This is a genomic window from Bradyrhizobium sp. USDA 4454, assembly GCF_054822705.1.
In genome coordinates this window covers 6,969,868-7,080,363 of record NZ_JBTRCN010000001.1, presented here as the reverse complement: position 1 = coordinate 7,080,363, position 110,496 = coordinate 6,969,868, and the positions used below count along the sequence as shown (strand labels likewise).

The following is a 110,496-nucleotide window of genomic DNA, read 5'->3' as shown; positions in this document are numbered from 1 at the left end:
GCAGAATTTCTGGTTCACCACCCAGCCGATCGACGAGCCCGATGAGGCGAGGCACCTGCGCCAGCTGATCGAATGGGTCGGCATCGACCGGCTATTGTTCTCGTCGGACTATCCGCACTGGGACTATGACGACGCGCGCTACGCCTTCAAGACGCCGCTGACGGACGCCGAGCGCCGCAAGATCTTCAATGCCAACGCCCGCGCGGTTTACAAATTTTGACTCTTGTTTTGACGCGTTTTCCTCAAGCGAACCGGAAGGTCACTTCGCTTGAAAACGCTATGAGGACTAGATGACCCGTCACATCGTCGCGCGTACCAGTGAAATCCCCTCAGGCGGCAACAAGGTCTTCGGCCTCGAGGGCCGTGACATCGTCGTGTTCCACGTCAATGGCGAGTTCTTCGCGCTGCTCAATCGCTGTCCGCATGAGGGCGCGCCGCTGGAGAAGGCGGCCTGCGTCGCGCGCCTGACCTCGCCGGAGCCCGGCATCTATCAGCGCGACCGCGTCGGCGAGATGCTGCGCTGTCCGTGGCACGGCTGGGAATTCGACATCCGCAACGGCCAGTCCTGGTTCGATCCGACCCGGTTCAGGATCCGCTCCTATCCGGTCGCGGTGGAGAGCGGCGCCGAGTTGCGGAAGGGGCCGTATGTCGCCGAGACGTTTCCGGTGCACATCGAGGACAATTACGTGATCGTCGAGGTGTAGCGGATGCTCCTCTCAAACTCGTCACGCCCGAGGACAAGCCCGTAAACCGGATTGTTGTGAATATTGCAATAATGAAGTGCCATTTGCGTCAATTATAATATCATCTGCAATGCGCCATCTTGAGGTCCGGCCGGGGATCACCCCGCCCACGACATCAGGAACTGCATCATGAAGCTCTATCACTTTGCTCTCTCCGGCCACGCGCATCGCGCGCGGTTGTTCATGTCTCTGCTGGGCATTCCGCACGAACTTGTCGAGGTGGACCTGAAGTCTGCCGCGCAGAAGACGCCGGAATACCTCGCGCTCAATCCGTTCGGTCAGGTGCCGGTGCTCGACGACGGCGGCACCATCATTCCTGACTCCAACGCGATCCTGGTCTATCTCGCGACCAAGCTCGGCCGCACCGACTGGCTGCCGCAGGACGCGAAGGGCGCCGCCGCCGTGCAGCGCTGGCTGTCGGTCGCCGCCGGCGATCTTGCGTTCGGTCCTGCCGCGGCGCGGCTCATCACTGTGTTCGGCGCAAAGCGCGATCCAGACGAAGTGATCGCCCGCGCCCATGTCCTGCTGAAGCGGCTCGAAGCGCATCTTGCCGATCGCGACTGGTTGGTCGGCACGGCGCCGACGGTCGCCGATGTGGCGCTGTACAGCTATCTGTCGAGCGCGCCCGAAGGCAATGTCGATCTCTCGGCCTATGCACGCGTCAACGCCTTCCTGCGCCGGATCGAGGCACTGCCGGGCTTCGTGCCCTTTGCCAAGACGCCCGTCGGTTTGGCGGCGGCTGCGTGACAGGCTGACCGGGCGTGCCTTGACGGCGCGCCCGTCAAGCTCTGAGACGGGAGGGCGAGGCGATGAGCGACAGGCGAACCAAGAGCAAGCTGCCGGCCTGGCATGCCGGCGAGAAGGCGATCCAGCAGAAGGCCGGCGTCGCCGAGAAGATGGAGGCAGTCGGCCAGCGCGCGGTGCGCGACTTCATGCCCGACCAGCATCGCGAGTTCTTCGCGCAGATTCCCTTCATCGTCGTCGGCAGCGTGGACCGCAGCGGCGACGCATGGGCCTCGCTGCTGGCCGGCCGTCCCGGCTTCATTTCTTCGCCGACCCCGCACAGCCTCGAGATCGATGCGCGGCCCGACCCCTCCGATCCCGTCAGCGCGGGCATGCGCGAGGGCGATGCGATCGCAGTATTGGGAATCGAATTGCACACAAGGCGGCGCAACCGTGCCAACGGGCTGCTGCGCGCATCCGGCAAGGCGCTCAGCTTCGAGCTCGATCAAAGCTTTGGCAATTGTCCGCAATATATCCAGTTGCGCGATTTCAGCTTCGTGCGCGCGCCGGATCAGCCGTTCACGGGAGCGATCGAGCAAAGCGCGACGCTCGATCAGGCCGCGCGCGATATGATCAAGGCGGCGGATACGTTCTTCGTCGCGTCCTATGCCGAGCGCGAGGACCGCCGCCAGGTCGATGTCTCGCATCGCGGCGGCAAAGCGGGCTTCGTCCGCGTTGCCGATGACGGCACGCTGACGATCCCCGATTTTGCCGGCAATCTGTTCTTCAACACGCTCGGCAACATCCTCGTCAACGGCAAGGCCGGGCTGGTGTTCGCCGATTTCGAGACCGGCGACCTGCTGCAATTGACTGGCGACGCCGAGGTGATCCTGGACTCGCCTGACATCGCAGCGTTTCAGGGCGCCGAACGTCTGTGGAGCTTCCGCGCTCGCCGCGTGGTGCGCCGGCGTGACGCCCTGCCGCTACGCTGGGCGTTCCGGGCCGACGGCTGGTCGCCGAATGCGCTGATGACCGGCGACTGGGCGCAGGCCGCCGACCGCATCCGCGCAAGCGAGCTTGCGACGCAGTGGCGTCCGTTCAAGGTGACCAGGATCGTCGACGAGAGCCACGCGATCCGCTCGTTTCATCTGCAACCGGATGATGGAGCAGGGCGGCTTCCCCATCTGGCGGGGCAGCATCTGCCGATCCGCGTCGTGTTGCCCGGCGGTGACAAGCCGGTGATCCGCACCTACACGCTGTCGGTCGCGCCGTCGGATGGCATGTACCGCATCAGCGTCAAGCGCGACGGCCTGGCGTCGCAGCATCTCCATGACACCATTCATGTCGGCGACATCATCGAAGCCCGCGCGCCGGCCGGCGGCTTCACGATCGATGCGCGGGAGAAGCGCCCCGCCGTGCTGCTCGCCGGCGGTGTCGGCATCACGCCGCTGCTCGCGATGCTGCGCCACGTGGTCTATGAGGGGCTGCGCACCCGCGGCATCAGGCCGACCTACCTGTTTCAGGCCGCGCATGCCAGGGCCGAGCGGGCGTTCGGCGACGAGTTGCAGCAACTCGCCGATGCCGCCGGCGGTGCCGTGCGGATCATCCGGGTGCTCAGTGACATCGACGGCGCCGAGCAAGGCACCGACTACGATGTCGCGGGGCGGATCGACATGGCGCTGCTGTCACGTGTGTTGCCATTCAACGACTACGACTTCTATCTGTGCGGGCCGCCGCAATTCACCCAATCGCTCTACGATGCCCTGCGCGGCTACAACATTGCCGACAACAGGATCCATGCCGAGGCGTTCGGCCCTTCGTCACTGGTGAGGAAGCCGGACGTCGCCAGTACGGCATCGCCCCGGCGACCGCCGGCGACCGCGCCGGTGCCGGTCGCCTTCACCGCGTCGATGAAGGAAGCGCGCTGGACGCCGGAGTCGGGAACGCTGCTCGAGCTCGCGGAGGCGCGCGGTCTCAGCCCCGCGTTCAGTTGCCGGGAAGGCAATTGCGGAAGCTGCCGGACCCGATTGCAGGCCGGCGCGGTGACCTATCTGAAGCAGCCGACTGCCGAAGTGGCCGATGGGGAGGTGCTGATCTGCTGCGCCGTGCCGGCGAAGCCGGAGGGCGATGGCGAGAATCGCATCCAGCTCGATCTCTGATCGACCGCATTCAACCGCAGGAGCCCTGCACTGGCGCTCAGCCCATGCTGCCCGGCATGAAGCAGCGCGGCCTCGGGTGGCCGTTCAGGTAATACGGCCAGACCATGGTGTGGCCGGCGCGATTAGGTCCGGTGACGACGGCCTCATCGGGAACGTCGACCCATTCGCCGTCCAGGCGAACACGGTAGTGGCCGTCCTTGGTGTCCCAATCGGCGTCATCGACGCGCGTCGCGTCGGTCCCGTCGCAGCAGGGCCCTTTTCCGCTGTGCAGGCTCTCATACCAGCCGTTCAATTCGGGATGGTCGTGATCATGGGCCCGGGACGGGCCGATTGCCGGCGTCGACAGCAGGGCGGTAAGCACGGTGAGCGTCACACGCAAGCGCGATTTGTTCATCTGGTTCCCAATTCCGGACGCCCACGTCAGGCCAATCCGTAAATGGTCAGCGGGTTCCTCACATCAATAGGATGATGTTCATCATATATTCACATTCGCGAGAGGGTGCGGAACGCAGCCGGACCGCCGTCAAGCATTGGGATCATTCGCATTGGGATAAAAGAGCTGCTGGCCGTTGATCCTGTAGCCGGCGATCGCGCTCTGTCCCTCCGGTGAAATCAGAAAGTCGATGAAGCGTTGGCCGGCTTCCTTCTTCACCGTGGGATGCTTGACCGGATTGACCAGCATCACCCCGTACTGATTGAACAGCCGCTTGTCGCTTTCAACGAGGACTGCCAGGTCGCCGCGATTTTGGAACGCCAACCATGTGCCGCGGTCGGACAGCACATAGGCGCTCGACGCAGAGGCCATGTTCAGCGCCGCACCCATGCCCTGGCCGATTTCCTTGTACCAGGAGCCGCGGTCGTTCACGATGTCGATGCCGGCCTCTTTCCAAAGCTTCAGCTCCGCAATATGGGTGCCGGAATGATCGCCGCGGGAAACGAACGGCGCGGCTCCGGTCTTGATGGTTTGCAGCGCGCTGAGGACATCCTTGCCCTTGACGTCTGCGGGATCGTCCTTCGGACCGATGACCACGAAGTCGTTATACATCACGGGATAACGCTTCACGCCGAATCCCTCCGCAAGGAACTTCTCCTCGGCCGATCTGGCATGAACGAACACCACGTCGGCATCGCCGCGGCGCGCGGTGTCAAGCGCCTGACCGGTGCCTTGTGCCAGCACCTTCACCTCGAGACCAACCCTCTGCTTGACGATCGGGAGCAGGTAACCGAACAGTCCGGAATCCTGGGTTGATGTCGTCGACGCCACGACAATTGTCTGATCTTCCGCCCAGCCCGGCTGCGTGAAGGTCTGCCAACCAAACGCGGCAAGCGCGACGATTGCGAGGATGCGAAGTGAGCCGGACCGGTGCTTCATCGAGCGATCTCCCTTTGAACAACAATATCATTTGGCGCTTCAGCGACCGGCGAAGATGCGTCCGATCAGAAAGCTCAACGCGCTCACGGTCATCGACAGGATGATGAGGATGATGCCGAGCGCAAGCGCAAGGCTTAGCTCTCCCTTGCTGGTCTCCAATGCGATGGCAGTGGTCATGGTGCGCGTATGACCGCGCACATTGCCGCCGACGATGATGATCGCGCCAACCTCTGCGATCGCCCGGCCGAATGCCGCGAGAAACGCGGTTAGGAGCCCGTCGCGTCCGATCGCCATGAGCGTCCAGGTGGCGCGCAAGCGCGACGCGCCATCGACGAGAAGGGCATCGCCGTAACGAGCCCAGACATCCACCATCGTCCGGTGCACCAGTGCAATGACGATCGGAAGGCCGAGAATGGCCTGCGCGATCACCATGGCGGTTGGCGTAAACAAAATCCCAAGCGCGCCCAACGGCCCCGATCGGGACAGCAGGAGGTAAACAGCAAGCCCCACCACGACCGGCGGTAATCCCAGAAGCGCATTGACGACGACGATCAACGCAACTCTGCCCCGGATCCGGTAGATGGCCAGCGCCGTACCGATCGGCGCCCCGATCACGAAGGTAAACAAGCTCGCCGTCAGGCTGACGCCAAGCGACAGGCCGACGATCTGGCGTAGCTCCGGGTCAAAATGGCCGATAAGGCTGGCAGCCAGGTCCAGCGCCTGGGTAAAATCATTCATGGCCCCTACTAAGCCAGACCTCGGCAAATATGCAAAATTATCGAGATCTTGAGACCGCCCCTCCGTCCGATCCGCAAGCAATCGTCGCGCGCTGGGTTGGCCCGGCGCGCGACTACTTGATCGTCGCGCGCACGGTGATGACCGAGGTGCCGGACGCCTTCGGTCCCTGACCCGTCGCCTTGATGGCAAACGTATCATTGCCCTTGTACTTGGCCTTCGCCCGGTACTCGAAGGTCGATGCGTTGATCTTCTTCAATTTGCCATAGGCCGGCTTCTGCGAGATCGCGGAGTCCGTCACCGTGCCGCGGATCCCGATCGGGATCTGGCAGCTCTCGCCCGAGGCGACGTCAATATCGCCGCTCGAGTTCTCGCCCCAATCCGCCAATGTCACCGACATCGAGCATTCCGGCGTGGGCTGCGCCGACAGCGCCGGCGTGACTTCTGATACTGCAAGGAGGAGCGCCACTGCGGCGACCACGATACGCGTTTTCATGCAAGGCCCACTGCTCGAGGTTTCGGCGCAGGAATCCTGCAACGTGGCAGCAGGGGAGGCAAGGGCTTCGCCGCACCCGCATAAGTTTGCTAGTGTCCTGATCGAACCTGAAGTTCGCTCCGAAGGTGCGGCAAATGATGCCAACTTCAGATTCGGGACACTAGTCCTTCTTCGCCGTCAGCCCCTCGACCATCGCGCGCGTCAAGGTCGCGATCTCGCTGCGCAATTGGCCGATCGGCACTGCGATCAGCTTGTGCTCCAGCCCGAGCGCGACCATGCCGTGCACGGCGGAGAACAGGCTGCGCGCGGTGACGCCGAGTTGCGCCGGCGAACGCTGCGGGAACAGTACGGCGAGCGGCTTGTAGATGTGGCGGAACAATTCCATCTGCTCGGTGATCGCCCATTCCGGCACCGGCTTTCCGGGCTGCATGCGATGCTCGAACAGCGCACGCCACAGTTCGAGATTGTCGGCCGCGAAGTCGCAATAGGCGACCGCGATCCGCACCAGCATCTCGCGCGGGGCCGCCGCCGCGCCGATCTCGGCCAGCGACAGCGAAGCATCCAGCCGGGCCAGCGTGCGCGAGCCGACCCGCAGGATCAGCTCGTCGACATCCTCGACCAGATTGTAGACGCCGCCATTGGCCACACCGATTTCCTGGGCCAGTTCGCGGGTCTTCAGCCCGCCGAGGCCCTTTGCCGCAATCGCCCGTTCCGCCGCCTCGATCAGCGCTTCGCGCAATTTTGCACGTCGTTCCAATGCTTTGGACATGTTTTACCCATCATTAACCACATGCGTGAGCGGTGCTCAAATAATTATTGAGCGTCGCTCATTATGTGGTACAAGAGACCCATGAGCAATGCTCATAACAGGGAGCGATGAAATGTTCAAAACTGTTTTCACACTATTCCGCGGCACCGTTGCGGTGGCCGAAGAGGAACTGCAAGACCGCACCGCGCTGGTCATCCTCGACCAGCAGATGCGCGATGCCGCCGCCGCGGTCGAGCGCTCGAAGCGGTCGCTGGCGCTCGCCATCGCCGGCGACCAGCAGGAAGGCCGACGGCTCGAGGCCACCAACGGCAGGATCGCCGATCTCGAGGTGCGCGCGTCGGCGGCGCTCGAGGGCGGCCGGGAGGATCTCGCCCGCGAAGCCGCGCAGGCGATCGCCAATCTCGAGGCCGAACGCGATGCCGCGATGACCGCGCGGACGCTGTTCGCGACCGAGATTACCCGGCTGAAGCGCCACGTCGCCAATGCCGAGGCGCGCATCGCCGAGCTCGATCGCGGCCGCCGGCTGGCTCGCGCCTCGGAGGCGGTGCGCTCGCTGCGCCGGAGCGGCATCGAGGCGGCGCGGCCGTATGAGTCGACGCTGCCGGAAGCCGAGGCGACGCTGAAGCGGCTGCGCGAGCGGCAGATCGAGATGCAGGCGGCCGATGACGCGCTGTTCGAGATCGATACCGCCTCCGGTCCGCTGGCCACCGCCGAGAAGCTTGCCGAGCAGGGTTTTGGCCCGCGCATGAAATCGACCGCCGACGACGTGCTGGCGCGGCTGAAAGCCAAGCGCCCGAACGCAGCCTGACCTCGAGCCTGAAACCACGCCAACTTCAAACCACATCACATCAAGGAGACGATTATGAACCAGACCATTCAACCCCACAGCAGCAGCTGGGTGACCTTCACCTACGCGTCCTTCGCGGCCTCCGCCTTCCTCGTCGGCGTCGGCGTGTTCTTCCTGCCGATCGACCTCTGGATGAAGGGCTATCTGACGATGGGCATCGTGATGCTGGTCCAGACCTGCGTGACGCTGACCAAGACGGTGCGCGACAATTACGAGAGCAGCAAGTTCGTCAACCGCATCGAGGACGCCAAGGCCGAGCGCCTGCTGATGGAAGTCTCCAAGGCGGCGTGAGCCCAGGGGCCAGGACGAAGTGGCGGGTATCTTGAACCCGCCGCTTTGCCTCAGACGCTTGCGCCGATCGGGGCCAGACCTGGTAATCCCGTCATCCTGAGAGGGTGTGAATGTATTCAGTGTCGTCCTGGCGAAAGCCAGGACCCATTACCCCAATCGCTTGGTGTTGTGCGACGCGGGGGCCACTATCGTACTCTCAATCGAACTCGGTGGTTATGGGTCCTGGCATTCGCCAGGACGACGGCGTGAGGAGGCCGCTCGCTACAATTTCTCAAACCGTCATCCTGAGGAGCGCGAAGCGCGTCTCGAAGGATGCACGGCCCGGTTGGTGGCCGTCGACCCTTCGAGGCTCGCTGCGCTCGCACCTCAGGGTGACGGAGAAGGAGCACGCACACTGCCGAGCTTCTCGCAATGACGATGGATAGGTCGCGGGCCTCTTGCCGCCAACTTGTTCCGTTTCCGGAAGGCCTTGTTTACCCTGCGGCGAACGCCGTCAGGTTGCGCTCATGGCTCCTTAACAGGCCGGAGTGCAGAGATCGCGCCCGAGGGACAGAGAAATGGCGTCCACCGACAATCCGACCCCGGCTTCGCGCGGCACCAAGTGCCTAGCGAAGGCGCGCGCGGCCTTTGACGGCTTGCGCGGCCATGCCGGCTTCTGGCTGAAGGCGCTGTCGCAACCGACCATCGATCTCACTTTGCGCACCCAAGCCGGGCAGCGCACCCGCATCGTCGAATCGCCGGGCCTGTCGCTGCCGAAGGACGAACTCGACGCGTTGGTCGCGCAGCTGCGCACCGTCGCCGCCAAGACGCTGCCCGAGGAGAGCCTGACCTATGGAATCTTCTCCGGCGAGCCGGAACGGCTGTCGCGTGCCGTCGTCACCTTGATCTCGGAGGAAGACACCGGCCGGCCGATCGCCTTCAACGCGCTGTCGGTGATCGACGTGCCGCTCGACGGCGAGCCGACTGAAGTGACCCATCTCGGCCTCGTGATGGTCGATCCCGATGTGCGCGGGCAGGGGCTGCCCTGGGTGCTCTACGGCCTGACCGCGCTGGTGCTGTTCGCCCGCGACGGGCTGCGGCCGAAATGGATCTCCAATGTCACCCAGGTGCCGGCGGTGGTCGGCATGGTCAGCGACACCTTCTCCGACGTGTTCCCATCGCCGCTATCAGGTGCGCGGCAGAGCTTCGCGCATCTGCAACTGGCCCGCGGCATCATGGCCAAACATCGCGCGGTGTTCGGTGTCGGCGAGGAGGCCGGCTTCGACGAGGCGCGCTCGGTCATCACCAATGCCTATACCGGCGGCTCGGACGCGCTGAAAAAGACTTTCGAGATCGCGCCGAAACATCGCAACGCGATCTACAACGAGTTCTGCGAGCGCGAGCTGGATTACGGCCGCGGCGACGATGTGCTGCAGCTCGGCCGCATCGATCTGGCCGGCGCGCGCCGTTACGTCATGAGCGAGGTGCCGTCGGGCTCGCTGCCGGCGCTGCTCGCGGCGTCCGCGATGCTGGCGCTGCAGCGGCTGGTGCTGCCGGTGGTCTACTGGCTGGACGACAGCCGCGCCTTTGGCACCTTGCGGCCGCGCCGGCAGGAGAACGGGGCCGTGCGATGAATTTCGACTATTACTCCTTCACCGGCCGCAACATCGGCTTCATCGACGAGCATGAGCAGCAGCTCTTGCGGCAGGCGCGGGTGTTCGTCTGCGGCGTCGGCGGCATGGGCGGTGCGGCCTTCATGGCGCTGGCGCGCGCCGGCATCGGCAAGTTCGTGATCGCCGACATCGATCGCTTCGAGGTCTCCAACCTCAACCGCCAGGTGTTCGCCTTCGCCGACGAGGTTGGCCGCGAGAAGGCGGCGGTCGCCGCCGAAGCTGCCAAGCGGATCAACCCGACCATCGAGGTCGAGGTGCTCGGCGAGAACTGGACCAGCAAGCTCGCGGGGATCGCCGAACGATGCCCTGTGATCGTCAACGGCATGGACGACATCGCCGCCGGCGTGCATCTGTACCGGACCGCGAAAGCCGCCGATGCAACCGTGATCGACGCCTATATGTCGCCATTGCCGTCGGTGATCGTGGTGCGCCCGCACGATCCACGGCCGGAGCAACGCCTCGGCTTTCCGACAACAGGCAAGGACTGGACCGAGATCACCGACGACGATCGCCGCGCCGCGATGCGGGCTGAGATCGAGCACGTGATGCTGCACTCCTCATCGCGCAACTATGTCGACCTCGCGATCGCCCGCGAAGTCGCCGCCGGCCGCCGCAGCCGGATGTCGTTCGCGCCGATGGTGATCTCGACCGGCATGCTGATGGCCTATGAGGCGGTCGCGCTGATCCTCGGCCGCAGCTCCGGCACCGATTGCCGCGGCTGGTTTCTCAACCCGCATCGGCCGGCGATCGAGAAGCCGCGCAATGCGCTGGTCGCCGCCCTGATGCGCCCGCTGGTGCGACGCGCGATCGACGAGTTGACGAGCGGCAAATGACATCAGGGGTGATCGCCGATTCCATCGTCAATCTCTGCGGCGCCATCGGCGTCGCGGTGGCGATGATGACGTTCTATCGCCGCGATCCCAGGAGCCCGCTGACCCGCCGCCTGCTGCTCGCGCTCGGCGTGATCGCGACCCTGTTCCTCGACCGCGGCCTGGCGTGGTGGAGCGGGAGCTTTGTGCTCGACCGCCTCTCGGTGATTCCGGCCGCGCTGATCCCGCTCGGTGCGCTGATCGTCACCGAAGGCATCCTGCGCCGTCACGCGCCGCGCGCGGTCAAGATCGCGGCGCTCGCCGGCGGCGTCCTGCTCGGCCTCGGCGGCGCGTTCGGGCTGCAAGGCCTTGCGATGCCCTATGCGATCGCGCTGGCGCTGTTTCAGCTCGCAGGCTTCGCCACCTGCGCTCTGCTGCTGGCGACGCGCGACCGCGCTTCGCTGATGGCCTCGGAGAACCGCAGCATCGGCCGCATGGCGGTCGGCGCGCTGGTGGTGATCCCGTTCATCCTGACCGATTTCCGCACGCTGTTTCCCGACATCCCGGTGCGGCTCGGCGCGCTGGGGGCGCTGCTCACGGTGACCGTGATGCTGATCGCCGGCGGCGGCGCCGAGACCCGCCGCCACGGGCTTGCGATGATGGCGCTGCGGCTGATCTCGTCCGGCCTGCTCGGGCTCGCCGCCAGCTTCATGGCGCCTGATGTCGATGCCGCGCAGATGGTGCGGTTCGTCGCGGTCGCGATCGCCGGCGTGCTGACCATCGGGCTGATGACCGACGCGCTGCGCGCGCTGTTCGAATCCCAGGAGCCGGGCGTGCTCAATTCGGTCGCGGCCTCGCCGGCGCAGACCCGCGAGCAGTTGATCGCCGAGCTGGCGCGGCACCCGATCTTCGAAAGCGCGCAGCGCTTCCGCGAAAGCGATCTTGCGCTCTACGATCCGCCGCTGCTGCGCGACGTCCTGTCGACGCGGCGCGTGCTGCGCCGTCCCGACGCGCCGTGGGGCCTGTCGCCGACCGACCCGGCCGCCGAGCGCCTCATCTCGCTGATGACGGCCAACAGCGCCACCCATCTCATCGTGCTCGCGCACGATCCGCTCGATCTGATCGTGCTGGCGGTGCCGGTGACCGCAGCCGATCCCGCCACCGAAACCGCGCTGGCGCTGGTCAGGCGGCTGCTGGCGTTGACCCCGGAGGCCAAATGACGCTCGAGATCCGCGAGGGCGATCGCAAAGCGGCCTTCGACGCCGCCGCGGCGATCGTGCTGTTCTGCCGTCCGGTCGGTGAGGATCCACTCACGACGGGGCGGCATTTCTATCGCAGCTGGCTGGAGATCGATCGCGCCGGCTTCGCGGCATGCCCGATTTCGGCGTTGGCGGATCATCCCGGCTTCAACGATCGGCTGCGAAAACTTGGCCGGATCGGCGCCGAGCTGCGCCTCGTCAACGTGTTCCGCGTCGGCCGGCCGGCAAAACCGTTGAAACCCCGGCATTTCCGGTTGCCGGTCGAGCAACTGATCATTCTAGAGCATGATCCGGAAAAGTGGAAACCGGTTTTCCGAAAAGATCATGCTCAAACAAAGAGATGAGATCATGATGCGATTCCGTGGAAACGCATCATGATCTAGGGTGCGCTCACAAAAAGAGCGCGATACCCGCTGTCAAAGCTTCACGCGGTCGTGCTATGACGCCGCCCGCTGACCAATGACCGGTGGGGATGATGTCGAAGCAATCGTTGCGCGAGGAGGCCGAGCGCCTGATCCGCGAGACCATGGAAAAGCGGAACCTGGTCATCAAGCAGGGCACCACCCGGATCGAGGCGGTCTGCGGCAAGTGCGGCGCGCCGAACCGGGTGCAGGCGGAAAAGGGCCAGTCCCGCGTCAAGTTCACCTGCAAGAACTGCGACCACAAGCAGGAAACGCTGTAGGCGGGCCTAGCGCATCCCGTCATCCTGAGGAGCGCGCTCTTGCGCGCGTCTCGAAGGATGCACGGCCCGGCTGGTGGCCGTCGATCCTTCGAGACGCCGCTTCGCGGCTCCTCAGGATGACGGTGATAGTGGCGATGGGTGGAACGAAGCGGTACCTATCATACGATTTCACTTCCCTTTCACGAATGCGGCGAACGCTTCGCCGTAATCCTTGTGCCAGCGCGACAGCGGCGGGCGGTTCTCGACGATGTCGCCGGCGGCCCACAGGATGCGGCGTTCGTCAAGTGCGCGCGGCACGTCGTTGTCGGGGCAGAGGATGTAGAAATCGCCGGCGGCGAGGCGCTCGATCATGAAGTCGACGGTCTGCTCCGCGGTCCAGGCGCCAGCCGGCTTCTCGGTGCGGCCACGCGCGGTCAGCCCGGTGAAGACGAAGCCCGGGATCAACAGGTGCGCCGTGAGCTTGCAGCCGTCGGTGTTGCGCAGCTCGTGCTGCAGCGCCTCGGTGAACGCCTTCACGCCGGCCTTTGAGACGTTATAGGCAGGATCGCCCGGCGGCGTGGTGATGCCCTGTTTGGAGCCGGTGTTGACGATCAGGCCGGGCCGGCCGCGCTTGATCATGTTGGGTACGAAGGCCTGGGTGCCGTTGATCACGCCCCACAGATTGACGCCGAGGATGCGCTGCCAATTGTCTGCGGGCCCGAACATCGCGCTGCCGGGCTGGATGCCGGCATTGTTCATCAGGATGTCGGTGCCGCCGAATTTCTTCGCGACGGCGGCCTCGAGGTTTGCGACCTCGTCGGGGCGGCTGACGTCGACCGCTGCCGTCATGATATCAGCCGTACCGCCGGGCGCCGCAGATGACAGTTTCGTCGCAGCCGCCTTCAGCCGGTCGTCGCCGAGATCGGCGATGCAGACCTTCATGCCGGCCTCGGCAAACCGCAATGCGGCAGCAAGCCCGATGCCGGAGGCATCGCCGGTGATCACGGCAACATGATTGGCTGATATCATGGGGTGGGGCATCACTGGTCTCCGGACACATATGTGGCTGAGGTTCAGAAATCTATCGTACCATGCACGCCGGCGCATGGGAGGTTTTCATGCCTGCCGACCCCGACAACGCTTGCTCGGCTTTACGGTTTCGCGCCTGCGCTGTAGAGTTGTGGATATAACGCTTCCAAAACACCTCAGCCGACAATTTGACAGGGAGTGCAAACATGGCTGTTTCGCAGGCTATTCCGATCACGCGCCATCCGTATGCCGACGGCTCCTACAAGAAGATGCTGATCGACGGCAAATGGATCGACGCCGCCTCCGGCAAGAAATTCGAGACACATAATCCCGCCACCGGCGAATTGCTCGCGACCGTCGCTGAAGGCGATGCCGAGGATATCAATCGCGCCGTTTCCGCGGCGCGCCGCGCCTTCGAAGGGCCATGGAGCAAAGTGAAACCGTTCGAGCGGCAGAACCTGCTGCTCAAGCTCGCCGAGCTGGTTGAAGCCAATTTCGAGGAGCTATCGCAGCTCGACACGCTCGACATGGGCGCGCCGATCAGCCGCACCCGCGGCAACAAACTGCGCGCGCTCGGCATGCTGCGCTACTATGCGGGGCAGGCCACTGCGATCCATGGCGAGACCATCGAGAACTCGCTGCCCGGCGAGATATTCTCCTACACGCTGAAGGAGCCGATCGGCGTGGTCGGCGCCATCATCCCCTGGAACGGGCCGCTGACCGCCTCGATCTGGAAGATCGGCCCCGCGATCGCGACCGGCTGCACCGTGGTGCTGAAGCCGGCAGAGGAATCGCCGCTGACCTCGCTGCGCATCGGCGAGCTCTGCATGGAAGCCGGCATTCCGCCCGGCGTCGTCAACGTCGTGCCGGGCTATGGCGAGACCGCGGGGGCTGCGCTCGCCAATCATCCCGATGTCGACAAGGTCGCCTTCACCGGTTCGCACATCACGGGACAATCGATCATCCGCGCCTCGGCCGGCAACCTCAAGCGCGTGTCGCTCGAGCTCGGCGGCAAGTCGCCGGACATCGTGTTCGCCGACGCTGATCTCGATGCGGCGGTGCCGGGGGCCGCGATGGCGGTGTTCGCCAACTCCGGTCAGATCTGCAGCGCCGGCACAAGGCTGTTCGTCGAGCAGAAGGTCTATGACGAATTCGTCGGCCGCGTCGCCGAGTTCGGCAAGAAGCTGCAGGTCGGCAACGGCCTCGATCCGAACACCCAGATCGGGCCGCTGGTGTCGAAGGATCAGCTCGACCGCGTCTCCGGCTATCTCGACATCGGCCAGAAGGAAGGCGCCAAGGCGCTGGCCGGCGGCGGCCGCCTCACCGAGGGCGCGCTGTCGAAGGGCTATTTCGTGCAGCCGACCGTGTTCGCCAATGTGCAGGACAACATGCGCATCGCGCAGGAGGAGATCTTCGGCCCGGTGATCTCGGCGATCTCGTTCAAGGATCCGGACGAATTGATCAAGCGCGCCAATGCCACCACCTTCGGCCTCGGCTCCGGCGTCTGGACCACCAATGTCAGCAAGGCGCACCAGGTCGCCAAGGCGCTGCGCGCCGGCTCGGTCTGGGTCAATTGCTACCAGGCGATGGACCCGGCGGTGCCGTTCGGCGGCTACAAGATGAGCGGCTACGGCCGCGAGTCCGGCAAGCAGCACGTCGAGGAGTATCTCAACGTCAAGGCGGTCTGGATCAAGACGGGCTAGCGTCCGGCTCGCTGCTTCACCTCTCCCCGCTTGCGGGGAGAGGTCTCGCGCGCTTGCCAAACCTTATCGAGCGCCAGCCGCCGCCGGCTCCTTTGCATGGGGTTGTTTTTCGATATTTTGCAATAGGCCGTTGCGACGGCCTTGCGCCTACCGCCCGGCGGCCTTCCTCGGCTTGCCGATGTCGCTGCGCAGCGCCTCGAGATCCTTGCGGACGGCACTCGCCGCATCGCGCTCGATCTTGCGGTAGCGTGCCACCAGGGAGAGGCCGAACGGGGTCAGCACCGCGCCGCCGCCATTCTTGCCGCCGGTCTGCCGTTCCACCGCCGCCTGGCGGCAGATGCGGTTGATCTCGTCGACCAGGTCCCAGGCGCGCTTGTAGCTCATGTCCATGGCGCGGCCGGCGGCCGAGATCGAGCCGCATTCCTTGATCCGCTCGAGCAGCAGGATCTTGCCCGGTCCGATCCGGTCTTCGGCATCGAGATCGATGCGGACGCTCAATGAGGGGAGCGATGTGGCGCTCGTTTTCGACATGGCAAGCCTGCTTGTCTGTTCGCTAGATTGCCACTACCTGCTTTTGCGAACAAGATGAACCCGGGAGATAACGGGCATGATCCGGGAAAAGTGGCTACCGGTTTTCCGACAAGATCATGCCCAAGAGATAAGGGGCATGATCCGGAAAAGTGGCTACCGGTTTTCCGGGCGGATCATGCCCACACCATAACGGAAACCACTCAAGGATAATCGGGGTAGGCATGAATTCTCCGTCGCTGTTTTCGCCGCTCAAGGTCGGTCCCTATGAGCTGAAGCATCGCGTCGTGATGGCGCCGCTGACGCGGATGCGGGCGGCGCGGCCGAGTCTGGCGCCGCGGCCGATGAATGCGGAATATTATGCGCAGCGCGCCACGCCGGGCGGCCTGTTGATCGCGGAAGCCTCGCCGGTGGTCGCCACCGGCTTCGGCAATCCCGGCGTCCCCGGCATCTACAGCGAAGCGCAGATCGCGGGATGGCGCGAGGTGGTGGATGCCGTGCACGCCAAGGGCGGGTTGATTTTTCTGCAGCTCTGGCACGTCGGCCGGGTCTCGCATTCCTCGTTCCAGCCCGGCGGTGCGTTGCCGGTGGCGCCGTCGGCGGTCGCGGTCCCCTCCGAATTCAAGTGCATGACGGCGGACGGCAGGGTGGTCGATTACGAGACGCCGCGCGCGCTCGAAACCAGCGAGGTCGCGCTGATGGTCGAGGCCTACCGGCAGGGCGCAAAGAACGCGCTCGCCGCGGGCTTCGACGGCGTCGAGATCCACGGCGCCAATGGCTATCTGATCGAGCAGTTCCTGCAATCGCGCAGCAATCAGCGCACCGACCAGTATGGTGGCTCGATCGAGAACCGCGTCCGCTTCCTGCTGGAGGTCACGCAGGCGGTGATGGACGTGTGGGGCGCCAACCGCGTCGGCGTGCGGCTCTCCCCCTACGGCATCGCCAATGGCAGCGGCGAGGCCGACCCGATGCCGCTCTACAGCCACGCCATCAAGGCGCTGGACAAGTTCGGGCTCGCCTATCTGCACTTCATCGAGCCGCGCGCCTCGGGCACCGGTCGCGCCGAGGTCGACTGGCAGAACGTGCCGTCGGCGATGGTGCTGTACCGCCCGATGTGGAGCGGCGTGCTGATCACGGCCGGCAATTTCGTCGGTGACAGCGCAGCGAGCGCGATCGCCGACGGGCACGCCGATGCGATCGCGTTCGGCCGCTACTTCATCTCTAACCCCGACCTGCCGCGCCGGCTGCAGCGCGGCTATCCCTTGACCAAGTACAACCGCGCCACCTTCTATGCCGGCGAGGAGAAGGGCTACACGGATTATCCCGAGCACGACGAACTGGCGCAGGCTTAGGTGCGCGGTTGTTCTCGTAGCCCGGATGAGCGCAGCGATATCCGGGACCGAACGCGAGACCTTCCCGGATATCGCTGCGCTCATCCGGGCTACGATGCCTTGATGGAGACCCCGATGTTTCCGGACGACGAGTTCGAGTCGACCAAAAAGCCAAAACCCGTGGCGCTGGCGAAGCCCGCGGCGGGCCGATGCCTGTGCGGCAAGGTGCGGTTCGAGATCGACGTGCCGGCGCGCTGGGCCTGGCACGATCACACGCAGGCCAGCCGCCGCGCCCACGGCGCGGCCTACGCGACCTATGTCGGCAGTTGGAAGAAGCGCTTTCGCATCACGCACGGCGAGAGCGAGCTGTCGCGGTACGAGGATCCGGCCAGCATGACCGCGCGCAGCTTCTGCGCCAATTGCGGCACGCCAATCATCTACGAACGCGCGCGGTCGCCGCACATGATCAACATCCCGCGCGCGCTGTTCTCGGGCCGCACCGGCCGGCAGCCGCTCTACCACATCGCGATCGAGGAATTGCAGGAATGGGCCTACACCGGCGAGCCGCTGGTGCCGCTGAAGGGCTATCCCGGCGTGGTCTGGCAGCGCTCGAAAAAGAAGAAGCGCAGCGAGCGCGAGGGGATGTTCTAGCGCGTTTGCGGGCGAAGCGGCCGCGTCAGCGCTTCACGTAGATCGCCTCATCCGCCCCCGCATAGGCCAGGGCCCAGCCTCGCTTGTCCACGAGGTACCGCCGCAGCGATTCGTGCACCTTCACCCAGAGCACCGTGTCGATCTTGTATTTTTCGAGAACGTTGTCCCACACGCTCTCGTCGATGTCCCATTTGACCAGGCTGATATAATCGTGCAGCAACTCATCGGGATAAGCGGTGGCCGCCCGGCCGTCGACGAACACGGGCACCGCGCCGCGTGTGTAGTAGATCAGGAGGCCACCGACGTTCCAGTGGTTCAGCAGCCGCGCATGCGGAAAATGTGTTTGCAGATGGCGCGCATCCTGCTCTGTCAACAGCTGCGGAAATGCCAGCGCCGGCCTGACCTGCATCAGGGTCAGCGGCAGCGCGCAGATTGCAATGATGCCGGCAAAGCGCAACGAGCTTCGGACCTTGAGATCATCCAGTTGCTTCGGCAGCAGCCGGTCGATGTGCAGCGCGAGCGGCACCGTCGCGAAGATGAAGAAGAACGAGATGAAGCGGTATTGATGAAGTCCCAGCAGCAGGAACGCCCAGGCCAGCAACCGCGACTCCAGGCTGGCTCGCGAAGAGGTCCGATTGCGGAGCTCGAGCACCACAAACGCGACCATATAGACGATGCCTGGAATGCTGCCGGGTATCCCGAAGTTTGCGAAATAGGATCGCCACTCGGTGATGTGCTCCTGCACGAAGTGGCCAAGCGTGGTCGCGACGCCGTCATAGACGTGCCAGCCGAGCGGATTGACGAGGATTGCGAGGAGGCATCCGGCCACCGCGAAACTGTAGATCTTGACGCCGGCCCGGTCCCGCTTGAGCACCGACGTGGCGCCGAAGACGCCGATGATGAAGAGCCCGAGCATGAAGCCGCCATGCAGATTGGCCCACAGGACCATCATCACCGGCAGCAGGAACCATCGCGTTCGCTTCAGGCACTCCGCGTAGAAAATCACTGAGAACACCATCGTGGCGGTGTTCGGCGAAACGGTGAGATAGGAATTCGGGGCGGTCGCGTAGGTCGGGTAGAGCAGGCACGCGGCGAAAACCGAAATGCAGACCGCAAGCGCCGAGGCGCCGCTGCGCAGCGTGATCGATGTCAGATAGCCGGTGATGACAGCACCGCAGGCAAGCACCGACAATGTGAGACCGGTACATCCGGCGTATTGGAACAGCACGCTGGCAATGACGTCCCAAAGCCAGGAGAGATTGTACCATTGCCTGTCGCCGAGGGTGAACGACCACGGATCCTGGAAGGGGATGTTGCCGCGCTCCCTGATCAGGTCGCCGGCGGCCAGGTGCCATCCCAGATCAAGGTGACCGAGCAGGACCGACCCGTTTGACAGGTAGTATTGAGACGCGAAGGCGATCGGGAAGAGATAGATTCCAAGCTTCTCGCGCTTGATCGCCGCTTGTCTATCGAGCCCGGTGGTGTTCCAGGCCGTCAGCGCGTCCATGACTGCATTCCACGACCGAAGCGAGCCGCCTGCGGGGCCCTGCATGTTTTTTGCGTTTGCTGTTTCCGTCCAGCGAACATTCGTCGCTTTAGGGGATACCCGCTAAAGTTGCGTTAATGCCGATGGCGCAATTAGATGGCTGTTCGCGAAAGGTATTTTCCTGCCAGTCCGTTCCCGCCTGGAACTCGCGGTCATCATGGTATTCGCGTTGCGCATCCAGGCTGGCCCAGCGCCGTGCTGGAGGGGCTTGCCGCGCAGGCGCGCGCGCGGGGAATGCGGCCATGAGTGGCCGCTCGATTGCTCCTCGGATGCAAGTTTGGTCATCTCCCGGTTCCGTCGGCCAACGCGCTGACGGACCTGGAGGGAACATGAAGAACCGCATTACCGGGCGCTCGGCCTTTCTGGCGTTGCTGAAGGATGAAGGTGTCACCCATCTGTTCGGCAATCCCGGCACCACCGAACTGCCGATCATGCACGCGCTGAAGGACCATCCTGAGCTCACCTATGTGATGGCGATGCAGGAGAGCCTGGTGGTCGCGATGGCCGACGGTTTCAGCCGCGCCTCGGGCAAGCTGGTCGCCTGCAACGTCCATGTCGCGCCCGGCCTCGGCAATGCGATGGGCTCGCTCTACAACGCCAGCTTCACCGGCACGCCGCTGATCCTGACCGCGGGGCAGCAGGAGCAGGGCCACGGCCTGACCGAGCCGGTGCTCTATGGTCCGCTGGTGCAGATGGCCACGCCCTTGGTGAAATGGGCCGTCGAGGTGACGCGGCTGGAGGATTTGCCGCGCATCGTGCGCCGCGCCGCCAAGATCGCCACCACGCCGCCGACCGGGCCGGTCTTCATCTCGCTGCCCGGCGACATCCTCAATGCGGAGGCCGGCATCGAGCTCGGCCGCGCCACCCGGGTCGACACCCGCGTCAGGCCGTCGGAAGAGTCGCTGCAGGCGCTGGCCGCGCGGATCCTGAAGGCCGAGCGTCCGGTGATCATCGTCGGCGACGAGATCGTCAAAAGCGACGCGCTGCGCGAGGCCGCCGATCTGGCCGAGACGTTGGGCTGTCCGGCCTGGCAGTCATCGACGCCCTATGGTTCGCATTTCCTCTCCGAAAGCCCGGGCTTCATGGGCGCGATCGCGCGATTGCAGAAGGTCGCCCGCGACGTGCTGGCGCCGCACGATCTGTTGATCGCGCTCGGCGGCGATCCGCTGCGGATGTCGGTCTACAGTGAGGTCGATCCGCTGCCGGACGGGCTCTCGATCGTGCAGGTCGGCCTGGTCGATAGCGATCTCGCCCGCAATTATGGCGCCGAGATCGCTGTGAAAGCCGACGTCAAGGAAACGCTGCGTGCGCTGGTGCCGGCGTTGAAGGAGCAGGGCGGCGGCGCGCTTGAGACGCGCGCAAGGCAAGGCCTCGCGGCGCTTGCAGCGCAGAATTGGACGGCGAAGCGCAAGGCGCTGGTCGAGCAGATCTCGAAGGCCAGTCATACCTCGCCGGTCGATCCTGATTGGTTGGCGCTGCAGGTCGTCGAGGCGATGCCGGACAATGCGATCCTGGTCGACGAGGGCCTCACCTCGTCGCGGCAGATCATCGCGCTGCGCGCGCATCGCGACCGCTACGGCTATCATGCCCTGGCGTCCGGCGGCATCGGCTGGGGCCTGCCGGCGTCGGTCGGCGTCAGCCTTGCCAATCCAGAGCGCCCGGTGGTGTGCTATTCCGGCGATGGCTCGTCGATGTATTCGATCCAGTCGCTGTGGACCGCGGCCAACCACAAACTGCCGCTCAACTTCGTCATCGTCAACAATGGCGGCTACCGCATCATCAAGCAGCGCCTGCTCGCCTTCCATGGCGACGACAATTATGTCGGCATGGATTTCATCGATCCGCCGGTCGATTTCACCGGCGTCGCGCGCTCGCTCGGGCTCGAGGCCATCAAGGTCACCGACCCGCAGGAGCTGAAGGGCGTGATGAAGTCGGCCTTCAGCCGCCCGGGCGCGAAGCTGATCGAGGTGATAGTCAGCAATTCGGTGAATTGAAGGAGCCGCGCACTGACCTTCACCGTCATCCTGAGGTGCGAGCGGAGCGAACCTCGAAGGATGCACGGCCCGGCCGGTGGCCGCCGATCCTTCGTGACGCGCTACGCGCTCCTCAGGATGACCGGATGGCAAGCTTCGTAGGGTGGGCAAAGCGAAGCGTGCCCACCATCGCAGCACGACGCGGATGGTGGGCACGGCGCTGCGCGCCTTTGCCCACCCTACGCACTCACTCCGCCGCAGCCTTCACGCGATACCGGCTCGCCGGATGCGTGTCGTTGAGCTTTCTCCGCCCCTCGCCGAACAGCTTCTCGCGCAGCGTGCCCTTTGCGTATTCTTTCTTGTAGCGGCCGCGCTTGACGAGCTCCGGCACCAGCATATCGGCGATATCCTCGAAATCGCCGGGCGAGATCGCGAACGCGACGTTGAGGCCGTCGACGTCGGTGTCCTCGAACCATTGCTCGATCTTGTCGGCGACCTGCTCCGGCGTGCCGACCACTACGGGACCGGCACCGCCGATGCCGACATGCTCGGCGACCTCGCGCACTGTCCACACGCGGTCGGGATCGGCGCGGGTGACGTTGTCCATCGCGGAGCGGCCGGCGTCGTTCTGCACGTGCCGTACCTCCTGGTCGAGCGAATAGGTCGAGAAGTCGACGCCGGTCCAGCCCGACATCAGCGCTAGCGCGCCCTCATGGCTGATGTGGCTGCGATACTCTGCGTATTTCGCCTTTGCCTCGGCCTCGGTCGGCGCGACCACGACACACATCATCGAGAACATCAGGATCTCGGCCGCGTTGCGGCCCTTTGTGGCGGCGAGCTCGCGGATCGCCGACACCCGCGGGGCGATCACCTTCGCCGACGGGCCCGACATGAACACGCATTCGGCGTGCTCGGCGGCGAACTGCCGGCCGCGCGGCGAGGTGCCGGCCTGGTAGAGCACCGGCGTGCGCTGCGGCGACGGCTCCGACAGATGGATCGCGTTGAGCCGGTAGTTGGCTCCCTCGTGCTGCACGCGATGCACCTTCTTTGGATCCGTGAAGATGCCGCGCGCGACGTCGCGGATCGCGGCGTCGTCTTCCCAGCTGCCTTCCCAGAGCTTGTAGACCAGCTCCATATATTCGTCGGCGAGCTCGTAGCGGTCGTCATGCGCGGTCTGCTTGTCCTTGCCGGCGCCGCGCGCGGCGCTGTCGAGATAGCCGGTCACCACGTTCCAGCCGACCCGGCCGTTGGTCAGATGGTCGAGCGTCGACATCCGCCGCGCGAACGGGTAGGGCGGCTCGAAGGAGAGGTTGCTGGTGACGCCGAAGCCGAGATTTTCGGTCACGGCGGCCATCGCCGGGATCAGCATCAAGGGCTCGTTGGCCGGGGTCTGCGCCGCGTTGCGCAGCGCCGCATCCGGATTGCCGGCATAGACGTCGTAGACGCCGAGCACGTCGGCGAGGAACAGCCCGTCGAACCGGCCGCGCTCCAGCGTCTTCGCCAGATCGATCCAATAGGACAGCTTGTTGTAGTCCTTGGTGCGGTCGCGTGGATGGGTCCATAGCCCCGGCGACTGATGCGCCACGCAGTTCATGGCAAAGGCGTTGAGCCGGATTTGTTTTGTCATTGTCGAAACCTTGGTCGAAACCTTGAGCGCCGCGTCGATTGCTGCCCGGTTGGGCGTCCCGCATCAAATTGGTGCGACTTCCCACGTTTTGGCAAGGCCCCTTCGCGATTCACACCCTTCCGGCGGTGCGCCGATCCCGATAGGTTGCGCCTCTCCAGAAGCATGATCCGGATGCGCGACGCGGCGTTCCGTTGAGTTCATGCCAAGAAATCATCTCAAGACGCGACCGGACGAAGGGACAATCATGGCGACACGGGCCGACGCAATCGCAAACGCGCGAGAGCATTTTCAATCGGGACAGTTTCTCAGGGAGCTCGACCGCCGGGTCGGCTACCAGACCGAGAGCCTGAACGCCGACAAGGCCGATGCGCTGCGCGCCTATCTGGTGGAGAATCTGCAGCCGGCCTTTGCCGAGCTCGATTTCAAAACAAGGCTGATCGAGTCGCCGACCGGCCGCGGGCCCTATCTGATCGCCGACTACCAGGAAGATGCCGCACGGCCGACCGTGCTGACCTATGGCCATGGCGACGTCGTCGACGGCATGGTCGGCGAATGGCGCGACGGGCTCAATCCCTGGCAGATCACGGTCAAGGGCGATCGCATCTATGGCCGCGGCACCGCCGACAACAAAGGCCAGCATTCGATCAACATGGCCGCATTGCGGGCGGTGAAGCAGACGCGCGGCGGCAAGCTAGGCTTCAACGCCAAGTTCATCATCGAGACCGGCGAGGAGATCGGCTCGCCCGATTTGCGCGAGGTCTGCGAGGCACATCGCGAGGAGCTGAAGGCCGACCTCTTCATTGCCTCCGACGGGCCGCGGCTGTCGGCGGAGCGGCCGACCATCTTTCTCGGCTGCCGCGGCGGCAACCGCATCCATCTCGACGTCAATCTGCGCGAGGGCGGCAACCATTCCGGCAATTGGGGTGGCGTGCTCGCCAATCCCGCCACCATCCTGGCGAACGCGATCGCGAGCCTGGTCGACGGCAAGGGCCGCATGAAGCTCGATATCTTGAAGCCGCCGCCGATCTCGAACCGCGTCCGCGCCGCGCTTGCCGACGTCGAGGTCAAGCCGACGGCGGACGAACCTCAGCTCGCGGAGGATTGGGGCGAGGAGGGGCTGACCGCGGCCGAGCGGCTCTATGCCTGGAACACGCTCGAAGTGCTGGCGATGTCGTCGGGCAATATCGACAAGCCCGCCAACGCAATTCCGGGCAAGGCGAGCGCGGTGTTGCAGCTCCGCTTCGTGGTCGGCACGAAGCATCTCGAAGTAATCGATGGGGTGCGCGACTATCTGCACAAGAATGGATTTCCGATGGTCGAGGTCTCGGGCACGCAGCGCTTCGGCGCCTCGCGCACCGATATGGACAGCCCGTGGATCGACTGGGCGGCGAATTCGATCCGCGCCACCACCGGCAAGGCGCCGGCGGTGCTGCCGAACTTCGGCGGCTCGCTGCCGAACGACGTGTTCTCCGAGGGTCTCGGCCTGCCGACGATTTGGGTGCCGCACTCCTATCCGGGTTGCTCGCAGCACGCCCCGGACGAGCACATCCTGCGGCCGGTGACCGAGGAGGCGCTGACCATCATGGCCGGCCTGTTCTGGGATCTCGGCGAGGCAAAGCACAAGGGTTGAAGGGCGTGCATTATCTCCGTCATCCTGAGGAGCGCGCTCCTGCGCGCGTCTCGAAGGATGCACGGCCCGACTGGTGGCCGTCGATCCTTCGAGACGCGGCTGACGCCGCTCCTCAGGATGACGGGAAAACGTGGATGCCCGGGTCATCTTTCGAAGCCGCGCTTCGCACTTAGCCCGGGCATGACGGGCGGGGGAACTGGTGGCCGACGCTGCCAAGGAAATTCAAATGACACTGCCAACTTCGGCCGACGCTCAGCACGCCACTGCGGCCGACAAGAAAAACGTCACCCGCCTGATCGTGGCGACCTCGGTCGGCAATGCGCTCGAGTGGTACGACATCTCGGTCTACGCCTATTTCGCGGTCTACCTCTCCAAGGCATTCTTCCCGGTCAATGATCCGACCACCTCCCTGCTGCTGACCTTCGGCAGTTTCGGCCTGTCGTTCCTGATCCGCCCGATCGGCGGGATCGTGCTCGGCGCCTATGCCGACCGGCACGGCCGCAAGGCTTCGCTGATGCTGTCGATCATGCTGATGACGTTTGGCACGCTGGTGCTGGCGCTGATGCCGACCTTCGAGACCATCGGAGTCCTGGCGCCTGTTGCGGTGATGCTGGCGCGGCTGGTGCAGGGATTCTCAGCCGGCGGCGAGTTCGGCTCCTCGACGGCGTTCCTGGTCGAGCATATGCCGGAGCGGCGCGGCTTCGTCGCGAGCTGGCAGTTCGCAAGCCAGGGCGTCAGCGGCCTGCTCGGCGCCGGCTTCGGCGCGCTGCTGACGTCGGTGATGAACGCGGAGGATCTACAATCCTGGGGCTGGCGGCTGCCGTTCCTGTTCGGCGTGTTGATCGGCCCGGTCGGCATCTACATCCGCAATCATGTCGACGATGCGACCCCGCCGCCGGCGGCCGGGAAGCCGGATTCGCCGGTCAAGGAGGTGCTCGCGCGGCAGAAGCTTGCCACGCTGCTTGCGATCGGCGCGCTCGCGGTGTCGACGGCGGTGAATTATCTGATCGTCTATATGCCGACCTATGTGGTGAAGACGCTGAACCTGCCGCCGACGGTCGGGTTCATGGCGGCGCTGGTCGCGCAGACCGCGGTCGCGCTGCTGGCGCCGATCGCGGGCTACGTCTCCGACAAGATCGGACGCACCGCGCACATGATCCTGTTTGCGCTATTGCTGCTGGTGTCGATCTTCCCGGCCTTCCTGCTGCTCACCGGCAAGCCGACGCCTGTCATCATCCTGCTCGGCGTGCTCTGGCTCGGCGTGCTCAAGTCGCTGTATTACGGGCCGCTGGCCGCGCTGATGTCGGAGCTGTTTCCGCCGGCGACGCGCGCGACCGGGCTCGGTCTCAGCTACAACATCGGCGTCACCTTGTTCGGCGGCATGGGGCCGGCGATCATGACCTGGATGGGCGGCTTTGCGCTGATCGGCGAGCTCGCGCCGGGCTATTATCTCACCGCGGTTTGCATCCTCAGTCTTGGCGCGCTGTTCACGATCCGAAGAAAGCGGCTCGCCTGATTTCGTGAAGCGAAATTCGAATATCTTCGTTGTTGCAAAGCAGCGTTGATGATCGAAATCAAAGTTTCATCTGACGAAAGTATACGGTGTCCGGTGCGCATCATCCGTCCTAGGATGAGGTCCGCCGGGCGCGCCCCTCGTGGTGCCCGGTGCAAGGTTTGAAATCGAGGCAAGGAAGGCCAGGGCATGAACGCCTCCACGACTGCGACCGCGCGGACCAGCCGCAAGAGGCCATCACCGGAGCCGGGCCAACCCGACAAGTTCAACGCGATCCAGAAAGTCTGCGCGATCCTGCGCGTGCTGGCGCAGCGCTCGCCGCTACGGCTGACCGACATCGCCGACACCACCTCGCTGAACAAGGCGACCGCGCTGCGCATTCTCAATTCGCTGATCGAGGAGGGATTTGTCTCCCGGGTCGCCGGCGCCAAGACCTACGAGCTAGGCCAGGAGGCGCGGGTGATGGCGGTCGGCGCGCGCCGCTCGGTCGACATCGCCGAGCTGGCGCAGCCGAGTCTGCTGCGGCTGTCGGAACGTTCGGCCGATACCGCGCTGTTGTCGGTACGATCAGGCGTGGAGGCGCTTTATCTGGCGCGCTCGGTCGGCAACCATCCGCTGCAACCGAACTATCTGCAGATCGGCAGCCGCCGTCCGCTCGGCGTCGGCGCCGGCGCGCTGGCGCTGCTGGCCTGGCTGCCGGATGCCGAGATCGAGGCCGTGATCGAGGTGATCGTGCCGCGGCTGGCGAAATCGCCGCGCATCACGCCAAAATTCCTGCGCGAGCGAATCGCCGTGGCGCGCAAGGCCGGCCACACCGTGCTGCTCGACGCCGCCTTCCCCGGCATGGGCGGCGTCGGCGTACCCGTTCGCGACGATGCCGGCGAGGTGGTCGCCGCGCTCTCGATCGGCGCCGCGACCGACCGCATCCGCCGCCGCGAAGCCGAGCTCGCCGACATGCTGAAGAAGGAAGCCCAGGTGCTGGCCCGCGCGATGGCCCAGGCGCCGAAGCCCGGGCGCAATCTCAAGGCTGCGGGCTGACGGGTTTGGCAGCCTCTCGCAACGGCCTCAAAGCGCTCCGCCCTGCGCGCACTTTCCGCAAGGCCGCGGTTAATCAAGCGATTAATCCGAGGAACCCAAGTCGCTCAGCGCCTTGCGAGAACGCCCGGTTGTCGTCATCATGCCAACACTCGCCGAGGAAACCTGCCCAACACGATGACGCTCTCGCCCGACCCCACCGACGACGCTGTGAAGACGGCGTTTGCCGGCCTTCCCGCATTGCTCGACCAGGCTCCCTCGCTGCTTGCGCGCGGGCGGCTGCTCGATTGCGACTGCCTGATCGGGCCGATGGCACGGCCGTTTCATGCCGCGATCCGGGCCGGGCGCATCGTCGAGCTCAAGCCCGCGCCGGTCCTGATGCGCTCGTGGCGCTTTTCCTATCGCGCCACACCGCAGGCCTGGACCGCCTATTGGCAGGCCGAGCCGAAGCCCGGCTGGCATGATCTGCTGGCGTTGACCAAGCGCGGCGAGGCGGTGCTGGAAGGAGATCTCTATCCCTTCATGGTGCATCTGCAATACTTCAAGGACCTGCTGGCGCTGCCGCGGCAGCATTTCGCGGCGGCCGCAACATGAGTGGCACCATCATGAACGGCTACATCGAGCCGACGGTCGGCCGCTACGTTCACGTCGAGATCGGCGGCGAGCTGCACCGGATCTATTTCGAGGAGAACGGCCGGGGCATTCCGCTGGTCTGCCTGCACACCGCGGGATCGGATGCGCGGCAGTGGCGACATCTGCTCGCTGACGCGCAATTTGCCGAAAATTTCCGCATCATTGCCTTCGATATGCCCTGGCATGGCAGGTCGAATCCGCCGAAGAGCTGGACCGGCGATGAATATCAACTCACCACTGCGCGCTACACTGAGACCATCCGCGCCTTCTGCCGTGCGCTTGCCCTGGAGAAGCCGGTCGTGATGGGCTGCTCGATCGGCGGCCGCATCGTCCTCAACCTTGCGATCGAACATGCCGCCGAATTCCGTGCGCTGATCGGGCTCGAGGCTGCCGACTTCCAGGCGCCGTGGTACGATACCGACTGGTTGAACCGTCCGGACATTCACGGCGGCGAAGTCTGCGCCGCGCTGGTGTCGGGGCTGATTGCGCCGCAGAGCCCGGAGGGCGCGCGGATGGAAACGCTGTGGGCCTACAAGCAGGGCGGCCCCGGCGTGTTCAAGGGCGACCTGTATTTCTACCGTGTCGACGGCGACCTGCGCGGCCGGGTCGCGTCAATCGATACTAAAGTATGCAACCTCTATCTCCTCACGGGCGAGTATGATTTCTCCTGCACGCCCGAGGACACGAGGCGGACCGCAGCGGCAATAGGGGGCGCCAGCGTCACGATCATGGAGAAGCTCGGTCATTTTCCGATGAGCGAGAATCCGGAGCAGTTTCGCCGCTACATCGCACCCGTCCTCGCCGACATTCTCATGCACTAGATCGACCGTTTTCCACGAAGGAGTAGACGTATGACATCCAAATATCTCATCGGCTTCGCGCTCGCCGCCGCGCTCGGCGCGAGCCAGGCGCAGGCCCAGGAGCTGACCGGCACGCTGAAGAACATCAAGGACACCGGCGCGATCACGCTCGGCTACCGTGATTCCTCGATCCCGTTCTCCTATCTCGACGACAACCAGAAGCCGATCGGTTACGCGATGGACATCTGCTACAAGATCGTCGATGCGATCAAGAAGGAGCTCAAGCTCGACAAGCTCGAGGTCAAGCTCAACCCGGTCACCTCGGCGACGCGCATCCCGCTGATGGCCAACGGCACCGTCGACCTCGAATGCGGCTCGACCACCAACAATGCCGAGCGCCAGAAGCAGGTCTCCTTCACCAACTCGCACTTCCTGACCGCGAGCCGGTACGTCACCAAGAAGGCGAGCAAGATCAATTCGATCGATGACCTGAAGGGCAAGACGGTGGTCTCGACCGCCGGCACCACCAACATCAAGCAGCTCACCGAGGCCAACCTCGCGCGGGGCTTAAGCGTCAACATCATCCCGGCCAAGGATCATGCCGAGGCCTTCCTGATGGTCGAGACCGATCGTGCGGTCGCCTTCGTGATGGACGACATCCTGCTCGCGAGCCTCGTCGCCGGCTCGAAGTCGCCGGATGACTACGTCATCTCCAAGGATGCGTTCTCCAAGCCCGAGCCCTACGGCATCATGCTGCGCAAGGACGACGCGCCGTTCAAGAAGGTCGTCGACGCTGCCACCGCCGCGCTCTACACCAGTGGCGAGGGCCAGAAGATCTATGACAAGTGGTTCACCCAGAAGATCCCGCCGAAGGGCCTCAATCTCAACTCGCCGGCTGGACCGGAGATGAAGAAGCAGTTTGCGAAGCCGTCGGATTCGCCTGATCCGGATGCCTATCTGGTGAACTGATTGCACGGCCGAGTTTGACCCGCCGCCCTCGGCGGCGGGTCCCGAAACTAAGTATGTCCGGTCATTTTGGAGGAAAATGGCCGGACATTTGCATAGACGCCGCGCGTCAAGTCGGCGTAATGCGTGACCGGCGCGGCCGCGTGGGGGACCCGTGAACTACAATTGGAACTGGCACATCTTTCTCGAGCCGAACCCGATGGGGACCGGCACCTATCTCGACCTCCTGCTGTCGGGACTGGTGGTCACCGTCAAGGTGTCGGTGCTCGCCTGGATCATCGCGCTGGTGACCGGCTCGGTGATCGGCGTGCTGCGCACGCTGCCGTCGAAGACGGCATCGTGGATCGGCTTCGCTTACGTCGAGTTCTTCCGCAACATGCCGCTCTTGGTGCAGCTGTTCCTCTGGTTCTTCGTGCTGCCCGAGCTGCTGCCGAGGTCCGCCGGGCTGTGGCTGAAGCAGCTGCCGAACGCGCCGTTCTGGACCGCTGCGATCGGCGTCGGCCTGTTCATGTCGGCGCGCGTCGCCGTGCAATTGCAGGCCGGCATCACCTCGCTGCCGCGCGGGCAGAAACAGGCCTCGACCGCGCTTGGCCTCACCACGGTACAGACCTATCGCTACGTGCTGCTGCCGATGGCATTCCGCATCATCCTGCCGCCGCTGACCTCCGAATTCCTCAACACCATCAAGAACAGCGCCGTCGCGATCACCATCGGCCTGATCGAATTGACCGGCCAGGCGCGCTCGATGCAGGAGTTCTCGTTTCAGGTGTTCGAGGCATTCACCGCGGCGACCGTGCTCTATCTTCTCCTCAACTTCGTCGTGGTGACCGCGATGCGCTTCCTCGAGCGCTATGTCGCGATCCCCGGCTACATCACGGGCAAATGACGATGATCGGCAGTTTCGATTTCGACGTCGTCCGCCGCGCGCTGCCCTATCTGTTCCTCGAGGGCATGCGCTTCACGCTGACCCTGACGGCGCTCGCTGCGTTCGGCGGCCTGGTGTTCGGCACCCTGATCGCCCTGATGCGATTGTCGAGCTACAAATGGCTCGGGCGCATCGCAGGCTTCTATGTCGACTTCATCCGCTCGCTGCCGCTGGTGCTGGTGATCTTCTGGTTCTACTTCCTGGTGCCTTACATCGGGCAGTGGCTGACCGGCGCGTCGCGACCGATCACGGTCGGCGCCTTCGCCTCCTCGCTGATCACCTTCATCGCGTTCGAGGCGGCTTATTTCTCCGAGATCATGCGCGCCGGCATCCAGTCGATCTCGAAGGGCCAGCCGGCCGCGGCCAGCGCGCTCGGCCTGACCTACGCGCAGTCGATGCGCTACGTCGTGCTGCCGCAGGCGTTCCGCAACATGCTGCCGGTGCTGCTGACGCAGACCATCGTGCTGTTCCAGGACACCTCGCTGGTCTACGTGCTGTCGATCCCGGATTTCCTCGGCGCCGCCAGCAAGGTCGCGCAGCGCGACGGCCGTCTAGTAGAAATGTACCTGTTCGCCGCGCTGGTCTACTTCGTCATTTCCTGTGTCGCATCCTTTGGCGTCCGCCGCCTGCAGGCGCGCATCGCCATCGTCAGGTAGATGCTCATGCGACGGATTGTTCAGGGCACGAACCCCTTCACCTCTCCCATCGGGAGAGGTCGGATCGCGTCAGCGATCCAGGTGAGGGGTTTTGCTCCATCGATAGACCGCAACCCCTCACCCGGCGCTGCGCGCCGACCTCTCCCAATGGGAGGGTGGAAGCGCGCTCGCCGCAACGCCTGAGTTAAACATGATCGAGATCAATCACGTCAATAAATGGTACGGGCCGGCCTTCCAGGTGCTGAAGGACTGCACCACCAGCGTCGCCAAGGGCGAGGTGGTGGTGGTCTGCGGCCCGTCCGGCTCGGGCAAGTCGACCCTGATCAAATGCGTCAACGCACTGGAGCCGATCCAGGGCGGCGACATCACGCTCGACGGCGTCAAGGTCAACGATCCCAAGACCGACCTACCGAAGCTGCGCTCGCGCGTCGGCATGGTGTTCCAGCACTTCGAGCTGTTCCCGCATCTGCGCATCATCGACAACCTTCGCCTCGCGCAGGAGAAGGTCTTGGGCCGCAAGCATGACGATGCGACGGCCAAGGGCATGAAGCTCCTGGAGCGCGTCGGGCTGAAGGATCACGCGAAGAAGTTTCCCGCCGAACTGTCCGGCGGTCAGCAGCAGCGCGTCGCGATCGCCCGCGCGCTGGCGATGGACCCGATTGCGATGCTGTTCGACGAGCCGACCTCGGCGCTCGATCCCGAGATGATCAGCGAGGTGCTCGACGTCATGGTCGACCTCGCCCGCGAGGGCATGACCATGATGGTGGTGACCCACGAAATGGGCTTTGCCAACAAGGTCGCTGACCGCGTCATCTTCATGGACCGCGGCGAGATCGTCGAGGACGCCAAGAAGGCCGACTTCTTCGGCACGCCGCGCAGCGACCGCGCGCAGAAGTTCTTGTCGAAGATCCTGCAGCATTAGGGGCGTTGTTCTCCACTCCGTCATTCCGGGGCGCGCCGCTTGGCGCGAGCCCGGAATCCATTTCACCGCGGTAATGCGGCCCAATGGATTCCGGGCTCGATGCTTCGCATCGCCCCGGAATGACGGTGCGGAGAGGGTTTATCCCCGCTGACAATTTGCGTATACGAAAGCCCAGAACTTCCCCTTCGTCCGCAGGAGAACTCGCGTGGAAAAGATCGCTTACGTCAACGGCTCGTACGTGCCGCATTCCGAGGCCAAGGTCTCGGTGTTCGACCGCGGTTTCCTGTTCGCCGACGGCATCTATGAGGTGGCGGCGGTGCTCGAGGGCAAGCTGATCGACAACGCCTCGCATCTGGCGCGGCTGAAGCGTTCGGTCGGCGAGATCCAGCTGGCGCTGCCGGAGACGCTGGAGCGGATCGAGGAGATCCAGAAGGAACTGGTCAAGCGCAACAACCTCGTCAACGGCATGGTCTATCTCGAGGTCACCCGCGGCGCCGACAAGGGACGCGATTTCGCGTTCCCGACGGCCGACGTCAAGGCGACGCTTGTCATGTTCACCTCGGAAAAGGACATCATCAACGCGCCCTCGGCCAAGACCGGCATCAAGGTCATCACGGTGCCCGACATCCGCTGGGAACGGCGCGACATCAAGAGCGTGGCGCTTTTGGCGCAGGTGCTCGCCAAGCAGGCCGCGGCCGCGGCCGGCGCCGGCGAAGCCTGGATGATCGAGGACGGCAAGATAACCGAGGGCGGCTCGTCCTCGTCCTTCATCGTCACCCAGGACGACGTCATCGTGACGCGGCAGAACGGCAACGAGATCCTGCCCGGCTGCACCCGCAAGGCGGTGGTCAAGCTCGCCGAGGAGCGCCAGCTGCGCATCGAGGAGCGCGCCTTCACGGTCGCGGAAGCGCTCGCCGCCAAGGAAGCCTTCATCACCAGCGCCTCGGTGTTCGTGCAGGGCGTGGTCGCAATCGATGGCAAGGCAGTCGGCAGCGGCAAGGTCGGCCCGGTCACCGATCGCCTGCGCGAGATCTATGTCGAGTTCGCGAGGGCGACAGCGGTTTGAGCTAGTTTTGGTGCGAAAGGTAGACCCGTCATCCTGACGTGCGAGCGGAGCGAGCCTCGAAGGATGCACGGCCACAGCCGGGCCGTCGACCCTTCGAGACGCGCGGAGCCTGTCATCGGGCCGCGCTTTGCGCGGACCCGGTGGCGCTCCTCAGGGTGACGGTGATAGACTGCGCGCGACACTGAATTTCCTGCGCAGGCCGTCGCTCACGCCGCCACTTTCACCTTCACCGGATGCACCGCGCGGAAGCCGATGGCGATCCGGTTCCAGGCGTTGATGGCGCCGATCAGTGTGGTCAGGTTGACCAGCTCGCTGTCCGAGAACTGGGCGCGTACCGCCTCGTAATCGGCGTCGGGCGCATGCGTTTCTGCAACCAGCGTCGGCGCTTCGGTCCAGGCCAGCGCCGCGCGCTCGCGCTCCGAGTAGAGCGGCGACTCGCGCCAGGCGTTGAGCAAATAGAGCCGCTGCTCGGTCTCGCCGTGCTTGCGGGCGTCGTCGGTATGCATGTTGATGCAGTAGGCGCAGCCGTTGATCTGCGAGGCGCGGGTCTTGACCAGCTCGATCAGCGATTGCTCGAGGCCGCTCGCGGTGATCTGGCTTTCCACCGCAACCAGCGCTTTGATGGTTTCGGGGGCGGCCTGGTAGAAGTTCATCCGGGGCTTCATGGTCGTTCTCCTTGGTTGAGCTTGGGATTGCTAAAGCGCGACGATATTGGGCTGTTGTTTGAGCATGATCTCTTCGGAAAACCGCTTCGCACTTTTCCGGATCATGCTCAGTGTACGCCACCGCCGCCAGCGAGCTGGCCCGGCTTCTTCAGGAACAGGGTCGCGACCAGCGCGATGAGCAGCGCCACACCGAGCAGATAGAAGGTGTCGCTGAAGGCCAGGATGTAGGCCTGCTTCTGCACGACATTGCCGACCGCGGCGATCGCGCGGTGGGCAGCGGCGGCCTGGTCGGCGACGCCATGGTTCATGAAATACTGCGTCATCTGCGCAATCCGGGTGCGGGTTGCTTCCTCCAGCAGCGAGACCGACTGCATCAGCACGTTGGAATGATACTGCTCGCGCTTGGTCAGCAATGTCTGCAGCGCGGCAATGCCGATCGCGCCGCCGAGGTTGCGCATCATGTTGAACAGTGCTGAGGCCGATCCGGCATTCTCTGCCTCAATCCCGGCCGTCGCAACCGCCGACAACGGGGCAAAGGCGAGCGCCTGTCCGACAGCACGGACGACGTTGGGCCACAGCAGTTGATCGGCGGCATAGTCGTTGGTCATGTAGATGTTCATGAAGTTGGAGCCGGCGAACAGCGCAAATCCAACGCCGATCACGAGGCGGGGGTCGAAGCGCTGCATCAGCTTCGGCACCAGCGGGATCAGCACGAGCTGCGGCAGGCCGGTCCATGCCAGCACCATGCCGATCTGCTCGGCATTGTAACCCTGGATGCGCGACAGGTACTGCGGCAGTATGAACACCGAGCCGTACAGCGCGATGCCCATCAGGAAGTTGGCCAGCATGCCGAAGCCGAAATTGCGGCGGGCGAGCAGGCGCAGATTGAGCAGCGGCTTCTCGACGGTGAATTCGACGATCAGGAAGGCTGTCAGCGCAACCGCTGCGATGACCGACAGGCGGACGATAAAGGGCGAGCCGAACCAGTCGTCCTTGTTGCCCTCTTCCAACACGGTCTGCAGCGCGGCCAGCCCGATCGCCATGGTGATGATGCCGAGCCAGTCGCCCTGGCGGATCAGCGACAGCTTCATCGGGCTCGAATCGAGCGAGACATACAGCATTGCGATCATCACGGCGCCGGGCACCAGGTTGACATAGAAGATGTACTGCCAGCCCCAGTTCTCGGTGAGGTACCCACCAATCGTCGGGCCGATCGCCGGCGCGAAAGTCGCCGACAGCGCGAACAGCGCCAGCCCGATCGGCTGCTTGGCCTTTGGCAGCAGCGTGATGATCAGCGTGAACGCCATCGGGATCAGGACGCCGCCGGTAAAGCCCTGCACCGCGCGCAGCGCGATCATCTGCGGCAGGTCCTGCGCCAGCGCGCAGGCCGCCGAGAACACCAGGAACAGGAATGCATTGGTGAGCAGATAGAGGCGCACCGAGAACACCCGCGCGAGCCAGCCGGAGAGCGGGATCACCACGATCTCGGCGATCAGATAGGAGGTCGAAATCCAACCGCCGTCATCAATGCCCGCGCCGATGCCGCCTTGAATGTCGGCGAGCGAGGCGTTGACGATCTGGATGTTGAGCACCGCCATGAACGCGCCGAGCGTGGCGCCGATCACTGCGATCCAGGTCCGGGTCGAGACGGCGGGCGCGGTGGGCGCTGTGGGCGTGGTAAGATCGGCGGCGTTGGCGGTAGGCTGGAGCGCGGTCATCGGGATCGTCCTGACTTACCTGCACAACATGTATTAGACGGCTGGCTTCGATAATCCGGGAAACACTGGAAGCATTGTCCGGCAGTGATTGATAATCGACATTGCCGCCGCGCTGCTGCGACTGCACCGCAGTCAACGCACGTTGCATTTGGTCTTCGTTGTGTCGATGAGTGAGGTGAGCATTTCTCTCAGGCTCCCTCTCCCCTTGCGGGAGAGGGTGGGGAGAGGGGTGGCCCCGGCGCCGACGTCGGAGATTTACGCGAGCCGTTTCAATCCTGCCGTTCGCGTCACTCTCGGCAGTGCGTCGTCGCAGACCAACGAAGTTCAGCGCAAGGTCGCCCCTCTCCCCAACCCTCCCCCGCAAGGGGGGAGGGAGCCCTACCGCCGGTGTGCGCGGCACGAAGAGGAGAGCGGAGAGCCGTACAGCAAAAACGCGATCGACCACCGATGTGGTGATCGATCGCGTCAAGCCAGCTAAAGAAGTGTTTGGCCTAGCCGCCGTGCGGCCGCGTCGCCGACGCCAGCCGCCGCTTCTCGTCGCGTTCGGCCAGCACCGTCGCCTTGGTGTTGACGGTCGGGATCGCCGACATGCCCGGCCGCAGCAGGCCGGTCAGGCTGTGGTCGTCGAGCACGATCTTCACTGGCACGCGCTGCACGATCTTGGTGAAGTTGCCGGTGGCGTTGTCGGGCGGCAGCAGCGCGAATTCGAGGCCGCTGGCCGGTGACAGGCTGTCGACATGGCCCTTCAAGGTGGTGCCGTGGAAACTGTCGACGGTGAGCTCGACCGGCTGGCCATTCCGCACATGGGTCAGCTGCGTCTCCTTGAAATTGGCGACCACATAAACCGCATCGAGTGGCACCACCGCCATCAGCTGGGTGCCGGCCTGTACATATTGCCCAACGCGCAGCGTGCGGGCGCCGACCGTGCCGTCGACCGGCGCGGTGATCCGCGTGTAGGACAGGTTCAGCTCGGCCTGCTGCTCGACCGCGCGGGCGCGGTCGACCTGCGCCGCGGCCTGGGCGCGCTGCGTGGTTAGCACGTCGACCTTGCGCTGCGCCGCCGACAGCGCCGATTTGGCGTGCTGCAATTGCGCGGTGTTGGCGCGCAGCGCCGCGTCGGTCTGTTGCGCACGTTGAATGGTGCCGGAGCCGGACTTCATCAGCCCGTCGTAGCGGCTCTGCTCCTCCTGGGCGAATTTCAGATTAGCTTCGGCAGCTTCGACATCGGCCGTGCTCTGGTCGATGATCGGCTGTTGCAACTCGAGCTGGGCATCGAGGTTGCGTACCGAGGCTCTAGCGGCGTCGACATCGGCCTTGGCCTGGCCGAGCGCGGTGCGGTAATCGCGGTCGTCGATCTCGGCCAGCAGCTGGCCGGCCTTCACGGGCTGGTTGTCGGTGACCAGCACCTTGGCGATGTAGCCCGACACCTTCGGCGCGATGATCGTGGAGTCCGCCTTCACATAGGCGTCGTCGGTCGATTCGAGGTATCGGCCGGTGGTGAAGTAGTCGTAGCCAAAGTCGCCGGCGATGGCGACGCCGACCAGCGCGGCGAGCCCGAGGGCTGCCCGCTTGATCGTCGCCCGCGATGGGCGCAGGCCGATTTTAGCCGATTCGTCAGGGACATAGGTTGTGGTCGACATGGCATCCTCCGGGTCGAACATTTGCGTCCTTCCAGAAAGGGCGCCCATTCAACCCTTTAGATGCAATGTCCTCCTCACTGTGATAATCCCGATAAAACTGGAAGCATTATCCAGCCAGCGCTGATAATCCGGACGTAGCCTGCATGGATCGCCTGACCAGCCTGACCGCCTTCGTCCGGGTCGTGGATGCCGGCGGCTTTTCCGCGGCCGGCCGCAAGCTCAATATGTCCACCACCACGGTGAGCAACCATGTGCAGTCGCTGGAGGACCGGCTCGGCGCCCGGCTGCTCAACCGCACGACGCGCAAGGTCAGTCTCACCGAAGTCGGCCAGGCCTATTACGACCGCTGCGTCCAGATCCTCGCCGAGATCGAGCAGGCCGACGACATCGCCGGCGCATTACAGGCGGTGCCACGCGGTACGCTGCGCATCTACACCAACACCCATCTGGCGCAGTTCCTGTCGCCTGCGGTGGTCGAGTTCCTGGCGACCTATCCGGAGGTCAAGGTTGACCTCGCGATCGGCGAGCGCAATGTCGACCTGATCGACGAGAATTACGATCTCGCGGTGCGCATGCTCCCGCCGCCGGATTCCAGCCTGATCGTGCGCAGCATCGCGACCTGGCGGCACGTGCTGTGCTGCTCGCACGGCTATATCGAACAGCACGGCAAGCCCGCGCAGCTCGCCGACCTTGCGGAACGCAATTGCATCCGGCACGTCAATTATCCCTATGGCGACGACTGGCATTTCGTCGACCGCAAGGGTATGCCGGCTTCGGTGAAGGTCAGCGGCAACCTGGTCGCCAACAGCGGCGACACGCTGCGGCTCGCGGCACTGGCCGGCGTCGGCGTGTTCCTCGCGGCTGGCTTCCTGGTGCGCAACGAGCTCGAGTCCGGCCAATTGGTCCGGCTGTTGCCCGAGTACCGGCCGGTCGAGTTCACCATGAACGCGGTCTATCCGCACCGCCATCATCTCTCGGCGAAGGTCCGCACCTTCATCGATCTCCTGGTGCATCACGCCACCGAGCAGCAGAAGCTGATCAATCCGTATTCGTGAGGCGCGTGGAAAGAACCGCGCATGCAAAATCTATCTCCGTCATCCCCGCGCAAAGGCTTCGCCTTTGTCGCTGGAGGTGCGAGCCTTGCGGCGCAATTGCGCCGCTGGGCGAGCCTCGAAGGATGAATCGGCCAGCAGCAGGGCCGTCGATCCTTCGAGACGCGCGCGAGAGCGCGCTCCTCAGGATGACGGGACTAATAGTATAGTGCTCACTTCCGCGTCATGGCGACCCGGCATCCCTTGCATGGCGCACCCATGTATCAAGGTCGCGTCACCTGCCGGGGGCCTGCCATGTCGCTTCGTGTTCTGATCGCCATCCTGTTCGCGATCGCAACAAACCTGCTGGTCCAGGCGCCGGCGTGCGCCGCTTATCCCAATCACGTCGTCAGGATCGTGGTGCCGTTCGCGCCGGGCGGCGGCACCGATGTGGTGGCGCGCACGCTGGCGCAGGAGATGCAGAAGGATCTCGGCGTCACCGTCATCATCGAGAACAAGCCGGGCGCCGGCACCATCATCGGCACACAGAGCGTCGCGGCGAGCCCACCCGACGGCTACACGCTGCTGATGGCGACCTTCGCCAACGCGGTCAATCCGAGCCTCTACAGCAAGCTGCCCTATGACGCGCATAAGGATTTTGCCCCCGTGGCGCTGGTGGCGCGCTCCTTCAACGTCGTGGTGGTCAATCCATCCTCGCCAATCAAGTCGATCGCCGATCTGATCGCGGTCGCAAAGGCCGATCCGGAAAAGCTGTCCTATGGTACTTACGGCACCGGCACCTCGGCGCATCTCGCCGGCGAATTGTTCAAGCACATGGCGTCCGTCAACCTCACCACCGTGCCCTACAAGGGCGCGGCGCCGGCCATCACCGACCTCCTGGGTGGCCAGATCCAGGTGATGTTCACGACGGTGGCGAGCTGCGCGTCGCTGGTCGAAGCCGGGCAGCTGCGCGCGATCGCCGTGACCTCGGCTGAGCGCTCGCCGTCATTCCCGAAACTGCCCACTGTGTCGGAAGCCGGCGTGCCGGGCTACGCCGCGGAATCCTGGTACGGCCTTTACGCACCTGCGAACACGCCGCCAGACATCATCGACCGGCTCAACAAGTCCGCCGCCAAGGCCGTGCAGGCTGAGGCCTTCAGGAAGCTCAGCGTCAACGAGGGCCTGGTGATGGTGGCCGAGCCCCCAGCCGAGCTCGAGCGCTACTTTGCCGGCGAGGAGGCGCGCTGGCGCAAGGTGATCCAGGACGCCGGCATCAAGGCCGAATAGGCGGCATGCGCCAGGTGACGATCACATCTTTTTGCGTCGCATTGCCGGAACCGTGATTCTAGACGCAACGAACGGGTTCCTGGATCGTTGAGGTCGGCGGAACTTCCCGCCTTGAGCTATTCCGCTCGTCAAAGAGTAGGCCATGTGGATTTTGTTGCTGCTGCCGTTCATCGGCTTGCTGTGGGTGCCGTTCTATAATTTCGCCGAGCCGTCGCTGTTCGGCTTTCCGTTCTTCTACTGGTACCAGCTCGCCTGGGTGCCGATCTCCTCGCTCTTGATCTGGCTGGTCTATCGCAGCCGCCAGCCTGACGCCGACGAGCAGCGGTGAGGGGAGAGATGACCGATCATATCGCCTGGGTGGCGCTCTCCGTCTTCGTCTTCTTCTTCGCGCTCGTCACCGTGATGGGCTTCTTCGCCGCGCGCTGGAAATCCGGCCCGGTCAGCGAGCATCTCGACGAATGGGGCCTCGGCGGCCGCCAGTTCGGCACCTGGATCACCTGGTTCCTGGTCGGCGGCGATTTCTACACCGCCTACACCGTGATCGCGGTGCCGGCACTGGTCTACGCCGTCGGCGCCTATGGCTTCTTCGCGCTGCCCTACACGATCATCGTCTATCCCTTCGTATTCGCCGTCATGCCGGTGCTGTGGAAGAGGGCGCATGCCAACGGCTACGTCACCGCCGCCGACGTCGTCCACGGCGCCTATGGCTCGCGTGCGCTCGAGCTCGCGGTGGCGCTGACCGGCCTGGTCGCGACCATGCCCTATATCGCGTTGCAGCTGATCGGCATGGAGGTGGTGATTAAGGCGATGGGCCTGACCGGCGAACTGCCGATCATTGCCGCCTTCGTGATCCTCGCGCTCTATACCTACAGCTCCGGCCTGCGTGCGCCGGCGCTGATCGCCTTCGTCAAGGACATCATGATCTACATCGTGGTGCTGACCGCCGTGGTCGTGGTGCCGGCGAAGCTCGGCGGCTACGGCGCGGTGTTCTCCGCCGCCAACGACGCCTTCACGGCCAAGGGCGGGGCCACCGGGCTGACGCTGAAGCCCGCCCAGTATCTGCCCTATGCGACGCTGGCGCTCGGCTCGGCGCTGGCCGCCTTCATGTATCCGCACACGCTGACCGGCATCTTCGCTTCGAAGTCGGCGGATACCATCCGCAAGAATGCGATCCTGCTGCCGGCTTATACGCTGCTGCTCGGTCTGATCGCGCTGCTCGGCTACATGGCCTATGCCGCAGGGATCAAGGTGACGTCACCGAACGACGTGGTGCCGATGCTGTTCAAGACGCTGTTCCCGGAATGGTTCGCGGGCTTCGCGTTCTCGGCGATTGCGATCGGCGCGCTGGTGCCGGCGGCGGTGATGAGCATCGGCGCCGCCAATCTGTTCACCCGCAATGTCTGGAAGTCCTATGTCAATCCGGACATCTCGCATGCCGGTGAGGCGTCGGTGGCGAAAATCACCTCGCTGGTGGTGAAGGTCGGCGCGCTCGCATTCATCCTGTTCCTGCCGACGCAATATGCGCTCGACCTGCAACTGCTCGGCGGCCTCTGGATCGTGCAGACGCTGCCGGCACTGGTATTCGGCCTGTTCACGGTCTGGTTCCGCGCCGAGGGCCTGCTGCTCGGCTGGGCCGTCGGCATCGGCTGGGGCACCTATACGGCCTGGAGCAACGGGCTGAAGCCGCTGGCCAGCATCACGCTCGGCGATAGCAGCTATACCTTCTATGTCGGGCTCGGTGCGCTCTTGCTCAACATCGCGGTGGCGGTGATCGCGACCGTCCTGCTCGGGTTGATCTCACCCGCCAAGCGCAGCGCGGCGGCCTGAACCTTCGTGCGTATCTGACGGGGCGGAGGTGAGAAGCGCGGTCAGCCGCGCGACCTCCGCCCTGGTCTTTGCGATGGCGGCGTCCTTCACCGGGCCGTAGCCACGAATCTCCATCGGCGCTTTTGCGATCGCCGTGAGATCAGCCAGTCGCGCCGCGTCGAGCTTGCCGAGCATCATCTCGATCAGCGCCTCGTACCATGTGATCAGCTCACGCTCGGCCCGCCGCTCCGCGGTGTAGCCGAACACGTCGAACGCCGTGCCGCGCAACCCTTTCAGGCCCGCGAGCAGCCGCAGCGGCATCTGGATCCATTGCCCGAATGCGCGCTTTCTCGGCCGTCCGCGTGCATCCTGCCGTGCCGGGAGGAAGGGTGGGGCGAGGTGGTACTGCACCGTGAAGTCGCCGTCGAACTCGCGCTTGAGTTGATCGAGGAAGCCGGTCTGCATATGCAGCCGCGCCACCTCATATTCGTCCTTGTAAGCCATCAGTTTGAACAGCGACCGTGCCACGGCGTCGGTCAATGTCTCACTGCCGAGCGCCGCTTCGGCGCGGCGCACGCGATCGACTGTGGCGCGGTAGCGTGCCGCGTAGGCTGCGTCCTGATAGCCGGTGAGGAAATCGACGCGGCGCGCGATCGTCTGGTCCAGCGTCTCCGGTGCGCTGGCGGCACTGTCGGCCTTCGGCAGGAAGTCCGGATCGGCAAAGGCGAGCCGGCCCCACGCCAGCGCCTGCTTGTTGCGCTCGATGGCGACGCCATTCAGCTCGATCGCGCGCATCAAGGCCTCCAGCGACACCGGCACCAGGCCCTGTTGCCAGGCAAAGCCGAGCATCATGATGTTGGCATACACGCTGTCGCCGAGCAGCCGTTCGGCGAGCGCGTTGGCGTCGATGGTGGTGAGGTTGCCCGACCCGATCACCCGCTCGATGGCGCGCAGGCGAACCGGCGAGGCGAGGTCGGCGTCGCGGAAGCGCACCACGTCGCCGGTCGGCATCTCCGCGCTGTTGACCGCGGCTCGCATGCCCTTGCGGTAGGTGCCGGACGCCTTTGCCGACGAGCTCACCACCAGATCGCAGCCGATCAGCGCATCGGCTGCGCCCTGGTCGATCCGCACCTGATGCAGTGCGCCGGGCTCTGCCGCCAGCCGCAGGAAGCTCAGCACCGGGCCGAATTTCTGGGCGAAGCCGGTGAAGTCGAGCACCGAGACGCCGCGGCCCTCGAGGTGCGCAGCCATCGCGATCAATGCGCCGACCGTGATGACACCGGTGCCGCCGACGCCGGTGACCAGGAGATCATAGGGCTTGTCGAGTGTCGCACATTCCGGCGTCGCCAGCGTGGCAGCGCGTGCGAGCGGATCGATCGCGCTTGCGCTCTTGGCCCGGCGCTTGCCGCCCTCGATCGTCACAAAACTCGGGCAGAAGCCGTTGAGACAGGAGAAATCCTTGTTGCAGGTCGAGAGGTTGATCTTGCGCTTGCGGCCGAACGGCGTCTCTTTCGGCTCGACGCTGAGGCAGTTCGATTCCACCGAGCAGTCGCCGCAGCCTTCGCAGACCAGATCGTTGATGGTGGCAAAGCGCGCGGGATCTTCGATCGTGCCGCGCTTGCGCCGCCGCCGCTTCTCGGTGGCGCAGGTCTGCTGATAGATCAGCACGGTGACGCCTGAAATCTCGCGCAGCTCGCGCTGCACCGCGTCCATCTCCTCGCGCGGATGGAGGGTGACGCCGATCGGCAGGTCCGCCGGCGAGAAATGCGCGGGATCATCTGACACCAGCGCGATCCGCGACACGCCTTCGGCGCGGACAGCGTGCGCGATCGCCTGCACGCTGACCGGGCCGTCGACCGGCTGGCCGCCGGTCATCGCGACTGCGTCATTGAACAGGATCTTGTAGGTGATGTTGGCATTGGCCGCGATCGCTTGCCGGATCGCCATCGAGCCCGAGTGATAATAGGTGCCTTCGCCGAGATTCTGGAACACGTGGCTGTTGCCGGTGAATTTCGACGATGCCGCCCAGTTGACGCCTTCGCCACCCATCTGGATCAGAGAGGAGGTCTCGCGGTCCATCCAGCTCGCCATGAAGTGGCAGCCGATGCCGGCCAATGCCTTGGAGCCCTCGGGCACCTTGGTCGAAATGTTGTGCGGGCAGCCCGAGCAGAAATACGGCGTGCGCGTCGCGCCGGGGACTGCGATGGAGCGATCCTGCTCCGGCCTGAGCGCGGCAACGCAGCGGGCAAGCTGCAATTCCGGAAACATCGGATCGAGCCGCCGCGCCAGCACGTCCGCAAGCATGCGCGGCGACAATTCGCCGGTCCAGGAGATCAGCCGCGCGCCGGTTTCGTCATGCTTGCCGACCATCCGCTCCGGCTTGGCGCCGGGATAGTCGTAGAAATATTCCTTGAACTGGCTCTCGATGATGCCGCGCTTCTCCTCGACCACCAGGATCTCGCGCTTTCCTTTCACGAACTCCATCGCATCGTGCAGCGCCAAGGGCCACACCATGCCGACCTTGTAGATGTCGATGCCGAGGCGCCGGCAGGCGGCCTCGTCCAGCCCGACCAGCCGCAGTGCCTCCATCAAATCAAGATGCGCCTTGCCCGTGGTGACGATGCCGTAGCGCGCGTCCCTGATGTCGTAGATGCGGCGATCGATCGGGTTGGCCTTGGCGAAGGCGTAGACTGCGTGCTTCTTCGCTTCCAGCCGCTCCTCGATCTGCGGACCAGGCAGATCCGGCCAGCGATAATGCAAGCCGCCGGGCGGCGGCACGAAATCCGGCTGGATGAAACGGCGCGGGGCGGGCAGCTCGACCGAGGCGCCGGATTCAACGATCTCCGAGATCGCCTTGAAACCGACCCACATGCCGGAAAAGCGGCTCAGCGCGTAGCCATATTCGCCGAACGCGAGGTATTCGCCGACATCGGCCGGATGCAGCGTCGGCATGAACCAGCTCATGAAGGCGACGTCGGATTGGTGCGGCATCGAGGATGACACGCAGCCATGATCGTCGCCGGCAACGACCAGCACGCCGCCATGCGGCGAGGAGCCATAGGCGTTGCCGTGCTTCAACGCGTCGCCGGAACGGTCGACGCCGGGGCCCTTGCCGTACCACAGCCCGAACACGCCATCGACCTCGCGATCCCGCTGCGTCTCGACCTGCTGCGAGCCGAGCACGGCGGTCGCCGCGAGGTCCTCGTTGACCGCTGGCAGGAATTCGATGCGGCTGTCTTTCAGCAGCGCGCCGATCTTCCACAATTCGAGATCGAGGCCGCCGAGCGGCGAGCCGCGATAGCCGGAGATGAAGCCCGCGGTGTTGAGACCGGCGGCGCGGTCGCGCCTGATCTGGTCGAGCGCGATGCGGACGATCGCCTGCGTGCCGGTGAGGAAGACGCGGCCGCGTTCCCTGCTGTAGCGCTCGGAAAGCTGGTAGGCGTCGAGCAGCGGCATCTGGCCCATGATCGGTCCCTCGGGGAATCGCGATGTCTGACCGGACAAGGCTATGCCTGCGGGGCTGGTAGGTCTTACCTATCTATTCATTGAGCGAGTGAAAATCGGCAAAATATTGCTAGATTAGCCATGATGCGGTAAAATCTACCAAAGCGGAGCTTCGCAATGGTCGAAGAGCAAGACGAGAAAATCCTCGCCGAGCTGCAAAGGGATGGCCGTGCCACCAACCAGCAGCTTGCGGAAACCGTGGGGATGTCGACCTCGGCGTGCTGGCGCCGGGTCCGCGCGCTGGAAGAGTCCGGCGTCATCTCGGGCTATTCGGCGCTGGTCGCGCGCGAGCGTGCCGGCTTTGCCACCTCGGCGATCCTGCACGTCTCGCTGGAGCGGCACGACGTCAAATTCGTCGACGAGTTTGTCGCGCGGGTGATGCAGCGGCGCGAGGTGCTGGAATGCTTCGCGACCACAGGCGACGCCGACTATCATCTGCGCGTCGTCGTGCGCGACATGGAGGCCTACAATAGATTCCTGGACGAGTTCATGTTCCGCATCCCCGGCATCCGCCACGTCCGCACCAATGTGATCCTGAAGGAAATCAAGACCGGCGTGGCGCTGCCGTTCTAGTTCGTCGCTCGAGATACGCGCGTCTCTCTCTCCCACGTCATTCCGGGGCACGCGAAGCGAGAGCCCGGAATCCATCAAGCCGCATAGCATGTGGAGCAATGGATTCCGGGCTCGTGCTTCGCACGCCCTCAGGTGCGCAATTGCGCACCGGGGAATGACGAAGGATAGACCTCTACGCCTCCGCCGCCTTGGCCCGCATCAGGATCATGAACACGATGACATGGCTGACCAGCAGCAGCGGCACGTAGAGCGCCGGAATATAGATGCCGGCGCCGAACAGGCCGGGATCGGCATTCTTCGTCGCGCCCATGTAGTAGGCGTTGAGAAGATCCAGCGTGCCCCAGATGTTGAACAGCCAGACGATCGGGATAGCGATCGGCCAGCGCCACGACAGGGCCGCCATCGAAAGCAGCGCGAGAACTGCGGCGATCAGGTCGCCCCAGCCGACCGCGCCGGCAAACACCGGATTCACCTCCGGTGACACGAAGCCGGTGACCAGGAAGTTCATCCCGAGAAACCGGAAGGCATGGAACGCTGCAAGCAGCCGCAGCGCCTCATCGCGCGGCCAGGTGCGGAGCGCCGGCCAGACATAGGTTGCGGCCACCACGGCGCTGGTCAGGAATGCTCCGGCAACGCTGAGCAGGAATGGAATGTTGAGACTGACTGGCACGGTCGGGATTCCTTGTGATGATCCGTTCGGTCCGGAAGGTCGAACCCGATGGATCGGGCTAGACCTCGGCCAGGCGTTCAGGGTTTGGCCAACAGCAGGCGGAGTGGCAGCAGCGGGCCGACCGCGATGTAGTCGTGGTCCATGATATCCAACTTGGACAACGGCAGGCCCTCCATGATCGTGTGCGCCTCGGACGTATCCTTGGCGTCGAGCAGCAAGATCACGCCGCGCCCGTCGGACCGCGAATACCATTCGCGCACCTTGCCATTGAGATAGAGCTGCACGGTCTGGCGGATTTCATCCGGCATCACGGCCATCACCTGGTCGCGGGTGACGCCGGCCTTGACGGTCAGGATGACCATCACGCCGGTGGTGATGGGGGAGATGGCTTGGGCTTGTGTCTGGGCAGGGGAGGAAGTGGTCATGGTGGTGGCGCCTGTCAAAGTGAGGGTGAGGGCGAGGATGGTGTGACGGATGGTTTTCATCGGTCGGGTGTCTCCGCTCACGACATCGTCGTGATGCCGCGTGGATCAGCGCGGATCGCGCCGTTGCTTGTGGCTTCGATATAGGACGCGCTTCCCGTGCGCGACTATTCGCGATAATGTTGACGGGCCATGAAGCAGAACTTCACAGTCCGGCAGGGTGCGCTTGACGGTGTCGAAGCGTTCCTCAGCGTCGCCCAGCACCGCAATTTTCGCCGCGCGGCGACCGAACTCGGGGTGACGCCGTCGGCGATCAGCCAGGCGGTGCGCGCGCTCGAGGCGCGGCTCGGCGCCGTGCTGTTCATCCGCACCACCCGGAGCGTCGGCCTGACCGAAGCCGGCGAGCGATTTCTCGCGCGCGCAAGGCCCGCGTTCGAGGAACTGGTGGCCGCGAGCGGCGCGGCGCGCGAGCTCGGGCAGAAGCCGGCCGGGCTGTTGCGGCTCACCGTGCCGCGTTCGGTGGTGCCGATCCTGCTGGAGCCGCTGATCGCCTCGTTTTGCAAGGCCTATCCCGAGATCGAGGTCGAGCTCGCCGCCAGCGAGGAACTGGTCGATCTCGCCGCCGGAGGTTTCGATGCCGGCATCCGGATGGGCCAGTTCATCAACCCGGATATGGTCGCGGTGCGCCTGACCAAGCCGTTCCCGTTCGCGATCGTCGGGAGCCCGGATTATCTCGCGCGCCGCGGCCGCCCCAGGCGTCCGGATGATCTGCGCGCCCATGCCTGCCTGCGGTTGCGACGATCAAACGGCGGACTCGCGCCATGGTCGCTGAACGACAATGGGCGTTCGATCGAGCTTGCCGTGTCCGGCTCGTTCATCGGCCATGATTTCCCGACGCTGGTCGGCGCAGCGCTCGAAGGCGTCGGACTGGCGCAAGTGCCCGCACCGCTGATTGCGGGCGCCGTGAAGGAGAAGAAACTCGTCCGCGTGCTGGATCAATTCGCGCCGACGACGCCGGGCGTGTTTCTCTACTATCCCGGCCATCGCCAGATCATGCCGAAGCTGCGTGCGTTCATCGATCACGTGAAGCGCCGGCCGGCGGCTGGGCGGTGAGTTGAACGCGGATTTGCGGACCTTCGATCAAGCAGTCCGCTTGGCGGATTGCGCACCGCTCTCCCAGCGCGTCATCCGGGGCTCGCGAAGCGAGAGCCCGGAATCCATTCCACCGCTTGTTTCGCTGCTCAATGGATTCCGGGCTCAGCCCTTCGGGCTGCCCCGGAATGACGGAGAGGGGTGGCGCCGCGATCGTTGAGGCGCGGGCGCAGGGCAAGTCGCCTGCCTCACACCTTCTCCCTCACGAACCGGTTCCGCAGCGTGCCGATGCCGGTGATGTCGATCTCGACCACGTCACCGTCCTTCAAGTCAGGTGAGGCGCCGTCGGTGCCCATCCAGATCACATCGCCGGGCGACAAGGTGAAATATTTGGTTAGCTCGATCAGGAACGGCACGATGCCGAAGATCATCTCGTTGGTGCGGAAGCGGCCGGTCTCCTTGCCGTTGACGCGGATTGCGGTTTCCATGCGGTCGAGATCGACATCGGTCTCGATCCACGGCCCCATCGGCTTGAAGGTGTCGGCGTTCTTCGAGCGCCACAGGCTGCGGTCCGCCTTCTGCCAGCTGCGCTCGGAGACATCGTTGCCGATCGTGTAGCCGAACACGCAGTCCATCGCATTGGCTTCGGTGAGGTGCTTGGCCGTCTTGCCGATCACGACGACGAGCTCGCCCTCGTAATGGATCTTCTCGGTCGCGCTTGCCGGGATCACGACGTCCTCGTCATGGGCGATCAGCGCGTTCTGCGCGCGGTAGCCGATCTCGGGACGGTCGGGGACGTTCGGCACCGTGCCGGCCTTGTCGGCGGCTTCCTTGAGGTGCTTCAGATAATTGAGCCCGACGCAGTAGAAGGTGCGCGGGATCAGCGGCAGCTCGATCTTGACGTCCTTCAAGGCGTGGGTCTTCGCCGTCTTGCTCCATTCACCGAACGGATCGCCGCTGACGGTGGTAACGGTGTCGCCCTCTACGAGGCCCCAAGAAGTCGTGCTCGCGGTATTGCCTTTGGCCGTGAATTTCAGCCAGCGCATGATGATGTCCTTCTATTCCGCAGCCTGCGCGCGGGTCTTCCAGGCGCCCGAGGCGGGGCGTTTGAGCCCGAGATTCTCGCGCAGCGTCGTGCCGGCGTAGTCCTTGTGGAACAGGCCGCGCTTCTGCAACTCGGGCACCACATGGTCGACGAAGTCGGCATAGGAGCCCGGTACATAGCTCGCCGCGACGACGAAGCCGTCGCAGCCGCGGCTAACGAACATTTCCTCCAGCCGGTCGGCGATCTCCTTCGGGCCGCCGACCATCGCGTCCTGCACCTGGCCGCGACCGGAGAAGGTGATGAAATCGCGGGTCGAGGGATTGGTCTTGCCGGAGGTGCGCAGCACGCCGTCGCGGATGCCGAGCATGCCTTGCATGCCCTGCAATTCCTCTGTCGTCAGCGGCTCGTCGATGCCCTTGGCGCCGAAATCGAAGTTGAGGCCTTCGGCGAGCAACGACAGCGCGTCGATCTCGAGCGGCAGCTTCTGGATCAGAGCCATTCGGTCCTCGGCCTCGGCCTTGGTCGCGCCGGTGATCGGCGTGATCAGGTTGCAGAGGAACATCTGGTCGGGATCGCGCCCGGCCTTGGCGGCTTCGCCCCGGATCGCGTCATAGCCCTGCTTGGCATTGGCGAGATTACGCGCCGCGGTGAAGATCACTTCGCCCCAGCGCCCGGCAAAGCGCTGGCCGCGGCCGGAGGCGCCGGCCTGGATCACCACGGGATGGCCCTGCGCCGAGCGCGGCACGGTGAACGGGCCGCGCGAGGTGAAGAATGCGCCTTTGTGGTCGAGCCGCTTCACCTTGGTCGGATCGGCGAATCGGCCGCTTCTCTTGTCGATCACCAGCGAGCCGTCTTCCCAGGTGTCCCAGTGGCCGAGCACCACCTCCATGAACTCGTCGGCGCGGTCATAGCGGTGATCGTGCTCGAGATGCTGTTCGCGGCCCATGTTGAGCGCTTCGCCGTCATTGACCGACGTCACCACGTTCCAGGCGGCGCGGCCGTTCGTCATCAGGTCGAGCGTGGCGAAGCGGCGGGCGACGTCGAACGGCTCGAAATAGGTGGTCGACGCGGTCGAGGCGAGGCCGAGCCTGGTGGTGACCATGCCCATCGTGGTCAGCACCACGATCGGGTCCATCTTCACGCAGCGGATGCCGTATTCGACGGTGTGGGCGTGATCGTTGCCGTAGCGATCGGGCATCGCCAGGCGGTCGTCGAAGAACGCCATGTGGAACTTGCCGCGCTCCAGGATGCGCGCGATCTCCTGGTAGTAATCCGCCGACATCGAGTCGTCGCGCGATTCCGGATGGCGCCAGGAACTCGGCAAATTGCTGCAGTTCTGCGCCTGCAAGAAGCCAACCAGCGCCATTTGCCGTGTCATGTCGTTCTCCTCCGTGCGGATATGTCAGCGCAGGTCGAGCTGGTCGGTCAGCTTGTAGTCGGCGGCGAGTGCCTTGAGCTTGTCCCAGGTCGCGTCCTCGATCTCGATGCCGTTCTTGCGCCGTTCGATCTCGCGGAGATGTTCGACCTCGCCGGGATAGAACACGCCGCGGCTCCCTTCCGAGGGCGGCGTCGATTTCAGGTAGCGGGCGAAGTCGGCGACCTCCTTCTTGAAATCTTGCAATGGGCGGAACGCGGCGACGTTGAACACCGCCATGAAGCAGCCGTCGTTATGCCGGCCCGTCGGCTCGACGCCGAAGCCGAGCCCGGTCAACAGACCGCACAGCACCTCGACCATCGCGGCCAGCCCCGAGCCCTTGTAGCCCTCGCTGCCGCCGAGCGGCAGCAGCGCGCCGCCCTTGCGGTAGTCTCTGGGATCGGTGGTGTCGCGCCCCTCGGCATCGATGATCCAGCCGTTCGGGATTTGCTCGCCACGCGCCACCGCGAGCTGGATCTTGCCGGCAGCGACCGCCGAGGTCGCCATGTCGAGATAGAACGGCGCCTCGAGATCGGACGGCACCGCAATCGAAAGCGGATTGGTGCCGAGCCGGGCTTCGCGGCCGCCGAACGGCGCGACATGTTTCGGCGAGCGGCCGGAATCCGCGGCGGCGATCCCGATCATGCCCTCGCGCATCGCCATCATGGGATAATGGGCGAGGCGCCCGACATGGCTCTGCCGGAACACGGTGCAGGCCGCGACATTGGCCGTCTTCGCCTTGTTGATGGTCATCTCCATTGCCTTGGCGTTGACGTGGAAGCCGAAACCCCAATGGCCGTCGATCACGGTGGTGGTCGGGGTTTCCTGCACGACGGTCCATTTCGCGCCGGGCACGATGTGGCCGGCCTTGATCCGGTCGATATAGGTCGGGATCGCGATCACGCCGTGGGAGTCGTGGCCGGCGAGGTTGGCGTTGACGCAACCGGAGGCGACGGCGCTCGCCTCCTCCTCCGATGCGCCGGCGCCTTGCAGCAGCGCCGCGCCGATGCGCGTAAGACGGTCGGCCTGGACGATCGGCATGGGATTTCCTCGCGGTCGGCCCGCGTGCTGCGCGGGTCTTGCTTGCTGTTGTCAGGCTCATGCTCTCAAAGCGCCGAGGGGCGAGCAAGGGCAGAAAATCCGGTCCGCCATACCGCCAGCAGGGTGCTGGCGGCGATGATTTCACGGAGTGGAACGGCCGCGGTCGCGATGCGGAATTTGGCGGCTCCGGGGGTCGACCGCGGCGGCCATCCGCCCCGTTCGGCGCACCGCCTCAGGCTGACACACCGGCGTCCGTAATATCCCGGAAAATCGCCATCCGCGTTCGTCAGCCGTTTACTTTGTCGTGCAACTTGCCGGATACGCTAACCACCACTTAGGCCTATCGCGGGCAATGTTCCGCTCCAGTGTGAAGGGGGTGGCCCCGGGGCCTTCAGGAATCGTGCAGTCGAGCATCGGGCGTACATTCGCGGCGTTGAATGCCACCAACGAAGCAATCCTGTACGCGAAATCACCAGAAGAGCTGTACGGGAAGGTCTGCGAAGCCGCGTTCTCGAGCGGGAGCTTCCTGGCCACGACTGTATTCTTGCTGGAGCCGGATACCGGTCTGCTGACCTTCGCAGCCGGTTGCGGCGAGGATGTCGCACGTCTGCGCAGCATCACCATTTCCACGATCGCCAATCTGCCGGAAGGCGAGGGCGTCGCCGGGCGGGCGTTTCGCGATCAGACCGCCTGCGTCAGCAATGACTATGTCAACGATCCCCGTTCGGCAGCATGGCGCAGCGGCGCCGCGGCGGGTGGCGTCGGCGCGGCGGCGGCGATGCCGCTGGTCTGCGGCGGGCGCAGCGTCGGCGTCTTCATGGTGACGCGGCGCGAGGTCAATTCGCTCAGCGAGGAGATCGTCTCGCTGCTGGGGCGCATCGCGGCGAACGTCTCCTATGCGCTGGACAATTTCGACCATGAGGCGTCGCGCAAGAGCGGCGAGCGGGCCATGCGCCGGCTCAACCGCATGTTCGGCGCGATCAGCGCAACCAACGAGGCGATCCTCCGCGCCAAGACCGAGCAGGATCTCTATCAGCGGGTCTGCGATGCGGCGGTGTTCAGCGGAAAATCCTTCGCCACGGTGGTGCTGCTGGCCGAACCCGACACGCACTGGCTCGAGCCGGTCGCCGGTACCGGCGAGGCGATCGAGCTGATCACGCAGACGCGCTTCTCGACCGATCCGGACAACGTCTACGGCAAGGGCATTTGCGGCGAAGCGTTCCGGACCCAGCGGCCCTGCGTCGAGCACGACATACCGCTCTCGACGGGTCCGTCGGAGGAGCCAGCCGGCGGCAGCGGCCTGATGGCCTGCGTCGCGCTGCCGCTCACCCGGTTTGGCAGGAGCATCGGCGTCCTGATCTTCTTCATCGGCAACTCCTGGGCGTGCGACGGCGAGATCATCGCGCTGCTGGCGGGGATCGCCGAGAATGTCTCGGTCGCGCTCGACAATTTCGGCCGCGCCACCGAGAAGGCCAAGGCCGATGCCGAGCGCGAACGGCTGTCACGGATGTTCGCGGCCTTGAGCGCGACCAACGAGGCGATCATGCGCGCACGGTCGCGGCTCGAGATGTTCGAGCTGGTCTGCGCCGCCGCTGCCCATGGCGGCGGGTTCAACTCCACCAGCATCCTGATCGCGAAACCCGGCGACGATTTCCTGGAGATGATGGCGGTTGCCGGTCCGACCGCGGAGAATGCGCGCCGCCTCAACGTCTCGCGCAGCGAGGAGCGCCCGGAGGGGCGCGGCGTCTGCGGCCGCGCGTTTCGCTCGCGGCGGTCCTGCATCAACAACGATTTCCTGGGCGATGCCGTCAACAGCCCGTTCCGTGAAATCATCGACCGCGAGGATGCGCGATCCGGGGCGGCGTTTCCGTTGATCGTCGACGACGAACCGGTCGGCGTGATGCTGTTCATCTCGGCCAAGCGCAACACCTTTACGGCTGAGTTCGCCGAGCTGCTGCAGCGGCTCGCCGACAACGTCTCCTACGCGCTCGGCAGTTTCGATCGTGCCGACGAGAAGGCCCGGACCGAAGAGCAGAAGGAACGGCTGCGGCGGATGTTCGCGGCGCTGAGCGCCACTAACGAGGCGATCATGCGGGCGAAATCCCGCAGCGAGCTGTTCGATCTGGTTTGCGATGCCGCAGCCGTCGGCGGCCAGTTCATCTCGGCCACGATCAGGCTGGTGCGCCCGGGCGAGGTGTTCCTGGAGAATGTCGCTGCTTCCGGCCCCGACCGGGTGCGCGCCCGCGAGGTCCAGCTGTCGGCCGACGCGACGCGCCCCGAGGGACAGACGCTGACCGGTGTCGCGATCCGGACCCGCAGGCCCTGCATCAGCAATGATTATCTCAGCGACTTCGGACCGGAATCGCATGTCTATCCGGCGGTCCGTGACAGCGGCAGCAAGTCCGGCGCGGCGCTCCCGCTGCTCAAGAACGGCGAGGCGATCGGCGCGCTGGTGTTCCTCTCCGGCGAATACGGCACCTTCAGCCCGGAGATGATGGCGCTGTTGCAGCGGCTCGCCGAGAACGTCTCATTTGCGCTGGCCAATTTCGACCGCGCCGACGAGAAGGCGCGGGCCGATGAGCAGAAGGAGCGGCTGTCGCGGATGTTCGCGGCGCTGAGCGCGACCAATGAGGCGATCATGCGGGCGAAATCCCGCACCGAATTGTATCAGCTGGTCTGCGAGGCTGCCGCGACCGGCGGCAGATTCACCTCGACCACCATCGCGCTGGCGCAGCATGGAAGCGACTATCTGCGGATTGTCGCAATCGCGGGCCCGTCGGCCGAGGGCGCGAGCCAGGTGACGCTCTCGATCAGCGAAGCGCATCCCGAAGGGCGCGGCGCCTGCGGCAGGGCGTTCCGGTCCGGCAAGGCCTGCATCATCAACGATTATTTTGCCGATACCGAGACCGCCGCCTTCCATGAGCGGGCGCGCCTCGACGGCACGCAGTCCGGCGCCTCGTTCCCGCTGATCGTCAGCGGGTGGGTGGTCGGGGTCATGATCTTCGTCGCGACCGAGAAGGACACCTTCACGCCGGAATTCGCCGAGCTGCTGCAGCGGCTGGCCGACAATCTCGCCTTCGCGCTCGAGAGCTTCGATCGCGCCGACGAGAAGCACAAGGCCGACGAGCGCATCGAATATCTTGCCTCGCATGACAGCCTGACCAATCTGCCGAACCGCGAGACGTTCAACCAGATGCTGCACCACGCGATCTCGGCCGCGGATCGCCATCGCCGGCAGCTCGCGGTGCTGTTCATCGATCTCGACCGTTTCAAGATCATCAACGACTCGCTTGGTCACGACGCCGGCGACATGCTGCTGGTGGCGATCGCCGAGCGGCTGCGAGCATCGTTGCGCGCGAGCGACGTGGTGGCGCGGCTCGGTGGCGACGAGTTCGTGGTCATCCTCGAGGAAACCGCCGAACGTGACCACGTCGAGCGGATTGCCGGCGATCTGCTGGTCTCGCTCAGCCGGCCGCTGCAGATCAGTGGACACGAGTGCCACACCACGGCCTCGATCGGCATCGCGATGTATCCTGCCGACGGCTCCGACGTGCAGACACTGACCAAGAATGCCGACATGGCGATGTATCTCGCCAAGGAGGACGGCAAGAACGGCTTCCGTTTCTTCTCCAACGAGGTCAGGGCGCAGTCGATCGAGCGCCTGACGATGGAGAGCGCGCTGCGCCGCGCGCTGGAGCGCAACCAGTTTTCGCTCGACTATCAGCCCAAGGTCGACATGGCGAGCGGGCAGATCAGCGGCGTCGAGGCGCTGTTGCGCTGGACCCATCCCGAGCTCGGCAAGGTGTCGCCGGGCCAGTTCATTCCGCTCGCCGAGGAAGTCGGCCTGATCGTGCCGATCGGCCGCTGGGTGCTGAAGGAGGCCTGCGCGCAGAACATGGCGTGGCAGCTCCGCGGCCTCAAGGCGGTGACCATGGCGGTCAACCTGTCGCCCCGGCAGTTCGGCGATCCCAATCTGCTCGACGACATCGACGAGGCGCTGGCGGCGAGCGGCATGCCGCCGTCGCTGCTGCAGCTCGAGGTCACCGAAAGCATGGTGATGCGCAACGTGACGCGCGCGGTCCGTGTGCTCGACGCGATCCAGAACCGCGGCATTCGCCTCGCGATCGACGATTTCGGCACCGGCTATTCGTCGATGTCGCTGATGAAGCAGTTCCCGATCGATACGATCAAGATCGATCGCTCCTTCGTGCGCGACTTGCCCAATGATTCCGAGGACGTCGCGATCGCGCAGGCGATCATCAGCATGGGGAAGGCGCTCGGCATGACCATCGTCGCCGAGGGCGTCGAGACCTCCGAGCAGCACGAGTTCCTGCGCGCGCATGCCTGCGACGAGATGCAGGGATTCCTGTTCAGCCGGCCGTTGCCGCCGCGCGACCTCGCCGAACTGTTGACGACGGCACCGACGTCGCCTCCGTTACAGCCGGCGCTGGACGAAGCGGCGATCGGCGAGGCCGAGCCGGGCCTAGGGCGGAAACGCGCTGTCGTCTGACGGCTGCACCGGCAGGTCGCGGACGTCGGAATCGGTCGATGCAACCTTGCGCGAGAAATCATAGGGCCACGGCAGCATGGTCTGGCCGGCCAGCGTCTCGCGCAACACGCGCGTGCCGTCGGCAAAGCTCGCACCGTCGGGCAGCCGCAGCTGTCGGCACCGGTGGGACGGCAGCGGGCCGGCGGCATCGCGCAATTCGAAGGCCGGCCCCCACCACCACGCCGGCGCCGGCGGCCGCTCCGGTTCCGGAATGGCACGCCATCGCGCGAACTCGTCGGCAATGCGGGCGAATTGCAGTCTGGCGGCGGGATGCATCGAAGGCCCTTCTTTGGGCTGCAATGATAGCATCGCCCCCATCTTGTGCAACGCGGCTATTGGCGACCGTGCTGCCAATGTGCGGTCACATCGGAGCCCGATTTGTTGAGGTGAACGTGCTGGTCGACATGGTCGACCCAGGATAGCGGAATGAAATGATGGTGCTGGCCGTCAGGCGAGCTTTGCTTGGTCAGCTTGATTTTGTCGGTGCCTTCCATGTGGTCGACTTTGCCGACCGTTTTCTTGTCCGACGAGATCACGTCCATATGTTCCCGAATGTCGGCTGCTGTTGCCATTCGTTATCTCCTCGTCATGATGATGAGGGAATGCAACGCCGCGTGGAGACGAAGGTTGCTATCGGCTTCCGGCTACTTCTCTTCGACTTCGGTCGCGGTGGCCGGGCCTTCGCCCATGATCAGCAGCACGGCATCCTCGTCCTTGGCGCCGTCCCAGTGTACCTGTTTGCCGAAATGGGTGACGAAACTTCCGGCCGGCATCGCCACCGTGCCGTGCTCTGGATCGAACTTCGAGCCCGACCCGACCCACCAGGTGCCCTTGAGCACGACGATGTAACGGTCGTTGGGATGGAAATGCGGGTGGCTGAAGTGATTGCCCTTGGTCCATTTGGTGTAGACCATGTAGAAGCCGGGCTTCGAGGGGTCGCCGACCACGACGGCGTTCTGCGCGCCGCGCGCGTCGACCGGGCTCCAGGGAATCTGGTCCGGCAGCTTGTAGGTGACGGCGGCCGGATTGAGCTCCGCCGCGGAGCTGACGCTCAACATGCCGGCAAGGGCCAGCGGCATCATCAGGAATCGCCAGGATCGGTTCGACGCCGTCATCGGATGCTCCCAGATCAGTTCTCTCGGGCAACTGCCGCGCCCGTATTCCGCAAGATGCTAATCGCGCTGGCTTGCGCCGGGCAAGACGCCTCCGCGCATGTCTGACCTCAAGATTGCGACAAGGGTTCGTGACACAACGCAGTTGCAACATGAAAAACGATTTACGCCGCTGCAGACGATGATAGGTTGCGCGCCAACCAAAAGACGGGAGGATAACCTTGAAGAAGCATCTGTCGATACTGGCGGCGGGACTCGTGATCGGTGCGGCCGCTCTGCAATTCTCGACCACCGCATCAGGTGACGACGGCTGGGTCACGCTGCTCGACAGCTCCAAGAAGGGCGACTGGGACGAGGTCGGCAAGGCCAATTGGGCGATGAAGGACGGCGCGCTGGTCGCCGACAAGCTCGACGGAAAGGATCTCTCCTATCTCGTCAGCAAGACCCAATACAAGGACTTCCAGATCCGTGCCGAGTTCTGGACCGACGAGGACGCCAACAGCGGCGTCTTCATTCGCTGCGAAGGCAACAAGGTGATCGACTCCAAGGTCTGCTACGAGGTCAACATCTTCGACAAGCGGCCGGACCCGACCTACGGGACCGGCGCCATTGTCGATGTCGGCAAGGTCGATCCGATGCCGAAGGCGGCCGGCAAGTGGAACGTCTACGAGATCACGGCGCAGGGACCGCATTTCGTCGTGACCCTGAACGGACAGAAGACCGTCGATGCGCAGGACTCCAGGCACGCCAACGGCTACATCGCGCTCCAATATGGCTCCGGCGTGGTCAAGTTCCGCAAGGTGCAGATCAAGCCGCTCTGACAGCGTCTTTGCGAATGAGCCAGGCGGCCGATGGAGCCGCCGGCTGGCGATACGGCGTCGGCATTCGTTTGCGACATCCGGACGCGGTCGAGTCCGCGATCAATGCAATTAACGCTTAAGGTAAACAGGAAGTCTGCTGCCGCAGGCTATAGCGTGCCGCATCAAATGCTGCTCTCCTCGCATTGAGGATGCCCGACCGGCTCGGAGAGAGGTCGGGCATTTGTGCATCTTCAATGACCCGCCGATGAGCGAGGCAGGTGTTGCGCCGCGGACGCGGGAACCCGAACAACGGCAGGGTTCGCCGAGCAAGCTCCGCCAATCCGAACGTCGAGGCGGAGCTAAACAAAAACCATGGCCGAAACCAGCACGTCCTATCGACCGGAACTCGACGGTATTCGCGCGATCTGCATCCTGTTCACCGTGGCCAACCATGTCCGGGGTACGCCCTGGTTCGTCAATGGCTCGGTCGGTGTTGATATCTTCTTCGCCCTGAGCGGATGGCTGATCACCTGGTTGCTGCTCCACGACACCCATGAAGGCAAGACGTCCAAGCTCGCGTCATACTATATCCGCCGCGTCTTTCGCATCGTGCCGCTCTACGCGCTGACCATCATTCTGTATGGCTTGGCGGCGCTGACGCTCAAGCTGTTGATGGGAAATGGCGAGGAAGTCATCAATTTCCGTGACAACCTCCCCTATCTCGCGACGTTCAACGGCGAGTATATGCACCAGGAAAACGGAACGCTGTTCGGCCATTCCTGGACGCTGGGGATCGAGGAAAAATTCTACATCATCTGGCCGTTCATCATGGTGGCGTTGTGGAATTCCCGCGCCGTTGCCGGCGCCGCGCTGGTGGGCGCCTTGTTCTCCCTGATCTGGCTCGGACAAAACCCGGAACTCCTGATCCGCGGCTATGCCGGGTTGAGCTTTGGCGCCGCCTTGGCCGTGGCCGCTTCACAATCGAGAAGCCTGACCCGCCGGCTCGCGTCGAAGGAGACCGCCACTACGGCGCTGGTTGGAATTGCCGGCGCCTATGTCTGTTCGCTGGCCTGGCCGCATCCGTTCATATGGAACGTCTGCATCGCGCTGTTCGCCGCGGGTCTGATCGGAAGCCTGTGGCTGGGAGAAGCTGGATGGCTCAACCGGATGCTGTCCTTGCGCCCGCTCACTGCGGCCGGCCGGCTGACCTATACGGTCTATCTCACCCACGTCCTGGTCATGAACGTGGTTCTGCTGGCGCTGGCGAAGTTGCACGTGACGTTGCCTTGGCTCGCGCTTTTCGTCCTGTGTTACCTGGCGTCGATCGCGGTCGCGTACCCGCTGCACCGCATCGTCGAGAAGCCGCTGATCGAAGTTGGCCGCACGCTTGCGAAACGGTTTGCCCGTCGCGCCGCGCAACGACCCGACCCGACCGTTGGAAATCAGCCGCTGCGCGCAACTGTCTGGGGAGACACTGCCGGAACGTAAGGGCGGCCGGAGAGGTCGTCCGCTACCGATCGTGGATGTCTCGATCGGGGCTTTGCGTGCGCAGGTGATGACCGATCACCAGCCCGGTCAGGCACAGCAGCAGCCCGAGCGCCGGCGGCGCAAACAGCGCCTCTTCCTGGAAGATGCCGTTGACGAGCACGACGATGCTGCCGAAGGCGGCGAGCCCCTGCGTGAGATTTCCGGACTGCGCGTAGAGGCGCCATGCCTTCAGCGCCATCGCGAAGAAGAAGCCAAGCGGCACCAGCGAGGCGATGCCCATCTGGTAGAGCAACACGCCGACCGCGCTCTCCACCGCGCCTTCGACGCTGCCGGCCTGCTGCGCGGCACTCCAGTCGATCGAAAAGTAACCTTCGCCGAAATTGCCGCCAACGCCCAACCCGCGGCCGAACGGGTTCTGCAGGAAGCCGTTCCAGCCGCCCATGAATCCGATCACATGAAAGTCGCCGATTTGCAGTCCGACATGGATGGCGACCATGACGTACAGGGCGAGCGCGCCGAGACCGACGACGAGGGTCGTGACCGCGCCGAGCAGCCAGGTCGAGGTCCAGGCAAACGCCACGAAGATGACCAGGATGAGCGCGCCCTTCACGCTGCAGCAGATCAGCAACGGTATCGCGGCCAGGGCGAGCCAGCGATATCCGACCGAGAACAGGAACAAGATCGAAAAGGCTACTCCGTAGCCGAAGCTGATCGGGCTCATGTTCGGCCCGAAAATGCGGAGGATCGACGACAGTCCAAGATCCTCGAACAGCGGGCTGTTGAGGAAGTTGAAGCGGAAGCGGTCAAGCAGATCCACCGGCACGTTGCCGGTGGCGCGCATGTCGGCCTCCCAGGCTCCGGTGCGCGTCGCCTTGAGTTCGTCGAACCCCCAGAATGTGTAGCCGTTGGTGATGTACAGCCAGACATCGCGGAACAACAATTCCACGTAGCCGCAGACGATCAGCAGCGCCGCGACGGTCGCCAAGAAGGGTGTCGCGCGAACTTCGAAGGTTGCGGCCGTCAGCAGCGACAGCTGAAACAGAAACACCGGCAGCGCGATGTTGCGCAAATAGACCAGCGCCGGCCGCGGATCCTGCGTTGCGCCGAGCAGGAAATACACCGTCACGGTGGCGAGCGCGATCAACCCCCATTTCATGATCCGGTCGATTTCGGGAGAATGTGCGCGCTGGCGCAGCGCATACAGTGCCAGCGTCACCAGCCACATCACCGCGCAGACGAGGAAGTTGTAGCCCTTGACGAACTCCATCTCCTGCTCGCCCGCAATGTAGGACGAAAGAATCGAGACGAACAGATTCTGGAAGAAAATGATGAAGATGGCGATCGATGGCGCATAGGCCGGCGCCGCGAGCACGATGGCGCAGCCGATCAGGCTTTCAACGACGATCGTGAGCCCGGCATTGGCCGCCTGCATGATCGGCGCGAATGCGATCGATGCCACGGCGATGCCGAGGGCGGGAATCAGGTCGCCGGCCAACAGCGGCCGCGGGGCTATCTCTGCTCGCACTGGCTCTGACCTAGAATGCCGGACGTGCGGGCGTACCGCGCCCGTATCGTCGATCTAGCCGCGCATTGTGTAAGAACCGGTTAACCAGAAGGCTCAGCGGGTCCCGAGCAGCGCGCGCAGCACGTCGCGGTCGGCCTTGCCGGTGGCGGCGTCGGCCAGCCCAAAGCCCTGCGACAGCTCCCAATGGGCCCAGCCCCAGCACTGTTGCCGGGCATAGGTCGTCACGCCGGCGAGCCAGCGCAGCCGGCTGTCGCGCGGCGCCCCGGCCTTGAGCACACCGAATTCATTGATGATGATCGGACGCGAATATTGCCGCTGCCAGGCGACAGCGGGCGCGAGCCATTGCTCGATGCCGCGGTCGGGGGTGGCGCGGTCGACCATCGCGAGCGCCTTGGGCTTGTTCAATGCGGTGAGCTGCGCGCGCAGCTGCTGAACCCTGGGATCGTCGGCGCGAAGCGGATAGGGCAGCCCGGTGACGTCGTGCAGCGGCTCATCAGGATCCCAATGGGCCTGATGGGTGAACACCATCGGATCATAGAAATGGATGGCATAGACCACGTTCGGATCGTCGAGCGGCGTGAGCCCTGGCAGCGAATCCGCGCGTTGCCAGTTGACCGGGCCCGTGATCAGCGTGGTTTGCGCCAGCAAGTGGCGAATGAATCCGGCCAGCTCCCGGACTTCGCCCTGCCATTGCGTGGCATCGACCTCGGGCTCGTTCAGCAGCTCCGCAAACACGCGATCGGGCGGGTAGCGCTGCATGATGCGTGCGAGCTCGGTCCAGGCGCTCTTCATCTCGGTCATCGCGGCGGGCGGATCGTCCCTGTGCAGCGGGTTGAAGCGCTGGCCGGAATGCAGGTCGATCGAGACGGAATAGCCGAGCGCGAGCAGGGTCCTTAGCGCGGCATCGACGGTGTGCAGGCGGCCGTCGATCTCCGCTTTGGTGGCGAAGCGCGGCATGACGACGTCGGCAGGCACCGGCAGCCGGATGTGGGTCAAGCCGGCCTTGCGCAGCTCGAGCAGCAGGCTGCGAGGCGGCGCCGATCGCGGATCAGCGATCCAGCCGTCGGCGTTGACACCTCGTGACAGCGCGGTCAGCCGGTCTTCCGGAACGCCCTCGATCAACGCGGGGCAGGCCCGCGCGGCAACCGAGAGCAAAATGGATGCGGCGGCAATGATGGCGGGGATCGGCGGCCGGTGCATCGGACGATCAACTCGCGTTCGCCGGCGCAGGCGCGCTGCGCAAGGCGGCGCGGCTGGCGCACCGCTCACGCATATTGCTTGTCAGGTTGCTGCTTTGCGGCAGTGGACTGGAGTTCGTTGAGAACGACACCGGCAAGCTTGCGCTCGGCACCGCCGAGCGCCGTGATGATGTCTTCCATCGATGCGTTGATGTCGCGATCCACCGGCAGCGCCGCGACCAGCCCATCGGCCATGTCGAACAGCCGCTTTTCGTCCGCACCCCACGGCATCGCCGGACCGTCGAGGATCACGAGGTCGTGGCCACCGGCGGAGCGCGCCTGCGCGATCGCCCTCCGGATCGGCTCGGTGGAATTGCCCCCGATCACCGGCAGGATCGCAATGCCGTTAGCCGTGTTGACGGCGCGTGACGCCTTGCTGCCGATGGTGAGCCAGTCGAGCCGGCTCGGCTTGCTTTGCACGGGATGGCCGACCCTGTCGGTCAGCGCGTGGGCGGTCGCATCCGCATCGATCAGCAGGACGCGGGCGCCGTCGCGCGCGGCGACCAGCGCGATGTTGAGCGCGACCACGCTGCGATCGGGTCCGTCGGCGCTGCCGATCACGGCCAGCACGGGGACGCTGCCCGGCGCCGTCCGCGTCGCCAGCGCCGCGTGGATCTGTCGCATCGTGTTGGAGAACGGGCCGAGCGCGGAGCTGGTGCGCAGCGTCGGCCAACCGAACCGCGTGACGTCGACCAGGCTGTCGCCGCTCAGGATTCCGCCGAGCGTGCGCATCACGTCGGATTCCTGCAGCTCGGCGATCAGCGGCTTCTCGACCACCGGCGTGTCGATGGTGCCGGCAGCCGGCTGCATCGCAGGCGGCGCCGGCACGAGCGGCTTCGCCTTGGCGATCACGGGCCGCCGTTCCGATGCCGGATCCTGCTTCGGCTGGAGCTTGGGGCGGATCGGATCGGCGCCGGGCGCGAGCTGGCGGGCAGCCACGATCCAGCCCGCCGCGGCGAGCCCGCCGAACATGAAGCCGATCATCGCGAGCAGGCTCATTGCCGGCGGAAAGGTGCGCTGCTGCGGGATCGTGGCATCGCCGATCACGCGCGCGCTCGAGGTGTTGAGGCTCTCCTGTTCCTCGGTCTCGCGCGAGCGCTTGAGGAAGGACTGGTAAACGTCGCGGCTGGCTTCGACCTCGCGCTCGAGTTCGCGCAGCCGCACCGAGGCCTGGCTCATCTGCACGCTCTTTCGCTTCTGAACGTCTAGCGCCTTGTTGAGCGAGGCCTCGTAGTCGCGGGCCCGGGTAAGATTGTTCTTGGCGGCCAGAGCAACGCGGTCGACCTCTTCCTTGATGGTGCGGCGCAGGTCTTCGACCTGTTGCTCGACCTTGCGCAGATCCGGGTGGCGTGGCCCAAGCTCGCCCTGCATTTCCGCCAGCCGCTTCTTCGCATCGGCGTATTGCGAGCGCAGATTGGCGATCGTCGGCGACTGTACCGCTTCGGGGATCGCGCCCGGGTCGGTCGCGCCGCGACGGGTGGCCTCGATCTGGTCGTAGCTGGCCTGCGCATCGAGGGTTTGGGCGCGCGCTGCGGCCAGCCGCTGGTTGCCGCCCGAGAGCTGCTGGTCGGTCAGCAGATTGTCCTGCGAGCCGACGAAATTGTTCTGCGCCTTGTAGGCCGCGAGCGCCTCTTCGGAATTGCGCAGACGCTGCTGCAGCTCCTTGAGCCGGCCGGAGAGGTCGCGGGTGGCGCGCCGCGCGGCATCGGCCTGCGACTGCTTGGACTCGCTGAGATAAGCCTTGGCGATCGCGTTGGCGAGCATCGCCGCCTTGACGGGATCGTGCGACCACACGTCGATGTCGACGATGAAGGTGCGATCGGTCTTCTTGACGTTGATATGACGGTTCAGCGTATCGAGCGTATTCATCTCGATCTGCTGTTGCTGTTCCGCCGTGGTTCGCGGCTCGATGCCGATCAGGCCGAGCAGCGAGCCGAGCAGGCCTTTGCCTGCGGCGCCGCCGCCGAACTCGGAGTCCCTGACGAGGTTGGTGTCGCGGATCACCTGCAGCAGCACATTGTTTGATGTGATCAGGCGCGACTGGCTTTCGACAACCATCGACAGGCCGGAGACGTCCTGGGCGCGCGGCGTCAGTTCGCGCTCGACGAGTTGGAGTTCGCGTGGATCGACATATAGCTGGGCGCCGGCGGTGTATTTCGGCGTCAGGCTCTTGCCGATCGCAACCGCGATGCAGGCGCAGAGCAGGGCGACCGAGACGATCGCGACCTTGCGTTCCCACAGCAGCCGGATCAGCTCGAGCACGTTGAAGCCAACCGGGCTTGCGGCCCGGCGCGGCTCCGGTTTGGCCGAGTTGATCGGCTGGTCATAGCTAAGCATCGACCCCAGCTTCCGTCTGAATGGCCGCACGCATCGGCTGAGGATCTCTCTTTCGGGCCACACGACGCGCACAAGAGCACGCGGAAAAAGCGCGACACGAAAAATTAACCATACTCATTCGCCGACTATTCATCAGAAAGGCAAACAAAGGGTTTAAGCGCGGGCGCATCGGAACGCCTCCGCCATGGTCAGAACGGGGACATTGCGCCGCGCCGCCGCCTCCAGCGCGTAGGTCATGAGGCCGGGCGTGCAGCCGTAAAGGCTCGGGACGTCGGCGACGTCGTGGCTGTAGAAAATTAACCAGCCATTAGCGTTTGTCGCCTCGGCGAAGGCCAGGTCGATCCGCTCGCGCGACATCTGGCGGTCGATCAGCGGCATCGCGCGAAGGAATTGCAGGTCGACCTCGCCGCTGTTCACGCCAGGCACGATGCTGCGGCAGGTCAGGAATTCCGACTTCAGCTGGTGCTTCCGCGCATAGGAGCCGTAGCCGAACGGGTAGGCGAAGGTCTCGACCGACATGGTCGGATCGAGCGAATGTAAATAAGTGCGATTGCGGGCGATCTCCGCGGCCAGCGACGTCTCGTCGAGATCGCAGGCGCGGCGGTGCGAGAAAGTGTGACAGCCGACCTCGTGGCCGCGACGATGCAGCGAGACGACGTCATCGGCGCTGCCGGTGATCCAGTCCGGCGCGTCGAGCCCGACCAGGCCGCCCGACACGTAGAAGGTGCCGCGCGCGCCGTAGGATTCCAGGATGTCGGCGCCGAACGTCGCCGCGCTCTTCGGCAGATCGTCGAAGGTGAAGCTCACCATCGGCGTGGCATTGTTCAGGCGGAAGCGCTCGACCTGCACATGCATCGCCAGCCGGTGGCTGACCTTGACCCTGGCCTCCGACCACAATGCGTTCATCAGCCGAGCTTCCGCAGGATCACATGATAGTCGCCGTGCCGGACGTCGATCTTGCCCGGCAGCAGCGCGTTCATCATCTTCGCGGCCGCATCGATTGCCGCGGCCAGCAGCGGCATGCGCCGGCGCATCTCGGGATAGCGCGGGCTCTCGTATTTCTTACGGTAGATGACCTGCAATCCGCGGGTGGCCACGAACGCTTCGAGCTTGTCGAGCGTGACCAGCGGATGGAAGTGGGTCGGGAACGGTGCCTCGCCCGGCAGCCCGGCCTTCTTCTCGCCGCGGACGCGGCGGTAGAACCAGACGTGAAACCAGTGCGGCGAATACTTGGTGACGATGCCCGACAGCGACTTCGGGTTCGGCGCGCCGATCAGCAGCAGGCCGTTCGGCTTCAGCGCCTCGCAGAACCCGCCCAGCACGGCTTCCACATCGGGGATGTGCTCAATGACGTTGTAGCAGATGATCAGATCGAAGCGCTGCCGCGGGAAGCGATAGGTCTGGATGTCGCCGAGGATCGCTTCCTGCGCATAGTCGTTGTTGCGGATCTGGTCTGCGTCGATGTCGACCACGGTCACATGCGCGCGTCGTAGCACGCCGAGCGGCAGATAACTGGTCGAGCCGCCGCCGGCCTCGTAGATCGCAAGCGGTCCGGCCGGCAGCCGCGCCTCGAGGATGCTGTGGACCGTGAGCAGGCTCTGCTTGGCCTCGCCGGGCGGCAAGGCGAGCAGCGATTCCGGATGGATGTCAGCGGGGGTGGGCATCGGGAGCTCGGCGAGTGGAGCGGGACGCGCAGCGAGCGCAAGAGACTTGGTCATCGGCTCATCCAACGTTGCTGTTTTGCAAATCTGGTTTTCAACATCAGAAGGCCCCGCTTCAGCCGGCCGCGCACGCGCGCGATGTCGAACAGCCAGCAGAGCGCGGCGTAGACGGTGAACCCGGCGCCGATCAGCACGCTGCAGGCGGGGAGGTCGGCAAGGTCCAAGGCGCGGTCCAGCGCGGCGACGGTGAGCGCCATCGCGAGCGCGGCGATGACGATCAGCGCGAGGCGACTGAGCGGGATCGGAATCCGGAAGGCGAAGCGGCTCAGGACCAGGGCGCACGCAAAGCCCGTGACGTCGGCGCCGAGCCTCGCCCAGGCCGCGCCGATCGTGCCGTAGAGGCTCACCAGCACGTAGGACAGGATCACGTTGGCGGCGATGATCGAGGCGGTGTTGATCAGATAGAAGGAGTTGCGTCCGGACAGCAGGAAGCTCGCATGCAGATATTGCTGCGTCAGCACCTGGAACAGCACGGCGGCTGCGATGATCGGCATGATCTCGCTGGCGAGCGCACGGAAGTCGGTGCCGAGGATGACGTTGGCGACATGCGGGGCGATCAGCGCAAAGCCGAGACAGGTCGGCAGCGTGACGCCGGCCAGCAGCTCGAGGCAGTCCGCAAGATGGGTCCTGATGGCGGCCGAGGCATCGCCGTGCCGTGCCTGGATCTGCACGGCCATCGGAAAGAAGGCCGCCGCCATGCTCATCGCGGGCATCATCAGGGTCTGGCGGACAAGATCGAGCGCTGCGACATATTTGCCGGCGTCGGCCGTGCCGATCAGGTTCGCGATCATGAAGCGGTCGGTTACGCTGGAGATCGCAAGCAGCGTCAGCGACAGGGTCAGCGGCAGGCCGGCGCGGGCGAGCGACCACAAATCGTTGCTGCCGAAATTGACGATGGTGCCGCGCCACGCGTTGCGCGACTGCACCAGCACGGCGACGAGATAGGCGGCGCCGGCCGCGGGCAACAGCATGACGCCGGTCGGGCTGGCGGTTGCGACGACGGCGCCAAGGCCGAGCAGGGCACCGGCGCGGACCAGCGTTGCCTTCATCACCGAGAGCGCCTTCAGCCTGGCGCGCAGCAGGTCCTGCGTCAGCTCGAACAGGCCGATCGCAATCGCGAGCGCGACGGCGGCGAGCGCCGCGGTGGCATCAAGCCCGACCAGACGCGCAAGCAAATAGGCGAACGGTGCGGCGAGGCAGGAGATCAGGTAGCCCGATGCCACCAGGCCGCGGACGTCGGTGTCGTCGTTGCGGGCATGGCCGCTCAGGATCAGGTTGCGAAACCAGCCGACCAGGAAGACGGAGATGACGGAGGCGAAGCCTGTGCCCAGCAGGTAAACGCCATAGTCATGCGGCGCGAACAGCCGCGTGAAGACGAACACGCTGAGCAGCCCGAGCAGTGCCGAAAGCACGTTGGCGGTCAGGTTGATGCTGGCCTGTCCGATCAGCATGACGCGGCAAGCTCCGCGGGCCTGGCGGCCGCCGACGACGCCAGGATGGCGTCGCTCTCGGCCACGACCTCGCGAATGGTCGCGACCGGCGTCCCCGAGAAGGACGCGATCGAGAATGCCACGTCGTCCCTGTTGGCGCGCAGCAGCAGCCGGGTCAGCTCGTCCTTGCTCAGGGTCGGATCATCCCAGTAGCTGACGCATTGCGTCTTCGGCACGACCGAGTGGCGCAGCGCGGACGCCTCGTCGTGTTCGACGAAGAAGCCGTACAGCAGGTATTCGGAGAATTCGCGGGTCCGGCACAGCGCCTCGATCCAGCTCGTGCCGGTGACGGCCTGGATGCGCTCGGCCAGTGCGCGTGTGGTCTGCTTGTCCCAGAAAATGATGTGCCCGATGAAATCCGGCGCTGGGAACGGCGGGGTCGGCAGGCCGATCAGCTGATGGCTGGTCGCCAGCCAGCGCGAATGACGCGGCTGGTCTGCTGTGACCGCGTCGGCCATCTTCAGCAGCGGGATCGTGTTCGGATACTGGAAGCGCGCCAGGTCGAAATCGCGGAAGAACACGATGTCGGAATCCAGGATGCAGAACCGCTCATAAGGCAGCGAGATCGTCGCCGCGATCTTCAGGATCTGCTGCACGTGCCAGCCGTTCACCGGCTTGGTACGCAGCGACCACCAGAACTGGCGGCGCTTGCGCTGGATCATTCGCGGCAGCGGCCGCAGCCAATCGGGCAGGAACGATGACGCCGGAATGATGATGCGGCGTTCGCTGGCGAGCGGCGCGAACATCGACAGGTCGCAATCCGGAACCAGCAGATAATGCCTGGAGAAGGACGTGACGTGGCGATCCACGCTTTCGCAAAGCAGCGTGCAGATTTCCAGATCGCGCCCATAGGTCGGGGTCAGCAACGCGACAGGGTTCATCTCGTAACTCTCTCCGGCGACACCGTTTCAGGACGGAACATCGCGACCGCCAAGCTTGTCCTGAACCCCAGTTCAGCAAGATCGGTGCCGGGGCGTCTTGACCGCCCCGCCGGCGGCCTTGATGGTTAAGTGATGGTAGATGGCGGCCTGCCCGGACCATTAACGATCAGAAACAACTGTCCGATTGCGCGATTTTGACGCTGGATCGGGAAGTTGCCCGGATGTTGCAAGGCTCGGGTCGCGAAAGCCGACGCGATCGGCGCAGGTGGGGGCGGATGCGGATTCTGTGGCATTTCCGATCGGCAATCGGCGCGGTCGAACGGCGGGCCGTAGTGCCAATCCATTTCGAGACAGCCTTGCCGCCGGGCCTGTGCGTTTTTGGCACGTGCGCCGCGCGCCAGCCAGCAGGAGCATGCGATGCCGAGTGATCGCGGAATCACACGCCGCCGTGCCCTTGCGGTCGCGGCGCTGGCGCTCGGCGGACTGCCGGCCGCGCGGGGCGCTCCGACAGCCCGTTCGCAGCTCGGCGCGAATTCGGCGCGGTTTGCCGGCGCATTCGTCAATTGGGGCGAGACCGGCCGCGAGCGCATGTTGCAGGCCTGGGAGACGTGGCTCAATCGGCCGCGCTCGTCGGTGCTCGGCGTCGACTTCTACGGCCAGGCCAGCTGGGAGGACTTTCACAAACTGGATTGGGTGCCGGGGCTGTGGAAGAAACTCAATCCGGCGCGCAATCTGGTGTGGTCGGTGCCGCTCACCATCACGGGCACGTCGCTCGCCGATGTTGCCGGCGGCGCGCATGACGCCGAGTTCGACGCAGCCGCGCGCGCGATTGCCGAGGCGCATCCGAAGGCGATCATCCGGCTCGGCTGGGAGATGAACATCTCCAACATGGGCTGGTTCGCGCGGGGATACGAGGAGGAGTACATCCAGGCCTTCCGCCATGTGGTTGCGATCTTCCGCGCGCGCTCGAATGGCTTCAAGTTCGACTGGTGCCCGGGCTGGGGACTTCAGGACATGCCGGCCGACGAGGCCTATCCCGGCGACGACGTCGTCGATACGATCGGCCTCGACGTCTACGATTTCAAGTCGGAAACCAGTGCGGAGGAGCGCTGGACCAATTCCTACCTCAAGGCGCCCTACGGCCTTGAATGGCAGCGCGCGTTCGCGGCCATGCACGGCAAGCTGATGAGCTATCCGGAATGGGGCGTCGGCCAGGCCGGCGACAACGCGTTCTTCGTGCAGCAGATGCACGACTGGTTCGCGGCCAATCAGGCTGCGATCGCCTATGCGGCCTATTTCGATGTCGATGGCGTGTGGCCGACGCAGATCGACAATGGCCAGTTTCCGGAAGCCGGCAGCCTGTTTCGAAAGCTGTTTGCGGGCTGACCGGCGGTCCCCATTCGCGCAAGCAAAAGCCCGGTCCATGCTCTGACAGAGCGGGCCTCGTCGTTTCGCATCGCTGCGTCAGGCGGCCTTGGTGTTGGTCAGCAGGGTCAGGCCCATCTTCAGCTTGTCCTGCAGCGTGCGCTGCGCGAGGCAGGTGAACAGGCAGAGCTTGTCGCAGGCGATGGTTTCCTTGCGGCGCGCCTGTGCTTCCTCGCCATACCAGATCTCGCGGGCGGTCTGAGTGCGCACATTGCCGATCGGCTTGAAGAACCAGCACACTTCGAGGCGGCCGTCAGAGCGAATGAAGTAATTCCGCATGCCGACGCGGCAGGGCATTACTTCCTTTGGCGCCTTCTCGCGGCGGAAATGGTTCGGCCAGGCGCGCAGCACGGCCTCGCCGTTGAGGATCGGCGCGCCGGCGCTCTTCAGGCGCAGCAGCTCGTCGCGGACCTTGATCAGATCATCCAGCTCGCTCTCGCCGAGCCACAGCTCGTCCTCGACCTCCTGGGTGCCCTGCTCGACCGGCTGGAAGCTCAGCGCGGTGGCGCCGATCTGCTGGATCCAGTCGACCATTTCGGGCAAGCGGCGGAAATTCAGCTTGTGCACGACCGGCTTGATGATGATCGGAAAGTCGAGGCCTTCGGCGCGGCGCTGCTCGGCGACGTTGCGGATGCCCTGCACGATGTCGCTCAGCGAGTTCTCGACGCCGCGCGAGTAGTTGTGGATCGTGGGATCGGTGGAATCGATCGAGATGTTGATGTTGAACGGGCGCGCCTCGACGGTCTGCGTCACGATCTTCCGGTTGAGATAGGCGCCGCCATTGGTGGTGACGCCCCAATGGATGTCGTTGTCGCGGCAGAACCGCAGCAGGTCGAGAAAGCCCTTCTTGATGTAGGGCTCGCCGCCGGCGAACTCGACGTGATAGGCGCCGATGAATTCTTTCAGGCTCGCCAGCGCGCGCTGCCATTCGGCGATCGACATCTCATCGCGATAGCTCGGGCGGCGCCAGTAATCGCAATACCGGCATTTGTAATTGCAGCGCTCGACCACTTCCGCGAAGATCGCGGCCGGCCGCGTGACGTCGCGTCCGGTGCGCAAATAGAGCTCTTCCGAGAGCGCGTTGCGGACGTGCTTGGTACCGAGCGAGACGAGGTCGAGCGCTTTCAAGGTGAACCTCAGGCAGTGTTTCGCGTTGTTGCGGTCAGATCGATCGCGGATTTATGGGTCGATCAGCAAATTGAATGCCAGTTAAAGCTCGAAGGACTCCACGGGCGTGCGTGCCGGCTCTTAACCCCAAGAGTCCGCTAACCGAACGGTGCCGGTCACGCGGCTATTCACGCGTGTTGCCTTCCATGCCGGCAGAACCGCGTCGCTAATTAACCTTGTGACGATGTTGCGGCAACACGCGCCGCGTTTGGAGCGGATTTTGCCATGTGCCCGCCGTAACGTGCGCTCCGCGTCCGTATTGCCGCCTGCATCGGTCACTTTGGGACGGTCATGTCCCATTCCGATCCGTGCCGGGATGATGCGTGCGTCGTGCGACCGCGATTGCCAGGAGGGCATGGAGATGTCGACCGAGCCTGCTGTAGCCGACCGCGCCTGGGTCACGACCTCGCCGGCGCTCGATTGCTCCATCGAGACCGTCATCTGCATTCCGAGCTTCCGCCGGCCCAAGCACTTGCGGCTGACGCTGGAGTCCATCGCGGCACAGCGCACCGAATGCCGCTTCGCGGTCGTCGTGGTCGAGAACGATGCCGCGCATTGCGAGAGCGCGCCGGTCGCGGCCGAGTTTCTCAATTCCGGCCGGCTTCGCGGCGCCTGCATCGTCGAGCCACGTCAGGGCAATTGCCAGGCGATCAATGCAGCGTTCGAAACCGCGCTCGAGACCTTCCCGAACGCCACGAATTTCCTGATGATCGATGACGACGAGGTCGCCTCGCCGGACTGGCTGGAGCGGATGTTGCAGGCCGCCGAGACCTCCGGCGCCGAGATCATCGGCGGGCCGGTGTGGCCTGATTTCGACGACGAGCACAAGGGCGGGCTCAAGCGCCATCCGGCGTTCGCACCGGCCTATCACAAAAGCGGTCCGGTCCCGGTGATCTATGGCTGCGGCAACTGCCTGATCCGTCGCGTGGTGTTCGAGCGGCTGGGGCAGCCGGCCTTCGACCTGCGCTTCAACTTCCTCGGCGGCGGCGATCATGATTTCTTCGCGCGGGCGCGCCGCGCCCGCTTCCGCTTCTACTGGGTGACCGAGGCCGTGATCAACGAGACCGTCCCGCAAAGCCGCACCAATCTCGGATGGATCGTGCGGCGCGGCCTGCGGATCGGCGCCATCAATTATCACATCGAGCGCAAGGCGGCGCAGACCATGTGGTCGCGCGCGGTCGTCAAGGCCAAGATGTTCGGCCTGGTGCCGTTCTCACTGTATCGCTTCACCCGCATCGTCTTGCGCGAGCAACAGGCGGTGATCGCGATGCATCCGATGGTGGTTGCGGTCGGCAGCGCGCTGGCGGTGCTCGGTATCGAGCCGCAGCCCTACGCGGCTTCGAAGATCGCCTCGTGAGCGAGTTGTCCGTCACCGCCGAGAGCCGGGCGCTGGTCGCCGACATCGCGCGGCGGCCGGTGATGGACATCGTCCGCTGCGCATTCTTCATCGGCATTCTGCTGCTGGTCTGGATCTCGCTGCATCCGTTCGAGGATCTCAGCGGCTTCCATGTCGGCGAGGTGACCTCGGGCAGGGAGGCCGTTCTCTACGGCCTGTTCGGCGTGCTGATGGTTGCGATGCTGGCGCTCACCGTTCGCGACAACCTGCCGGCGCTGAAATCGTTGATGACGCCGGCATTCCTGCTGTTTGGTGTCTGGATCTGCGTCACCGTGATATTCTCGTTCGATCCCGCCACCTCGCTGAAGCGCCTGGCGCTGTCGGTGTTCGTCATCGTGGTGACGGCGACGCTGTTGCTGCTGCCGAAGTCGCAGGGCGAGTTGATGCGCTGGTTCAGCATTGCCGCGCTGGTGCTGCTCGTGACATGCTTTCTCGGCGTCTTCCTGGCGCCGCATCTGTCGATCCATCAGGCGACCGATCCACAGGAGCCGGCGCTAGCGGGCAACTGGCGCGGCGCGTTCGGCCACAAGAACGTCGCGGCTGCGATGATGGCGATGCTGATCTTCCTCGGCATCTACCTGATGCGGGCGGGCGGCTGGCTGTCGGGCACCGCGGTGACCGCCCTCGCTGCGGCGTTCCTGTTCTTCACCGCCGGCAAGAGCGCGATCGTGCTCTGCGTCGCCGTGCTGCTGCTGACCTCGTTGATGTCCGTGATCCGTTCGCTCTGGGCCCGCACACTGCTGTTGCTGACGCCGCTGGTGCTGCTCAATCTGCTCAGCGTCGGCACCGTCATGAGCGACACGCTGGGTGCGATCGCCAATCTGCTGCCGCTCGACACCTCCTTCACCGGCCGCGCCGACATCTGGGCGTTCGCGCTCGACTCGCTGCACCAGCGGCTATGGACCGGTTACGGCTTCGAATCGTTCTGGGGCACCAACGCGATCCAGAATTTGCAGGAGGGCAAGGAGTGGGCGGGCTACGCCTCGCACAGCCACAACGGTTATCTCGACGCTGCGCTCGGCACCGGCTTGCCGGGCCTTGCGCTGCTGATCGCGGCCGTCGTCATCAAGCCGCTGCGCGACTTCCAGGCCGCCGATCTCGGCGGCAACGACACGCCGCTGACACTGCTGTTCCTGCGCATCTGGCTGTTCGGTCTCTATCTGTCGTCGATGGAGAGCTTCTTCCTCGACCGCGCGGATACGATCTGGGTGACGTTCCTGATCGCGGTGTTCGGGCTGCATTATCTGGCCCGGTTCCGGATGCGGGCATGACGTGTTCTACAGTTGGGCGCGGACCGCGTTGGCGACGTCGGTCCACCAGCCGTCGAAATCGAATGGCACGTGCACGGTCGGCCGCTTCAGCGCCGCGACGATGCGGTCGGCATATGCAACGCTGTCGGCGTCGCGCGGCACCAGAAGGATGACGCCGCGGTCGATCAATTCCTTGAACCGCGGATGATGGTCGAATTCGTCCGGTAGCGCCGGGCCGGTGACGATCAGCGGCCGGCCGGACTGCACGCAGGCCAGAATGCTCGACCGCCGCGCGGTCAGGCCCTCGTCGAGCGGGTAGCAGAACACGTCGGTCTCGCCGAGCAGTCCGAACACCTCGTGATCGGAGGCGACATAGCCGGAGACGATCACGTCGCCCTTCAGCCCGAGCTCGGAGACCCGGGCATAGAACTTCTGCTCGATATTGTCGGTGCCGCGGATGAAGGAGCCGATATAGACGATCAAGGGCCGCAGGCCGCGCTGCTTGAGGACCGCGCCGATCTCGAGCAGCCCGTTCGGCTGCTTGCCCGGATAGATCGAGCCGAAATGCCCGATGATCAACTGGCCGTCGCTGCGGGCGCGGACGAGCCGCTGCAGCAGCATCGAATCGGCGAAGCCGGCGGGTGCTGCGATGTTCGGCGGCAGCGGCGCCAGCACGCATTTCCGCGCCATGCCGCGCATGATCGGATCGCTGGCGAGCTCGCGGCGCACCAGCGGCGAGAACATCACGACGGTATTGGCGAGCCACAGCGCCGGGATGTAGGTCAGCCGGCGGATGCCGTTGAGGCCGGCCCATTCGTGCTGGATCAGCACGACCTTGCGGCGCCGCAGCCGGGCGAACAGCAGCGCGAGCAGCGGCCGCGCGATCACGCGCTTCCAGGCCACGATCGGGAAGTTGCAGATCACGGTGTTGGCGCTGCCGACCGCACGCCAGATCTCGGCGATCGTGCCGTCAACCTGCGTCAGGGCTAACGCCGTGCTGGCGCCCGGCTCGATCTTGTCGATCGTCTCCTGCAACAGACGAGTGAATTGCCCGACGCCGCAGTGCATGTGCGGCCCGGCGCCGAGAAACAGCGCACGATATCGGGGTGGTTCAGTCATTCAGTCCCTGTCGGCCACGGCGGCCGGCTCCGGAAATATCGCGGTTAGCCATATCGGCGAGACATTAGCGTTGGGTAACCCCGCGCGCATAGGCGGCGGCCCCGTTCTTGCCAATCCCTGCCCAAGAGCTGCCCGCTCGTCCCGGAACGGGACATCGGATGAAGCGAACGGCGCAGCAGCCAGGAGCGCGACCATGACGACAGGCAAGATCTTCGCGAATTGGGATGACAGCCATTCCAGGCTCTGGAGCCATCAGCCGATCCGGCTCGAGCACACCATGCACCAGCAGCCTGCATTCGCGATGGACGATCTCGCCAAGCTGATCGAGCATTATCCGCGCGAGCATTACAGCCTGGTCAAGACCGGCGCCAAGGGTTCGAGCCGGATCTGGCGGGAGGGCGAGATCGGCCGGCTGCGTGGTCACGAGGTGATCGAGGCGATTTCGCGCGGTGGCCTGTGGCTCAACCTGCGTAACGTCACCGCGGTCGATCGCCGCTATCGCGACATGATCGAGCGGATGTTCGGCGAGATCGCAGAAAAGATCCCCGGCTTCGACGCGCCGACCCATCAGGCCGGCATCCTGATCTCCTCGCCCGATGCGCAGGTCTATTACCACGCCGATCTGCCGGGGCAGGGCCTGGTTCAGATCTCCGGCCGCAAGCGGGTCTACATCTATCCCAACACGCAGCCGTTCATCCGGCCCGAGCATCTCGAGAACGTCGCGCTGTTCGATGTCGAGGTCGATATCCCCTACGAGCCCTGGTACGACTGGCACGCCCGGGTGATCGATCTCGAGCCCGGTCAGATGCTGAACTGGCCGCTCAATGCACCGCATCGGGTCGAGAATCTCGACACCCTCAATATCTCGATGACGATCTCCTATGTGAACGACGACATCCGCCGCGCCCAGATCCTGCATCTCGCCAACGGCATGCTGCGGCATCGCTTCGGCTATGCGCCGCGCAGCCGCAGCATCCGCGGCCCGACCTTCTTTGCCAAGCAGGTGATGCAGAAGCTGCTGCGCGACAGCAAATGGGTGAAGCGCGAGCGCGCGGTGCGTCGCCCGATCGACTTCCGGCTCGACGAGAGCGACCTCGGCAAGATAGTCGATTTGCCCAAGGCGGCGTTGGAGGCGGCGTAAGCGAGCTTGCCGGTTGCAGGTGCTGACATGACAGTCTTGACGACAGCGGTTGAGAAATTCGGGGCGCGGGTCGCTACCTATGCGGTCGGCTATCGCGTCGAACTGGTTTCCGATTGGACGCAGGCCGCCGCTCGCTGGGGTGCATTTGAACCGCTGACCGCGTTCCAGCATCCGCAATGGTATGCGTCGTGGTACCGGGCCTTCGCGTCGACCGGCGGGGTCGAGCCGCTGATTGCCATCGTCAGCGATGCCGCAACCGGCGAACGCGCCGCGCTGCTGCCGCTGATCCGGCATCGGCAGGGCGGCCTCCGCATCGTCGAATTCGCCGATCTCAACCTCACCGATTTCAACGCGCCGCTGCTCGGCGCGGCCGCACCGCGCGATGACGTCGCCGCATGGCAGTTCAGGCGCGACCTGCAGGCCGCGCTGCGCCAGGCGCCCGGCGGCGCCGATCTCGTTCGTTTTCGCAAGATGCCGCTCAAGCTCGCGGGCCATGCCAATCCGCTGGCACTGCTTGACGATGTCGGACCGTCGGTCGTCAACGGCAATCTCCTGACCATCGGCGACGATCACGACGCCTGGCGTTACGAGCTGGACCGCAAGGTTCGCAAGGAATTGGGACGGAGTTGGCGCGTGTTCACGCGTGAACCGTCGGCGGCGTTCAGGGTTGCTGCGGATGCCGACGAGGCGCTGCGGCTGCTGTCCAGCACGGAAGTGCAGCAGGGCGTGCGGCTGAACGGTCTCGGCCTCAATTACGTGCTCGACAATGCCGACTGCACCGCCTTCTATCGCGACCTCGTGCGCGAAGGCAGCGGCCGCGGCTATGCGGTGATGACCGCGCTCACCACAAGCGACGAGGTGGTGGCGACGCTGCTCGGCGTCCGCACCGGTTCGCGCTACATCATGATCCGCATCAGCAATGCCGGCGAGAAATGGTCGGCCTGCTCGCCGGGCCGGCTGATCATCGACCGCACCATCGCAGCGCTGCACAAGGACGGTGTGCGGGAGTTCGAGTTTTCGATCGGCAATTACAGCTACAAGCGGCGGTTCGGACCGCAACGCACGCCGCTGGTCGATGTCGGTGCCGCCCTGAGCTGGCGTGGCCAGCCGCGCGCGCTGCGCGACCGCGCCGTGCTGGCGCTACGTCACTATCCAACACTCTCGGCCCGGCTGAAGCAGGCGCTCGGCAAGGCGACGCCGACGCGCGAAGAGGATTGAGTATCGCCGTGAAGGGGTGGGCAAAACGAAGCGTGCCCACCATCGCGCGCACAATTTGGACGGTAGGCACGGCGCGTTGCGCCTTTGCCCACCGGACGCTTGAGAAGGGACGGCATCCTCCAACCGAGCAATGCCGTCCCTAGCACGCTGTATCAGCCGTGCAACTTAGCCATGCAGCTCAGCCGTGCAGCTTCTTCGCCGTCTCCGCGATCGCGCGGCCCTGGTAACGGGCACCGGCGAGTTCGTTTTCGCTGGGCTGGCGGCTGCCGTCGCCGCCGGTGATGGTGGTGGCGCCATAGGGCGCGCCGCCGGTAACCTCGTCGAGCTTCATCTGGCCGGCAAAGCCGTAGTTCAACCCGACCACCGTCATGCCGAAATGCAGCAGGTTGGTGATGATCGAGAACAGCGTGGTCTCCTGGCCGCCATGCTGGGTCGCGCTCGAGGTGAAGGCGCCGCCGACCTTGCCGTTCAGCGCGCCCCTGGCCCAGAGACCGCCGGCCTGGTCGAGGAAGTTGGCCATCTGCGAGGCCATCCGGCCGAAGCGGGTGCCGGTGCCGACGATGATGGCATCGTAATTGGCGAGATCATCGATCTTGGCAATCGGCGCGGCCTGGTCGAGCTTGTAGTATGAGGCTTTCGCGACTTCGGCCGGCACCAGTTCGGGCACGCGCTTGATGTCGACGGTGGCGCCGGCTTCGCGGGCGCCTTCCGCGACGGCATTTGCCATCGCTTCGATGTGACCGTAGGCGGAGTAATAGAGGACGAGAACCTTGGCCATGATGGCCTCCTTTGGCGGGTGAGGTGAGGAAGACGAGTTGGGGGAGGAGCATGCGCGGACATCCGTCCGCGCATGCGGCGTGACTGGTGATCAGGCCGCGTCGACCAGGACGAGCTCGGTATCCTCGAGCGCGGTGATCTTCAGCTTGGCCTCGTCGCGGATCGCGGCGCCATCGCGTGCGTTGACGCGCACGCCGTTGACCTCGACGCTGCCGGCCGCCGGCACCAGATAGAGGTGACGGGTCTTCTCGGCGGAATATTCCGCGCTCTCACCGGCCTTCAGCGTGGTGGCGAGCACCCGCGCATTGGCGCGGATCGGCAGCGCATCATTGTCGCCGTCGATCCCGGAGGCGATGGTGACGAGCTTGCCGGAGCGGTCCGCCTTCGGGAACGGCTTCGAACCCCAGGTCGGGTGACCGCCCTTCGTGGTCGGCTCGATCCAGATCTGGAAGATCTTGGTCTTGGACGGCTCCAGATTGTACTCGGAGTGGCGGATGCCGCTGCCGGCGCTCATCACCTGCACGTCACCGGCTTCGGTGCGTCCCTTGTTGCCGAGCGAGTCCTGATGCGTGATCGCGCCTTCGCGAACATAGGTGATGATTTCCATGTTGGCATGCGGGTGCGCCGGGAAGCCGGAGTTTGGGGCGATCTCGTCGTCATTCCACACCCGCAGCGCGCCGTGACTGACATTGGCGGGATCGTAGTAGCTCGCGAACGAGAAGTGGTGCTTGGCCTTCAGCCAGCCGTGGTCGGCGCCGCCAAGCTCTGCGAATGGTTTCAGTTCGATCATGGTCTTTCCCCTTGAGTTCGATGCTGCTGAGCGGCCGGGCGCAGCGCGCCCGGCGTCTCCAGATGATTTGCGATCAGGCGCCGAAGCCGCCGTCGACGTTGAGCACGGTGCCGGTCACGAAGGAGGCTTCCGGGCTTGCCAGGAACACGACGCCGGCTGCGACTTCCTCCGGGCGGCCGAAGCGTTGCAGCGCGTGCTGCAAGCGTTGCGTCTCGGCAAACTCGCCGCCGTCCTTTGGGTTCATGTCGGTGTCGATCGAGCCGGGCTGCACCACATTCACGGTGATGCCGCGCGGTCCGAGGTCGCGCGCCGCGCCCTTGGTGTAGCCGACGACCGCCGCCTTGCTGGCGACGTAGTCGGCAAGCCCCGGGAACGAGGCGCGGTCGGCCAGCATGGAGCCGACAGTGACGATGCGGCCGCCTTCGCCCATCAGCTTCGAAGCGGCGCGGATCGCGGTGATCACGCCGTCGACGTTGATCGCCTCCTGGCGCGCCAGCGTCGCGATGTCGGCCTTGGGATCGTCGACCGCACCGCCGGATGCGACACCGGCGTTGTTGACCAGGATGTCGAGCCGGCCAAAATCCTTGGCGACGGTCTTCACCAGTTCATCGACATCGGAAGCCGAGGCCTGGTCGGCCTTGTAGGCGCGGGCAGCGACGCCCTTGCTCTTCAATTCGGCGACGACGGCTTCCGCCTTCTCGGGAGAGGCGACATAGCTGATCGCGACGCTCGCACCTTCCGCGGCGAGTGCACGGGCGCTGGCGGCGCCGATGCCGCGTGAGCCGCCGGTGACGAGGGCAACCTTGCCTGAGAGCTTCTTGGTCATTGGATTTCTCCATCGAGTGGATTTGATGGCACTTGGATATGCCTCCGGCTGTGGTATAGAAATAGAAACTATTGAAACTCATTGTTTCCAAATTGAATGATCGGGGATAGCGGCCCATGTCGAAACTGCCGGACTTCGAGGCGCTCGCGATCTTCGCAAAAGTCGTGGAGTTACGGTCGTTTGCGGCCGCCGCGAGCGAGCTCTCGCTGTCCAAGGCCACGGTGTCGAAGGCGGTCTCCAGGCTGGAGGAGCGGCTCGGCGCGCGGCTGTTCAACCGCACCTCGCGGCGACTGGCGTTGACCGATGCCGGGCAGAAATTGTCGGAGCGCGCCGCACGGCTGCTGGCCGACGGCGAAGCCGCGGAGAACGAGGCGCTGGCGCAATCGACCACGCCGCGCGGCCTGGTGCGGCTGGCAGTGCCGATGAGCTTTGGCATCAAGACGGTGGCGCCGCTGCTGCCCGAATTCATGGAGGCCTATCCGGAGGTCGCGATCGATCTGCATTTGAGCGATGCCACGGTCGATCTGATCGGCGAAGGCTTTGACGCCGGCCTGCGCATCGCGCGGCTGCCGGATTCCTCGCTGATCGCCCGGCGGCTGTGCGGCATGCCGCGCTACACGGTGGCGGCGCCGTCCTACCTGAAGCGCTACGGCCGGCCGACCCATCCGATGCATCTCGCCGAGCACAAATGCTTCGGCTACGCCTACCTCTCCACCCAGGGCACCTGGCACTACACCAACGCGGCAGGCGAGCAGGCGAGTGTGCGTCCCGCCGGCCAGCTGCGGGTCAACAATGGCGAGGCCGTGATGCCGGCGCTGCTCGCCGGCCTCGGCATCGCCGATCTGCCCGACTTCATCGTCGGCGATGCGATCGCGCGCGGCGAGGTCGAGGTGATCCTGAAGGGCTGGAAGCAGCCCGAGGCCGCCGTCCATCTCGTCACGCCGCCCGGCGGCCCGCGTCCCGCCCGCGTCGAGGTGCTCGCGGATTTCCTCGCCAGCCATTTCGCCAAGGGGAAGAAACGATCGGCGTAGTATCGTAGGGTAGGCAAAGCGACTTGTCCGCCGTCGCTGGAAGAGCGAAGGCGGAAGCGTACCCCATAACTGCCGGGAACCTGGTTCCAGCGCATCGGCCTTCACATTTAGTTGTCCGTGCGAACGATCCTTGGCCGTATTCATTTGGGAGATTGACGCAAAGCGCCCGCGCGGAACCTGCGTGCGCGGATCTGATGGAAACAAGGGCACTGGGCATGCAGACGCAGCGGATTGTGCTGAGTTTGGCGATCGCGATTGGCGGCGCTGGCGCTATGGCGCCCGCGTTGTCGCAAGAGTATCGCGGCACATGGGAACAGCAGATGGCGTGCACGCCCGACGTGATGCGCCTGTGCAGCGATCAGATTCCCGACACCAACCGGATCGTCGCCTGCCTGCGGCAGAACACGGCGCTGCTCGGCAGTTCGTGCCGTGCGGTGTTCGAGTCGAACGCGCAGCAACAGGCGCAGACGCAGAGGCGCGCACCTCAGCCCCAGACGCAGCAGCGGCCGCGCGTGCCGCAACAGATGCAGCCGGCCCCGGTCGCGCCGCCGCGGCCGTCGCCCTATGATGACGAAGATTAGGGCATGATCCGGAAAAGTGCGAAGCGGTTTTCCGAAAAGATCATGCTTAAACAGACAGCTAAAGCGCGATGATGATTCAACCCAATCTCATCGCGCTTTAGGGCGCGGGACTGGCCTCTGTCTGGGGACGGACCTCGCAGACATCGACCCATTCAGCCGATGTCAATTCCGCCATCCGGTCCGGCGTGATGCGCACCGCGCTGTGGGTCGAGCCCGCGGCCGGCACCACGACGTCGAATGCTTTCAGCGACACGTCGCAATAGACCGGCAGCGGCGACTTCAGCCCGAACGGGCAGACCCCGCCGACTTCGTGGCCGGTGATGTCGGCGACCTCGTCGAGGCCGAGCATCTTCGGCTTGCCGCCGAATGCCGCCTTGACCTTCTTGTTATCCATTCGCGACGTGCCGGCGGCAACGATCAGCACCACGCGGTCGCCGACCCGCAGGCTCAGCGTCTTGGCGATCCGCGCCGGCTCGACGCCATAGGCTTCCGCCGCCAGCACGACGGTCGCGGAGCTCACGGCGGATTCGATCACGGTGATATCGGGCGCCTTCTCGGCGAAGAAGGCGCGGACGGACTCAAGACTCATTCTATTCAGGACCTTGCTATTCAGGACCTTGCAGACACCAACGCGGGAAGCTCGGAGAGGCCGTGGATCCGGTGATCGGGCACGACGCCGAGCTCATCCATCTGGGTACGCAGTGCCTTGAACATCGTCAATGGGGCGATCGTCTCGCTTTCGACGCAGGCCAGCGCCATCGCCTCCGGCGTCACCCGCTCGATCCATGCGACGTTGAGTCCGAATGCCTTGGCGCCGCAGGCGTCCCATGGGTTGGAGGAGATGAACAGCACCTCCGCCGGCGGCACCTTCAGCACCTCCTCGATCAGCGTGTAGGCCGCGGGTGCCGGCTTGAACACCTGGTGCGCATCGACGCTGATGGTGGCATCGAGCAGGCGGTCGAGCCCCGAATTGCGCACCAGCGCGTTCAGCATGTCAGGGCTGCCGTTGGAGAGGATCGCGAGCTTCTTGTCCTTCATCGCCTCGAGCGCGGCGACGGCATCCGGATACAGCGCGAGATGCTGATACCTATCGACGATACGGGCGAACGTCGCCGCGTCGTATTGCAGGCCGAGACAGCGCAGCGTATAGGCGAGCGAGTCGCGGGTGACGGCGGCGAAATCCTGGTAGCGCCGCATCAGCGAGCGCAGCCAGGAATATTCGAGCTGCTTGATGCGCCAGACCTGGGTGATGATGTCGCCATAACCGGGGAACGCATCCTCGGTGATCTCGGCCACCGACTGGACATCGTAGAGCGTGCCGTAGGCATCGAAGACGATTGCCTTGATGGTCATTGTCATTCCCCTTCGTCCCGACCGCCGCGCGATCGGGACGCCGAGGGCGCGGTACAGAGACCGCCTTATATACCTAAAATCTTGCGCGCGTTGGCCTTCAGCACCTTGGGACGGATCTCCTCGCGGATGTCGAGCTTGGCGAAGTCGGCAAGCCAGCGGTCCGGCGTGATCACCGGCCAGTCGGAGCCGAACAGCATCTTGTCCTGCAGGATCGAGTTGATGTAGCGCACCAGGATCGGCGGAAAATATTTCGGCGACCAGCCGGACAGGTCGATATAGACGTTCGGCTTGTGGGTCGCGACCGACAGCGCCTCTTCCTGCCAGGGAAAGGAGGGATGCGCGAGGATGATCTTGAGGTCGGGAAAATCCGCCGCGACGTCGTCCATGTACATCGGGTTGGAATATTTCAGCCGCATCCCCATGCCGCCGGGCATGCCGCTTCCGACGCCGGTCTGGCCGGTATGGAACAGCGCGATCGCGCCGCCGTCATTGATCGCCTCATAGAGCGGATAGGCCATGCGGTCGTTGGCATAGAAGCCCTGCATGGTCGGATGGAATTTGAAGCCGCGGACTCCGTAGTCCTCGATCAGCTTGCGCGCCTCGCGGACGCCGAGCTTGCCCTTGTGCGGATCGATCGAGACGAACGGGATCAAGACGTCGAGATGATCGGAGGCGACTTCGAGCATTTCGAGATTGTTGTAGCGGCGGAAGCCGGTCTCGCGTTCGGCGTCGACCGGGAAGATCACCGCGGCGATGTTCTTGGACCGATAGTAGGCCGCAGTCTCCGGCACGGTCGGCGGATGCTTGTGCGGCGATTTGAAATAGTCAGCCATCTGCGCCTGGAAGTCGTCATAGCCGTCGTCGCCATGCATGCCGCACGGCTCCTCGGCATGGGTGTGGATGTCGATCGCTGTGACCTTTTCAATGTCGGGCAGTTTGAGCTTGGGCATTCGGCTTCCCCGGGCGGCCTGTTTGTTGGTGATGGAAAATAATTATACTATATAACGATCTGCGCAAGCGCTCTCACGCCGAGGGCATGCGAGCATGGTCTGAGCCCCATTCGGTCAGTTGGTCCGATTTGGACGGCGGATTGGGCCTGATGCAAAGGCCACGGGTGCGATTCGCTGCCGGTGACCTCATCCGGCGTGACCGTGCGGCGGGCGCTGATTCGGATCCATCGCCGCGGTCGCCATTTCCGAAGCAATCTCAACGGCGTGGCGCGTCGATCCGTGCAGGTTCCAGGCTCGAACAGGCCGAAAATCGGCCCGTCTCGGTTGACATTCAACAGTCCGATGGCTTAGAACCCGGCCCGTCCCGGGCGGCAGGCCGCTTGTCGGGATAAATCCCATTTTGCCAGCTATTGGCATCGATCAGGTACGGCCTCCAACACGGGCCTTTCGAAGTAACAGGATTGTCCCATGAAGGTCCGTAACTCGCTGAAATCGCTGCGCGGCCGCCATCGCAACAACCGTCTGGTCCGCCGCAAGGGCCGCGTCTACGTGATCAACAAGGTCCAGCGCCGCTTCAAGGCGCGCCAAGGCTGACGCGCCAAGTTTGATCTGACACGCTTGATCTGACACGCTTTATCTGGCGCGGATCGGCTTGTTGCGCCGGTCTCAACTCGTCTCTTTCACAGGTCTTTGACGCCGCGCTGCTTTGCAGTGCGGCTTTGTGCGTCTAGACTTCGGCCATGGGATTTAACTTCCTTGGACCTCCCCACCGCCGGCTGGCGATGCTCATCGCAGCAGTTCTGGCCGGACCTGTTTTGACTTTGCCTGTCGCGGCCATCGCGCAGGACGATCCGCGGGTGGTGCCGCCGCCGAAAGCGCAGAAGAAACTGCCGGAAGCTCCGAGCAAGCTGCCGAAGGTTCCGGCCGACCGCACCCGCGGACTGGATTTCCTGTTCGGCGCGCTGAAGGCGGCGCCCGATGAGGACAGCGCCCGGCATGTCGAGGCACGGATATGGGCGCTGTGGCTGCAAACCCCGAGCGATACCGCGGCGCTGTTGATGGTGCGGGCCAAGGCTGCGCTCGACGCCCAGAATATCGATGTCGCGTTGAAGTTGCTGGATGCGGTGATCAAGCTGCGGCCCGACTATGTCGAGGCCTGGAACCGGCGCGCGACGATCTACTACCTCAAGAACGACTACGTTCGTTCGCTGGGTGATCTACAGCAGGTGCTGACCCGTGAGCCCCGCCATTTCGGCGCGCTGGCGGGCGTTGGCATGATCATGCAGGACATGGGCGACGACAAGCGGGCGCTGGACGCCTTCCGCAAGGCGCTGGCGGTCGATCCCTATCTCGAGAAGGTGCCGCAGATCGTCAAGCAACTGACCGAGAAGGTCGAGGGCCGCGACATCTGATTGCATGCGATTGATCGCGATCGCAGTCGAATTGCCGCGAGGGGCACGCGGCTTGCGAGCTTGCGCGCGATCCGGCCCGGCGGGAGACTAGTGCAGGAGCTTGCCGCGGGACGCGCTGTCCTGGGCGATGGCGGCATAGAACTGCTGAAGTTCCGCCTCCAGATGCTCATTCACGAGCAACAGTGCCTTCAGGGCGCCGCGCAGGTCGCCGTTACAGCTCGCCACGATCTGGTCGATGGCCGCATCGCTAGGGTCGGAAATCATGGTACTCCTCCGATTACTTCCCGTTGAACTCGTCTTCCCGTTGAACTCGACGTGCGGACGCGGGGTTCCTGTGAATCATGTGCAAAAGTCAAGACCTGTTCCGGTCGCGTCCCCGGTTTCGATGAAGCCTCGCGACTGATGGCGAAATTGCCACCATCAAACGATGGAATTACTAATGACGCAGGGTTGAACCCGCTATCCACAGGCCGGGCGCATTGTGGACAACTACCTTGCACGTCCGGTCGTGCCCCACCACTAGGCTAAAGGTTGATTGCCCTCGCCCAAAAGTTGCGGCACAACGCAACGGGTTGGGGGAATACATTTTAATGAAATCGATTGTTGCTGCGGCGCTTTGCGTCGCATTGGGCGGCTGTGCGTCGGTGACGCGCGGCACCACTGAGACCATTTCCATTGCATCGACGCCGTCAGGCGCGACAGCCGACATCGCAGGATTGGAGATACCGACCGCCTGTGTCACGCCTTGCGCGATCCAGGCCAAGCGCAACGCCGACATCGTCGTGACGCTCAGCAAGGAAGGCTATCAGTCGCAGATCATTCCGCTGACCAAGGACATCAGCGGATCCGGCGGCGCCGGTTTCGCCGGCAATCTGCTGCTGGGTGGCGTCGTCGGCATGGGCGTCGACGCGGCGACCGGGGCGGTGCTCGATCACAAGCCCAATCCGGTGATCGTGACCTTGCAACCGGCGACGCCTCCGCCGCCCCCACCGCGGCCGCCGCGACGTCGGGAGAAGCCCGTCTCGTAAGCGGTGCCGGTACGCGAACGTCGCGCGCTGTTGGACTTCGCGCTGCAAAGCGGGCTAGCATCGAAACCGACGCGTATCTCCGCCGCAGCTCCGCGGTGCGCAGGTTTATCCGGATCGTCTTGATGCTCGCTTTGATCGTCGTGCTGGCGGTGGCCGGGCTGGCGCTGGCGACACAGCTCGGCGTTCAGCTGATCGAGCGCGCCTTTCCGCCGCAGGGGCGCATGATCGAGGTGTCCGGCGCGCGGCTGCATGTGCTCGAGCTCGGTCCGCGCGATGCCGCGGGGCCGCCGGTCGTGATGCTGCATGGTGCAAGCTCCAACCTCCGCGCGATGCGGCCGCTCGCCGACCACCTTGCCAGATCCCGCCGGCTGATCCTGATCGACCGGCCGGGCCATGGCTGGAGCACCCGCGCGCGCGTCGCAGATTCGACGCCCGCGATCCAGGGCCGAATGATCGTGGAGGCGCTGACCAAGATCGGCGTCAGCAGGGCGATCGTGGTGGCACATTCCTGGGCCGGCGCGCTCGGCCTGCGCATCGCGCTCGATCATCTGGACCGCGTCGCGGGCCTGGTGCTGCTCGCCCCCGTCGCCTATCCGTGGCGCGGCGGCGCCGGCCGCTATAATGATGTGATCTCGACGCCGCTGATCGGACCGTTGCTCGCGCGCACGATCACGCTGCCGCTGGGCCATCTCGTTGCCAGTTCGGGCGCGCGCGGCGTGTTCGCGCCGCAGCCGATGCCGGACGACTTTATCCGCGACAGCGCGACCTTGCTGTTGCTGCGCCCGCGCGAGTTCATCGCCAATGCGCGCGACCTGGTCACGCTGAAGGCTGCCGTCGTCGAGCAGGCCCCGCGTTATGCGGAGCTCAAGATGCCGATCACGATCATCTCCGGCGACGTCGACAAGACGGTCTCGACCGGCATCCATTCCCGGCCGCTCGCAGCCTCAGCGCCGAACGCCAGGCTGATCGTGCTGCCCGATGTCGGCCACATGGTGCAGTACGCCGCTCTCGATCTGGTGGCATCCGAGATCGAGGCGATGGCCGAGCGGATGACGCGGCACATGGTGACGCAATAGCCGTCGGCCGCTTCCACGCCTCGCGAATGTGATCCGGCAAGGCTTGCGCCATCAGGTCGCGCCGAACATCATGTCGCCGCGCGGTTCTCCGATTTCACCAAAGGACACCTCCCATGCGGATCGACAACATCGCCGACCTCATCGCCGAAACCCTTGCCCAGGCCGGCGTGAAGCGCATCTACGGTGTCGTCGGCGACAGCCTCAATGGCCTGACCGAGGCGTTGCGCAAGCGCGGCACGATCGACTGGCTGCATGTGCGCCACGAGGAGGTGGCGGCATTCGCCGCGGCTGCCGAATCCCAGATCACCGGAGAGCTCGCGGTCTGCGCGGGCTCCTGCGGCCCGGGCAATCTGCATCTCATCAACGGCCTGTTCGATGCGCACCGCAGCCGTACGCCGGTGCTGGCGATCGCGGCCCAGATCCCGTCGGCCGAGATCGGCGGCGGCTATTTCCAGGAGACCCACCCGCAGGATCTGTTCCGCGAATGCAGCCATTATTGCGAACTGGTGTCCGATCCGGCGCAGCTGCCCTACATGCTGGAGAACGCGATCCGCGCCGCGGTCGGTAAGCGCGGCGTCGCGGTGCTGGTGCTGCCGGGCGACGTCGCGATGCGGACGGCGCCGAAGCGCGACATCTCGCCGAATGCCGGGCTGCTGCCGCCGGCGCCGGTGGTGCGTCCGGCCGAAGCCGAATTGAACGCGCTGGCCGCGCTGCTCAACGGCGCGCGGCGCGTCACGCTGTTCTGCGGCCGCGGCTGCGCCGGCGCGCATGACGGCCTGATCAAGCTCGCCGAGACGCTGAAGAGCCCGATCGTGCATGCGCTCGGCGGCAAGGAATATGTCGAATACGACAATCCCTACGACGTCGGCATGACCGGCTTCATCGGCTTCTCCTCCGGCTATGCCGCGATGCATGGCTGCGACGTGCTGCTGATGCTGGGCACCGATTTTCCCTACAAGCAGTTCTTCCCGACCGGCATCAACATCGCCCAGATCGACATCCGCCCGGAAAATCTCGGCCGCCGCTGCAAGCTCGATCTCGGCCTCGTCGGCGACGTCGGCGAGACCATCGCCGCGCTGTTGCCGAAGCTGACGGTCAAGACCGAGCGCAAGTTTCTCGACGCCAGCATCGCGCATTACAAGGACGCCCGCGCCGGGCTCGACGATCTCGCCCGCGGCAAGCCGGGCTCGAGCCCGATCCATCCGCAATATCTGGCGCGGCTGCTCAGCGAGCAGGCGACGGAAGATGCCGTGTTCACCGCCGATGTCGGCACACCGACGATCTGGGCCGCGCGCTATCTGAAAATGAACGGCCGCCGGCGGCTGGTCGGGTCCTGGGTCCACGGCTCGATGGCCAATGCGATGGCGCATGCGATCGGCGCGCAGGCGGCGCAGCCGGGACGGCAGGTGGTGTCGATGTCCGGCGATGGCGGCTTTGCCATGCTGATGGGCGATCTGATCACGCTGACCCAGGCCAAGCTGCCGGTGAAGGTCGTGATCTTCAACAACAGCGTGCTCGGCTTCGTCGCGCTGGAGATGAAGGCCGCCGGCTTCATCGAGACCGGCGTCGATCTGAAGAATCCGGATTTCGCGGCGATGGCTCGCGCGATGGGCATTCACGGCGTCAGGGTGCAGGATCCCGGCGAGCTCGAAGGCGCGATCCGCGACGTGCTCGCGCATGACGGCCCGGCCGTGCTCGACGTCGTGACCGCGACCCAGGAATTGTCGATGCCGCCGACCATCACGCTGGAGCAGGTGAAGGGCTTCAGCCTGTGGGTGCTGCGCGCCGTGATGAGCGGCCGCGGCGACGAGGTGGTCGACCTCGCCAAGACCAATCTGTTGCCGCGCTGATCGCTGATTGCGGCAACACGTCCGCCCTGCCATCTGCGCAGGGCGGACGACGTCCGATACCGCCGATTACTGCTTCTGCTTGCCGTCCTTGTCGAACGACGACACATAGGCCCACAGATTGTTGGCCTCGGTCTCGTTCTTGATGCCGGCGAAGGCCATCTTGGTGCCGGGGATCTTGGCTTTGGGATCCTTGATGTATTCGAGGAAGGTTTCCTTGTTCCAGGTGATGCCGGAGTTCTTGTTGGCATCGGAATAGTTGTAGTCCGGCGCGGTACCGGAGCGGCGGCCGTCGAGGCCGTTGAGCTCGGGGCCGACCTTGTTCTTGGCGCCTTCGCCGATCGCATGGCAGGCTAGGCACTTGTTGAACGAGGTCTTGCCGGCAGCGGCATCCTGCGCCAGCGCGGAGGATGCGGTGGCCAGCGATGTGACGACCGCCAGCGCGCTCAAGGTCTTTAGGTTCATGGGGTTCTCTTCGTTTCGTCCCGGGGGGTAGTGTCTGGTTTGTGGCATGTCCGGCTTGGACAGGACAAGCCACGAAACTTTGACAGGTTTCATGACCGCCCGCTTGTCCCAGAGAGAACTCGTCCTTGCCGGGTGGGGCAATCCGACCTTCGGCCGGTCGACTGAAACAGGTGCAGAGCTGATTGATTTGTCGTAACAAATCGGCAAAGGGCAAAAGCCCTCCGAGGGAACATTGATGTCCATCATGATGCCGGCGGCCGATCAGGCCGTGCTTGCACGCCGCGCCGAAATCGTGGCCGCCCTGCGCGCCATCGTCTCGGGCGAGGGCGTGATCGACAGCGCCGCCGAGATGCTGGCTTACGAATCCGACGGCCTGACCGCCTATCGGCAGCCGCCGATGGTCGTGGTGTTGCCCGATACCACCGAGCAGGTGGCGAAGGTCCTCAAATATTGCCAGCAGCAGGGCATCAAGGTGGTACCGCGTGGCTCCGGCACCTCGCTGTCCGGCGGTGCGCTGCCGCTCGCCGACGCCGTGCTGCTGGGCCTCGGCAAGTTCAAGCGGATTCGCGAGATCGATTTCGACAACCGCGTTGTTGTCACCGAACCTGGGGTCACCAATCTGGCGATCAGCCAGGCGGTTGCCCATGCCGGCTTCTACTACGCGCCCGATCCGTCGTCGCAGATCGCCTGCTCGATCGGCGGCAATGTCGCGGAGAATTCCGGCGGCGTGCATTGCCTGAAATACGGCATGACCACCAACAACGTGCTCGGCTGCGAGATCGTGCTGATGAGCGGCGAAATCCTGCGCATCGGCGGCAAGTCGGCCGAGAATGCCGGCTACGATGTGATGGGGATCATCACCGGCTCGGAGGGACTGCTCGGCGTCATCACCGAGATCACGGTGCGCATCCTGCAGAAGCCGGAGACGGCGCGCGCCCTGATGGTCGGCTTCGCCGAAGTGGAAGCGGCCGGCGAATGCGTGGCCGCCATCATCGGCGCTGGCATCATCCCGGGCGGCATGGAGATGATGGACAAGCCCGCGATCCACGCCGCGGAGGCCTTCGTCCATGCCGGCTATCCGCTCGACGTCGAGGCGCTTTTGATCATCGAGCTCGACGGTCCCCAGGTCGAGGTCGACGAGTTGATCAAGCGGGTCGAGGCGATCGCGCAGGGCTGCGGCTCGACCTCGTGCCAGATCTCGACCACGGAGGCCGAGCGCAATCTGTTCTGGGCCGGCCGCAAGGCGGCCTTCCCCGCGGTCGGGCGCATCTCGCCGGATTATCTCTGCATGGACGGCACCATCCCGCGCGGCGCGTTGCCGAAGGCGCTGGCGCGGATCCGCGAGCTCTCCGAGAAATACGGCCTCGGCGTCGCCAACGTGTTCCACGCCGGCGACGGCAATCTGCACCCGTTGATCCTCTATGATGCCAACAAGCCGGGCGAGATCGAGAAGGCGGAGGCGTTCGGCGCCGACATCCTGCGCTGCTGCGTCGAGCTCGGCGGCGTGCTCACCGGCGAGCATGGCGTCGGCATCGAGAAGCGCGATTTGATGCCGGAAATGTTCACCGAGATCGACCTCAACCAGCAACAGCGGCTGAAATGCGCCTTTGACGCCCAAGGCCTGCTCAACCCCGGCAAGGTATTTCCGACGCTCCATCGCTGCGCCGAGCTCGGCCGCGTCCACGTCCACGCCGGCAAGCTGGCGTTTCCCGATATCCCGCGGTTTTAGTACCGCCGTAGCAGCCCGCTCGCCGCACTGCTATCGCCATATGCGGCACAGGCCCTGTCGGGATCTGCGATCAAATCCGTCCGGACTTGCTTGAACGTCTTGCCGGCTGCTGCGGACACTTCGGGGCGGAATCCGCGCGGATCGTAGTCGTTGCCGTCGTGGGCCTTGATGGCGGCGTCGAAGGCATTGATCATGGCCATCGCGGCGTTGGGGCTGCCGAGCAGTCTGGCGCCGAGTTGAACGCCCCCGGCGCCATCGGCCTCATAGCCCGTGCATCGTTGTTCGAGCACCGCGGCCGCGGTCGCCAGCTGCTCGAGGAACGCCGCCTCGGCGTCGGTGAGCGCGTGCGCCTGTCCTGCCGCGATCGTCGCGAGCAGCGCGAGGGCTGTCAACTTGATCTTCACCTGGTTCTCCCTGCAGCCGTCGAGGCCGGTCGATATAATTCGACCGATCGCGCTAGTCAGCCGATAACCTTAACCGATGCTTGCGGCAGCCGTTGACCAAGCGGCCGCCGTCGCATGCTGTCGCAATTGCAGCGCGGACCCGTTTACATGGCCTTAGATTGTTGCTCGGTATTTTCCGGACATGCATGTCTTCGGCAACATATCGATGCCCAGCCTCGCCGATCAGCTGGCGCTGTCGCGCAATCGGCCCGCGGGCTTCGACTACATGCGCATCGTGCTGGCGGCGTCGATCGTCGGCCTGCACAGCACCAATGTGACGCTCGGGCTCGGCCGGGCGCTGGAAATCCAGAGCACGCTTCGGATCGGCGTCGCGATGATCCTCGCGCTGTTCTTTGCCCTGAGCGGCTTCCTGGTGACGGCGAGCCTGCTCCGGTGCAAGAGCCTGATTTCGTTCCTCGGCCTGCGCCTGCTGCGGATCGCTCCCGCACTCGCGGTCGAGACCACGCTGTCGGCCGTCATCATTGGTTCGGTCTTCACCGAACTGCCATTGGCGCAATATTTCGCCGATCCGAAATTCCACGTCTATTTCCTCAATATCGTCGGCGACATCCACTACGAGCTGCCGGGCCTGTTCCTGCATAATCCACTGCCGGAGCTGGTGAATTCCCAGCTCTGGACCGTGCCGTACGAATTGTGGTGCTACGTCATCCTGGCGCTGCTTGCGGTCACCACGATCTGCTTCAACCGGGTGGCATATCTCGTGTTCATGGTGATCGCCCAGATCGCGCTCGTCGGCTACGACATCGCGCGCTGGGACGAGGTGCCGATCCAGCTTCGCCCGCATCTTCTGGTGTTCTGCTTCCTTGCCGGCGTCGGCTTCTACCTCTGGCGCGACAAAGTGCCGGTCCACCGGACTTTGTGCCTGTTCGCGCTGGTGCTGTGCGCCGCCGCCATGGCGACCGGTCGCGGCGACGCGCTGGCGCCAGTGCCGGCCGCCTATATCGCCTGCTATTTCGGCGCGATGAACCCGCGGCGGAGCTGGATCGTCTCGTCAGGCGATTACTCTTACGGGCTCTATCTCTACGGCTTCGTCATCCAGCAATGCGTCGCCACGTTCGGCCCGCCGGTTCAGCACTGGTATCTGAACATCCTGATCAGCCTGCCGCTCGCCTTCGGTGTTGCGGTGGCGTCTTGGCATCTCGTCGAGAAGCACGCGCTTCGGCTTCGGGGCCGGGTCGAGAAGCTCGAGACCGCCGTGCTGGCGCGGACCTCGGTCGTCGGCTTCTGGCGCCGCTCGCCCCAGCGCGGCGAGTTGCACGCAACGTTCGGCAACAGCGCCTCGATCTGAGCCGCGTCCGCGGGAAGGACGAGCTTCGGTTCTGATTGAATCAGGACCGAAGCTCTAGCTTCCTGTTTTGACGCGTTTTCTTCACGCGAACCGGGGGCCACTTCGCTCGAAAACGCTCTCATATCCCTCCCGCGGCACCGCGAGTCACAGCAGCGCGTATTGCGTCCGCTCGCGTTTGGCGAGCAGGGGCAGGGCCTGCTCGGCGATGTAGGTCTTGAAGTGGGCGCTTTCCGCATCCGCCTTGAACGCCGCCCCGTCCTGGAACAATTCGTAGAACAGGAATTGCGCCGGGTTGTCCTTGCCGCGGCCGATCAGGAACAGGCATTCAGAAGCCTGTTCGGCGCGCATTTGATTTTGGAGTCAAATTTCGATACCGCCTAGCGCGTGGAAACGCTCAAGGTCAGAGACGGCAAGGACGTCGAAGAGGTGGTGCGCGCGGCTATCGCCAGCGAGCAGCCGCTCGAGGTCATCGGACATGGATCGAAGCGCGCCATCGGCCATCCGATGGCGACCAACGCGGTGCTCGACGTCTCAGTGCTGAACGCCGTCACCGCCTATGAGCCGAACGAATTGATCATCACCGTCGAGGCCGGCGCGCCGCTCGCCGACGTGCAGTCCCTGATCGACGCCAAGAACCAGCAATTCGCCTTCGAGCCGATGGATACGTCCGTGCTGCTCGGCAGCGCGGGAGCCGGCACGATCGGCGGCATGATCGGCGCCGGCCTTGCCGGTCCCCGCCGCATCAAGGCCGGCGGTATCAGGGATCATCTGCTCGGGGCGCACGCGGTGTCCGGGTTCGGCGACAGTTTCAAGACCGGTGGGCGGGTGGTGAAGAATGTCACCGGCTATGACCTCTGCAAGCTGCTCACCGGTTCCTGGGGCACGCTCGCGGTCATGACCGAGGTGACGCTGAAGGTGATGCCGAAGCCGGAAGCCGAGCGGACGCTGCTGCTGCGCTCCCTTGACGACGTCACCGCCAACAAGGCGATGACGGCGGCGCTGGGGTCGCCCTTCGACGTCTCCGGCGCAGCGCATCTGCCCGGCTCAGCGCTGCGGTCCGGAACCGGCGCGCTCGCGGGCCTCGCAACCTCCGGCCAGCCGGTCACGCTGGTGCGGCTCGAGGGGATTGCGGCGTCGGCGGCGCATCGGGCGGCCTCGCTCACGCAGGCGCTCTCGTCCTACGGAGCAATCGACGTCCTCGCCGATGAGGCCTCGGCTTCGATCTGGAGTGCGCTGCGCGACGTGCTGCCATTCGCGGCGAGCGGCGCGCTCGGCGCCTGGCCGGTGTGGCGCATCGTTTGCCCGCCGGCCATCGGCGGCGCGCTCGGAGAGGGGCTGGCGCGCTCAACCGGTGGCGAGGTGGTCTACGATTGGGGTGGCGGCCTGATCTGGGCCGCGGTGCCGCCGAGCGCCGACGCGCAGGCCGCGCTGGTCCGCGGCCAGATCGAGGCGGTCGGCGGACACGCCACCCTGATCCGCGCCAGCGACGATGCGCGCCGCGCGGTCGACGTGTTCCAGCCGCAGGCGGCCGGGCTTGCCGCGCTCGGCGAACGGATCAGGGCGAGCTTCGATCCGAGGTCGATCCTCAACCGCGGCCGGATGATGCGAGGCGGGGGTGCATGAAGACCGAGTTTTCCCTGGCGCAGCTTGCCGATCCCGACATCAAGGAAGCCGACAAGATCCTGCGCGCCTGCGTGCATTGCGGCTTCTGCACCGCGACCTGCCCGACCTATGTGCTGCTCGGCGACGAGCTCGATAGCCCGCGCGGCCGCATCTATCTGATCAAGGAGATGCTGGAAAAGGACCAGCCGCCGACACCTGAGGTGGTCAAGCATATCGACCGCTGCCTGTCGTGCCTCGCCTGCATGACCACCTGCCCGTCGGGCGTGAACTACATGCACCTGGTCGACCAGGCCCGGGTCAGGATCGAGCGGGACTATCAGCGGCCGCTGACCGAGCGGCTGCTGCGCTCTGTGCTCGCCTTGGTGCTGCCGCGGCCGGGCCTGTTCCGGATCAGCATGATCCTGGCGGGGCTTGCCCGTCCGTTCGCAGCCCTGCTGCCGACGCCGTCGGTGGGTGCGTCGAGCCCGGGCCTGCTGCGCCGGATCAAGGCGATGCTGGCGCTCGCGCCGCAGGGCCTGCCGCAGCCGGGGCCGTCTGCCGGAACCGTGTTTGCGCCGATCGGCCGGCGTCGCGGCCGGGTTGCGCTGCTACAGGGCTGTGCCCAACAGGTGCTGGCGCCACGCATCAATCAGGCCGCGATCAACGTGCTGACCCGGCACGGCGTCGAGGTGGTGTTGGTCAAGGACGAGCAATGCTGCGGCGCGTTGACCCATCACATGGGACAGGACGACGACGCACTGGCGCGCGCGCGGGCCAACGTCACGGTGTGGCAAAGGGAAGCGGACAGAGAAGGGCTCGACGCCATTCTGGTGACGACCTCGGGCTGTGGGACCGTCGTCAAAGACTACGGCTACCTGCTGCGTGAGGACAAAACATTCGCGGAGCCGGCCAGGCGAATCTCGGCGCTGGCAAAGGATATCACCGAGTATCTCGCCGGCCTCGAGCTCGCGCCCTCAACGCAGAAAGGCGACATCACCGTCGCCTATCACTCGGCTTGCTCGTTGCAGCATGGACAGAAAATCACTCAACTTCCGAAAGAATTGCTTTCCAAGAATGGATTCGTGGTGAAAGATGTACCCGAGAGCCATTTGTGTTGCGGTTCGGCGGGGACCTACAACATTCTCCAGCCCGACATTGCGAGCAGATTGCGCGATCGCAAGGTCGCCAATATTGCGCTTGTCAAACCGGACATGATCGCTGCGGGCAATATTGGCTGCATGGTTCAGATTGCCGGCGGTACGTCAGTTCCTGTGGTGCACACGATTGAGCTTCTCGATTGGGCGACAGGAGGTCCCCGGCCAGGATTGAATTGATCGACTGCCACTCGAGCATGATCCGGACCTCAGCCTTGCCCTGACACAATTTGTCCGACGCAATGTGAAGGACCGGCGCTTCCTCAGCCACAGACGCGAAGCGATCGCGCGGCCATCATGCCCGACAAGCGTAGCGGAGTGTGCCTCTCCCCGAGGTGCGGCTGCGGTCCGGCAAGCGATCACTTCAATACGCCCGGTGGACTCACATAGCGGCAACAGGAGGACCACGATGGCGAAGTCGAAGAAAGCGAAGAAAAGCAAGAAGGCCAAAAAGGCCAAGAAGGCAGTAGCGGCGAAGAAGAAGTCCGCGAAGAAGTCGGCCAAAAAGGCTGCGAAGAAGTCTGCAAAGAAATCGGCGAAGAAGTCAGCCAAGAAGGCTGCCAAGAAGGTCGCGAAGAAAGCTGCTCCGAAGAAGGCCGCTGCCAAGAAGGTCGCGAAGAAGGCTGCCAAGAAGAGTGCTCCGAAGAAGGCCGCCGCGCCGAAGCCGGCCGCCCCGGTCGCAGCACCTCCGGCGCCCGAGCCCGCGCCGCAGCCGGCCTCGAGCTGGGCGACGCCGAGCCACGAACCCGCCCCGAGCTGGGGCACCACCGAGGGCGAGCACCACTAGCCTGGTACGATCCCGGACCGGTTCAAACCGATCGAAGCCGCAGCGGACGCCGCTGCGGCTTTTTTCATGCCCGGGATTCCGCCCGTACTTTTACGGGTACGGCGATTCGTCCCAAACGCTGTCAGATCCGGTCGGCTGTTGCCTTGTCCACACGCAAGCGGGTCTCTTCAACCGGGGCGGGCGTCTCAACTTTGTGGTGCAAATGCAACACCCGCCGAGCAACGTGCGGCGAAATGGCTGGAATGCCTAAAAAGTCGGCAGCTGCATGTCTTTTTGGCTTCACGGTACCGTGCACGGGCCTCAGATTAGCAACACGCGATTTAGTCGCAGTCCGTTATCGCGCGCCCCGGGGGGCACCGGAGCTGGGCTGTCTGGAAAAGTAGATGGGGATCGTCATGAAGAAACTGGCTTTGTTAGCAACGGCGCTAGCAATGATTTCGAGCTCGGCAATGGCAGCTGACATGGCGGTGAAGGCCGTCAAGGCGCCGCCGCCGGCTCCCTTCGATCCCTGGGACGTCGCCTTCGGCGCCGGCATCATGAGCGACTACATCTTCCGCGGCGTCACCCAGTCGAACCACAATCCGTCGGTCACCGCCTATTTCGAGCCGCGCTACAACGTCAACAAGGACTTGCAGCTCTACATCGGCACCTCGACCGAAAGCATCTCCTTCGCCAACCGCGCTGCGGCCGAAGTCGACGTCTACGGCGGTATCCGCCCGACCTTCGGCGCCTTCGCCTTCGACATAGGTGTCTGGGGTTACCTGTATCCGGGCGGAACCTGCTACTACGGCGCGCCGTTCGACACCGCCGGCAAGGCGCTCGGTGCTGACTGCGCCCTCAACTTCCTGCCCAACGGCAACGTCATGAAGAAGGACGTCTCGTTCTTCGAAGTCTACGGCAAGGCGACCTGGACCATCAACGACAACTGGGCGTTCACCATCAACGAGTACTACTCGCCGAACTTCCTCAACACCGGCGCCTGGGGCAACTACTCGTCGATCATCGGCAAGTACACCGCGCCCAGCACCGTGTTCGGCACCAGCGGCGTCGGCATGTATGTGTCGGGTGAGTTCGGCCGGCAGTGGCTCGGCACCTCCGACAGCTTCTACGGCGTCCCGGCGTTCCCGAACGGCATCAAGTATGCCGACTACAACACCTGGAACATCGGCATCGGCTTCACCTACAAGGTGTTCACGCTCGATCTGCGCTACTCCGACACGGATATGTCGAAGGGTGATTGCTCTGCCTTCACCAGCGACTACACCGCGGGCGGCAACACCAACGTGACCCCGATCAACCCGCTCGGCACCGGCTCCAACTGGTGCGGCGCGGCGGGTATCGCCAAGCTCTCGGTCGACCTGACCGCGATGTCCAACCTGAAGTAATCTCTTCTTCCGGAGATCGAGAGGGCGGCAGAGCAATCTGCCGCCCTTTTTGTTTGCGGTAGATGATGACGAGACTGGAGCGGCAGGCTGGCTGCACCTCTCGCGCTTCCACAATGCGATTCGTGGAGAGAGCCGCTACCCGAACCCTCCCCGCAAGCGCCCCGCAAGCGGGAGGGAGCCAGGGACTGTCCGGATTGATGGAGCGTAACGGAGTTCGCAAGCCGGATCCGCGCGCTTACGACGCCGCCACCTTGACCGTGTCACGCAGGGCGAAGCGATCGCCGTCGCGGACCAGCACGACATTGCGCTGGTGGAAGGCGTCGAGCGTCGAGCGGTGGCCGATCGAAACCACCGTGGTATCGGGCAGCTTCTCGGCGATCAGCCTGTAGAGCGCGGCTTCCGACGGTTCGTCGAGCGAGGCCGTCGCCTCGTCCAGGAACAGGAATTGCGGCGCATGCAACAGCGCCCGCGCGATGCCGAGTCGCTGCTGCTCGCCGAGCGACAGCATCCGGTTCCAGTGCGCCTCTTCCGAAAGCCGCGCCGCGAGCTGCGACAGCCCGACCGCGGTGAGGACGTCGCGGACGCGTCCCGCGTCGAATTGCGGAGCCTCGCCGGGATAGACGACGGCGTCATGCAGCGGGCCGATCGGCAGATAGGGACGCTGCGGCAGCATCATCAGTCTGGCCTTGGCCGGGATTTCGACCGCGCCGCTGCCGAACGGCCAGATGCCGGCCACCGCGCGGAACAGCGTCGACTTGCCGGCGCCGGAAGGGCCGGTCACCAGCGTCCGCTCGCCGGGACGGAAGCTGAAATGGTCGGCGGCGACCAGCGGCGTTCCGTTCGGCAGCTTGACCAGCAGCTGCGGCAGGGCGATCGCGGCGCCGGCCGCCGGCTTTTCGTGAATCGCGGCGGGATCGTCGGCCAGCTTTTCGGCGGCCGTGATCGAGTTCTCGAAGCCGTCGAGACGGGTGACGGTCGCGCGCCATTCGGCCAAGGTGCGGTAGGCCGTGACGAAGAACGAGAGCGCATCCTGCACCTTGCCGAATGCCTCGGCGATCTGGATCAAAGCGCCAAGCTGGACCGTCTTGCTGGCGAAATAGGCGGGGCCGGCCAAGGCGAACGGAAACACCGCGGAGGCCTGCGCATAGCTGCCCGTGAAGGCGGTCAGCCGCTTGGTCCGGCTCATGATGCCGTACCAATTGCCGATCACGCGGCTGAAACGCTCCGACAGCCGCTCCCGCTCTGCACCCTCGCCCTTGAGCAGCGCGATCTGTTCCGAGTTCTCGCGCACCCGCATCAGGTTGAAGCGGAAATCCGCCTCCAGCCGCTGCTGGTCGAAGTTGAGATTGACCAGCGGCGAGCCGATCCACTGCGTCAGTGCCGTCCCGAGCACGGCGTAGATGATCGCACCCCAGACCAGATAACCTGGAATCGAAACGTCGACGCCGAACAGCAGCAGCGGCAGAACCGCCGACAATCCCCACAGGATCACCACGAAGGACGCGAGCGAGACGATCGAGTTCAATAGCCCGATGCTGATCGCCAGCGTCTGGCCAACGAACAGCTTGACGTCGTCGGTGATGCGCTGGTCGGGGTTATCGGCGGCATCGCCGACGAGTTGCATGCGATAGTGATTGGCGCCGCGGACCCATTCGCGGAGATATTTGCCGGTCATCCAGTTGCGCCAGCGGATCTGCAGCCACTGGTTCAGGTAAAGCTGATAGATCTGAAGTATCACCGAAGCCGCGGCGATCAGGGTGAACACCAGCAATTCGCGTTTGAAGGTGCTCCAGTCCTTGTCCTGAAGCGCGGTGTAGAAGCGGTTGCGCCATTGGTTGATCAGGACGTCGAGCCCGACGGACACCAGCTCCATCACGATCAGCGTCCCAAGCAGGATGCGGCCGGCCCATTTGTCCTCGGAGTTGAAATAGGGCGAGGCGATGCGCCACACCGTCGCGAGCGTCGAGCGGATGTTGTTCACAGATTATCGTCTCCGGGAAAGGGGCCGCAAAGGCCTGAAGAATCGGGACAATCGGAGTGAGCCTCGACTAAAGTCGTAGGTCTGGCATGCAAGCGTTGGCTTGTCCCGGCGATCGAGTCAACCCTAGCATGACGGCAATGGCGAGGGACGGGGGACCTTCGATTTTTCGCGAGGATGTGAGCGATCCTTACCGATCGTTCATTCGCGAGCCGGGGCTGTAGTTTTCCGACGGACTCCCGCAATCGCACCAGCGCGCCTGCCGGCACCGAGGCTGGCGCGCTGCATAAGAACATGGGGAGGAGCCGAGATGAACACCTGGAACCAAATCTACAATCCGCTGGGCAATGCCGGCCTGTCGACCTTGGCTGCCGCCATTCCCGTGGTCACGCTGCTGGTCCTGATCGCCAGCGGCAAGGTGAAGGCACATATCGCGGCCATCATCGCCGTGATCGTGACCAATTTGATCACGATCTTCGTCTTCACCATGCCCGCCGGCATGTCGATCCGCGCCTCGATCCTCGGCATCGTGACCGGGTTCTTTCCGATCGGCTGGATCGTGCTCAACGTCATCTTCCTCTACCAGGTCACGGTGAGATGCGGGAAGTTCGAGCTGCTCAAGCGCGCAGTCGGCGGCGTCACCGAGGACCGCCGCTTGCAGCTGCTCTTGATCGCGTTCTCGTTCGGCGCCTTCTTCGAGGGCGCCTCGGGCTTCGGCACGCCGGTCGCGATCACCGGCGCGGTGCTGATCGGGCTCGGCTTCTCGCCGCTTGCGGCGTCCGGCCTGTCGCTGATCGCCAATACGGCGCCCGTCGCCTACGGCGCGCTCGGCACGCCGATCCAGGGCCTCGCCTCGGTCACCGGGCTCGACCCCTATATCCTCGGCGCGATGGTCGGCCGGCAGCTGCCGCTGTTCTCGCTGATCGTGCCGTTCTGGGTGGTGTGGGCCTTTGCCGGCTGGCGCGGCATGAAGGAAGTGTGGCCGGCGATCCTGGTCACCGGCGTGTCGTTCGCGGTCCCGCAATTCGTGATCTCGAACTACATCAATCCCTGGATCGTCGACATCGGCGCCTCGCTGATCTCGATGGGCGCGCTGATCCTGTTCCTGAAGGTCTGGCAGCCGCGCCAGCTCTGGCTGTCGCCGGCGCTGCGCGGCCGCGATGAATCGGCGGCGACGATGCAGGCTGCTCCGCCGCTCGACAAGACGCCGCTGACCCAGGGCGAATTGTGGAGCGCCCTCTTGCCATGGATCATCGTCTGCATCCTGATGCTGATCTGGGGCAATGGCGCCTTCAAGGCCTGGGCCAATGCCAACTTCGTCTGGAACTATCCGGTCCCCGAGCTCGACAAGCTGATCTTCAAGGTGCCGCCGGTGGCCGCCAAGCCGACGCCGGAAAGTGCCGTGTTCAGCTTCACCTATCTGTCGTTCACCGGCACCGGCATGCTGATCGCCGCGATCATCTCGGGCCTCTTGATGGGCTTCTCGCCTGCCAAGCTGATCGCCGAATATGGCCGCACCATCCGCCTTTGCGCGATCTCGCTGATCACGATCTCGGCGATGCTCGCGATCGGCACCCTGACCCGGCTGTCCGGCGTCGACGCCACGCTCGGCCTCGCCTTCGCGGCGACCGGCGTGCTCTATCCCTTCTTCGGCACCTTGCTCGGTTGGCTCGGCGTGGCGTTGACCGGATCGGATACCGCGTCGAACGTGCTGTTCGGCAATCTGCAGAAGATCACGTCCGAGCAGCTCGGCCTGCCGCCGGTGCTGATGGCGGCGGCGAACTCATCCGGCGGCGTGATGGGCAAGATGATCGACGCGCAATCGATCGTGGTCGCCTCGACCGCAACCAACTGGTACGGCCACGAGGGCTCGATCCTGCGCTACGTGTTCCTGCATTCGATCGTGCTGGCGTGTCTGGTCGGTGTGTTCGTGACCCTGCAGGCCTATGTCTATCCGTTCACGGCGATGGTCTTGAAATAACGCGGCGAGGCATCGCCCCAACCAGGATCCCCGCGGGCGGAGACCCCGCGGGGATTTTGCTTTTTCAAGCGGTTTTTCGCCGCGCCATTCTGGCCAATCGCGGCCTCGTCCCATAGAAGGGCGGCGTCGCAATTGGTGGGAATGATGTCGATGAAGCGGATTCTGAACGGCGGCATGGCCGCGTTGGTGCTGGCTGTTGCGGCTCTAGGTGCGGTTCCAGCCAAGGCTCAGGAAGAATTCCCGTTCGGCTTCGTGATGACGCTCGATGCCGCGCGCATGCCCGGCTCCAAGCGGATCCCCTCGATCGAAATCGGCGACAATGGCGAGGTGATCCTCGAGCTGTGGTGCGACGGCGGCAAGGGCCAGTTCTCGGTGGCCGGCAACACCATCGTGTTCGTTCCCGGCACGATGGAGAACCGTAGCTGCACGCCGGAACGGGCACAGGCCGACAAGGATCTGCTCGCGGCGCTCAGCGACATCACGAGCTGGCGGCGGCAGGGTGATCAGGTCACGTTTATCGGAAGCAAGCAGCTGCGCTACGTGATCAACAGCAACTGAGGCGCAGCCTCGCCGCTCAGGGCGTTGCGACCAATCCGCTTGCGGTGGCGACAATCCAGCGATTGCCCCAGCGCACGATGGAATCGACCCGGCCGAGGCCCGGAACGACGTCGCCGCGTGCGGCCATCCTGACGCCTTCCGGCCCTTCGAGCACGGCGGTGCCGTCGCGGACCTCGACCACCGACCATCCGGGGATCGTGCTTGGCCGGGTCTCCGGCGCTGTCGGGAGCGGCTGCTTCGGCCCCAGCGCCATGGCTTGCGCGTTCAGCGTCGTCGGCGCGGCACCGAGCACCTGCGGGCGTGGATTGGCAACGGATTTGGGAATACTGCCGGTGACCGATGGATCCGCGTTGGACGCCGTCCGCCGCGGGCTCTCGCTCCTTCGGCTCGGCGGCGCCTCTGCAAGATGCGGGGCGGGCGCTTCCTTCTGGGCTACCGGGACCGTGGCAGGAGTTGTGAAGAAGTCGTGCCAGTTGGCGCCGCCGGCCCATCCGAGCACGAAGCTGGCGGCGAGCGCGGTAGCTGCCAGCAGCGCGGTGCCGATCCGGTCTGCGAACGGCTCCCGTAGCAGCAGGGCGGCGTCGTGATTTTCGCCTGAGACGTCCCAGAGGTCCGCCGTCTGCGCCGGCGAATGACCCTCCGTCATATCCGTTGGCCAGATGCTACCAGGATCGATCGGCTCGCGGTCTTGCATGGCGTGACCTGTGTTCGGTGACGCAAAGCATGATCCTCGAAACTAAATCGAGCCTTAATTTTCGGTGACCGAACTGCGGCAGCACAAAGTCTTTTGGTCGCAGTGCTCCGTAGATTGACGGGCGCGGGGCGGCGGCCGACAGTTGGCAATGACCCAGTCAGCCTTCGAACCTCGTCCGAGATGCGCAAGCCTGACATCAGCATCGGCCCTGAAGATCACACGCAGCCGGAGGTCCGGCGGCTGATCGCGCTGTCGGATGCCTATCTGGCAGCACTGTACCCGCCCGACAGCAACCACCTTGTCGACGTCGCGGCGCTCGCCGTCCATGGCACGGCGTTTCCGGTCGCGCGGCGCGATGGCGAGGCGCTCGGCTCGATCGCCTTCCGCATCATCGCGCCTGGGCATGCCGAGATGCGCGGGCCGACGCGCGTCGAGCTGGGCTCGGCCTGCTCGAAGCGCTGGAGGATGCGGCGCGCAGTCGGCAGATCGCACGCCTCAGCCTGGAGCCCGGAATCCGGCAGCCGGAAGCGATCGCACTCTATCGCGCCGCCGGCTACCAGGAATGTCCGCCGTTCGGCGACTACGCCCCCGCTCCGCTCCGCCTGTTCTTGACCAAGCGCCTCTGACCGCAACAGGTGCTCGCCCACACCCACCGGTCGTTTCCGGACGTCGTCCGGGTCGTCGGCGAAGCGCCGGTTCAACCCGCGTAGCCACTCTGCTCGGGCAGGCGGATGAGGCCGAGCTGCAGCATGGCGGTGATCGCGTCTTCCTGTCCGAGCTCTTCGGCGATCCGTCCGTCCCGCACGCGCAGCACGGTGGTGCCGGCGAACGTCATCTTGCGGCCGGACGCCGCGGGCAGCGAGCCGAGGCGGAAGTCGCTGAACGCGGGTCCGGTGTGGGTGCCGCCGCCTTCCCAGCGGCCGACGACGAGATCGCCTTCCGCAACGAGGTCGCCAACGCCCCAGAAATTCAGATCCGGAAACGCCTCGCGGAACTCGGTCATGAACCGGGTGACCGCAGCGCGGCCCTTCTTCGGCTCGTGCATCGGGTAGTGCACGACAATGTCCGGCGTCGCGAGCTCCTCGATGATGTCTGGATTCCACGGGTTGCCCCAGAAGCCCGTGAACCATCGGCCGACCACATTCTTGTTTTGCTCTGACATCTCATCATCTCCATGTGCGCGTTGCCGCCATCGCGACCGGCGCTGTCGATGCGCGCATTAGGCAATGTGAGACGCGTGTCGCACCACCCGATTCCGGATCGGGCGTGCTGCCAGTCGTCAGGCGAAATTCCGCTTGGTCGATATGATGCGTGGCGGCGCTTCCCGAACGTCGTCGCGGAATCGGGAAGCGGGTGGCTCAGTGCCACACCGACTTGTCGGCGTCCCAGCGCTGGCCCTTGAACTCCTTGATCAGCGCGTCGATCGCGCCGTTGTCGTCCCTGGTCTCGCTACCTTCCTCGTCGCTGCTGGAATCGTCGGACAGGTTCAGCTTGGCGCCGGCGCTGTCGTCCGAGGTCGAGACGGTCGGGCTCGAGACCCACAGGATCAGTCTGTCGGAGCTGCCGGGCTTCTCCGGCGAGACGAGGGCGGTGAACTCGTAATTCTGGGTGAGGCCGAGCGCGGGGTAGATCGCACTGGGCCGCTTCAGCACCAGCTTGAGCTTGCCGGTGTTCGCATTCCACGTCGCCGAGGCGGGCTTTGCGGCAAGCGTCTTCGCCAGCACGCCGGCGACCGCGGTTGCCAGCTTGTCCTTGTTGATCTTGTCGCCGCTGGTCCAGTCGGCGGCGGCAAAGCGGATCGTGCGGTCCATCTCTACCACGCCGCTGGTCCACCCTGCCGCGGTGACGCCGGGCACAGACTTCGCCTTGGCGAGCAATGCGCTGGCGTGCTCGGGATCGACGGTGAGGTTGATAGTCTGCTCGCCGGAGCGCATCGCGTCGCAGGTCACCGACAGGCTCGAGGTGCCGATCTCGACGGCCTCGCCCTTCAAGCTCCTCAGGAAATCGGCCGCCGCATCGAGCTTCACCCGCACCCCGATCGATTCCGGCGAGACGTCGGTGAAATCCTTCGGCTGCGGCGTGATGCCGTCTTCGGTGGCTTGGTTGTCCTGGAATTCCTTCTCGCTGAGATCGGAATTGTCCGTCGAGGCGACTTCGGTGACGGTCTGGCCGATCGTGATCTGGCCGCGGAACTCAAACCCGTCGCCGCTCTGCTTGCGGTTCAGCTTGATGGTGACCGGCTGCTTGTCGGCGACGCTCTGGGTGGTGCCGGAGAGCGTTTGGCCGTTGATGGTGAGGTTGGCAACGAAGCGGTCCTTGCGGTCGGAGCCCTTGTCGGCGGGATAGCAGACGTCGAGCACCGCCGCAGTCACGGTCTTGCCCTGCCGGGTTTCCTTCAGGACGACGTCGGCATTGCCGTCCATCAGGCCGTCGATCGAGGTGAAATAGCGCGTCTCGGGGCCGCCCGCTGGCGTTGCCTTCGATTGCAACTTGATCTGGGCGACAGCTGGGGCCGAGGCGACGACAAGACCGAGCAGCAGGAGCGGGAGCGCGCGCATACGATAAGTCCTCGAAGGGCAGAATCGGTTCCGTCGTAACTAGCAAACCTCCTTGTCATTGGCCAAAAAAGAAGGCCGCCTGACGGCGGCAATCAATTTCGGATGATCTGACCTTTGGCACTGGCATGCCCGCCCAGAGAACGGCGTCGCCGATGTGCGGGCATGACGAACGGAGACGGGCTCCGCTTCACGCACGATCATTAAGATCCTCGCCGTTCTCCAGCCTGCCACGCAGCGTGCTGACGACGCCGCTCATGGCTTCGATGTCCTTCATCGAAAGTCCGTCGGCGAGGCCGTTCACCCAGGGCAGTTGCAGGCGCATCGCCGCGTCGAAGGCCTGCCGCCCCTTTTCGGTCAGCACGACGAGCTGCGCGCGGCGATGATGCGGGTTGGTCTCGAATGTGACGAGCCCGTCCCGTTCGAGGTCGTTGACGATCCGCTGCACGTTCTGTCTGGCCGCGCCGAGGTCGCGCGCCAGCCACGCCACCGGTTGCGGGCGCTCGGCGGCAACGATGGCGCCGAGGATCTGCCAGCGCGCGCTGGTCAGCCCGAGCCCGGCAACCAGCCGGTCGCCCGATGTGAACAGCAGGCTGTTCAGCCGGAACAGGTCGAGAATCAGGCTGCTCAGGGCTTCGCCCGCTGGCGTTCGTTTTGTAGGCATTTGTCACTATATAAACGTATTGACATTATAATGTCAAGCATCGTATCGATCTGACCGAAATGACATCATAGCACCATACCAGGAGCCGCCCATGCCGCAGATGCGCCCCCTCGACCCCGCTTTCCCGATCGATCGCCAGCTCGCGGTCGATGCCAGCAACGTCGTGCTGGTTAACCTGTTCACGCTCGAAAAGGCCGACGAGCGGAGCTTCCTGAAAGCCTGGCAGGACGACGCGGCCATCATGAAGCGGCAGCCTGGCTTCATCTCGACCCAGCTGCACCGCGCGCTCGGCGACAGCCCGGCCTATCTGAACTACGCGGTCTGGGAATCCACCGCCGCCTTCCGCGCCGCGTTCATGAACCCCGAGTTCAGGGCCAAGCTGTCGGCCTATCCCGCTTCCGCACTGGCATCGCCGCACCTGTTCCAGAAAGTGGCGGTGCCGGACGTCTGCGTCGCGTAACTCAACTATGCACCAGCACGCCGACGCCGAGCGTGGCGGCGGCAGCCAGGAAGGAGATGTCCAGGAAACGCAGCGGCGCTTTTGGACGGCGGCCGGCAGAGCCGGACATGACGTAGTAGAGGCCGTAACCCGCCGCGACGAGCGCGAACGTCACTGTCTGCCGGATCCAGAAGGTCAGGACGACCGCGAGATCGTCGATGTCGTCCCGGGCATAGGCGCCCAGCGCGAGCACCGCGCCGATTGCGTAGAACAGCGCCAGCGTTGCTGTCAGTGATTTGGCGTCGCGGGACATCCGATGATCCTAGGCCTCAATCGTCATTGAGCTGCAAAAAAGAAGGCCGCCCGGAGGCGGCCTTCGATCTCGGTTGCGCGGGTCCGGCTCAGAAGCCGCCCATGCCGCCCATTCCACCCATGCCGCCGCCCGGCATTGCCGGCGCCGCGTCCTTCGGCACTTCGGCGACCATGGCCTCGGTGGTCACCAGCAGGCCGGCGACGGAAGAAGCGTCCTGCAAGGCGGTGCGCACCACCTTGGCTGGGTCGATGATGCCCTTGTCGACCATGTCGACATAGTCCTCGGTCTGGGCGTCGAAGCCGAAGGTCTCCGACTTGTTCTCGAGGATCTTGCCGACCACGATCGAGCCCTCGACACCGGCATTCTCCGAGATCTGGCGGATCGGAGCTTCCAGCGCCTTGAGCACGATGTTGATGCCGGCCTGGACGTCGGCATTGTCGTTGGAGAGGCGGCCGACCGCCTTCTTGGCGCGCAGCAAGGCGACGCCGCCGCCCGGCACGATGCCTTCCTGCACCGCGGCGCGGGTCGCGTTCAGCGCGTCCTCGACACGGTCCTTCTTCTCCTTGACCTCGACCTCGGTCGCGCCGCCGACCTTGATGACGGCAACGCCGCCGGCGAGCTTGGCGAGGCGCTCCTGCAGCTTCTCACGGTCGTAGTCCGAGGTGGTCTCCTCGATCTGCGCCTTGATCTGGCCGACGCGGGCGTCGATGTCCTTCTTCTTGCCGGCGCCCTTGACGATCGTGGTGTTCTCCTTGTCGATCACGATCTTGCCGGCGCGGCCGAGCATGTTGACCGTGACGTTCTCGAGCTTCATGCCGAGGTCGTCGGAGATCAGCTGACCGCCGGTCAGGATCGCGATGTCCTCCAGCATCGCCTTGCGGCGATCGCCGAAGCCCGGCGCCTTGACGGCGGCGACCTTGAGCCCGCCGCGCAGGCGGTTGACCACCAGGGTTGCCAGCGCCTCGCCCTCGACGTCCTCGGCGACGATCAAGAGCGGACGGCCCGACTGCACCACGGCTTCCAGCACCGGCAGCATCGCCTGCAGGCCGGACAGCTTCTTCTCGTGCAGCAGGATGTAGGCATCCTCGAGCTCGGCAGTCATCTTCTCGGCGTTGGTGATGAAGTACGGCGAGAGGTAGCCGCGGTCGAACTTCATGCCCTCGACGATGTCGACCTCGGTCTCGAGCGACTTGTTCTCCTCGACCGTGATGACGCCCTCGTTGCCGACCTTCTGCATCGCCTGCGCGATCATCTTGCCGATCGCGGTGTCGCCATTGGCCGAGATGGTGCCGACCTGGGCGACCTCGGAGGAGGCGGCGACCGGCTTGGCACGCTTCTCGATGTCCTTGACCACGGCCGACACCGCGATGTCGATGCCGCGCTTGAGGTCCATCGGGTTCATGCCGGCTGCGACCGACTTGGCGCCCTCGCGCACGATGGCCTGCGCCAGCACGGTCGCGGTGGTGGTGCCGTCACCGGCGGTGTCGTTGGTCTTGGAAGCGACCTCGCGCAGCATCTGCGCGCCCATGTTCTCGAACTTGTCGTCGAGTTCGATCTCCTTGGCGACGGTGACGCCGTCCTTGGTGATGCGGGGCGCGCCGAACGACTTCTCGATGACGACGTTGCGGCCCTTCGGGCCGAGCGTCACCTTGACGGCGTTGGCGAGCACGTCGACGCCGCGCAGCATGCGGTCGCGGGCGTCTCCGGCGAATTTTACGTCCTTGGCAGCCATTGTTTTGAACTCCTGGGAAAAGCGTCATCCCTTGCATAACGGCTTTGCCGTCATTGCTCGAGGAGCGGGCCTTGGCCCGCGTCTCGAAGGATGAATTGTGGATGCTCACCCTTCGAGACGGCAGCTTTGCTGCCTTCTCAGGGTGAGGGAGAGAGGTGCGATCAGGCCAGCACGCCCATGATGTCGGACTCCTTCATGATCAGGAGTTCCTGGTTGTCGAGCTTGACCTCGGTGCCCGACCACTTGCCGAACAGCACGCGGTCGCCGACCTTGAGGTCGATCGGGATCAGCTTGCCGGCCTCGTCGCGGCCACCCGGGCCGACGGCGACGATCTCGCCCTGCGACGGCTTCTCCTTGGCCGAGTCCGGAATGATGATGCCGCCCTTGGACTTCTCCTCGGCATCGATACGCTTGACCACGACGCGGTCGTGCAGCGGGCGGAAATTGGATTTAGCCATGGCGTTTCCTCTTGAAGGTCCTCTGGAGGCTTGGTTTCAGGTCCGGTTCATCGAGACCGGCATTGAATGCCGGTCCGGTCGGCGCCAGGCAGGAGGCCCAGCGGATTTAGCAATCGTGGTGCAAGAGTGCTAATTGTGCGCCGGGGAATATGGCTTGGCGCAGTTTATGTCAAGCAAACGGGTTAAGGCCTTGGTGAGGCCAATATAGGATGGTGGAGCAGAAACCAAATCGTAGCGATGACTTAATTTTGTCAGACGTCATTGCTCCGTCTTAAGTTTTACGCTTGGCTGCATGACGGGTGCGGCCGGGACATAGTCGGGGGATACACATGATCAGGTCACTCAACGCGCGATTGGTCGCACGGTTCGCGGCTGTTTCGGCGCTGACGACACTTTTGGGGGCGTGCGGCAGCATGAGCTTGCCGTCGCTGTCGTCGAACCCCGAGCCGGCACCCGTCGAACCGGGCGTTGCTCCGGAGATGCCGGCGTCGATCCGCGCCGACGAGATTGTCGGCCGCTGGGGCCTCGCCTCATTCCAGAATCCCGCCGATCGCGCCCGCACCGAGGCCGCCGCCCGCGGCCAGTGCAAGCAGCCCTACGTGATCGGTGCCGGCCAGAACGGCGGCGTCATCATGCATCTGGCCGACCAGGCCACCCCGCAGGAACTGCGGCTGAAGGGTTCCCCGAGCGGCAAGAACTATATCGGCCCGCCCGGACCCGTGCCCGGCGAGCAGGACCGCGAGATCCTCTCGTTCGACGGCCGGGTCATGATCACCCGCTTCGTCGACAAGGACGCCGGCACCCGCTACGGCAACATGGTCTATGTCCGCTGCGCGCCGAGGGCGTGACGGCGAGGCATCGGTTCACGTCCGGCTAGTTCCGCATCGAAGGTTCGCCTGGGAGAAGGGAAGCAGGTCTGTGCCCTGATCCAAACAAAACCGCCGACCCCGGGGGCCGGCGGTTGCATTTGTCTTGGAACGACGGGACACGGATCCGACCTGCCGTCCGCAGCCCAAAATCGTGACCCGCAAACACTCGATCTACCGCCGCACGCCGACGCGGTTGACGCCGCCGTTCATGTTGCCGCCCACGTTATGCCGGACCGCAGCGCGCGCCACCGGACGGGGTCTGAGCACGACGCCCGCCCGCGCCACGCAGCCTGCCGGATAACCGACATAGGTGCAGTAAACGACGGCATTGGCCGGTGCCGGAGTGAGCGCGACAGCTGCAAACCCCAACATCAGGCTGACCGCAATTCCCGCAAATGTTGCGGACCTGATCGAAAGAATGTTCGTCCGACTCATGTGATCCTCCCTCATCGCACGCGAACCGAAAGGTGATTGCGCCGCTTCAGATGCGGTCTGTCGGAACGTCAGCCACGCGGAATGATGTATTGTTGACGTAGATCAACCGTGGGTGCGATCAATCGCTCCGTGAGATTGCTGCCTCACCAGAAATGAGGGCGGCTCACCGGGCCGCCCCGCATTCTTGGTGGTGTTGCGTCGACTTCACTGACAGACGTACATGTGGCCGTCGGCCCATTTCGTCATCGTGCCGGGCTCGCAGCCGATGCCATTCGCAGCCTTGTAGTCCGCCCATCCCGTATAGCCGTAATACGGGCTGACCCCCTGATAGGCCCGGGCCGGATAGTACGGCTGGCCAAAGTGGGGATCGGTCTGGGCGGCATAGGCATCGGTCCAATTGTTGGTGCCCCAGCCGGCATTGGCCGGCGCCGTGGCGGCCGCTGTAGCAACCGCCGCCGTG

At 64.8% G+C, this 110,496-nt stretch carries 107 protein-coding genes (2 of these 107 cut by a window edge); 57 read left to right on the top strand and 50 right to left on the bottom strand.

Features of this window, described 5'->3' with window-relative positions; translation table 11 throughout:
- From ACVIW0_RS32960 to ACVIW0_RS32945, 4 genes are all read left to right on the top strand, one after another.
- Positions 1 to 220: the 3' end of an amidohydrolase family protein gene (locus ACVIW0_RS32960; protein ID WP_461356154.1), read on the top strand. 893 nt of this gene lie to the left of the window's left edge; only the last 220 of its 1,113 coding nucleotides appear in the window; its start codon lies beyond the left edge, outside the window; the stop codon is at positions 218 to 220.
- Positions 221 to 290: 70 nt separating this feature from the next.
- Positions 291 to 704, top strand: a complete 414-nt coding sequence (locus ACVIW0_RS32955) for a Rieske (2Fe-2S) protein (RefSeq protein ID WP_461356153.1) — start codon at positions 291 to 293, stop codon at positions 702 to 704.
- 168 nt (positions 705 to 872) lie between these two features.
- A complete protein-coding gene (locus tag ACVIW0_RS32950) occupies positions 873 to 1,490 on the top strand; it encodes a glutathione S-transferase family protein (RefSeq protein ID WP_461356152.1) in 618 nt (205 codons plus the stop codon).
- Positions 1,491 to 1,552: 62 nt separating this feature from the next.
- On the top strand, positions 1,553 to 3,625 hold the full coding sequence (locus ACVIW0_RS32945) for an FAD-binding oxidoreductase (protein WP_461356151.1): 2,073 nt from the start codon (positions 1,553 to 1,555) through the stop codon (positions 3,623 to 3,625).
- Between the two features lie 37 nt (positions 3,626 to 3,662).
- Here ACVIW0_RS32945 and ACVIW0_RS32940 read toward each other — a convergent pair whose 3' ends face one another.
- The 5 genes from ACVIW0_RS32940 to ACVIW0_RS32920 form a co-directional block, all read right to left on the bottom strand.
- Positions 3,663 to 4,019 carry a hypothetical protein gene (locus ACVIW0_RS32940; RefSeq protein ID WP_461356150.1) on the bottom strand — a complete coding sequence of 119 codons (357 nt, stop codon included), beginning with the start codon at positions 4,017 to 4,019 and terminating at the stop codon, positions 3,663 to 3,665.
- Between the two features lie 129 nt (positions 4,020 to 4,148).
- Complete coding sequence (locus ACVIW0_RS32935; RefSeq protein ID WP_461356149.1) at positions 4,149 to 4,997, bottom strand: ABC transporter substrate-binding protein; 849 nt, start codon at positions 4,995 to 4,997, stop codon at positions 4,149 to 4,151.
- A gap of 39 nt (positions 4,998 to 5,036) precedes the next feature.
- A complete protein-coding gene (locus ACVIW0_RS32930) occupies positions 5,037 to 5,735 on the bottom strand; it encodes an ABC transporter permease (RefSeq protein WP_461356148.1) in 699 nt (232 codons plus the stop codon).
- 112 nt (positions 5,736 to 5,847) lie between these two features.
- A complete protein-coding gene (locus ACVIW0_RS32925) occupies positions 5,848 to 6,228 on the bottom strand; it encodes a hypothetical protein (RefSeq protein ID WP_461356147.1) in 381 nt (126 codons plus the stop codon).
- Positions 6,229 to 6,388: 160 nt separating this feature from the next.
- Positions 6,389 to 6,997 carry a TetR/AcrR family transcriptional regulator gene (locus ACVIW0_RS32920; RefSeq protein WP_461356146.1) on the bottom strand — a complete coding sequence of 203 codons (609 nt, stop codon included), beginning with the start codon at positions 6,995 to 6,997 and terminating at the stop codon, positions 6,389 to 6,391.
- A 112-nt stretch (positions 6,998 to 7,109) separates the two neighbouring features.
- Here ACVIW0_RS32920 and ACVIW0_RS32915 point away from each other — a divergent pair, with 112 nt between their 5' ends.
- The 7 genes from ACVIW0_RS32915 (at position 7,110) to ACVIW0_RS32885 (ending at position 12,537) form a co-directional block, all read left to right on the top strand.
- Complete coding sequence (locus tag ACVIW0_RS32915) at positions 7,110 to 7,805, top strand: PspA/IM30 family protein (protein ID WP_461356145.1); 696 nt, start codon at positions 7,110 to 7,112, stop codon at positions 7,803 to 7,805.
- 54 nt (positions 7,806 to 7,859) lie between these two features.
- Positions 7,860 to 8,135 (top strand): YiaA/YiaB family inner membrane protein, encoded by a 276-nt coding sequence (locus tag ACVIW0_RS32910; protein ID WP_461356144.1) that lies wholly within the window; start codon positions 7,860 to 7,862, stop codon positions 8,133 to 8,135.
- 557 nt (positions 8,136 to 8,692) lie between these two features.
- Entirely contained in the window at positions 8,693 to 9,748 is a 1,056-nt protein-coding gene (locus tag ACVIW0_RS32905) for a hypothetical protein (RefSeq protein WP_461356143.1), read from the top strand.
- Positions 9,745 to 10,620 (top strand): HesA/MoeB/ThiF family protein, encoded by an 876-nt coding sequence (locus ACVIW0_RS32900; protein WP_461356142.1) that lies wholly within the window; start codon positions 9,745 to 9,747, stop codon positions 10,618 to 10,620. The genes ACVIW0_RS32905 and ACVIW0_RS32900 overlap by 4 nt, the downstream gene beginning before the upstream one ends.
- Entirely contained in the window at positions 10,617 to 11,816 is a 1,200-nt protein-coding gene (locus ACVIW0_RS32895) for a hypothetical protein (protein ID WP_461356141.1), read from the top strand. The genes ACVIW0_RS32900 and ACVIW0_RS32895 overlap by 4 nt, the downstream gene beginning before the upstream one ends.
- On the top strand, positions 11,813 to 12,199 hold the full coding sequence (locus ACVIW0_RS32890; RefSeq protein ID WP_461356140.1) for a hypothetical protein: 387 nt from the start codon (positions 11,813 to 11,815) through the stop codon (positions 12,197 to 12,199). Before ACVIW0_RS32895 ends, ACVIW0_RS32890 begins: the two co-directional genes overlap by 4 nt.
- 131 nt (positions 12,200 to 12,330) lie before the next feature.
- Positions 12,331 to 12,537: a hypothetical protein gene (locus ACVIW0_RS32885; protein WP_024581255.1), complete on the top strand. Its 207-nt coding sequence runs from the start codon at positions 12,331 to 12,333 to the stop codon at positions 12,535 to 12,537.
- A 168-nt stretch (positions 12,538 to 12,705) separates the two neighbouring features.
- Here ACVIW0_RS32885 and ACVIW0_RS32880 read toward each other — a convergent pair whose 3' ends face one another.
- Positions 12,706 to 13,557 carry an SDR family NAD(P)-dependent oxidoreductase gene (locus ACVIW0_RS32880; RefSeq protein ID WP_461356139.1) on the bottom strand — a complete coding sequence of 284 codons (852 nt, stop codon included), beginning with the start codon at positions 13,555 to 13,557 and terminating at the stop codon, positions 12,706 to 12,708.
- 194 nt (positions 13,558 to 13,751) lie between these two features.
- Between ACVIW0_RS32880 and ACVIW0_RS32875 the strand changes: the two genes are divergently transcribed.
- Positions 13,752 to 15,248, top strand: a complete 1,497-nt coding sequence (locus tag ACVIW0_RS32875; RefSeq protein WP_461356138.1) for an aldehyde dehydrogenase family protein — start codon at positions 13,752 to 13,754, stop codon at positions 15,246 to 15,248.
- A 147-nt stretch (positions 15,249 to 15,395) separates the two neighbouring features.
- On the opposite strand, the gene ACVIW0_RS32870 is transcribed toward ACVIW0_RS32875, so the two are convergent.
- Positions 15,396 to 15,779: a winged helix-turn-helix domain-containing protein gene (locus tag ACVIW0_RS32870; protein ID WP_461356137.1), complete on the bottom strand. Its 384-nt coding sequence runs from the start codon at positions 15,777 to 15,779 to the stop codon at positions 15,396 to 15,398.
- Positions 15,780 to 16,000: 221 nt separating this feature from the next.
- Here ACVIW0_RS32870 and ACVIW0_RS32865 point away from each other — a divergent pair, with 221 nt between their 5' ends.
- Together ACVIW0_RS32865 and ACVIW0_RS32860 are read left to right on the top strand one after the other, a co-directional pair.
- Positions 16,001 to 17,128: an alkene reductase gene (locus ACVIW0_RS32865; RefSeq protein ID WP_461356136.1), complete on the top strand. Its 1,128-nt coding sequence runs from the start codon at positions 16,001 to 16,003 to the stop codon at positions 17,126 to 17,128.
- Between the two features lie 114 nt (positions 17,129 to 17,242).
- On the top strand, positions 17,243 to 17,758 hold the full coding sequence (locus tag ACVIW0_RS32860; protein ID WP_461356135.1) for a GFA family protein: 516 nt from the start codon (positions 17,243 to 17,245) through the stop codon (positions 17,756 to 17,758).
- Between the two features lie 25 nt (positions 17,759 to 17,783).
- On the opposite strand, the gene ACVIW0_RS32855 is transcribed toward ACVIW0_RS32860, so the two are convergent.
- Complete coding sequence (locus ACVIW0_RS32855; protein ID WP_461356134.1) at positions 17,784 to 19,265, bottom strand: hypothetical protein; 1,482 nt, start codon at positions 19,263 to 19,265, stop codon at positions 17,784 to 17,786.
- Positions 19,266 to 19,633: 368 nt separating this feature from the next.
- On the opposite strand from ACVIW0_RS32855, the gene ACVIW0_RS32850 reads away from it, so the two are divergent.
- Positions 19,634 to 21,298 carry a thiamine pyrophosphate-binding protein gene (locus ACVIW0_RS32850; protein ID WP_461356133.1) on the top strand — a complete coding sequence of 555 codons (1,665 nt, stop codon included), beginning with the start codon at positions 19,634 to 19,636 and terminating at the stop codon, positions 21,296 to 21,298.
- A 226-nt stretch (positions 21,299 to 21,524) separates the two neighbouring features.
- Here the strand turns inward: ACVIW0_RS32850 and ACVIW0_RS32845 are convergent, their stop codons facing one another.
- Positions 21,525 to 22,904, bottom strand: coding sequence for an LLM class flavin-dependent oxidoreductase (locus ACVIW0_RS32845; protein ID WP_461356132.1), 1,380 nt, complete (start codon positions 22,902 to 22,904; stop codon positions 21,525 to 21,527).
- Between the two features lie 244 nt (positions 22,905 to 23,148).
- Here ACVIW0_RS32845 and ACVIW0_RS32840 point away from each other — a divergent pair, with 244 nt between their 5' ends.
- The 10 genes from ACVIW0_RS32840 to ACVIW0_RS32795 all read left to right on the top strand — a co-directional run bounded on the left by ACVIW0_RS32840 (position 23,149) and on the right by ACVIW0_RS32795 (position 33,050).
- The gene (locus tag ACVIW0_RS32840; RefSeq protein ID WP_461356131.1) at positions 23,149 to 24,534 is read left to right on the top strand and encodes a M20 family metallopeptidase; all 1,386 of its coding nucleotides are present in this window, start codon (positions 23,149 to 23,151) and stop codon (positions 24,532 to 24,534) included.
- 226 nt (positions 24,535 to 24,760) lie between these two features.
- Entirely contained in the window at positions 24,761 to 26,050 is a 1,290-nt protein-coding gene (locus ACVIW0_RS32835; RefSeq protein ID WP_461356130.1) for an MFS transporter, read from the top strand.
- A gap of 186 nt (positions 26,051 to 26,236) precedes the next feature.
- Positions 26,237 to 27,085, top strand: a complete 849-nt coding sequence (locus ACVIW0_RS32830; RefSeq protein WP_461356129.1) for an IclR family transcriptional regulator — start codon at positions 26,237 to 26,239, stop codon at positions 27,083 to 27,085.
- Between the two features lie 174 nt (positions 27,086 to 27,259).
- Entirely contained in the window at positions 27,260 to 27,676 is a 417-nt protein-coding gene (locus ACVIW0_RS32825) for a hypothetical protein (protein ID WP_461356128.1), read from the top strand.
- The gene (locus tag ACVIW0_RS32820; protein WP_461356127.1) at positions 27,673 to 28,536 is read left to right on the top strand and encodes an alpha/beta fold hydrolase; all 864 of its coding nucleotides are present in this window, start codon (positions 27,673 to 27,675) and stop codon (positions 28,534 to 28,536) included. Before ACVIW0_RS32825 ends, ACVIW0_RS32820 begins: the two co-directional genes overlap by 4 nt.
- 30 nt (positions 28,537 to 28,566) lie before the next feature.
- Positions 28,567 to 29,484 carry an amino acid ABC transporter substrate-binding protein gene (locus ACVIW0_RS32815; protein WP_461356126.1) on the top strand — a complete coding sequence of 306 codons (918 nt, stop codon included), beginning with the start codon at positions 28,567 to 28,569 and terminating at the stop codon, positions 29,482 to 29,484.
- 151 nt (positions 29,485 to 29,635) lie between these two features.
- On the top strand, positions 29,636 to 30,367 hold the full coding sequence (locus ACVIW0_RS32810; RefSeq protein WP_461356125.1) for an amino acid ABC transporter permease: 732 nt from the start codon (positions 29,636 to 29,638) through the stop codon (positions 30,365 to 30,367).
- A gap of 2 nt (positions 30,368 to 30,369) precedes the next feature.
- Complete coding sequence (locus ACVIW0_RS32805) at positions 30,370 to 31,062, top strand: amino acid ABC transporter permease (protein ID WP_461356124.1); 693 nt, start codon at positions 30,370 to 30,372, stop codon at positions 31,060 to 31,062.
- Positions 31,063 to 31,252: 190 nt separating this feature from the next.
- On the top strand, positions 31,253 to 31,984 hold the full coding sequence (locus tag ACVIW0_RS32800; RefSeq protein WP_461356123.1) for an amino acid ABC transporter ATP-binding protein: 732 nt from the start codon (positions 31,253 to 31,255) through the stop codon (positions 31,982 to 31,984).
- Positions 31,985 to 32,189: 205 nt separating this feature from the next.
- Complete coding sequence (locus tag ACVIW0_RS32795; RefSeq protein WP_461356122.1) at positions 32,190 to 33,050, top strand: D-amino-acid transaminase; 861 nt, start codon at positions 32,190 to 32,192, stop codon at positions 33,048 to 33,050.
- Positions 33,051 to 33,256: 206 nt separating this feature from the next.
- Here the strand turns inward: ACVIW0_RS32795 and ACVIW0_RS32790 are convergent, their stop codons facing one another.
- The 3 genes from ACVIW0_RS32790 to ACVIW0_RS32780 form a co-directional block, all read right to left on the bottom strand.
- Positions 33,257 to 33,715, bottom strand: a complete 459-nt coding sequence (locus tag ACVIW0_RS32790) for a carboxymuconolactone decarboxylase family protein (protein ID WP_461356121.1) — start codon at positions 33,713 to 33,715, stop codon at positions 33,257 to 33,259.
- Positions 33,716 to 33,822: 107 nt separating this feature from the next.
- Entirely contained in the window at positions 33,823 to 35,433 is a 1,611-nt protein-coding gene (locus ACVIW0_RS32785; protein WP_461356120.1) for an MDR family MFS transporter, read from the bottom strand.
- Between the two features lie 491 nt (positions 35,434 to 35,924).
- Entirely contained in the window at positions 35,925 to 37,073 is a 1,149-nt protein-coding gene (locus ACVIW0_RS32780) for an HlyD family secretion protein (protein ID WP_461356119.1), read from the bottom strand.
- 143 nt (positions 37,074 to 37,216) lie between these two features.
- On the opposite strand from ACVIW0_RS32780, the gene ACVIW0_RS32775 reads away from it, so the two are divergent.
- The 4 genes from ACVIW0_RS32775 to mctP all read left to right on the top strand — a co-directional run bounded on the left by ACVIW0_RS32775 (position 37,217) and on the right by mctP (position 41,218).
- On the top strand, positions 37,217 to 38,128 hold the full coding sequence (locus ACVIW0_RS32775) for a LysR family transcriptional regulator (RefSeq protein ID WP_461356118.1): 912 nt from the start codon (positions 37,217 to 37,219) through the stop codon (positions 38,126 to 38,128).
- 291 nt (positions 38,129 to 38,419) lie between these two features.
- Entirely contained in the window at positions 38,420 to 39,391 is a 972-nt protein-coding gene (locus ACVIW0_RS32770; protein WP_461356117.1) for a Bug family tripartite tricarboxylate transporter substrate binding protein, read from the top strand.
- Between the two features lie 142 nt (positions 39,392 to 39,533).
- On the top strand, positions 39,534 to 39,719 hold the full coding sequence (locus tag ACVIW0_RS32765) for a DUF3311 domain-containing protein (protein ID WP_024581224.1): 186 nt from the start codon (positions 39,534 to 39,536) through the stop codon (positions 39,717 to 39,719).
- An 8-nt stretch (positions 39,720 to 39,727) separates the two neighbouring features.
- Complete coding sequence (mctP, locus tag ACVIW0_RS32760; protein ID WP_461356116.1) at positions 39,728 to 41,218, top strand: monocarboxylate uptake permease MctP; 1,491 nt, start codon at positions 39,728 to 39,730, stop codon at positions 41,216 to 41,218.
- Here mctP and ACVIW0_RS32755 read toward each other — a convergent pair.
- On the bottom strand, positions 41,189 to 44,662 hold the full coding sequence (locus ACVIW0_RS32755; RefSeq protein WP_461356115.1) for an indolepyruvate ferredoxin oxidoreductase family protein: 3,474 nt from the start codon (positions 44,660 to 44,662) through the stop codon (positions 41,189 to 41,191). The genes mctP and ACVIW0_RS32755 overlap by 30 nt on opposite strands.
- Before the next feature lie 156 nt (positions 44,663 to 44,818).
- Here ACVIW0_RS32755 and ACVIW0_RS32750 point away from each other — a divergent pair, with 156 nt between their 5' ends.
- Positions 44,819 to 45,274 carry an Lrp/AsnC family transcriptional regulator gene (locus tag ACVIW0_RS32750; protein WP_461356114.1) on the top strand — a complete coding sequence of 152 codons (456 nt, stop codon included), beginning with the start codon at positions 44,819 to 44,821 and terminating at the stop codon, positions 45,272 to 45,274.
- Between the two features lie 172 nt (positions 45,275 to 45,446).
- Here ACVIW0_RS32750 and ACVIW0_RS32745 read toward each other — a convergent pair whose 3' ends face one another.
- Positions 45,447 to 45,944 (bottom strand): hypothetical protein, encoded by a 498-nt coding sequence (locus tag ACVIW0_RS32745; protein ID WP_461356113.1) that lies wholly within the window; start codon positions 45,942 to 45,944, stop codon positions 45,447 to 45,449.
- Positions 45,945 to 46,021: 77 nt separating this feature from the next.
- Complete coding sequence (locus tag ACVIW0_RS32740; RefSeq protein WP_461356112.1) at positions 46,022 to 46,429, bottom strand: hypothetical protein; 408 nt, start codon at positions 46,427 to 46,429, stop codon at positions 46,022 to 46,024.
- Between the two features lie 129 nt (positions 46,430 to 46,558).
- Here ACVIW0_RS32740 and ACVIW0_RS32735 point away from each other — a divergent pair, with 129 nt between their 5' ends.
- Positions 46,559 to 47,479 (top strand): LysR substrate-binding domain-containing protein, encoded by a 921-nt coding sequence (locus ACVIW0_RS32735; protein ID WP_461356111.1) that lies wholly within the window; start codon positions 46,559 to 46,561, stop codon positions 47,477 to 47,479.
- A 227-nt stretch (positions 47,480 to 47,706) separates the two neighbouring features.
- Here ACVIW0_RS32735 and ACVIW0_RS32730 read toward each other — a convergent pair whose 3' ends face one another.
- Genes ACVIW0_RS32730 through ACVIW0_RS32720 form a run of 3 tightly spaced genes read right to left on the bottom strand, consistent with a single transcriptional unit; the run spans position 47,707 to position 50,958 of the window.
- Positions 47,707 to 48,504 carry a fumarylacetoacetate hydrolase family protein gene (locus tag ACVIW0_RS32730; RefSeq protein WP_461356110.1) on the bottom strand — a complete coding sequence of 266 codons (798 nt, stop codon included), beginning with the start codon at positions 48,502 to 48,504 and terminating at the stop codon, positions 47,707 to 47,709.
- A 12-nt stretch (positions 48,505 to 48,516) separates the two neighbouring features.
- Positions 48,517 to 49,881, bottom strand: a complete 1,365-nt coding sequence (locus ACVIW0_RS32725; RefSeq protein WP_461356109.1) for an LLM class flavin-dependent oxidoreductase — start codon at positions 49,879 to 49,881, stop codon at positions 48,517 to 48,519.
- 24 nt (positions 49,882 to 49,905) lie between these two features.
- The gene (locus ACVIW0_RS32720) at positions 49,906 to 50,958 is read right to left on the bottom strand and encodes an Ldh family oxidoreductase (RefSeq protein ID WP_461356108.1); all 1,053 of its coding nucleotides are present in this window, start codon (positions 50,956 to 50,958) and stop codon (positions 49,906 to 49,908) included.
- 400 nt (positions 50,959 to 51,358) lie between these two features.
- On the opposite strand from ACVIW0_RS32720, the gene ACVIW0_RS32715 reads away from it, so the two are divergent.
- Positions 51,359 to 55,468: a bifunctional diguanylate cyclase/phosphodiesterase gene (locus ACVIW0_RS32715; protein ID WP_461356107.1), complete on the top strand. Its 4,110-nt coding sequence runs from the start codon at positions 51,359 to 51,361 to the stop codon at positions 55,466 to 55,468.
- Here the strand turns inward: ACVIW0_RS32715 and ACVIW0_RS32710 are convergent.
- The 3 genes from ACVIW0_RS32710 to ACVIW0_RS32700 form a co-directional block, all read right to left on the bottom strand.
- Entirely contained in the window at positions 55,442 to 55,783 is a 342-nt protein-coding gene (locus ACVIW0_RS32710; protein ID WP_461356106.1) for a hypothetical protein, read from the bottom strand. The genes ACVIW0_RS32715 and ACVIW0_RS32710 overlap by 27 nt on opposite strands.
- Positions 55,784 to 55,839: 56 nt before the next feature.
- The gene (locus ACVIW0_RS32705; RefSeq protein WP_050403738.1) at positions 55,840 to 56,079 is read right to left on the bottom strand and encodes a DUF2171 domain-containing protein; all 240 of its coding nucleotides are present in this window, start codon (positions 56,077 to 56,079) and stop codon (positions 55,840 to 55,842) included.
- Between the two features lie 72 nt (positions 56,080 to 56,151).
- On the bottom strand, positions 56,152 to 56,622 hold the full coding sequence (locus ACVIW0_RS32700; RefSeq protein WP_461356105.1) for a cupin domain-containing protein: 471 nt from the start codon (positions 56,620 to 56,622) through the stop codon (positions 56,152 to 56,154).
- Positions 56,623 to 56,840: 218 nt separating this feature from the next.
- Between ACVIW0_RS32700 and ACVIW0_RS32695 the strand changes: the two genes are divergently transcribed.
- Positions 56,841 to 57,440 carry a 3-keto-disaccharide hydrolase gene (locus ACVIW0_RS32695; RefSeq protein WP_461356104.1) on the top strand — a complete coding sequence of 200 codons (600 nt, stop codon included), beginning with the start codon at positions 56,841 to 56,843 and terminating at the stop codon, positions 57,438 to 57,440.
- Between the two features lie 351 nt (positions 57,441 to 57,791).
- Entirely contained in the window at positions 57,792 to 58,907 is a 1,116-nt protein-coding gene (locus tag ACVIW0_RS32690; protein ID WP_461356103.1) for an acyltransferase family protein, read from the top strand.
- Between the two features lie 22 nt (positions 58,908 to 58,929).
- Here the strand turns inward: ACVIW0_RS32690 and ACVIW0_RS32685 are convergent, their stop codons facing one another.
- From ACVIW0_RS32685 to ACVIW0_RS32655, 7 genes are all read right to left on the bottom strand, one after another.
- Positions 58,930 to 60,432 (bottom strand): hypothetical protein, encoded by a 1,503-nt coding sequence (locus tag ACVIW0_RS32685; protein ID WP_461356102.1) that lies wholly within the window; start codon positions 60,430 to 60,432, stop codon positions 58,930 to 58,932.
- A 93-nt stretch (positions 60,433 to 60,525) separates the two neighbouring features.
- Positions 60,526 to 61,632 carry a glycoside hydrolase family 5 protein gene (locus ACVIW0_RS32680; protein ID WP_461356101.1) on the bottom strand — a complete coding sequence of 369 codons (1,107 nt, stop codon included), beginning with the start codon at positions 61,630 to 61,632 and terminating at the stop codon, positions 60,526 to 60,528.
- A 65-nt stretch (positions 61,633 to 61,697) separates the two neighbouring features.
- Positions 61,698 to 64,007, bottom strand: a complete 2,310-nt coding sequence (locus tag ACVIW0_RS32675; RefSeq protein ID WP_461356100.1) for an exopolysaccharide transport family protein — start codon at positions 64,005 to 64,007, stop codon at positions 61,698 to 61,700.
- Between the two features lie 153 nt (positions 64,008 to 64,160).
- Positions 64,161 to 64,913, bottom strand: a complete 753-nt coding sequence (locus ACVIW0_RS32670; RefSeq protein ID WP_461356099.1) for a polysaccharide deacetylase family protein — start codon at positions 64,911 to 64,913, stop codon at positions 64,161 to 64,163.
- Positions 64,913 to 65,725, bottom strand: a complete 813-nt coding sequence (locus ACVIW0_RS32665) for a class I SAM-dependent methyltransferase (RefSeq protein ID WP_461356098.1) — start codon at positions 65,723 to 65,725, stop codon at positions 64,913 to 64,915. Before ACVIW0_RS32665 ends, ACVIW0_RS32670 begins: the two co-directional genes overlap by 1 nt.
- The gene (locus ACVIW0_RS32660; RefSeq protein ID WP_461356097.1) at positions 65,722 to 67,179 is read right to left on the bottom strand and encodes a lipopolysaccharide biosynthesis protein; all 1,458 of its coding nucleotides are present in this window, start codon (positions 67,177 to 67,179) and stop codon (positions 65,722 to 65,724) included. The genes ACVIW0_RS32665 and ACVIW0_RS32660 overlap by 4 nt, the downstream gene beginning before the upstream one ends.
- Entirely contained in the window at positions 67,173 to 68,099 is a 927-nt protein-coding gene (locus ACVIW0_RS32655) for a DUF6492 family protein (protein WP_461356096.1), read from the bottom strand. Before ACVIW0_RS32655 ends, ACVIW0_RS32660 begins: the two co-directional genes overlap by 7 nt.
- A 417-nt stretch (positions 68,100 to 68,516) precedes the next feature.
- On the opposite strand from ACVIW0_RS32655, the gene ACVIW0_RS32650 reads away from it, so the two are divergent.
- On the top strand, positions 68,517 to 69,485 hold the full coding sequence (locus tag ACVIW0_RS32650; protein ID WP_461356095.1) for a glycoside hydrolase family 26 protein: 969 nt from the start codon (positions 68,517 to 68,519) through the stop codon (positions 69,483 to 69,485).
- A 78-nt stretch (positions 69,486 to 69,563) separates the two neighbouring features.
- Here the strand turns inward: ACVIW0_RS32650 and ACVIW0_RS32645 are convergent, their stop codons facing one another.
- Complete coding sequence (locus ACVIW0_RS32645) at positions 69,564 to 70,652, bottom strand: radical SAM protein (RefSeq protein ID WP_461356094.1); 1,089 nt, start codon at positions 70,650 to 70,652, stop codon at positions 69,564 to 69,566.
- 400 nt (positions 70,653 to 71,052) lie between these two features.
- On the opposite strand from ACVIW0_RS32645, the gene ACVIW0_RS32640 reads away from it, so the two are divergent.
- Positions 71,053 to 72,048 carry a glycosyltransferase family 2 protein gene (locus ACVIW0_RS32640; protein ID WP_461356093.1) on the top strand — a complete coding sequence of 332 codons (996 nt, stop codon included), beginning with the start codon at positions 71,053 to 71,055 and terminating at the stop codon, positions 72,046 to 72,048.
- Entirely contained in the window at positions 72,045 to 73,358 is a 1,314-nt protein-coding gene (locus tag ACVIW0_RS32635; RefSeq protein WP_461356092.1) for an O-antigen ligase family protein, read from the top strand. The genes ACVIW0_RS32640 and ACVIW0_RS32635 overlap by 4 nt, the downstream gene beginning before the upstream one ends.
- Before the next feature lie 6 nt (positions 73,359 to 73,364).
- Here the strand turns inward: ACVIW0_RS32635 and ACVIW0_RS32630 are convergent, their stop codons facing one another.
- Complete coding sequence (locus tag ACVIW0_RS32630; protein WP_461356091.1) at positions 73,365 to 74,456, bottom strand: glycosyltransferase family protein; 1,092 nt, start codon at positions 74,454 to 74,456, stop codon at positions 73,365 to 73,367.
- 193 nt (positions 74,457 to 74,649) lie between these two features.
- On the opposite strand from ACVIW0_RS32630, the gene ACVIW0_RS32625 reads away from it, so the two are divergent.
- Positions 74,650 to 75,597 (top strand): cupin-like domain-containing protein, encoded by a 948-nt coding sequence (locus ACVIW0_RS32625; protein ID WP_461356090.1) that lies wholly within the window; start codon positions 74,650 to 74,652, stop codon positions 75,595 to 75,597.
- Positions 75,598 to 75,624: 27 nt separating this feature from the next.
- Positions 75,625 to 76,815, top strand: coding sequence for a GNAT family N-acetyltransferase (locus ACVIW0_RS32620; RefSeq protein WP_461356089.1), 1,191 nt, complete (start codon positions 75,625 to 75,627; stop codon positions 76,813 to 76,815).
- A gap of 178 nt (positions 76,816 to 76,993) precedes the next feature.
- Here the strand turns inward: ACVIW0_RS32620 and wrbA are convergent, their stop codons facing one another.
- From wrbA to ACVIW0_RS32605, 3 genes are all read right to left on the bottom strand, one after another.
- Positions 76,994 to 77,593, bottom strand: coding sequence for an NAD(P)H:quinone oxidoreductase (wrbA, locus tag ACVIW0_RS32615; protein WP_461356088.1), 600 nt, complete (start codon positions 77,591 to 77,593; stop codon positions 76,994 to 76,996).
- 90 nt (positions 77,594 to 77,683) lie between these two features.
- Positions 77,684 to 78,382 (bottom strand): pirin family protein, encoded by a 699-nt coding sequence (locus ACVIW0_RS32610; protein ID WP_461356087.1) that lies wholly within the window; start codon positions 78,380 to 78,382, stop codon positions 77,684 to 77,686.
- A gap of 73 nt (positions 78,383 to 78,455) precedes the next feature.
- Positions 78,456 to 79,208 (bottom strand): SDR family NAD(P)-dependent oxidoreductase, encoded by a 753-nt coding sequence (locus tag ACVIW0_RS32605; protein ID WP_461356086.1) that lies wholly within the window; start codon positions 79,206 to 79,208, stop codon positions 78,456 to 78,458.
- A 116-nt stretch (positions 79,209 to 79,324) separates the two neighbouring features.
- On the opposite strand from ACVIW0_RS32605, the gene ACVIW0_RS32600 reads away from it, so the two are divergent.
- Positions 79,325 to 80,239, top strand: a complete 915-nt coding sequence (locus tag ACVIW0_RS32600; protein WP_461356085.1) for a LysR family transcriptional regulator — start codon at positions 79,325 to 79,327, stop codon at positions 80,237 to 80,239.
- Positions 80,240 to 80,454: 215 nt separating this feature from the next.
- Entirely contained in the window at positions 80,455 to 80,820 is a 366-nt protein-coding gene (locus ACVIW0_RS32595) for a hypothetical protein (RefSeq protein WP_461356084.1), read from the top strand.
- A 97-nt stretch (positions 80,821 to 80,917) separates the two neighbouring features.
- On the opposite strand, the gene ACVIW0_RS32590 is transcribed toward ACVIW0_RS32595, so the two are convergent.
- The 3 genes from ACVIW0_RS32590 to ACVIW0_RS32580 form a co-directional block, all read right to left on the bottom strand.
- Positions 80,918 to 81,409, bottom strand: a complete 492-nt coding sequence (locus tag ACVIW0_RS32590; protein WP_461356083.1) for a YbaK/EbsC family protein — start codon at positions 81,407 to 81,409, stop codon at positions 80,918 to 80,920.
- Between the two features lie 20 nt (positions 81,410 to 81,429).
- Positions 81,430 to 82,173, bottom strand: coding sequence for a haloacid dehalogenase type II (locus tag ACVIW0_RS32585; RefSeq protein WP_461356082.1), 744 nt, complete (start codon positions 82,171 to 82,173; stop codon positions 81,430 to 81,432).
- 65 nt (positions 82,174 to 82,238) lie between these two features.
- A complete protein-coding gene (locus tag ACVIW0_RS32580; protein ID WP_461356081.1) occupies positions 82,239 to 83,123 on the bottom strand; it encodes an amidohydrolase family protein in 885 nt (294 codons plus the stop codon).
- Positions 83,124 to 83,591: 468 nt separating this feature from the next.
- Between ACVIW0_RS32580 and ykgO the strand changes: the two genes are divergently transcribed.
- Both ykgO and ACVIW0_RS32570 read left to right on the top strand, forming a co-directional pair.
- Positions 83,592 to 83,717: a type B 50S ribosomal protein L36 gene (gene ykgO, locus ACVIW0_RS32575; protein ID WP_002718645.1), complete on the top strand. Its 126-nt coding sequence runs from the start codon at positions 83,592 to 83,594 to the stop codon at positions 83,715 to 83,717.
- Positions 83,718 to 83,905: 188 nt separating this feature from the next.
- Positions 83,906 to 84,535 (top strand): tetratricopeptide repeat protein, encoded by a 630-nt coding sequence (locus tag ACVIW0_RS32570; protein WP_461356080.1) that lies wholly within the window; start codon positions 83,906 to 83,908, stop codon positions 84,533 to 84,535.
- An 87-nt stretch (positions 84,536 to 84,622) separates the two neighbouring features.
- Here ACVIW0_RS32570 and ACVIW0_RS32565 read toward each other — a convergent pair whose 3' ends face one another.
- Entirely contained in the window at positions 84,623 to 84,799 is a 177-nt protein-coding gene (locus ACVIW0_RS32565; protein WP_456750208.1) for a hypothetical protein, read from the bottom strand.
- Positions 84,800 to 85,125: 326 nt separating this feature from the next.
- Between ACVIW0_RS32565 and ACVIW0_RS32560 the strand changes: the two genes are divergently transcribed.
- From ACVIW0_RS32560 to poxB, 3 genes are all read left to right on the top strand, one after another.
- Positions 85,126 to 85,563: a PEGA domain-containing protein gene (locus ACVIW0_RS32560; protein ID WP_461356079.1), complete on the top strand. Its 438-nt coding sequence runs from the start codon at positions 85,126 to 85,128 to the stop codon at positions 85,561 to 85,563.
- Positions 85,564 to 85,685: 122 nt separating this feature from the next.
- Positions 85,686 to 86,639: an alpha/beta fold hydrolase gene (locus ACVIW0_RS32555; RefSeq protein ID WP_461356078.1), complete on the top strand. Its 954-nt coding sequence runs from the start codon at positions 85,686 to 85,688 to the stop codon at positions 86,637 to 86,639.
- Between the two features lie 113 nt (positions 86,640 to 86,752).
- Positions 86,753 to 88,489, top strand: a complete 1,737-nt coding sequence (gene poxB / locus ACVIW0_RS32550; RefSeq protein ID WP_461356077.1) for a ubiquinone-dependent pyruvate dehydrogenase — start codon at positions 86,753 to 86,755, stop codon at positions 88,487 to 88,489.
- A gap of 66 nt (positions 88,490 to 88,555) precedes the next feature.
- Here the strand turns inward: poxB and cycA are convergent, their stop codons facing one another.
- Positions 88,556 to 88,951, bottom strand: coding sequence for a cytochrome c-550 CycA (gene cycA / locus ACVIW0_RS32545; protein WP_461356076.1), 396 nt, complete (start codon positions 88,949 to 88,951; stop codon positions 88,556 to 88,558).
- 235 nt (positions 88,952 to 89,186) lie between these two features.
- On the opposite strand from cycA, the gene ACVIW0_RS32540 reads away from it, so the two are divergent.
- A complete protein-coding gene (locus ACVIW0_RS32540; protein WP_461356075.1) occupies positions 89,187 to 90,680 on the top strand; it encodes an FAD-linked oxidase C-terminal domain-containing protein in 1,494 nt (497 codons plus the stop codon).
- On the opposite strand, the gene ACVIW0_RS32535 is transcribed toward ACVIW0_RS32540, so the two are convergent.
- The gene (locus ACVIW0_RS32535) at positions 90,677 to 91,084 is read right to left on the bottom strand and encodes a hypothetical protein (RefSeq protein WP_461356074.1); all 408 of its coding nucleotides are present in this window, start codon (positions 91,082 to 91,084) and stop codon (positions 90,677 to 90,679) included. The two genes, ACVIW0_RS32540 and ACVIW0_RS32535, sit on opposite strands and share 4 nt — an antisense overlap.
- 205 nt (positions 91,085 to 91,289) lie before the next feature.
- On the opposite strand from ACVIW0_RS32535, the gene ACVIW0_RS32530 reads away from it, so the two are divergent.
- Entirely contained in the window at positions 91,290 to 92,432 is a 1,143-nt protein-coding gene (locus ACVIW0_RS32530) for an acyltransferase family protein (RefSeq protein WP_461356073.1), read from the top strand.
- A 144-nt stretch (positions 92,433 to 92,576) separates the two neighbouring features.
- Here ACVIW0_RS32530 and ACVIW0_RS32525 read toward each other — a convergent pair whose 3' ends face one another.
- Positions 92,577 to 92,780: a putative quinol monooxygenase gene (locus ACVIW0_RS32525; RefSeq protein ID WP_461356072.1), complete on the bottom strand. Its 204-nt coding sequence runs from the start codon at positions 92,778 to 92,780 to the stop codon at positions 92,577 to 92,579.
- 36 nt (positions 92,781 to 92,816) lie between these two features.
- Here ACVIW0_RS32525 and ACVIW0_RS32520 point away from each other — a divergent pair, with 36 nt between their 5' ends.
- The 4 genes from ACVIW0_RS32520 (at position 92,817) to ACVIW0_RS32505 (ending at position 97,360) form a co-directional block, all read left to right on the top strand.
- Positions 92,817 to 94,055: an FAD-binding protein gene (locus ACVIW0_RS32520; protein WP_461356071.1), complete on the top strand. Its 1,239-nt coding sequence runs from the start codon at positions 92,817 to 92,819 to the stop codon at positions 94,053 to 94,055.
- On the top strand, positions 94,052 to 95,368 hold the full coding sequence (glcF, locus tag ACVIW0_RS32515; RefSeq protein ID WP_461356070.1) for a glycolate oxidase subunit GlcF: 1,317 nt from the start codon (positions 94,052 to 94,054) through the stop codon (positions 95,366 to 95,368). Before ACVIW0_RS32520 ends, glcF begins: the two co-directional genes overlap by 4 nt.
- A 229-nt stretch (positions 95,369 to 95,597) precedes the next feature.
- A complete protein-coding gene (locus ACVIW0_RS32510; protein WP_461356069.1) occupies positions 95,598 to 95,975 on the top strand; it encodes a histone in 378 nt (125 codons plus the stop codon).
- A 395-nt stretch (positions 95,976 to 96,370) separates the two neighbouring features.
- Positions 96,371 to 97,360 (top strand): TorF family putative porin, encoded by a 990-nt coding sequence (locus tag ACVIW0_RS32505; protein WP_461357490.1) that lies wholly within the window; start codon positions 96,371 to 96,373, stop codon positions 97,358 to 97,360.
- 235 nt (positions 97,361 to 97,595) lie between these two features.
- Here ACVIW0_RS32505 and ACVIW0_RS32500 read toward each other — a convergent pair whose 3' ends face one another.
- A complete protein-coding gene (locus ACVIW0_RS32500) occupies positions 97,596 to 99,341 on the bottom strand; it encodes an ABC transporter ATP-binding protein/permease (RefSeq protein WP_461356068.1) in 1,746 nt (581 codons plus the stop codon).
- Positions 99,342 to 99,648: 307 nt separating this feature from the next.
- Between ACVIW0_RS32500 and ACVIW0_RS32495 the strand changes: the two genes are divergently transcribed.
- Together ACVIW0_RS32495 and ACVIW0_RS32490 are read left to right on the top strand one after the other, a co-directional pair.
- On the top strand, positions 99,649 to 101,319 hold the full coding sequence (locus ACVIW0_RS32495; RefSeq protein ID WP_461356067.1) for an L-lactate permease: 1,671 nt from the start codon (positions 99,649 to 99,651) through the stop codon (positions 101,317 to 101,319).
- A 141-nt stretch (positions 101,320 to 101,460) separates the two neighbouring features.
- Positions 101,461 to 101,877 carry an META domain-containing protein gene (locus tag ACVIW0_RS32490; RefSeq protein ID WP_461356066.1) on the top strand — a complete coding sequence of 139 codons (417 nt, stop codon included), beginning with the start codon at positions 101,461 to 101,463 and terminating at the stop codon, positions 101,875 to 101,877.
- A 16-nt stretch (positions 101,878 to 101,893) separates the two neighbouring features.
- Here ACVIW0_RS32490 and ACVIW0_RS32485 read toward each other — a convergent pair whose 3' ends face one another.
- Positions 101,894 to 102,523: a hypothetical protein gene (locus ACVIW0_RS32485; RefSeq protein WP_461356065.1), complete on the bottom strand. Its 630-nt coding sequence runs from the start codon at positions 102,521 to 102,523 to the stop codon at positions 101,894 to 101,896.
- 228 nt (positions 102,524 to 102,751) lie between these two features.
- Between ACVIW0_RS32485 and ACVIW0_RS32480 the strand changes: the two genes are divergently transcribed.
- Positions 102,752 to 103,183, top strand: coding sequence for a hypothetical protein (locus tag ACVIW0_RS32480; protein WP_461356064.1), 432 nt, complete (start codon positions 102,752 to 102,754; stop codon positions 103,181 to 103,183).
- A gap of 85 nt (positions 103,184 to 103,268) precedes the next feature.
- Here the strand turns inward: ACVIW0_RS32480 and ACVIW0_RS32475 are convergent, their stop codons facing one another.
- The 3 genes from ACVIW0_RS32475 to ACVIW0_RS32465 all read right to left on the bottom strand — a co-directional run bounded on the left by ACVIW0_RS32475 (position 103,269) and on the right by ACVIW0_RS32465 (position 105,790).
- Positions 103,269 to 103,733 (bottom strand): ester cyclase, encoded by a 465-nt coding sequence (locus ACVIW0_RS32475; protein WP_461356063.1) that lies wholly within the window; start codon positions 103,731 to 103,733, stop codon positions 103,269 to 103,271.
- Between the two features lie 196 nt (positions 103,734 to 103,929).
- Entirely contained in the window at positions 103,930 to 105,129 is a 1,200-nt protein-coding gene (locus ACVIW0_RS32470; protein WP_461356062.1) for a hypothetical protein, read from the bottom strand.
- A gap of 187 nt (positions 105,130 to 105,316) precedes the next feature.
- On the bottom strand, positions 105,317 to 105,790 hold the full coding sequence (locus ACVIW0_RS32465; RefSeq protein WP_461356061.1) for a MarR family winged helix-turn-helix transcriptional regulator: 474 nt from the start codon (positions 105,788 to 105,790) through the stop codon (positions 105,317 to 105,319).
- A 91-nt stretch (positions 105,791 to 105,881) separates the two neighbouring features.
- Between ACVIW0_RS32465 and ACVIW0_RS32460 the strand changes: the two genes are divergently transcribed.
- Positions 105,882 to 106,250, top strand: coding sequence for an antibiotic biosynthesis monooxygenase family protein (locus ACVIW0_RS32460; protein ID WP_461356060.1), 369 nt, complete (start codon positions 105,882 to 105,884; stop codon positions 106,248 to 106,250).
- Position 106,251: 1 nt separating this feature from the next.
- Here the strand turns inward: ACVIW0_RS32460 and ACVIW0_RS32455 are convergent, their stop codons facing one another.
- The 3 genes from ACVIW0_RS32455 to ACVIW0_RS32445 all read right to left on the bottom strand — a co-directional run bounded on the left by ACVIW0_RS32455 (position 106,252) and on the right by ACVIW0_RS32445 (position 108,732).
- Entirely contained in the window at positions 106,252 to 106,542 is a 291-nt protein-coding gene (locus tag ACVIW0_RS32455; protein ID WP_461356059.1) for a hypothetical protein, read from the bottom strand.
- 88 nt (positions 106,543 to 106,630) lie between these two features.
- Positions 106,631 to 108,274 carry a chaperonin GroEL gene (gene groL, locus ACVIW0_RS32450; protein ID WP_461356058.1) on the bottom strand — a complete coding sequence of 548 codons (1,644 nt, stop codon included), beginning with the start codon at positions 108,272 to 108,274 and terminating at the stop codon, positions 106,631 to 106,633.
- A gap of 161 nt (positions 108,275 to 108,435) precedes the next feature.
- Positions 108,436 to 108,732, bottom strand: a complete 297-nt coding sequence (locus tag ACVIW0_RS32445; protein WP_173638580.1) for a co-chaperone GroES — start codon at positions 108,730 to 108,732, stop codon at positions 108,436 to 108,438.
- 329 nt (positions 108,733 to 109,061) lie between these two features.
- Between ACVIW0_RS32445 and ACVIW0_RS32440 the strand changes: the two genes are divergently transcribed.
- Positions 109,062 to 109,580 carry a hypothetical protein gene (locus ACVIW0_RS32440; RefSeq protein WP_461356057.1) on the top strand — a complete coding sequence of 173 codons (519 nt, stop codon included), beginning with the start codon at positions 109,062 to 109,064 and terminating at the stop codon, positions 109,578 to 109,580.
- A 192-nt stretch (positions 109,581 to 109,772) separates the two neighbouring features.
- Here ACVIW0_RS32440 and ACVIW0_RS32435 read toward each other — a convergent pair whose 3' ends face one another.
- Both ACVIW0_RS32435 and ACVIW0_RS32430 read right to left on the bottom strand, forming a co-directional pair.
- On the bottom strand, positions 109,773 to 110,036 hold the full coding sequence (locus ACVIW0_RS32435) for a hypothetical protein (protein ID WP_461356056.1): 264 nt from the start codon (positions 110,034 to 110,036) through the stop codon (positions 109,773 to 109,775).
- A 204-nt stretch (positions 110,037 to 110,240) separates the two neighbouring features.
- Positions 110,241 to 110,496: the 3' portion of a hypothetical protein gene (locus ACVIW0_RS32430; RefSeq protein WP_461356055.1), read on the bottom strand. The gene runs 245 nt beyond the window's last position; the window shows 256 of its 501 coding nt (coding positions 246–501); its start codon lies off the right edge, out of view; it ends in the stop codon at positions 110,241 to 110,243.

What these genes read in the sequence shown, in the direction of transcription:
- ACVIW0_RS32530 (WP_461356073.1), top strand. Translation starts at nt 91,290, where the DNA reads ATGCCCAGCCTCGCCGATCAGCTGGCGCTGTCGCGCAATCGGCCCGCG.
- ACVIW0_RS32740 (WP_461356112.1), bottom strand. Translation starts at nt 46,429, where the DNA reads ATGAAAACCATCCGTCACACCATCCTCGCCCTCACCCTCACTTTGACA.
- ACVIW0_RS32895 (WP_461356141.1), top strand. Translation starts at nt 10,617, where the DNA reads ATGACATCAGGGGTGATCGCCGATTCCATCGTCAATCTCTGCGGCGCC.
- ACVIW0_RS32835 (WP_461356130.1), top strand. Translation starts at nt 24,761, where the DNA reads ATGACACTGCCAACTTCGGCCGACGCTCAGCACGCCACTGCGGCCGAC.
- ACVIW0_RS32780 (WP_461356119.1), bottom strand. Translation starts at nt 37,073, where the DNA reads ATGTCGACCACAACCTATGTCCCTGACGAATCGGCTAAAATCGGCCTG.
- ACVIW0_RS32465 (WP_461356061.1), bottom strand. Translation starts at nt 105,790, where the DNA reads ATGCCTACAAAACGAACGCCAGCGGGCGAAGCCCTGAGCAGCCTGATT.
- ACVIW0_RS32620 (WP_461356089.1), top strand. Translation starts at nt 75,625, where the DNA reads ATGACAGTCTTGACGACAGCGGTTGAGAAATTCGGGGCGCGGGTCGCT.
- ACVIW0_RS32505 (WP_461357490.1), top strand. Translation starts at nt 96,371, where the DNA reads ATGAAGAAACTGGCTTTGTTAGCAACGGCGCTAGCAATGATTTCGAGC.
- ACVIW0_RS32565 (WP_456750208.1), bottom strand. Translation starts at nt 84,799, where the DNA reads ATGATTTCCGACCCTAGCGATGCGGCCATCGACCAGATCGTGGCGAGC.
- ACVIW0_RS32885 (WP_024581255.1), top strand. Translation starts at nt 12,331, where the DNA reads ATGTCGAAGCAATCGTTGCGCGAGGAGGCCGAGCGCCTGATCCGCGAG.
- ACVIW0_RS32590 (WP_461356083.1), bottom strand. Translation starts at nt 81,409, where the DNA reads ATGAGTCTTGAGTCCGTCCGCGCCTTCTTCGCCGAGAAGGCGCCCGAT.
- ACVIW0_RS32850 (WP_461356133.1), top strand. Translation starts at nt 19,634, where the DNA reads ATGAAGAACCGCATTACCGGGCGCTCGGCCTTTCTGGCGTTGCTGAAG.
- ACVIW0_RS32490 (WP_461356066.1), top strand. Translation starts at nt 101,461, where the DNA reads ATGATGTCGATGAAGCGGATTCTGAACGGCGGCATGGCCGCGTTGGTG.
- ACVIW0_RS32805 (WP_461356124.1), top strand. Translation starts at nt 30,370, where the DNA reads ATGATCGGCAGTTTCGATTTCGACGTCGTCCGCCGCGCGCTGCCCTAT.
- ACVIW0_RS32560 (WP_461356079.1), top strand. Translation starts at nt 85,126, where the DNA reads ATGAAATCGATTGTTGCTGCGGCGCTTTGCGTCGCATTGGGCGGCTGT.
- ACVIW0_RS32710 (WP_461356106.1), bottom strand. Translation starts at nt 55,783, where the DNA reads ATGCATCCCGCCGCCAGACTGCAATTCGCCCGCATTGCCGACGAGTTC.
- ACVIW0_RS32730 (WP_461356110.1), bottom strand. Translation starts at nt 48,504, where the DNA reads ATGCGCTGGCTGAAATTCACGGCCAAAGGCAATACCGCGAGCACGACT.
- ACVIW0_RS32570 (WP_461356080.1), top strand. Translation starts at nt 83,906, where the DNA reads ATGCTCATCGCAGCAGTTCTGGCCGGACCTGTTTTGACTTTGCCTGTC.
- ACVIW0_RS32955 (WP_461356153.1), top strand. Translation starts at nt 291, where the DNA reads ATGACCCGTCACATCGTCGCGCGTACCAGTGAAATCCCCTCAGGCGGC.
- ACVIW0_RS32860 (WP_461356135.1), top strand. Translation starts at nt 17,243, where the DNA reads ATGTTTCCGGACGACGAGTTCGAGTCGACCAAAAAGCCAAAACCCGTG.
- ACVIW0_RS32665 (WP_461356098.1), bottom strand. Translation starts at nt 65,725, where the DNA reads ATGACCAAGTCTCTTGCGCTCGCTGCGCGTCCCGCTCCACTCGCCGAG.
- ACVIW0_RS32445 (WP_173638580.1), bottom strand. Translation starts at nt 108,732, where the DNA reads ATGGCTAAATCCAATTTCCGCCCGCTGCACGACCGCGTCGTGGTCAAG.
- ACVIW0_RS32435 (WP_461356056.1), bottom strand. Translation starts at nt 110,036, where the DNA reads ATGAGTCGGACGAACATTCTTTCGATCAGGTCCGCAACATTTGCGGGA.
- ACVIW0_RS32540 (WP_461356075.1), top strand. Translation starts at nt 89,187, where the DNA reads ATGTCCATCATGATGCCGGCGGCCGATCAGGCCGTGCTTGCACGCCGC.
- ACVIW0_RS32905 (WP_461356143.1), top strand. Translation starts at nt 8,693, where the DNA reads ATGGCGTCCACCGACAATCCGACCCCGGCTTCGCGCGGCACCAAGTGC.
- ACVIW0_RS32880 (WP_461356139.1), bottom strand. Translation starts at nt 13,557, where the DNA reads ATGCCCCACCCCATGATATCAGCCAATCATGTTGCCGTGATCACCGGC.
- groL (WP_461356058.1), bottom strand. Translation starts at nt 108,274, where the DNA reads ATGGCTGCCAAGGACGTAAAATTCGCCGGAGACGCCCGCGACCGCATG.
- ACVIW0_RS32700 (WP_461356105.1), bottom strand. Translation starts at nt 56,622, where the DNA reads ATGACGGCGTCGAACCGATCCTGGCGATTCCTGATGATGCCGCTGGCC.
- ACVIW0_RS32825 (WP_461356128.1), top strand. Translation starts at nt 27,260, where the DNA reads ATGACGCTCTCGCCCGACCCCACCGACGACGCTGTGAAGACGGCGTTT.
- ACVIW0_RS32855 (WP_461356134.1), bottom strand. Translation starts at nt 19,265, where the DNA reads ATGGACGCGCTGACGGCCTGGAACACCACCGGGCTCGATAGACAAGCG.
- ACVIW0_RS32580 (WP_461356081.1), bottom strand. Translation starts at nt 83,123, where the DNA reads ATGCCCAAGCTCAAACTGCCCGACATTGAAAAGGTCACAGCGATCGAC.
- ACVIW0_RS32625 (WP_461356090.1), top strand. Translation starts at nt 74,650, where the DNA reads ATGACGACAGGCAAGATCTTCGCGAATTGGGATGACAGCCATTCCAGG.
- ACVIW0_RS32495 (WP_461356067.1), top strand. Translation starts at nt 99,649, where the DNA reads ATGAACACCTGGAACCAAATCTACAATCCGCTGGGCAATGCCGGCCTG.
- ACVIW0_RS32480 (WP_461356064.1), top strand. Translation starts at nt 102,752, where the DNA reads ATGCGCAAGCCTGACATCAGCATCGGCCCTGAAGATCACACGCAGCCG.
- ACVIW0_RS32650 (WP_461356095.1), top strand. Translation starts at nt 68,517, where the DNA reads ATGCCGAGTGATCGCGGAATCACACGCCGCCGTGCCCTTGCGGTCGCG.
- ACVIW0_RS32800 (WP_461356123.1), top strand. Translation starts at nt 31,253, where the DNA reads ATGATCGAGATCAATCACGTCAATAAATGGTACGGGCCGGCCTTCCAG.
- ACVIW0_RS32660 (WP_461356097.1), bottom strand. Translation starts at nt 67,179, where the DNA reads ATGCTGATCGGACAGGCCAGCATCAACCTGACCGCCAACGTGCTTTCG.
- ACVIW0_RS32725 (WP_461356109.1), bottom strand. Translation starts at nt 49,881, where the DNA reads ATGACACGGCAAATGGCGCTGGTTGGCTTCTTGCAGGCGCAGAACTGC.
- ACVIW0_RS32820 (WP_461356127.1), top strand. Translation starts at nt 27,673, where the DNA reads ATGAGTGGCACCATCATGAACGGCTACATCGAGCCGACGGTCGGCCGC.
- ACVIW0_RS32630 (WP_461356091.1), bottom strand. Translation starts at nt 74,456, where the DNA reads ATGACTGAACCACCCCGATATCGTGCGCTGTTTCTCGGCGCCGGGCCG.
- ACVIW0_RS32640 (WP_461356093.1), top strand. Translation starts at nt 71,053, where the DNA reads ATGTCGACCGAGCCTGCTGTAGCCGACCGCGCCTGGGTCACGACCTCG.
- ACVIW0_RS32865 (WP_461356136.1), top strand. Translation starts at nt 16,001, where the DNA reads ATGAATTCTCCGTCGCTGTTTTCGCCGCTCAAGGTCGGTCCCTATGAG.
- ACVIW0_RS32690 (WP_461356103.1), top strand. Translation starts at nt 57,792, where the DNA reads ATGGCCGAAACCAGCACGTCCTATCGACCGGAACTCGACGGTATTCGC.
- ACVIW0_RS32600 (WP_461356085.1), top strand. Translation starts at nt 79,325, where the DNA reads ATGTCGAAACTGCCGGACTTCGAGGCGCTCGCGATCTTCGCAAAAGTC.
- ACVIW0_RS32525 (WP_461356072.1), bottom strand. Translation starts at nt 92,780, where the DNA reads ATGCGCGCCGAACAGGCTTCTGAATGCCTGTTCCTGATCGGCCGCGGC.
- ACVIW0_RS32815 (WP_461356126.1), top strand. Translation starts at nt 28,567, where the DNA reads ATGACATCCAAATATCTCATCGGCTTCGCGCTCGCCGCCGCGCTCGGC.
- ACVIW0_RS32750 (WP_461356114.1), top strand. Translation starts at nt 44,819, where the DNA reads ATGGTCGAAGAGCAAGACGAGAAAATCCTCGCCGAGCTGCAAAGGGAT.
- ACVIW0_RS32705 (WP_050403738.1), bottom strand. Translation starts at nt 56,079, where the DNA reads ATGGCAACAGCAGCCGACATTCGGGAACATATGGACGTGATCTCGTCG.
- ACVIW0_RS32675 (WP_461356100.1), bottom strand. Translation starts at nt 64,007, where the DNA reads ATGCTTAGCTATGACCAGCCGATCAACTCGGCCAAACCGGAGCCGCGC.
- ACVIW0_RS32830 (WP_461356129.1), top strand. Translation starts at nt 26,237, where the DNA reads ATGAACGCCTCCACGACTGCGACCGCGCGGACCAGCCGCAAGAGGCCA.
- ACVIW0_RS32840 (WP_461356131.1), top strand. Translation starts at nt 23,149, where the DNA reads ATGGCGACACGGGCCGACGCAATCGCAAACGCGCGAGAGCATTTTCAA.
- ACVIW0_RS32790 (WP_461356121.1), bottom strand. Translation starts at nt 33,715, where the DNA reads ATGAAGCCCCGGATGAACTTCTACCAGGCCGCCCCCGAAACCATCAAA.
- ACVIW0_RS32765 (WP_024581224.1), top strand. Translation starts at nt 39,534, where the DNA reads ATGTGGATTTTGTTGCTGCTGCCGTTCATCGGCTTGCTGTGGGTGCCG.
- ACVIW0_RS32915 (WP_461356145.1), top strand. Translation starts at nt 7,110, where the DNA reads ATGTTCAAAACTGTTTTCACACTATTCCGCGGCACCGTTGCGGTGGCC.
- cycA (WP_461356076.1), bottom strand. Translation starts at nt 88,951, where the DNA reads ATGAACCTAAAGACCTTGAGCGCGCTGGCGGTCGTCACATCGCTGGCC.
- ACVIW0_RS32875 (WP_461356138.1), top strand. Translation starts at nt 13,752, where the DNA reads ATGGCTGTTTCGCAGGCTATTCCGATCACGCGCCATCCGTATGCCGAC.
- ACVIW0_RS32785 (WP_461356120.1), bottom strand. Translation starts at nt 35,433, where the DNA reads ATGACCGCGCTCCAGCCTACCGCCAACGCCGCCGATCTTACCACGCCC.
- wrbA (WP_461356088.1), bottom strand. Translation starts at nt 77,593, where the DNA reads ATGGCCAAGGTTCTCGTCCTCTATTACTCCGCCTACGGTCACATCGAA.
- ACVIW0_RS32770 (WP_461356117.1), top strand. Translation starts at nt 38,420, where the DNA reads ATGTCGCTTCGTGTTCTGATCGCCATCCTGTTCGCGATCGCAACAAAC.
- glcF (WP_461356070.1), top strand. Translation starts at nt 94,052, where the DNA reads ATGAAGACCGAGTTTTCCCTGGCGCAGCTTGCCGATCCCGACATCAAG.
- ACVIW0_RS32870 (WP_461356137.1), bottom strand. Translation starts at nt 15,779, where the DNA reads ATGTCGAAAACGAGCGCCACATCGCTCCCCTCATTGAGCGTCCGCATC.
- ACVIW0_RS32935 (WP_461356149.1), bottom strand. Translation starts at nt 4,997, where the DNA reads ATGAAGCACCGGTCCGGCTCACTTCGCATCCTCGCAATCGTCGCGCTT.
- ACVIW0_RS32485 (WP_461356065.1), bottom strand. Translation starts at nt 102,523, where the DNA reads ATGACGGAGGGTCATTCGCCGGCGCAGACGGCGGACCTCTGGGACGTC.
- ACVIW0_RS32940 (WP_461356150.1), bottom strand. Translation starts at nt 4,019, where the DNA reads ATGAACAAATCGCGCTTGCGTGTGACGCTCACCGTGCTTACCGCCCTG.
- ACVIW0_RS32670 (WP_461356099.1), bottom strand. Translation starts at nt 64,913, where the DNA reads ATGAACGCATTGTGGTCGGAGGCCAGGGTCAAGGTCAGCCACCGGCTG.
- ykgO (WP_002718645.1), top strand. Translation starts at nt 83,592, where the DNA reads ATGAAGGTCCGTAACTCGCTGAAATCGCTGCGCGGCCGCCATCGCAAC.
- ACVIW0_RS32585 (WP_461356082.1), bottom strand. Translation starts at nt 82,173, where the DNA reads ATGACCATCAAGGCAATCGTCTTCGATGCCTACGGCACGCTCTACGAT.
- ACVIW0_RS32555 (WP_461356078.1), top strand. Translation starts at nt 85,686, where the DNA reads ATGCTCGCTTTGATCGTCGTGCTGGCGGTGGCCGGGCTGGCGCTGGCG.
- ACVIW0_RS32910 (WP_461356144.1), top strand. Translation starts at nt 7,860, where the DNA reads ATGAACCAGACCATTCAACCCCACAGCAGCAGCTGGGTGACCTTCACC.
- ACVIW0_RS32735 (WP_461356111.1), top strand. Translation starts at nt 46,559, where the DNA reads ATGAAGCAGAACTTCACAGTCCGGCAGGGTGCGCTTGACGGTGTCGAA.
- mctP (WP_461356116.1), top strand. Translation starts at nt 39,728, where the DNA reads ATGACCGATCATATCGCCTGGGTGGCGCTCTCCGTCTTCGTCTTCTTC.
- ACVIW0_RS32455 (WP_461356059.1), bottom strand. Translation starts at nt 106,542, where the DNA reads ATGTCCCGCGACGCCAAATCACTGACAGCAACGCTGGCGCTGTTCTAC.
- ACVIW0_RS32440 (WP_461356057.1), top strand. Translation starts at nt 109,062, where the DNA reads ATGATCAGGTCACTCAACGCGCGATTGGTCGCACGGTTCGCGGCTGTT.
- ACVIW0_RS32930 (WP_461356148.1), bottom strand. Translation starts at nt 5,735, where the DNA reads ATGAATGATTTTACCCAGGCGCTGGACCTGGCTGCCAGCCTTATCGGC.
- ACVIW0_RS32900 (WP_461356142.1), top strand. Translation starts at nt 9,745, where the DNA reads ATGAATTTCGACTATTACTCCTTCACCGGCCGCAACATCGGCTTCATC.
- ACVIW0_RS32755 (WP_461356115.1), bottom strand. Translation starts at nt 44,662, where the DNA reads ATGGGCCAGATGCCGCTGCTCGACGCCTACCAGCTTTCCGAGCGCTAC.
- poxB (WP_461356077.1), top strand. Translation starts at nt 86,753, where the DNA reads ATGCGGATCGACAACATCGCCGACCTCATCGCCGAAACCCTTGCCCAG.
- ACVIW0_RS32610 (WP_461356087.1), bottom strand. Translation starts at nt 78,382, where the DNA reads ATGATCGAACTGAAACCATTCGCAGAGCTTGGCGGCGCCGACCACGGC.
- ACVIW0_RS32845 (WP_461356132.1), bottom strand. Translation starts at nt 22,904, where the DNA reads ATGACAAAACAAATCCGGCTCAACGCCTTTGCCATGAACTGCGTGGCG.
- ACVIW0_RS32925 (WP_461356147.1), bottom strand. Translation starts at nt 6,228, where the DNA reads ATGAAAACGCGTATCGTGGTCGCCGCAGTGGCGCTCCTCCTTGCAGTA.
- ACVIW0_RS32475 (WP_461356063.1), bottom strand. Translation starts at nt 103,733, where the DNA reads ATGTCAGAGCAAAACAAGAATGTGGTCGGCCGATGGTTCACGGGCTTC.
- ACVIW0_RS32470 (WP_461356062.1), bottom strand. Translation starts at nt 105,129, where the DNA reads ATGCGCGCGCTCCCGCTCCTGCTGCTCGGTCTTGTCGTCGCCTCGGCC.
- ACVIW0_RS32510 (WP_461356069.1), top strand. Translation starts at nt 95,598, where the DNA reads ATGGCGAAGTCGAAGAAAGCGAAGAAAAGCAAGAAGGCCAAAAAGGCC.
- ACVIW0_RS32920 (WP_461356146.1), bottom strand. Translation starts at nt 6,997, where the DNA reads ATGTCCAAAGCATTGGAACGACGTGCAAAATTGCGCGAAGCGCTGATC.
- ACVIW0_RS32720 (WP_461356108.1), bottom strand. Translation starts at nt 50,958, where the DNA reads ATGCCGATCGTCCAGGCCGACCGTCTTACGCGCATCGGCGCGGCGCTG.
- ACVIW0_RS32950 (WP_461356152.1), top strand. Translation starts at nt 873, where the DNA reads ATGAAGCTCTATCACTTTGCTCTCTCCGGCCACGCGCATCGCGCGCGG.
- ACVIW0_RS32655 (WP_461356096.1), bottom strand. Translation starts at nt 68,099, where the DNA reads ATGAACCCTGTCGCGTTGCTGACCCCGACCTATGGGCGCGATCTGGAA.
- ACVIW0_RS32945 (WP_461356151.1), top strand. Translation starts at nt 1,553, where the DNA reads ATGAGCGACAGGCGAACCAAGAGCAAGCTGCCGGCCTGGCATGCCGGC.
- ACVIW0_RS32775 (WP_461356118.1), top strand. Translation starts at nt 37,217, where the DNA reads ATGGATCGCCTGACCAGCCTGACCGCCTTCGTCCGGGTCGTGGATGCC.
- ACVIW0_RS32460 (WP_461356060.1), top strand. Translation starts at nt 105,882, where the DNA reads ATGCCGCAGATGCGCCCCCTCGACCCCGCTTTCCCGATCGATCGCCAG.
- ACVIW0_RS32890 (WP_461356140.1), top strand. Translation starts at nt 11,813, where the DNA reads ATGACGCTCGAGATCCGCGAGGGCGATCGCAAAGCGGCCTTCGACGCC.
- ACVIW0_RS32605 (WP_461356086.1), bottom strand. Translation starts at nt 79,208, where the DNA reads ATGACCAAGAAGCTCTCAGGCAAGGTTGCCCTCGTCACCGGCGGCTCA.
- ACVIW0_RS32595 (WP_461356084.1), top strand. Translation starts at nt 80,455, where the DNA reads ATGCAGACGCAGCGGATTGTGCTGAGTTTGGCGATCGCGATTGGCGGC.
- ACVIW0_RS32680 (WP_461356101.1), bottom strand. Translation starts at nt 61,632, where the DNA reads ATGCACCGGCCGCCGATCCCCGCCATCATTGCCGCCGCATCCATTTTG.